This is a genomic window from Klebsiella sp. KTE92, assembly GCF_000398905.1.
Lineage (GTDB): Bacteria > Pseudomonadota > Gammaproteobacteria > Enterobacterales > Enterobacteriaceae > Klebsiella > Klebsiella variicola.
In genome coordinates, this window is the sequence record NZ_KB976100.1 from 2,426,110 (window position 1) to 2,539,563 (window position 113,454).

Sequence of the window (113,454 nt, forward strand, 5' to 3'; positions counted from 1 at the left end):
CGCCAGTTGCCGCCATTGCCGTAGTCCGACGTGTCGACAACATAGAATGAGGCCGCGCCGTCTTTGTCGGCTTTACGCGATACCGCCTGTACCGCGTCGCCAATGGCATTAAACCGGCCGGTGACGACAACGCGATCGTAGGGCTTCAGCGCAGCCGCCTGCTCCGGGGTCAACTCGGTCGCTGCATGGGCAGACAACGTGGCGGTTGTCAGGAGAGCAGACGCCAGGAGGGTGTTTTTAAGCTTCATAAAAATAATCCTTTGCCTTGCGCAAACCATATACTGGTGTTGTTGTTGACTGAAAACGTTTGATTATTGCATTTAATCGTTGTGACTGTCTGCGTCATTTTTTGCTTGCCGCCCGAATCGTATACTACGGAAAGATAACATTTTTCGATATGTTGAAAAAACAGCCGCTTGACCAGCAAAAACGATAATCGATACCACTTTTATTAGTTAACGTAATGTTAATACAATGATCTCAATGGCGATAAATGGCGTTTTATCACGCTGGATAAGCTGATTATCAGGCCTGAGTGAGAAATTCAGGTAAATATTGCTGCCCGAAACCATCTGTGCTGACAATAAGCAATAAAATCAAAATTTCTGTTTTATCGCTGTAGATCACAATCGCTATTTTCAGTAGGTTATAAAAAGTTTGTTACTGTTTCATTTTGCAGACAGCGGAAGATGGCGAGGAAGATTTCGCCGTCTTGTCGTTGTTGGTCAGAAAAGTAAACCATCATCAAAAACCGATGGAAGGGAAAACTATGCGTATTGGTGTACCACAAGAGAGGCTAGCCCAGGAGACCCGGGCCGCCGCCACGCCGAAGACCGTTGAGCAATTGCTTAAACTCGGCTTTAGCGTCGCGGTAGAAAGCGGGGCCGGGAAACTGGCCAGCTTTGACGATGCCGCCTTTACCCAGGCAGGGGCTGAGATCGTCACGGGCAACGAGGTCTGGCAGTCTGACGTCATCCTCAAGGTCAATGCCCCAAATGACGATGAAATTGCGCTGCTGAATCCGGGAACCACGCTGATAAGTTTTATCTGGCCTGCGCAAAACCCGCAGCTGATGGAAAAACTGGCGGCCCGTAATATCAACGTGATGGCGATGGATTCGGTGCCGCGTATTTCTCGCGCCCAGTCGCTGGATGCGCTCAGTTCAATGGCAAACATTGCCGGCTACCGTGCAATCGTGGAAGCGGCCCATGAATTCGGCCGTTTCTTTACCGGACAGATTACGGCGGCAGGCAAAGTTCCGCCCGCGAAGGTGATGGTCATCGGCGCCGGGGTGGCCGGTCTGGCTGCGATTGGCGCCGCCAACAGCCTGGGCGCTATCGTCCGCGCCTTCGATACCCGTCCGGAAGTGAAGGAGCAGGTGCAGAGTATGGGCGCCGAGTTCCTCGAGCTGGACTTTAAAGAGGAAGCCGGCAGCGGCGACGGCTACGCCAAGGTGATGTCTGAGGCCTTTATTAAGGCCGAAATGGCGCTGTTCGCCGCCCAGGCGAAAGATGTCGATATCATCGTCACCACGGCGTTAATTCCGGGTAAACCGGCACCGAAACTGATCACCCGCGAGATGGTCGACTCCATGAAGTCGGGCAGCGTGGTGGTCGACCTCGCCTCGCAAAATGGCGGCAACTGTGAGTACACCGTGCCCGGCGAAGTGGTCACCACCGCCAACGGCGTGAAAATTATTGGTTACACCGATCTGCCGAGCCGTCTGCCGACCCAGTCTTCCCAGCTCTACGGTACCAACCTGGTTAACCTGCTGAAGCTGCTGTGCAAAGAGAAAGATGGCAACATTGTTATCGATTTCGATGACGTGGTGGTGCGCGGCGTGACCGTAGTGCGCGAAGGCGAAATCACCTGGCCGGCGCCGCCGATTCAGGTCTCCGCTCAGCCGCAGGCTGCAGCGAAAAAAGTGGAAGCGCCGAAAGAAGCGGCAAAACCGGTGTCCCCATGGCGTAAATATGCCCTGATAGCGCTGGCGATTATCCTCTTCGGCTGGCTGGCGAACGTCGCGCCAAAAGAGTTTCTTGGCCATTTCACCGTCTTCGCGCTGGCCTGCGTAGTAGGTTACTACGTGGTATGGAACGTCTCCCATGCGCTGCATACGCCGCTGATGTCGGTGACGAACGCGATTTCGGGCATTATCGTTGTTGGTGCGTTGTTGCAGATAGGCCAAGGGGGCTGGGTCAGCTTCCTGAGCTTTATCGCGGTACTGATCGCCAGCATTAATATTTTCGGTGGTTTTACCGTGACTCAGCGCATGCTGAAAATGTTTCGCAAAGGATAAGGGGTAGCACATGTCTGGTGGATTAGTTACAGCTGCATACATTGTTGCCGCAATCCTGTTTATTTTCAGCCTGGCGGGTCTGTCGAAACACGAAACGTCGCAGCAGGGCAACTATTTCGGCATCGCCGGGATGGCTATCGCCCTGATCGCCACGATTCTGGGGCCGGACGCCGGCAACGTCGGTTGGATCATCCTCGCGATGGTGATCGGTGGGGCGATCGGTATTCGTCTGGCGAAAAAGGTCGAGATGACCGAGATGCCGGAGCTGGTGGCTATCCTGCACAGCTTCGTGGGCCTGGCGGCGGTGCTGGTGGGTTTTAACAGCTACCTGCAGCATGAAACCGGGATGGAGCAGATTCTGGTCAATATCCATTTAACCGAAGTGTTCCTCGGCATCTTCATCGGTGCAGTCACCTTCACCGGTTCGGTGGTGGCGTTTGGTAAACTGCGCGGCAAAATTTCCTCGAAGCCGCTGATGCTGCCCAATCGCCATAAGCTGAACCTGGCGGCGCTGGTGGTCTCCTTCGTGCTGATGGTGATTTTTGTTCGCGCCGACAGCACTGGTACCCAGGTCCTGTGCCTGCTGGTGATGACCGCGATCGCGCTGGCCTTCGGCTGGCACCTGGTGGCTTCTATCGGCGGCGCGGATATGCCGGTGGTGGTTTCCATGCTCAACTCCTACTCGGGCTGGGCGGCAGCGGCAGCGGGCTTTATGCTGAGCAATGACCTGCTGATCGTCACCGGCGCGCTGGTGGGTTCTTCCGGTGCCATCCTCTCTTACATTATGTGTAAGGCGATGAACCGCTCCTTTATCAGCGTGATTGCTGGCGGCTTCGGCACCGATGGGTCTTCCAGCGGCGGCGATGAAGAAGTGGGCGAACATCGCGAGATTAGCGCGGAAGAGACAGCGGAGATGCTGAAAAACTCGCAGTCGGTGATCATCACCCCTGGCTACGGTATGGCGGTGGCCCAGGCGCAGTATCCGGTGGCAGAAATTACCGAGAAGCTGCGGGCGCGGGGTATCAAAGTACGCTTTGGTATTCACCCGGTGGCCGGGCGTCTGCCGGGGCATATGAACGTGCTGCTGGCGGAAGCCAAAGTGCCTTACGACATCGTGCTGGAGATGGATGAGATCAACGACGATTTCAGCGATACCGACACCGTGCTGGTGATTGGCGCCAACGACACCGTCAACCCGGCGGCGCAGGACGATCCGAAGAGCCCTATCGCGGGTATGCCAGTGTTGGAAGTCTGGAAAGCGCAGAACGTGGTGGTCTTTAAGCGTTCGATGAACACTGGCTACGCCGGCGTACAGAACCCGCTGTTCTTCAAAGAGAACACCCATATGCTGTTTGGGGATGCGAAAGCCAGCGTCGATGCGATCCTGAAAGCGCTGTAATGTAGCACGCTTGTTTTACAACGTTTGTTTATAAGCCGTCTCCTGTGAGACGGCTTTTTTATATGCGGAGAGATGCCTGGAATTGTTCATAAAATAAGCGGTGAGAGATGATATAATGTCCCGGTTATTACATCAGACAGAGGATATTATGGATACCGAGTTAACCCCAACGCAGATGGCCATCGAATTCTTACGCCGCGACACTACCGTCATGACCCCAGCGCAGTATCTGAAAAAGCTGAAACTGCTGGAGCTGGAGTTTGCTGACCTGATGGCGCTCTCATCGCTGGAGCTGAAAGAAGAGATCGATCTGGCCTGGCGTCTGGGTATCCACTAAGCCATTCTCGCTGGACAGTGACAGGGGCCGCCAGCGGCCCTTTTTTTGTGCCTGACTGGCAGCAAGCAAAAAAAATCCCCCGCGAGGCGGGGGAAGATGAGCGGTACGAGAAGAGGGTTAATCGTCGTCGTCGTCGTCCAGTTCCACCGGCGTCTGGTAGGCCTCCGGTTTGAGTACCAGCAGGTCACAGCGCAGATGATCGACCACCTGTTCCGCGGTATTGCCGAGGAACGCCGCTGACAGGCCGGTACGTCCGACCGTTCCCAGCACCACGATCCCCGCCTGCAGATGCTCGGCGAGATCCGGGATCACCTCCTCAGGCAGGCCTTTTTCCACGTGGGTGAATTTCTCATCGATGCCAAACTTCTGCCGCAGCGCTTTCATCGCCAGCAGGTGCTGACCGCGAATGGCGTCGTTGTAGACGCTGGGATCAAAATCCGGGAGCTCAATCGCGATATTGATGGGGGTTACCGGGTAGGCGCCGATGAGATGTACTTCGGTATGGTTGACTTCTTGCGCCAGCGACAGCGTTTCCCGAACCAGCTTTTCGTTCAGGGTGTTGTGATAATTCTCTTCGCTGGCGAGATTGACCGCGACCAGCGCTTTGCCACCTTCCGGCCACGGTTGGTCTTTTACCATCCACACCGGGCAGGGGCACTTACGCAACAGATGCCAGTCGGTGGGTGTGAAGATCACTGCCTCCAGTTTGTCGTGCTGGTGGGCCATCTTCAACAGCAGGTCGTGTTTCTCGCTAATAACTTCCTGAATAATGGCTTCGAAGGGGCGGTTGTGCCACACCACTTTTACGTCGATCGGCACACCCGATTCAATATAGAATTTCGCCTGCTCGCGGATCCAGGCTGTACGTTGGGCAATAACGCCCTGGCGCATCGCCGTGCGTTCGTCCGGCGACAGCAGGGTGGTCATTTCATAAGAAAAATCATAGATCGGCAAAAAGGCTTTGATGCGTCCACCAATCCGTTGGTGCAGGTACACCGCGCGCCTAAGTGCCGGCTGGTCGTCCTGGTTAGGATCGATTACTACCAGCATGCTCTGATACTTCGCCATACAGGGTCTCCTTACAACTGCAGCTACCGTCAGTTACTAAAAAGATAACCTATATGGATGAATTGAAACAGGGGAGGAGCCTGGTCAGATCAACAAATCTTAAAAAATTGCCGATCGTGACCAGGTGGTGCGCAGAGATTAAGCGACGTTGCGCGCCTGACCGGCCAGCTGGGCCAGCAGATCGCTGTTTTCAATGGTGATGTATTTGCCTTTCACTGCCAGCATGCCGCTTTTCTGGAAACGCCCCAGCAGACGGCTGATGGTTTCGACAGTGAGGCCGAGATAGTTGCCGATGTCGCCGCGGGTCATGGTCAGGCGGAACTCACGGGGTGAGAAGCCGCGCTGGGCGAAACGACGAGAGAGGTTGTAGATAAACGCCGCCAGGCGCTCTTCGGCATTCTTTTTGGAAAGCAGCAGGATCATATCCTGATCGCCTTTAATCTCACCGCTCATCAGGCGCATCATCTGCTGACGCAGATTCGGCATTTTTCCGGAAAGATCGTCAAGGGTTTCGAAGGGGATTTCGCAGACCATCGAGGTTTCCAGCGCCTGCGCAAAGCTCGGGTGCAGACCGGTGCCGATGGCGTCGAAACCCACCAGATCGCCCGCCAGATGGAAGCCGGTGATCTGCTCATCACCTTGCTCAGTGATGGTGTAGCTTTTGATGGTCCCGGAGCGAATAGCGTACAACGACTTCAGCTCATCACCGGCTTTGAACAAGGTTTGACCTTTCTGGATTGGCTTTTTCCGCTCGATAATATTATCCAGCTGATCAAGCTCATGCTCGTTCAGAGTAAAGGGGATGCAGAGCTGGCTGATACTGCAATCCTGACAATGGATAGCACAACCGCCAGACTGAATGCGTCGAATAATTCGCTTCTCAGGGATCATATGTCTGCTCAGGCCTTAATTGATATTGGTCAATTTTAACATCTTTTTGATCAGCAGGTAAGTCTTCAGACCCGGAAACACGTAATATCAGCAGGGTAAATCAAAATGGCTGTATATCTAATTGATAAGCAATAGATTATTTCGCTATGTTTGATTGTAAAATTACCTGAAGATTCCAGAAAAGGCATTTTCAGTCAAAGTAAAAGATACCCTTCATGGCGCAATAACCACTCTTTTCGCTGCACGCCCCCGGCATAGCCGGTCAGGGTGCCGTTACGCCCGATGACCCGATGACAGGGCACCACGATACTCACCGGATTGGCGCCATTGGCGGCCCCCACGGCGCGAGCGGCGCCGGGGCGTCCGAGCGCCTCGGCCAGTTGGCCATAGTGCATCACCTGGCCGCAGGGGATATCGCGTAACGCCTGCCAGACCTGGCGCTGGAACGGTGTGCCGGCGGTGGCGGTAGCCAGGGTATCGATAATCGCCAGATCGCCGGCGAAATAGTCGTTCAGCTTACTGCTGAGGCCGCCTGGGTTGCGGCAGTCGACGCGCTGATAGCCTTCCCGTCGATAGTGAACGTCGAGCAGGGTTTCCATCCGATCGCGGTGCTCGTCCCACTCGACGGCGCGCAAATTAAACTGTTCGTCGCAAAGTACCCACAGCGGCCCCAGCGGGGTATCCATTTTATCCTGCAGCAAGGTCAACATCGTTTCTGTCATCCACCATCGTACATGAGGGGCACACGATACCACGCGCTGACGACAGTCAACTATACTCCCAAAAGATAAAGCCGCATCACGGGCTGGCGCTCTGCGTAAGCCACGATGATTTATTTTTGGATCGATCCTGGCGGGTTATCGGGCATGGTTTTTGCTACTTTTTAACTGACGATACCGGTGCTTCACGCGCCTGGTAGGGTGCCGACGCCTCAGCGCGGCGCTGTTAATCACTCAGAGGTGGGGCTATGCAATATATACTGACTGGCGTACTGGTATTGATCATCAGCGGCTTAGCGATCCACGGTCTGACCCTGGTGTTTGAAAGGGTGTACAAAGCGCTTTTCTATAAATTAGCCAGTGTGGATCATGCGGCCAGCAAAGTGAAAACGAAGGTGTCGCGTTAAGGCTATACGGCCATCCCTGGCCTGCCAGCAGGTTAAGGAAGACGCGGATAGATGCCCGGGCCGATCGGCAGTCCCACCAGATACCATCCCACCAGCAACAGCAGCCAGACGGCGAGAAAAATCAGCGGGTAAGGGAGCACCAGCGAGTAGTAGGTGCCGAGGCGGGCATCCGGTCGGTAGCGCTGTAGGAAGCCGAGAAACAGCGGCACAAACGGCGACACCGGCGCCAGCGGCAGCACCGATGAATCGGCGATGCGAAACAGGATCTGCGCAAAGGCCGGGTGAAAGCCCAGCAGCATAAACATCGGCACGAAGATCGGCGCCAGAATCGACCAGATGGCCGAGCCGCTGGCGATAAACATACACAGAAAAGCCGACAGCAGCGCGAGCCCGACAAACGCCGGGACGCCGTTCATCCCGGCGCTCTCCAGCAGGTCCGTCAGACCGACGGCCATAAACTTGCCCATGTTGCTCCAGTTGAACATCGCCACGAACTGCGCCAGCGGGAAGACCATCACGATAAACCCGGCCATCTCTTTCATCGGCTCAATCATCAGCTGCGGCAGGTCGGCCTGGCGGCGAATTTTGCCGGTGGCGATGCCGTATGCCAGCGACACGACAAAGAAGAAAAAGATAATCAGCGGCACGATGCCTTTGATAAACGGCGAGGGCATGACCGTGTGTTGAACCGGGTCGCGAAGAATACCGTTCTCGGGGACCACCATCAGGGCGACGACCGCCACGAATACCAGCGTTGCCACGCCGGCGATGCGCAGGCCGAAACGCTCCTCGGGCGTCAGCGTCTGCAGCTTTTCATCACGACTGCCTTGCCACTGCCCCAGCCGCGGCTCCACCAGCTTATCGGTGATCAGTCCGCCGACGAGCGTCAGAACGATCACCGAGGTCGCCATAAAGTACCAGTTGTCGATCACGCTGACGTGCAAAGAGGCATCGATGGATTTTGCCGCCTCGGTGCTGATCCCCGAGAGCAGTACGTCGGTGGTGACGATCAGTAAATTGGCGGTAAAGCCGCAGCCCACACCGGCAATCGCCGCCAACAGGCCGGCGACAGGATGCCGACCGACGGCGAGGAACATCAGCGCGCCCAGCGGCGGCATAATTACCAGCGCCGCGTCAGAAGAGATATGGCTGAAGAAGGCGATAAACAGCACCATATAGCTGGCATATCGGGCGCTGACGTGAGAGGCCATCTTCACCATCAGCGCGGGTAACAGGCCCACCCGCTCGGCGAAGCCGGCGCCCAGCACCAGGGCGAGGATCGCCCCCAGCGGCGCGAAACCGCTGAAGTTTTTAATGACGTTGGGCAAAAACCAGTGCAACCCTTCCACGCTGAGCAGATTTTTGACCACCACCCGTGAACCATCCGTAGGGTTCTGCACCCCGACGTTGAAGGCGGAAACTATCGCCGTGGCCGCGATCAGCGCCACGATAAGATAGATAAACAGCAAAAACGGGTGCGGGACTTTGTTACCGATCTTCTCTACCCAGCCATAGCGCTTTCCGCCGGGGGAAGACGACGGTATGGATGACATACTCATGGGCGTTCCTCTGTTGTCGTTGTTGTGTTGGGCAGGCCTGCTCCCGTACTGCCGGCGGTTATTATGGTCGGTGCGTGCCGCGATGCCGGTCAGCGTTGGCCAGGAGTAGCCTGTCTTAAGTGGTTATCGTAAAACGGACGGACTCACCTCCGCCGGGATCGGGCAACGATAGGGGCGTTCGGCCAGTACCTGCCTGAGTTCTTGTTGGCTGGCCGCCAGCAGGGCGCTGTCGCTGAATAAACGGATCGCGGTCGCCGCGAGCACTTTCCCCGCCAGCAACATCCCTTTATGGGCAATGGAGGTTCTGCCCTGGCTCACCAGCTGCCAGCTGTGCAGCGGGGTTCCCACCGCGAAGCACGGGCTGAAGCACTGAGCCACCGGCGCTTTCCAGCTGACATCGCCGACGTCAGTGGAGCCGGCGAGGACGTTATCCGTGGCCGCCCAGGGCGCCACCTCATCAATCAGCAGCGTGTCGCGGTGGCGACGAGCGAACGTTTTGCCTTCCTCCCCACTGGTGCCGGCAATATTGTTCAGGCTGTTGTTAATATCGTTGGCGCTGAGGGTGGCGCGTATCGCCGCGGCAAAAGCGCGCTCCTCGTCGCTCCAGGCGGGGGTACCGTAATGACAGACCGCCTGATACATCGCCGCCTCAAGCGTGCGGTTGGGGAGATAGCTGGAGCAGGCTTTTTCAAAGCGGCAGCTGAACTGGGTCTCGGTCATCAGCGCGGCCCCCTGAGCAATCTTCTCGATGCGGGCGAAGATCTCCTCCGCGTCGGCCATCTCCGGCGCACGGATCAGATACAGAACTTCCGCCTGAGCCTGCACCACGTTGGGCGAGACACCGCCGGTATCGGTAATGGCATAATGGACCCGCGCCTTCTCGATGATATGTTCATTGAGGAAGTTGCTTCCGGTGGTCATCAGAGTGACGGCATCCAGCGCGCTCCGGCCCAGGTGCGGCGAATTCGCAGCGTGGGCGGCGGTGCCGGTAAAACGCCATGCCGCCTGAATATTGGCGAGGGTGCGGGTGCTGAACATCCCGGCCCAGGCTTCCGGATGCCAGGTCAGCGCCGCATCGACATCATCAAACAACCCTTCGCGCACCATAAAGGTTTTTCCCGATCCGCCTTCCTCGCCGGGACAACCATAGAAGCGCAGCGTGCCCGCGCCGCCATGCTGTTGCAGCCAGGCTTTGGCGGCGACCGCCGCGGCGAATGCCGCCGTACCGAGCAGATTGTGCCCGCAGCCGTGGCCGTTGGCTCCCGGTGTCGAGGGTGTCGGTTCCGCGCAGTGCGCCTGCTGGCTGAGGCCCGCCAGGGCGTCAAATTCGCCGAGCAGGGCAATCACCGGTTGGCCTTCGCCGACGCTGGCGATAAAGGCATTCGGGATCCCACCCGCATCGCGAGTGAGCTGGAAACCTTCTGCCTCCAGCGCATCCGCCAGGCGTTGGGCGGACCAGTACTCCTCAAAGCGGGTCTCCGGGTGATCCCAGATGTCATCGGCGATGGCGCAGTACGCCTCGCGTCGCGTCTCAATCATCTCGTCCACAAACTGAAAAATGGCTTCCATTACACCCCCCGCTGCCAGGGAAAGTTAAGCGCGATACGCGCCAGAGTTTCTAACGCTAGCGCCATGACGCTCTCGTCGAAGTCAAACTTCTCGTTGTGGTGACCGGCGCTCAGTTGGGTGCCGAAGATCATGTACGAGGCGAGGCCGCCGCGCGCCTGGACCCGGGCCATCATCAGGGTGGCGTCTTCCGAGCCCGCCGGGGCGGCGATACGATCCACCGCCTGTTGCACGCCGGGCACACGGGCGGCCTGTTCGCGCAGATAGTCCACCCACGCCGGCGACGGCGCGCTGGCGGTCGCCGCACCCATCATGCGTAGTTCGTAGCGGGCTTCGTACATCGCCGTCGCCCCGGCGATGACGTGCTGCGCCCGCTCGAACACGTACTGGTTAATGGCTTCGCTTTCACCGCGGGTTTCCACTTTTAACAGCGCGGAAGAGGGCACCACGTTGCGCCCGGTGCCCGCCTGCATCACCCCGACGTTGACCCGCGAGGCGCCGGCGCTGTGCGGCGGGATGGCGTGCAGGCCAAGAGCGGCCTGGGCGGCGGCCAGCAGCGCGTTGCGCCCCTCCTCCGGCTTGCCGCCGGCGTGGGCGGCCACGCCGCTGAACTGCACGTCGAATTTAGTAGTGGCCATAAAGTTGTCGCCACCGCAGACGACGGTACCTGCCGGCACACCGGTCCCGATATGGATCGCCGTGAAATAATCCACGTCATCCACCACGCCGGCGGCCACCATCGCCCGGGCGCCGCGGGTGCCCTCTTCAGCGGGCTGGAAAATCAGTTTGATCACCCCGTTGAGCTGCGCGGCATACTGCTTCAGGACATGCGCCAGGCCCAGCCCGATGGCGGTATGGCCATCATGGCCGCAGGCGTGCATCATGCCGGCGTTGCAGGAGGCGAAATGGTCGCGATGAGGGCGGTGGCTGTCGTCGTGCTGTTCATTGAGGTCAAGGGCATCCATATCGACGCGGAAGGCCAGGGTTGGGCCGGGACGTCCGGTGTCGAGCGTGGCGACCACGCCGGCGAAACCGCCTTCAAACGCCGGCAGCCAGCGTTCCGGCGCGCCCTGTTCGCGGGCGCGCTCGAAAGCCTGGGCCAGGGTATCCTCGTCCGGCAGCCCCATCCGGCTATCGGCATCGATGACATCGCGCCCCAGCGCCAGCTGATAGCCGAGCCCGTCGAGGATCTCCGCCACCTTGCTGGCAGTGCGGAATTCCAGCCAGCCGGATTCCGCGTGCAGGTGAAAATCACGGCGCCATTGGATCATGGCCGGCGCCAGCTGGTGGAGGTATTCATCAAGTTGCGGCATAGCTCATCCTGTCATAAGTAAAAAATGTGACGGCGTTCACGATGTGATAGCTTTTGTTTATCACTTACGTTTTACAGGCCGTATCCCACTTAACCTGCCATAGCCTGATGGATTACAGTAGATGTGATTTTCTTCTGTCTGATAAACAATGGTTATCACCTAAAGCATGGCATTTCAGATTAAATTTCATCATATCCGCGCCTTCGTCGAAGTGGCCCGGGAAGGGAGTATTCGCGGCGCCAGCCGGGCGCTGGCGGTCTCGCAGCCGGCCCTGACCAAAGCGATTAAAGAACTGGAGGAGGGGCTTTCCGCCCAGCTGTTCGTGCGCCGCAGTCAGGGGGTGGCGCTGACCGAAAACGGCGAAAGCTTTTACCAACATGCGAGCTTGATCCTTGAAGAGCTGCGGGCGGCGCAGGACGAACTGCTGCAGCGCCAGGGCGAGCAGGCCGGGCAAATTAATATTGGCCTCGGCGCCAGCGTCGCCCGGTCGCTGATGCCGTCGGTGATCTGCCGCTTTCATCAGCAGCATCCGCAGGTAAAGGTGCGGATCATGGAGGGCCAGTTGCTGGCGATGATCAATGAGCTGCGCCAGGGAGAGCTGGATTTCACCATCAATACCTATTACCCCGGGCCGTACGACCATGAGTTCAGCTTTGAGAAACTGTTTGAGAAACCGTTCGCGGTGTTCGCCCGTGCAGGACATCCTGCGGCGCAGGCCACCTCGCTGGGGGAGTTGATGGATCACCACTGGACCATGCCGACGCCGCGCGGCAGCTACTTTAAACAGCTGCAGGACCGGCTTAATCAGGCCGGGTTAGCGCCAAAGGTAGATATTGTTTGCGAAACCTTCTCGTCGTGCATTAGCCTGGTGGTGAAAAGTGATTTTCTCAGCATCCTGCCGGTGGAGCTCGGCAACGATCCGCTGATGGCGGACAAGCTGGTGATGATCCCTGTCCGCGACGTCTTGCCGACGGCCACCTATTATCTGATCCAGCGGCGCGATACCCGGCAGACGCCATTAACGGCGTCGTTAATCACGCTGTTTCGCCGCCAAAGCCGACAATTGTTTCCTTAATCGCCCGTCGCGCTCACTTTGCCAGCGAACGCGGCTAAACGCGTTGAGGGGGGAGCGCCGGGCGGCTATAGTAGCTGGCGACAGCCGCTGGAGGAGAGCCCATGAACCTTGATGACAAATCCCTGTTTCTTGACGCCATGGAAGATGTCCAGCCTCTGAAACGTAAAAATGACGTGCACTGGCATCCCGGGCGCAACAGCCGGGCCCCGCAGCGCGTCGATACCCTGCAACTGGATAATTTTCTCACCACCGGCTATCTCGATATCGTGCCGCTCGCCACGCCGCTGGAGTTTAAGCGTGAAGGGCTGCAGAGCGGCGTGCTGGATAAGCTGCGGCGGGGGAAATACAGCCAGCAGGCGAGCCTCTCCCTGCTGCGCCAGCCGGTGGAACAGTGCCGACAGATGCTCTTCGCCTTTATGGTGCAGGCGCAGAAAGAGGGGTTACGTAATGTGCTGATCGTTCACGGCAAAGGCCGCGACGACCAGTCCCACGCCAATATTATCCGCAGCTATCTGGCGCGCTGGCTGGAAGAGCTGCCGGAGGTGCAGGCCTTCTGCGCCGCGCTTCCACATCATGGCGGCAGCGGCGCCTGCTATGTCGCGCTGCGTAAATCGGCCGAGGCGAAGCAGGAGACCTGGGAGCAGCACGCCAAGCGCAGTCGTTAGCGCAGAAGCAGCGTCAGCTCGCGGGCGGCTTTTTGCAGCTCCGGCAGCACGCGATCGATCATCTCGCGGGCCGACATCTGGCCCGCATGCACCCCAACGTTCAGCGCCGCCTGGACCTGCCCCTGAGCGTTAAACAGCGGTACCGCGAGGGAGCGCAGGCCCATCTCCAGCTCCTGGTCGTTGAGGGCATACCCCTGCTGATGCACCCGTTTCAGTTCGGCGCGCAGCTTCGCCACCGAATCCACCGTCTGCGGGGTGTAGCGGATCATGGTCACCCGAGCCAGCATGTCGTTGAGCTTCTCCTCCGGCTGATGGCTGAGCAGCACCCGGCCCATCGAGGTCGCCCAGGCCGGAAGGCGGCTGCCGATATCCAGGTCGATGGTCATAATCCGCGAGCTGGAGGCGCGGGCGATATACAGAATATCGTCCCCGTCGAGGGTGGCGATGGAGCAGGACTCGTTGAGCATTTCGCTCAGATGTCGCAGCACCGGCTGCGCCGAACGCGCCAGCGGCGTCGAGGCCAGCCAGGCGTGGCCCAGCGCCAGGATCCGCGGTCGCAGCTGGAAATTCTTACCGTCTTCGGCATACACGAACCCCAGCTTGCTCAGGGTATACAGGCAGCGGCGCACCGCCGCGCGCGGAATGCCGGTCTTCTGGCTGATCTGCGAGATAGACAGCAGGGGCCGCTGCGGCGTGAACGCCTGAATCACCTCCAGGCCGCGCGCCAGGGAGGCCATAAAGTTAGGATCGCCCTTAAACGGATCGCCGTCGCCGGTCAGTAAATCGTCTGGATGCTTGTCCATTTCTGTTCCCCATATTTGCCATCGATCACATTCTTTCGCTAAAGATAACCGATGTTCGATTATCGCACCATATTTCGATTATCGCCCTTGACCGACATCGTTAAGCGGGTCACATTTTGTGCGAACAACGAATAAAAGTGCGATTACCGCACATCACTGGAGCGACCTGATGATTGATAAAAGCGTATCGACGCTGAGCGAGGCCATCGCCGGGATCCACGACGGGGCGACTATTATGATCGGCGGCTTTGGTCCCGCCGGCCAGCCGACCTTTCTGATTGACGCCCTGATTGACCAGGGCGCCCGCGACCTGACCATCATTAATAACAACGCCGGCAACGGGGAAGTGGGTCTCGCGGCGCTGCTGAAAGCCGGGCGAGTACGCAAGATGATCTGCTCCTTCCCGCGCCAGGTGGATTCCCAGATTTTCGATGACCTCTATCGCCGCGGCAAAGTGGAGCTGGAGCTGGTGCCGCAGGGTAACCTCGCGGCGCGGATCCAGGCGGCTGGCGCCGGGCTGGGGGCAGTGTTTACCCCCACCGGCTACGGCACACCGCTGGCGGAAGGCAAGGAGACGCGGGAAATCGATGGTCGCCATTACGTGCTGGAATATCCGATTAAAGCCGATTTCGCGCTGATTAAGGCCCATCAGGGCGACCGCTGGGGCAACCTGGTCTATCGCAAGGCGGCGCGCAACTTTGGCCCGATCATGGCGACGGCGGCGAAAACCACCATCGTCGAGGTCTCGCAGCTGGTGCCGCTGGGCGACCTCGACCCGGAACACATCATCACCCCCGGCATTTTCGTCCAGCGTGTCTTCTCGCTGGAAAACCTGACTGCCGCACAACGCGCCTGAGGAGCCCGAGATGCAAAAACTGACCCGTGACGAAATGGCCCAGCGCGTGGCCCGCGATATTCCCGAAGGCGCTTACGTCAACCTCGGCATCGGCCTGCCGACCCGCATTGCCAATTACCTGCCTGCCGACAAAGAAGTGTTCCTGCACAGCGAAAACGGCCTGTTGGGGATGGGGCCGAAACCACAGCCCGGGGAAGAAGATCCCGAGCTGATCAATGCCGGTAAAGAGTATGTCACCCTCCTGCAGGGCGGCTGCTATTTCCACCACGGCGACTCCTTCGCCATGATGCGCGGCGGCCATCTCGATATCTGCGTGCTGGGGGCCTATCAGGTTTCCGCCAGCGGCGACCTCGCCAACTGGAGTACCGGTGCGCCGGATGCGATCCCGGCCGTTGGCGGGGCGATGGATCTGGCCATCGGCGCCCGTCAGGTGTTCGTGATGATGGACCACCTGACCCGTGACGGCGAGTGCAAGCTGGTGGCGCAGTGCAGCTACCCGCTGACCGGCGTCGGCTGCGTCAGCCGGATCTATACCGACCTGGCGGTGATCGACATCACCGACCGCGGCCCGGTGGTACGTGAAATCTTTAACGGTCTCTCTTTTGAAGAGCTGCAGCGCATCACTCCGGTGGCGCTGACCTTTGAACAACTGGCGGAAAGCGCGTAAGGAACCTATGATGAATCAGGCATTTATCTGTGATGCGGTACGTACACCCTTTGGCCGTTTCGGTGGTACCCTGGCGACGATGCGCGCCGACGACCTCGCGGCGCTGCCATTAAAAGCCCTGCTGGAGCGTAACCCGGGACTGGATCCCTCGCGCATTGACGATGTGATCTTTGGCTGCGCCAACCAGGCCGGGGAAGATAACCGCAACGTGGCGCGGATGGCGCTGCTGCTGGCCGGGCTGCCGGAGAGCGTGCCCGGGAGCACCATCAACCGCCTGTGCGGTTCCAGCCTCGATGCGATCGGCGTCGCGGCGCGGGCGATTAAAAGCGGCGAGACGCAGCTGATGATCGCCGGTGGCGTGGAGAGCATGTCCCGCGCGCCGTTTGTGATGGGGAAAGCAGAGAGCGCCTTTAGCCGCAGCATGCAGATGGAGGATACCACCATCGGCTGGCGCTTTATTAACCCGCAGATGAAAGCCCTGTACGGCGTGCATTCCATGCCGGAGACGGCGGAAAACGTCGCCGATGAGTTTGCCATTTCCCGTGCCGATCAGGACGCGTTCGCCTTACGCAGTCAACTGCGTACCGCCGCGGCGCAGGAGGCGGGGCGTTTCGCCGATGAGCTGATCGCCGTCCAGGTGCCGCAGCGTAAAGGCGAGCCACTGCTGTTTAGCCGCGATGAGCACCCGCGCAGTACCTCGCTGGAGGCGCTGGCTAAACTGCGCGGCGTGGTGCGCGCCGACGGCAGCGTCACCGCCGGTAACGCCTCCGGCGTTAACGATGGCGCCTGTGCGCTGCTGCTGGCCAGCGAGACGGCGCTGGCGGCTCACGATCTTCAACCGCTGGCCCGGGTGGTCGGCGTGGCGACGGCGGGTGTTGCGCCGCGGATCATGGGCTTTGGCCCGGCGCCCGCGGTGCGTAAGGTGCTGGCGCAGACCGGCCTGACATTAGCCCAGATGGATGTCATCGAACTGAATGAAGCCTTCGCCGCTCAGGCGCTGGCGGTGACCCGTGATCTGGGCTTACCGGATGATGCCGCCCACGTGAACCCTAACGGCGGGGCGATCGCGCTGGGCCACCCGCTCGGTGCCTCCGGCGGCCGGCTGGCGATGACCGCGGCTTATCAGCTGAAACGGACCGGCGGCCGCTACGCCCTGTGCACCATGTGCATCGGCGTCGGACAGGGGATCGCCCTGATTATTGAACGTGTTTAAGGAGCCAGAATGAGTTTGTTGACCCCAATGCTGCGCAGCAGTCCGCTGACCGACTGGTTCAGCGACGCGCAGCGGGTGCAGGGCATGCTGGATTTTGAAGCGGCGCTGGCGCAGGCGCAGGCCGTCTGCGGGATGGTGCCGCCGGAAGCGGTCGGGCCGATTGTCGCGGCCTGCCGCCACGAGACCATCGATTTTGCCGCGCTGGGCGAGGCGGCGGTGGGGGCCGGTAACCTGGCGATCCCGCTGGTGAAACAGCTGACGGTACAGGTAAAAGCGCGAGATCCCGAGGCTGCGCGCTACGTCCACTGGGGAGCCACCAGTCAGGACGCCATCGACACCGGACTGGTGCTCCAGCTGCGCGGGGCGCTGGATGCCGCTGAGACCTTGCTTGAGCAGCTGTTGGCTGCCCTGGCTCTCCAGGCGGATCGTTATCGCGATACTGTCATGCCGGGTCGGACCTGGATGCAGCATGCGCTGCCGGTGACCTTTGGCCTGAAGCTGGCGGGCACCCTCGACGCGCTCCTGCGCTGGCAGCAGCGGCTGCGCGAGATGCGTCCGCGGCTGCTGGTGCTGCAGTTTGGCGGCGCCGCGGGCACTCTGGACGCGCTAAAAGAGAAAGGGCCGGCGGTTGGCCAGGCGCTGGCGCAGATCCTCGGTCTGTCGCTGCCGGATACCCCGTGGCACAGCCAGCGCGATCGGCTGCTGGAGACGGGCGCCTGGTTTGCCGGTGTCTGCGGTACCCTGGGGAAATTCGCTAACGACTTCTCCCTGCTGATGCAGACCGAAGTGGCTGAGGTCGGCGAGCCGGTGGCGGAAGGCCGCGGCGGCTCATCGACGATGCCGCATAAGCGCAATCCGGTGGCCTGCGCGGCGATCCTGACCGCCGCCCAGCGTACGCCGGGGCTGATGGCGACCCTCTACGCCAGCCAACTCCAGCAGCACGAGCGGGCGCTGGGCGGCTGGCAGGCGGAGTGGGAGACGCTGCCGGATCTGATTACTCTGGTGGGCGGGGCGCTGGCGCAAAGCGAAGCGCTGGTGCGCGATATGCAGGTCTTCCCGCAGAAAATGCGCGCCGATCTCGATATCACCCATGGGCTGATCATGGCCGAGGCGGTGACCCTGGCGCTGGCGGAATTTATCGGCAAAGCCGAGGCGCATCATCATATCGAGGCGCTGTGCCGTCAGGCGCTGGACCGTCACTCTCCCCTGGTCGATCTGCTCGCGGCTGACCCAGAGGTCAGTCAGTATCTCTCTCGTGAATGCTTAACCACGCTGCTGGACCCGGCAACGGCGACCGGCAGCGCCGAACGCTTTGTGCGCCAGGTGCTGGCGCGTTATCAGGAGCAACGTGATGAATCTTGATTATCAACTCGACGGGCCGGAGGGCGCGCCGGTTATCGTCCTCTCCAACTCGCTGGGCACCACCCGGGCGATGTGGCAGCCGCAGATCGAGGCGTTAACCGCCCATTTTCGGGTGCTGCGCTATGACACCCACGGTCACGGTAATACGACGAAAAATGGCAAAGTGACCCTCGCCCAGCTGGGGGAAGATGTGATTGCGCTGCTCGATCACCTGAATATCGACCGCGCCTGGTTCTGCGGGATCTCGATGGGCGGTCTGACCGGCCTGTGGCTGGGACGCTTTGCGCCAGAACGTTTTTATGGTCTGGCCGTTGCCAACACCGCGGCGCGCATTGGCGATCAGGCCAGCTGGCTGTCGCGGGCGCGGGCGGTACGCCAGGAGGGAATGGCGGTGGTGGCCGCCGGGGCGGCGGATCGCTGGTTCACTCATGCGTTTCGCCAGAAGGCGCCGGAGGTGGTGGAGGCGCTTTGCCACCAGTTAACCCATACCGACGTCGAAGGCTATGCCGCCTGCTGCGAGGCGCTGGCCGCCGCCGACCTGCGGGGCGAAGTGGGGCAGATCCCGCTGCCGACATTAATTATCGCCGGTGAAAGTGACCCTGTCACTACGGTCAGTGACGCCAGTTTCCTGCAGCAGCAGATCCCCTCTTCCCAGGTGGTGGTGCTGGCGGCATCGCATCTGTCAAACATTGAGGCGCCGAAAAGCTTTACTTCGGCGCTGCTGAGCTTTTTCCAGGGGGAACGCCATGGAGGATAAACAGCGCTATCAGGACGGGATGGCGGTGCGGCGCAAAGTGTTGGGCGACGCCCACGTCGACCGTACCCTGCAGCATCTGACGCCGTTGAATGACGAGTTTCAGGACTTTATCACCCGCTACGCCTGGGGTGAGACCTGGACCCGTCCGGGGCTCGACCACCACACCCGCAGCATGATCACCATTGCCATGCTGATCGCTCTCAATCGCGAGGCGGAGCTGAAGATGCATCTGCGCGCGTCGTTTAACAACGGGGTCACCCGCGATGAGCTGAAAGAGTTGATCATGCACTCTGCGCTGTACTGTGGGCTGCCGGCGGCGAATGCCACGATGCATCTGGCGCAGCAGGTGTTTGACGACATCGACGCCGCGCAGGGTTGAGTCGTCGTCCGAGTCGGATTGCCCGGCAGTCGTTGTAGGCCGGGTAAGGCGTAGCCGCCACCCGGCGAAATCACGGCACAACCGGAAATGTCCCTGTTCGCACTATGTTTGGCAGAGCCACAACGTTTGGCAGGGCGACAACCTCTATGTTAATTCCGGGCAGATTGCGCTCCCGGTTGATCTTCTGCGTTATGTCTCTTATGGCGCAGGGAGCGCACAGGGGGCGGCCAGTCGCCGCCGCCCCCTGTACCCCCGGGCTCCGGCCAGCAAAATCGCCGCTGCGCGGTCCCTTCGACTTATCCCTGCAGGCTGCGGGTCGGGCCGAGGCAGCGTCCGTGCAAAACACGGCCCTCAGCCCGCATCCATGCGGGCTGCCCCGGCCTTCCGGGAACGTCTCAGCGATTTTGAGGCCGCCAGCATCGGCAGTTTCAGTCGCGCAAGTGGGTAAATGAGTGACAGGTCGCACGATCCGTAGGCCGGGCAAGGCGTTAGCCACCGCCCGGCACAAGCGCGGCTCTGCGCTGGCTGTTCTTGCTCAGCGGTGAAGCCGCCACCCGGCGGAGATGCCGCTATATTAGCCCTTATTTCTCAGGCTCCTGCGGCGCGACGGCTGGGGCGGCGTACCAGGCCTCCTGCGGCACCACCACCGCCGCCTTGGGCTGCATCACAAAGTTCGGCGACATAATCTGCACGCCGAATTCGTTAAACACATCAATAATACTGCTATGCAACGCGTTGCGGCCATCCGGCAGCTTGGTTGTGGGGAGTAAGCGCACCTGCAGCTCATACGCGGTGTACCAGTCAAGCAACCCCAGCTTGCGAACTATCGGGGCGATTTGTTGATCCACCCCAGGGGTGCGTCTTGCCGCCAGCTCCAGCAGCGCATGCACCTGACGCCACGGCGTATCGTAGCCGATGGTGACGCTGGTGGTGAGATTGAACCCGCCGTCGGTACTCTCGGCGCTGAGATTAATAATTTTCCCGCTCACCACCACGGCGTTCGGGACGGTGACAATGTAATTCTCACGGGTGAGGATCTTGGTCGCCAGCACGCCAATCTCGCTGACCTGTCCCTCATTGTCGGCGAGGCGGATCCAGTCGCCTTTGCGCAGCGCCCGGGAGTAGATCAGCACCAGGCCGCTCATCGCATGGGTCATCACCCCGGTCGACCCGAGAGTCAGCATCAGGCCGAAGAACACGCTAATGCCTTTGAAGGCGAGGGAGTTGGCGCCGGGGAGGAACGGGTAGGCGGCGGACAGGGCAAACAGCCAGATGACCACCGAGATCAACCGGCGGGTGGCGCTGACGGTTTCCGGATGGATGCCCGGCACCTGAATGCGGCCGGCGGCGACCTGGTCGAGAGCCACTTTCACCAGGCGAATGATGAGCCAGGTGATCAGGAAAATAAGCACCACGATCATCAGCCCCGGCAGGGAGGCGACAATCGACAGGGAGAGATCGCGGATCACGCCCAGCGACCAGTCACCCAGCGATTCACTCCACACCCTTGTCCAGGGAAACAGGCTGAAGGCCCAGCTCAGCCAGAGATAACTGGCCAGCATGCCGACGAGAATGACCAGCACAGCATAGAGTCGAACTTCAATATTGCCGAGATAGCGCCGCCAGTGCTGCGGGATGGCGCTGCGTTTTTCAAGGATCCGCAGCAGGAAAAAGCGCCGCACCCGCCGCCAGGCGCGGAAGGCGCCGTAGTAAAACAGCGCCAGCAGCAGCCCACCGGCCAGCGCTTTGCCGGCTGAAAGCAGCAGATAACGGTCGTTGAACTGTTCCTGCAGGCTGGTGCGCTGGGCCTCCATTCGCGCCAGCACCCGCTGGGCCGCCTGGTCGAGGGTTAAATCATCGCCCTCATCGAGATCCGCCTGGCTCAGCAGCAGCACCGGTTTGCCGTTCATCAGAAACAGCCGGCCCGGCTGACCATAGCGGTTGACCGCAACGACCCGCAGCGGTTGGCGAATATCGTCTTCAGTAAAGGCGCGTAAGGCGCTGCGGGTACGCAGGACGCGCTCTTCGGGCGTGGTCTGGCCGAAAGTAGCCTGCAACATGACGACAGGTTGATGGAAAATCGTGACTGTGCGTGCCTGCTCGCGGGCGGTCGGCTGTTGTCGCGGTTCGGCAGCCAGCGCCGGCTTTAGCACCAGCAGCGCCAGCGCCCAGAGGATCACCACGCTCATCCTGTTCATAGAGGCACCTGAGAAAGAGAATTATTGTTATTTTTCAGCAAACAACGGACGGCTTGTAGTTGAGCATAGCCTGGCGCGAAATGAATTCAAGCTGGCGCGGCGTGGGCATAAAAAAAGCCGTCGCCCAAACGGCGACGGCCTGATATCAGCGTCAGAAGTGAGCGTTAGCCGTGCTGTTGACAGCCGGCACACTGCTTATTCTGGATCTGCTGGAAGAAGTCGTTACCTTTATCATCAACCAGAATAAACGCCGGGAAATCTTCCACTTCGATTTTCCAGATAGCTTCCATCCCCAGTTCCGGATAGGCCACGCACTCGAGGCTCTTAATGCTCTGCTGGGCGAGCACTGCTGCCGGGCCGCCAATGCTGCCGAGGTAGAAGCCGCCGTGTTTATGGCAGGCATCGGTCACCTGCTGGCTGCGGTTGCCTTTCGCCAGCATTACCATGCTCGCGCCGTGCGACTGCAGCAGATCGACATAAGAGTCCATGCGGCCTGCGGTAGTCGGACCGAGGGAGCCGGAGGCATAACCGGTCGGCGTCTTCGCCGGGCCCGCGTAGTAGATCGGGTGATCTTTGACGTACTGCGGCAGCGCCTCGCCGTTATCAATAAGCTCTTTTAGCTTGGCGTGGGCGATGTCGCGGGCCACGATGATGGTGCCGTTGAGGCTCAGGCGGGTTGAGACCGGGTGCGCCGACAGTTGCGCCAGGATTTCGCTCATCGGCTGATTCAGGTTGATGCTGACGACATTGCCTTCACCCTGCTGACGCAGATGTTCAGGGATATATTTCCCCGGATTGCTCTCCAGCTTCTCGATCCAGATGCCGTCGCGGTTGATTTTCGCTTTGATGTTGCGGTCGGCGGAGCAGGAGACGCCCATGCCGATCGGGCAGGAGGCGCCGTGGCGCGGCAGACGGATCACCCGGATATCGTGAGCGAAGTATTTCCCGCCAAACTGCGCGCCGAGGCCGAGGTTCTGCGCTTCCTGCAGCAGCTCCTGCTCCAGCTGGACGTCGCGAAACGCCTGACCGTGCTCGTTGCCTTCGGTCGGCAGGCCGTCGTAGTAGCGGGTGGAGGCCAGCTTCACGGTCTTCAGCGTCGCTTCTGCCGAGGTACCGCCGATCACAAACGCGATATGGTATGGCGGGCAGGCGGCGGTACCGAGGGTACGCATCTTCTCGACCAGATAGTTTTTCAGCTTCGCCGGAGTGATCAGCGCTTTGGTTTCCTGATAGAGATAGGTTTTATTGGCGGAACCGCCGCCTTTCGCCATACACAGGAACTTATACTCTTCACCGTCGACGCTGTAGAGATCGATCTGCGCCGGCAGGTTGGTGCCGGTGTTGACCTCTTTATACATATCCAGCGGCGCGTTCTGTGAGTAACGCAGGTTATCTTCGGTATAGGTGTTGTAAACGCCCTGCGCCAGGGCGGCTTCATCGCCACCGCCGGTCCAGACGCGCTGGCCTTTTTTACCCATGATGATGGCGGTGCCGGTATCCTGACAGGTGGGCAGAATACCTTTGGCGGCGATTTCGGAGTTGCGCAGGAACTGCAGCGCCACGTATTTGTCGTTTTCGCTAGCTTCCGGGTCGAGCAGAATCGAGGCGACCTGCTGTTGATGGGAGACGCGCAGCATAAAGGCGGCGTCGTGGAAGGCCTGCTGGGCGAGCAGGGTCAGCGCCTGCGGCTCTACTTTCAGAACCGGCTGGCCGTCAAATTCGGCGACAGAGACGTGCTCTTTGCTGAGCAGATAGTATTCGGTATCGTCGTGCGCCAGCGGGAACGGATCCTGATAAACAAACGGTTTAGTCGACATAGTCACTTACTCCATAAAGATAAAAACCGCCGGGGTGGTCCCGGCGGTTATGAATCAGAACATCATGGACATCCACGGATAGCCAATCAGCAGCAGGGCGGCCAGGAAGATGGCGCCAAAGATGGTGCCGAGGCGCCAGTAGTCTTTGGTCGGCAGGTAGCCGCTGCCGTAGTAGATTGGGCTTGGGCCAGTACCGTACGGGGTGATAATCCCCATCACGCCCAGCGAGGTGACCATCAGCAGGACGAACACTTCCATATTCATACCCGGAATGGTGGCCGCAATAGTCAGCATGGCCGGCAGCAGGGCAGTGGTGTGCGCGGTGGTGCTGGCAAACAGGTAGTGCAGCAGGTAGAACGCCAGCAGCAGGACGATGGTCGCCACGCCTGGGGAGATACCGCCCATCAGCGCGCCGCCCTCTTTACCCAGCCAGGCGATGAAACCGGTGGAGGAGAGGCCGTCGGCCAGCGCCACCAGGGTGGCAAACCAGACAAAGGTGTTCCACGCCGCTTTGTTGTTGGTGATGTCGCTCCAGGAGAGCACGCCGGTCCACAGCATCAGCACGATAACCAGCAGGGCGGCCAGCGCCGGTTCAATCCAGTCGGCGGCGAAGATCCACATCATCAGCGCGAAGCAGACGAACACCAGCAGCAGAATTTCATTGCGCGACAGTTTGCCCAGTTTTTCCAGCTCACGCGCGGCCCACAGCGGCACTTCGTTATTGATTTTCACTTCCGGCGGATAGAACCAGTAAGCCAGCAGCGGCATAGTCAGGATCAGCAGGACACCGAGCGGCAGGAAGGCGATGAACCAGGTCCCCCACGAGATGTTGATGCCGACGATGCTTTTTACCAGCGCCAGGGCCAGCAGGTTCGGTGCCAGCGCTGACAGGAACATCGAGCTGGTGATACAGGCGGCGGTGATCGCCACCCACATCAGATAGGAACCGATTTTACGCGCGCTCGGGTCGTTTGGTTTTGAACCGTACAGCGGCGGCAGGTTGGCAATAATCGGGTAGATGGTACCGCCGCTGCGCGCGGTGTTAGACGGCGTAAATGGCGCCAGCAACAGGTCAGCAAAGGTGATGGCGTAGCCCAGCGTCAGGCTGCGACGGCCAAGATATTTCACCAGGATGAGCGCCAGGCGGCGGCCGAACTGGGTTTTATCGTAGCCGGCGGCGAACATAAAGGCGCCGAAGATAAGCCAGACCGTGGAGTTGCCGAAGCCGCTCACCGCCCATTTAAAGGAGGCGCCGGCCAGCTTGAAGCTCGGGGCGGCCATCTGTTCCGGGCTGAACAACAGCCACTGGCTACAGAGGGCGATCACCACCACGCCGGTGATGCCGATAACGGCGCCAGGCAGCGGTTCAAAAATTAACCCGACGATTACCCCGACGAAGATGGCGAAGTAGTGCCAGGCGTACGGCGGCAGGCCATCGGGGACGGGAACAAACAGTAACAGCACAGCGACGATAATCGGCAGCGCCATCATCAGGAGACGTTTTTTAGTCGCAGTCGTTGGATTGACTGCACCGGCAGGCGGTATGGTTGTCTTTTTCTCTTTCATAATGAGTATCTGCAAGTTGTTGAAAATAGCGTTTACGCCAGTGACATGCTCAGTGATTTCTTTAATTACAAAAGTTACTTTAGTTTTTATTTTTCGTTTCTGAGTATCGTCAGAGCGTTTATTTAACGCGTTTGTCTGGGCGTTAAATTAAATTTGTTGGTTATTTATATATTGCGCTTTCAATGGCCGTTGCAATTGATCGAGATCAAGAAAAGCAGGTGATTTCACTATTTTTTTATTATCAGTATAACCCTATATGATGAGGTGTTAATTTAGCTAAAATATCGATAAATGTTAAAATAAAAATGAGCATTTAATTCTGAATTTATCAATTATTTTAGTAACTGCATGAAAATAAATGTTTTTATTGAAATTTGCGATTGTTTTTAATGTTAACATAAGTATCTAAAATGTTATCGTACATTTGTATTATGTAAATGCTATTTATTATTTTAATAATACAATAGAGGTAGCGATGTTATTGTTGGGGTTAAATAGTTTTATAACTAACGTAATTGATTTAGTAACTAAAAAACACGCTATATTATTGGCATGACAACTGGAATTAAAAAACCAAAACCATTAATGATTCCGTCACCCCATTCTGAGTTTTTAATATTTTAAAATCTGGAGCGTAACTTATGACCAGTAACGAACGAATTCTGCAGCCATTTACTTTACCAAATGGTACGGAGCTGAAAAACCGTTTGCTCATGGCGCCGATGACCACCTGCACCGGTTATTTCGATGGGACTGTCACCAGCGAGCTGGTGGAGTACTATCGCGCTCGCGCCGGCAGCATCGGCACCATTATTGTCGAGTGCTGCTTTATTGATGACTACGGCCTGGCCTTCCCGGGCGCGATCGGCATCGATAATGATGAAAAAATTGCCGGCCTGGCGAAAATCGCCGAGGCGATCAAAGCGCAAGGTTCAAAAGCGATTCTGCAGATCTATCACGGCGGACGCATGGTCGACCCGCAGCTGATCGGGGGACGCCAGCCGGTGGCGCCAAGCGCTATTGCCGCGCCGCGTGAGGGCGCCGCGATGCCGCGGGCGCTGAGCGGAGAAGAAGTGGAGGGGATGATCGCCAAGTTTGGCGACGGCGTCCGCCGCGCCATTCTCGCCGGCTTCGACGGCGTCGAAATTCACGGCGCCAACACCTACCTTATCCAGCAGTTCTATTCGCCGAACTCCAACCAGCGCGACGACGAGTGGGGCGGTAGCCGCGACAATCGCGCTCGTTTCCCGCTGGCGGTCCTCGACATCACCCACAAAATGGCCCGCCAGTACGCTGACGATGCCTTTATCATCGGCTATCGCTTCTCGCCGGAAGAGATGGAGGTCCCGGGGATCCGCTTCGACGACACCATGTATCTGCTGGAAAAGCTGGCCGTCCGCGGTGTCGATTATCTGCACTTCTCGGTGGGCGCGACCCTGCGTCCGTCTATCGTCGATACCAGCGATCCGACACCGCTGATCGAGAAATACTGCGCGATGCGCTCTGAAACCCTGGCCCAGGTGCCGGTGATGGGCGTCGGCGGGGTGGTTAACGTTGCTGATGCCGAGCTGGGCCTCGATCACGGTTATGACCTGATCGCCGTGGGCCGCGCCTGCATCGCCTATCCGGACTGGGCGGCACGCATCGCCGCCGGTGAAGAGCTGGAGCTGTTTATCGACAGCACCCAGCGCGAGGCGCTGCATATTCCGGAACCGCTGTGGCGCTTCTCGCTGGTGGAAGCGATGATCCGCGACATGAGCATGGGCGACGCCAAATTTAAGCCGGGGATGTTTGTTGAAACCGTTCAGGATGACGCCAATGAACTGGTGATCAACGTTAGCCTCGAAAATGATCATATTGCCGATATTGAACTGGCGGCGAGCCCGGTGCAGACCGTCGAGTTCACCACCAGCTTCGAAGAGATCCGCGAACGTATTCTGACCGCCAACACCCCGCACGTGGACGCCATTTCCGGTGCTACCAGCCAGAGCGAAGCGGTGAAAAAAGCGGTCGCTAAAGCGATGCTGAAATCCAGCAAAGCGCTGGCAGCGGAAGAGGGCGGCAATGACGCCGCGCCGAAAAGTTATGACGTGGTGGTGGTCGGCAGCGGCGGCGCCGGCCTGGCGGCAGCCATTCAGGCTCACGACGAAGGCGCCAGCGTCCTGATCGTCGAAAAAATGCCGACCATTGGTGGCAACACCATCAAGGCTTCCGCCGGGATGAACGCCGCGGAAACTCGCTTCCAGCGGGTCAAAGGTATTCAGGACAGTAAAGAGTTGTTCTATCAGGAAACCCTGAAGGGCGGCCACAACAAAAACAACCCGCAGCTGCTGCGTCGCTTCGTGGAGAATGCGCCGCAAGCCATTGAGTGGCTGGCGGACCGCGGCATTATGCTCAACGACATCACCACCACCGGCGGGATGAGCATTGACCGTACCCACCGTCCGCGCGACGGGTCAGCGGTCGGCGGCTATCTGATTAGCGGCCTGGTGCGCAACATCACCAAACGCGGGGTCGACGTCCTGCTGGATACCTCGGTGGAAGAGATCCTGATGAGCGGGGATGAGGTGAGCGGTGTACGTCTGGTCAACGACGAAAAAGAAGTCATTGAAGTACAGACCAAAAGCATCGTAGTGGCCACCGGCGGCTTCAGCGCCAACAGCGCGATGGTGGTGAAGTATCGTCCGGACCTCGAAGGCTTCGTGACCACCAACCACAAAGGGGCGACCGGGAGCGGTATCGCGCTGCTGGAACGCATCGGCGCTGGCACCGTGGATATGGGCGAAATTCAGATTCACCCCACCGTCGAACAGCAGACCTCGTACCTGATTTCCGAATCGATTCGCGGCGGCGGCGCTATTCTTGTTAACCAGCAGGGGAACCGCTTCTTTAACGAAATGGAGACCCGCGATAAAGTCTCGGCAGCGATTATCGCCCTGCCGGAACACTATGCGTACATTGTCTTTGACGAGCATGTGCGGGCGAAAAACAAAGCTGCCGATGAGTACATCGCCAAAGGCTTCGTCACCAGCGCCAGCTCCCCGCGTGAACTGGCGGAGAAACTGGGGATGGATTACCATGCCTTCCTCGCCACCCTCGAGTGTTACAACGGGGCAGTGGAAAAACAGCATGATGAACAGTTTGGCCGGACCACCGCGCTGCGCGCGCCGATTAACGAAGGCCCGTTCCATGCCATTCGCATCGCCCCCGGGGTGCACCACACCATGGGCGGCGTGACCATTAACACCGATGGCGAAGTGCTGAACGTTGACCAGCAGCCGATCCACGGCGCCTACGCCGCCGGTGAAGTGGTGGGCGGGATCCACGGCGGCAACCGCATCGGCGGTAACGCGGTCGCGGATATCATCATCTTCGGTACCCTCGCGGGCCACCAGGCGGCGAAACGTGCCAGAGGATAACAGGTAATTGCTGATGCCGGGCTGGTGCTTTTGCCGCCCGGCTTAGAGCCTATCTCATTAGGGCTATTTTGCTTGCCATGTTGAACCTGGGCAGTGCTCGAAATCCTCACGTACTACGTGTACGCTCCGGTTTCTGCGCGCTGTCCGTGTTCAAACTGGCTGCGCCAATTACGCCTACTGGGATAGGTTCTTATCCCTTCTGAAGGAGAGCCCGATGTCCGATAACCGTGTCTATAGCTACTCCGCCGTCCTGATGGGGTCCCCCATTCTGCTCAAACTTTATTCCCACGATGAGGCGCTGGCCTCCCGCGTATTTCAGTTAATTAAACGCTACGAAGATCTGCTTACCGTTAACCGTGCCGAGTCGCAGGTGATGGATATCAACCATGCCGCCGGACGCCATCCGGTCACGGTCAGTCGCCCGGTCTTTCAGCTGATTCAGTGCGCCAAAGCCGCCAGCATGGTGCGCGACAGCGCCTTTAATCTTGCCATCGGCCCGCTGGTGAAGCTGTGGCGAATTGGCTTTCACGGGCACAGCGTGCCTGACGCGGCTGATATCAGAGCCCGACTGGCGCTGACCCGCCCACAGGAGGTGATCCTCGATGAGACTACCTGTAGTGTGTTTCTCCAGCAGCCGGGGATGGAGTTGGATCTTGGGGCGATCGCCAAAGGCTATATCGCTGACCGCGTGCGCGATTATCTCCGTCAGCAGCAGGTGGCGAAGGCGCTGATCAATCTCGGCGGCAATGTGCATACCCTCGGCGAATGGACCATTGGCCTGAAAAAACCGTTTGCCGACGCGCAGGCGCTGATTGGCTCCCTGACGATCAACGGGCAGTCGGTGGTCACTTCCGGAACCTATGAACGTTATTTTGAGCAGGACGGCAAACGCTGGCACCATATTCTCGACCCGCGCAGCGGTTATCCGCTGGATAACGAACTCGACAGCGTGACGGTGATTTCCACGGATTCTTTAGACGGCGATATCTGGACTACGCTGCTGTTCGGCCTCGGCGTAGAGAAGGGCTGCGCAGCGCTGCGTCAGCGTGAGGATATCGACGCGATTTTCGTCACCAAAAATCGCGACATCATTCTCTCATCGCCGCAGCGGCTGCGTTTTGCGCCGCTGGACAGCGGCTATCAGGTTATTGACTGTACTGCTTAAGCAAACTGTACTGTTCGGCGACCAGGCGGTAGCGATAGACCGGTCGCCCGGTAGCGCCGTAGTGGATAGTGGTGTAGAGGATATTGATCTGTGCCAGCCAAATCAGATATTTGCGGCACGAGACGCGGGAGATATTTACGGCCGCCGCCAGCTCATCGGTAGAGAATTCAACGTCCGGATGGGCGTCAATCCACTGGCAGAGCGTACGCAGCGTTTGCGCGGTTAGCCCCTTGGGCAGCTTGCGCGCGTCGCTGGCCTCCGGCGCGCCGCCGTGCAGCAGACGGTCGACGTCGGCCTGTTCGTAATACGGCTGGCCGGTCATCAGTTTACGCTTCTCCCGCCAGGTGGTGAGCGCCTCTTCAAAGCGCGGAAACTGGAAAGGTTTGATCAGGTAATCAACCACCCCGTAATGCATCGCGGTCTGCACCGTGGCGGCGTCTGCCGCCGAGGTGATCATGATGACATCGATAGCGCGCCCCGACTCGCGGATGGTCGGCAGTAGATCCAGCCCGCTGTCCTGTTGCATGTAGACATCCAGCAGCACCAGATCGATCTCCCGCTGCTTATCGTTAATCATCTCCTGGGCCTGACTGAGCGTCGAAGCGCTCCCGCTGCAACGAAAGCCGGGAACTCTTGCCACGTACAGGCGATTCAGTTCGGCCACCATCGCATCATCGTCAACAATCAACACATTTATCACGCACGTTTCCTTTTACTATCCCAGGGGAGATGAACAAAAAATTGGGTAAATACGCCGGGTTCCGACTCGACGGCGAGGGTGCCGCCCAGTTCGCGCAGCTGCTGGTTGGCGAGAAACAGCCCGACGCCGCGATTCTCGCCTTTGGTGGAGAAACCTTTGTTAAAGATAGCGTCGATATTATTTTCCGGGATCCCCGGTCCGTCATCGCTCACTTCACCGCTTAGCCAGCCGTCCTGGTAGTGCAGCAGCAGGCCGATCTCACCCTCCGCCTGGCCGCTCATGGCGTCCAGCGCGTTCTCGATAAGATTGCCCAGCACCGTCACCAGCACCGTGACCTGCTTCTCATTCGGGCAATCCGGCACCTGGCTCTCTTCCGCCAGCGTCAGCGTAAAGCCGCACTCGGTGGCGCGCTGAATTTTACTTATCAGGAAGCCCGCCACCACCGGGGATTTAATACGGTGCTGAATGTCGCCGATGTCCGCCTGATAGCGGTGGGCGGTCTGCAGCACGTATTCCTCGAGTTTGCCATAGCTTTTCATATTCAGCAGGCCGAGGATCACGTGCAGTTTATTCATAAATTCATGGGAGGTGGTGCGCAGGGCATCCACATAGCTCATCATGCCGTCCAGCCGCTGCAGCAGCTGGCTCACCTCGGTCTTATCGCGGAAGGTACAGATGGCGCCGACCACCGCTTCCTGGCTGCGAATGGGCACCGTATTGCCGATCAGCAACAGGCCATTGCATCCCAGTTCGCGGTCGTACATCGGCTCGCCGCTCTGCAAGACGGTCTGCAGGTCGGCGAGCAGTGGCGTGTGGGCGAGGGTTTTGTCCGGGCCGGAAAAGAGGATCTCCTGCGCCGCCGGGTTGATCAAATTAACTTCGCCGTGGGCATCGACGGCAACGACGCCCTCCTTCAGGGCGTGAAGCATGGCCTGACGCTGTTGAAACTGGGTGGAAATCTCCTGCGGCTCCAGCCCCAGCAGGACGCGCTTCAGACCGCGTACCAGGCTCCAGGTGCCCAGCGCGCAGACCAGCGCGCTGAACAGGATTGTCAGGAGTACGTCCCAGCGGCTGTTGGCGATCTGTTCGTCCACTTTACTCAGCGAAATGCCGACCACCACCACGCCAATTTGCTGGTGCTGGTCGTTGAACACCGGGGTGAATACCCGCAGCGCCGGGGCCAGCACGCCGTGGTTAATGGCAACGTTCTCTTTTCCCTGCAGCGTGGGCAGGATATCCCGGCCGATAAACCGCTTACCGATGATAGAGGTATCCGGATGCGAATAGCGAATACCGTGCATATCGGTGACGATAGCGTACAGCAGGTCGTTGCGCCGGGTGATGGCCTGCGCCAGCGGCTGAATGATCTGCTGCTGCGGGGGCGCCTCCAGTCCGCGCTTCACCTGCGGCATATCGGCCATGGTGCGCGCCACCGCCAGCGCGGTCTCTTTCAGACCGTCGCGGGTGGCATTGCTTATCTGCATATACCACAGGGCATAGACCAGCAGGAGCACGGCGCCGATGACGCTGCCGATCATCAAGGACACGGCGGTGCTCAGCTTTAACGGTAAGGCGCGTTGGCGAACGCGAGGCTGCTGCTCTGATGCCTTCATGACGACCCCGGGTAGATTCAGTGAAAGATTATTATCGCCGATAGGACGGTTTTCATAAAGCCGTGTAATCAAAGCAAATCGAGGCGGTTTAGCCGATACGTAAACCGTTTCACATGCTCTGCCAACAATCCTTCTGGCTGGCCATGCCGGCGAGCGGCGAAGATGAGACGTAAGACAGCATTGCTCATATAACCGACAATCGCCCGTAAACGAGCGTTGGGGACGGTAAACTGTGACCCCGACGGCGGTAAAGCACAGAACATTCCACTTATAGTGGCGGCAGAGGTTAAATAGACCTGGTGAATATAAGGATATGCATCAGGCCGCTGATGTCGCCGAGATGCGCTTTTTCTGTTGTAAATGGAGGTTGTTATGAACAGTTCGCTAACCGCTGCAATGCAGGCCCGCCGTCACCCGGATACCACTCACATCGATCGTCTCGCCACGGCAGACATGCTGGCGATGCTGCATCAGGATGATAAGCAGATATCGGAGGCGGTCGGCGCCTGCCTGCCGGACATCGCCCGGCTGATTGATGTCGCCACCGCGACGATGGGCCGGGGAGGGCGCCTGGTCATTATCGGCGCCGGGGCGTCAGGCCGGACGGCCATCGAGGCGGTCAGCGACTATTCACCGGAAGGCAAACACGCGCTGGTGGGACTGATTGCCGGTGGGCAGACGGCGGCGATGGCCGAGCGGGAAACCGCGGCAAATAATTATGACCTGGGCGCCTTTGAACTGCAGTCGCTGGACTTTTCCAACCACGATATGCTGCTGGCGTTGACCGTCAGCGGCAAGACGCCATGGGTGTGGGGCGCGATGCGCCACGCCTGGTCTCTGGGGGCCCCTATCGCTGTCGTCACTCAGCAGGCGGCCAGCGAGGCGGCGCAGCTGGCGGATATCATTATTGCCCCACAGACCGGGCCGGAAGCGGTGGCAGGCTTAGCCAATCCGAAGGCTCAACTGGCCCAGCGGCAGATCGTCAACATGCTGACGACCGGGCTCGCCATCCGTGACGGTCGGGTGTACAGCAATCTGCGGGTGGACGTGCAGGCTGACAATTCGCACTGGGCGGAGCGGCAGATAGCGATTGTCATGGCGGCCACCGACTGCACGCGCAGTGAAGCAAAAGCGGCACTGGCCAGCTGCCATCAGCACTGCCGCACCGCGATCCTGATGCTGCTCAGCGGGCTGGATGCCTGGCACGCGCGCGAGCTGCTGACGCAACATCACAATCACCTGCGTCTCGCCCTGCGCGAAGCACAGCGCAGCAGCACGACCACTCCCGCCCATTAACCCCTCAGCCAGGCGCGCGCGATTGTCGTACGCGCCTGGACTTTATTAACTAAAAAAATCTCTCTTTTTTATTTTTCTCAGCAATCAGGCTGAATTTTCGATCTTATTTTTCACCAGGTATCATTTTGATGTCTCGCTTTGCTTTTTTAAGTTAAATAATTATTTGATTAAAAATGCCAGAGTGTAAATGATATTTTAAAATAAAGTAAAAGTGCGTTAATATGCTGCCTCTTATTACCGTGTGCTACGTGATAATTCTATTATGCCTGCAATGAAAAAAACGATTATTTCCTTTACCGCATTAGCGATGTTCGTCAGCGCGGCGACGCATGCTGAAGCGGATACCTCTAAAAAGACCGACTTCCTGCTGATTGGCGGCGGGATCATGAGCGCCTCGCTCGGCACCTGGCTGCAGGCGCTGCAGCCGGACTGGAACCTGACCATGGTGGAGAAACTGGACGGCGTAGCCCTGGAATCTTCCAACGGCTGGAATAACGCCGGTACCGGCCACTCAGCGAATATGGAGCTGAACTATACCCCGGAACGAGCGGACGGGTCGATTGACGTCAGCAAAGCGCTGGATATTAACGAACAGTTTATGATTTCCCGTCAGTTCTGGTCGGCACAGGTGAAACGCGGTATTTTGCACGACCCGCACTCCTTTATTAACTCCACACCGCATATGAGTTTCGTGTGGGGCGATAATGTGGATTACCTGCAAAAACGTTATAACGCGCTGCAGCAGACTACCTTATTCCAGGGGATGAAATTCTCCACCGATCACGCGCAAATTAAACAGTGGGCGCCGCTGGTGATGGAAGGTCGCGATCCGCAGCAGAAAGTGGCCGCCACCTGGACGCCGGTGGGTACCGATGTCAACTACGGCGAAATTACCCGCCAGCTGATCGGCAGCCTGAAGAAAAATAACCACTTCACCCTGCAAACCTCCTCCGAGGTGACCGATTTCAAACGCAATGCTGACAACTCCTGGCACGTGACGATTAAGAACGTGCAGAGCGGGGAAGCGCAGACTATTGACGCCAAATACGTCTTTATCGGCGCCGGCGGCGGCGCGCTGAAGCTGCTGCAGAAAACCGGCATTCCGGAAGCGGATAACTATGCCGGTTTCCCGGTGGGCGGCTCGTTCCTGATGACCGAGAACCCGGCGGTCACCGCGCAGCATCTGGAGAAAGTCTATGGTCAGGCTTCGGTCGGCGCGCCGCCGATGTCGGTGCCGCATCTTGACGCTCGTTATCTCGACGGTAAGCGCGTGGTGCTGTTCGGGCCATTCGCCACCTTCTCGACCAAGTTCCTGAAAAATGGTTCGTTCTTTGACCTGCTCAGCACCACCACCACCGATAACGTGCTGCCGATGACCCACGTCGGTCTCGACAACTTCGATCTGGTGAAATATCTCGTCAGCCAGGTGATGCTCAGTGATGATGACCGTTTCGCTGCGCTGAAAGAGTACTACCCGGACGCGCGTAAAGAAGACTGGAAACTGATCCAGGCCGGCCAGCGCGTGCAGATCATTAAGAAAGACGCAGAGAAGGGCGGCGTTCTGAAGCTGGGTACCGAAGTGGTGGTCGATCAGCAGAAAACGATTTCTGCGCTGCTCGGCGCGTCGCCGGGGGCTTCCACCGCCGCGCCGATCACCCTGAACGTACTCAAGCAGATGTTCCCGCAGCAGTTTAACTCGCCGGAGTGGCAGAGCCGTATTCACGCTATCGTGCCGAGCTACGGTCAGAAGCTGAACGGTAACGTGGCGCTGACCCAGCAGGTATGGGATGACACCGCCGCGGCCCTGCAGCTGACTAAGCCGCCGGTGATCCAGATGCCAGCGGCTGCGCCGACCGCGACCGCCAAACCGGCAGAGACGCCGCGCGAGGCCTCGCCGCAGCATGATATGGCGCTGTAAAAGCACATTCGTGCAGTGAACAAAAGGGAAGACCACGGTCTTCCCTTTTTTACATCCACTTTTCCCTGCCGCTATTTATGAATGATGCTCATCACCCTGTTATGATTTCCGGGGATTATCCGTTGCCCCGAAACCGGCTAAAATAGCCAGGCACTTCACCGCTTTCCTCTCCTTAACGGATACCATAATGACTTCATCGCATCAGCGCGCCACCAGCGGGGCGCTTTTTATTTTGATTTTAAGCGGCCTGATGGCCTTTACTTCGCTCTCCACCGATATCTATCTGCCGGCCATGCCGATGATGGCCGCGCAACTGCACGGCGATGCCGAACTGACGATCACCGGATTTCTGATTGGCTTTGCACTGGCGCAACTGGTGTGGGGGCCAATAAGCGACCGGCTGGGGCGTCGCACGCCGCTGTTCATCGGCATGGTGCTATTTATTATCGGCTCCGCCGGCTGCGCGCTGTCGACCACCATCGATCAGATTGTTTTCTGGCGCGTGTTTCAGGCGCTTGGCGCCTGCACTGGGCCGATGCTGGCAAGGGCGATGGTTCGCGATCTGTTTGCTCGTACCCGCGCCGCGCAGATGCTCTCGACGCTGACTATCGTGATGGCGATTGCGCCGATTGCCGGGCCGCTGATCGGCGGGCAGATGATTAAATTCACCAGCTGGCACACTATTTTCTGGCTGCTGGTGGTGATTGGCGCTCTGATGTTTATCGCCTTGTGCTGGCTGCCGGAAACTCTGCCGCCAGAGCGTCGGCAGAAAGGATCGCCGCTTAGCGCGTTTCGCAATTACGCCGCGTTGGTAAAAAACCGGACGTTTATGCGTTATATCCTCAGTCTGACTTTCTTTTACGTCGCGGCTTACGCTTTTATCACCGGTTCGCCGGATGTCTATATTCGCTATTACGGCGTTGCGCCGCAGCACTACGGCTGGCTGTTCGCGGTCAATATCGTTGGGGTTATGCTGATGAGCGTGGTCAATCGTCGTCTGGTGCAGCGCCATGCGTTAGGTTCGCTGTTGAAGGCGGCGCTGGCGGTATCGGCGATTGCCGTCGTCGTGCTGGCAGCCGGCGTGCGTCTGCATATCGGCGGCGTGGTGCTGATTGTGGTGAGTATTTTCCTGTTCTTCTCAATGAATGGGGTGATTGCCGCCACCTCAACCGCCGCGGCGCTTGATGAGGCCGGTGAATATGCCGGTTCCGCTTCGGCGCTGATCGGCTCGCTGCAGTATGGCAGCGGCATTATCTCTTCGCTGTTGCTGGCATGGCTCCACGACGGTACGCCATGGACGATGGCGTGGATCATGGCCGCTTTTACGCTCGCCAGCCTGCTTTTGGCGTGGCTCCATCGGCGCGTCGATTAATGAATTGAGTTCATAGAGACAAGTTGATTTCCCGGCTGGCGAGTAAGCGAACCGACAACGCGGAGAATATTGACGATAATTAGCGGTTGCGGTCAAAACGGACGTGAGGGTTATTGTTATACTGCCTTGAATTACTGAAGAAAAACGATAACCAGGAGTGTGGAAGGGCTATGAAAGACGATATCAACCAGGAGATCACCTTCCGCAAGCTATCGGTCTTTATGATGTTTATGGCGAAGGGCAATATCGCCAGAACCGCCGAAGCCATGAAGCTCAGCAGCGTTAGCGTGCACCGCGCGCTGCATACGCTCGAAGAGGGGGTCGGCTGCCCGCTGTTTGTCCACAAAGGGCGCAACCTGCTGCCGCTGCAGGCGGCGTGGACGCTGCTTGAATACTGCCAGGATGTGATGAGTCTGATGAGCCGTGGGCTTGAGGCGACGCGTAAAGTCGCCGGCGTCGGTCAGGGACGTTTGCGCATCGGTACCCTCTATTCGCTGACCTTGGAAACCGTTCCGCGCATCATTATGGGGATGAAGCTGCGTCGCCCGGAGCTGGAGCTGGATCTGACCATGGGCTCTAACCAGATGCTGCTGGATATGCTGGAGGACGATGCGCTGGATGCTATCTTAATCGCCACCAATGAAGGCGAGTACAATCATTCGGCCTTCGACGTGGTGCCGCTGTTTGAAGATGATATCTTCCTCGCCGCGCCGGCGACGGAACAGCTGAATACCACAGAGCTTGCCGACCTGCGCGATTATGCCGATCGTAAGTTTGTTTCGCTGGCGGAAGGGTTTGCGACTTATGCCGGGTTTCAGGAGGCCTTTCAGGTGGCCGGTTTTGAGCCGGAAATTGTGACCCGGGTGAATGATATCTTTTCGATGATAAGTCTGGTGCAGGCGGGCGTCGGCTTCGCGCTGCTGCCGGGACGCATGAAGAAAGTTTATGAAAACGATGTGCAGCTGTTAAAGCTGGCGGAACCCTATCAGATGCGCCAGCTGATCTCTATCGTCTATTCGCACCATCGCGAGCGCGATGCCGACCTGCTGGCGCTGGCGGCGGAAGGGCGGATGTACGCCCGCAGTATTAATCGCTAAGCCGCTGCGCCAGATGGCGGGCGACGTCTACGCCGCTGCGCTCCAGCGAAATGGTCTCGCCGCGCCAGCCCGCCTGGCGGGTCAGGCAGGTGAGCACCCCGCCGGGCGGCATCTCGATTGCCAGCCTGGCGTCGCGTTCATCGGCGGCGATCATCGCCTCCTGCCAGTGCACGGTGCGCGCCATGTTCATCGCCAGATCGTCAGCGATCCGCTGCGGATCCCACAGCACGCGCGCCGTCGAGCCGCTTAAATAGGCGCGCTGAGGGCGCGTTAAGGTGACGTCGGCAAAGGCTTTTGCCAGCGCTGCGGCGGGTTTATCCAGCAGTGCGCAGTGCGAGGGCACGCTGACCGCCAGCCGCTGGGCTTTACTGGCGCCAGCCCGCAGCGCCAGCTGCGCCACCTCGGCCATCGCCTCATCGCGCCCGGCGATCACGATCTGCGTTTCGGCGTTGAGGTTGGCGAGATAAACCTCGTGGCCCTGCATCAGCGCCTCAACCCGCGGGCGGGTCAGCCCCATAATCGCCGTCAGCCCGTAACCTTCGGGATAAGCCTGCTCCATTAAATCGCCGCGCAGCGCCACCAGCCGCAACGCGCTGGCGAAATCGAGCGCGCCGGCAATCACCGCTGCCGGAAACGCGCCAATAGAGAGGCCGCTGACCATCTGCGGATCCACGCCCTGGCGCTGTAGCTCGCGCGCCCAGGCGACCCCGGCGATCAGCAGACAGAGTTGTACCGCACGGGTGTGTTTTAGCGCGTCGGCGCTATCGAGAGTAGCGACTTCATCCCCCAGCACGGCGCGCGCCTGCGCGAAGATGTTCTCGCGGTCGGGGATGGCCGCCAGCATGGCTGGCCGCTGGCCGCCCTGACCGGGAAAAGTAAACAAAATTTTCATCATTCCTCCCTGTGCCACGGCGTCGCGGTTAATCGTGCGCCATGGGATGTTTTCAGCAGCGCACGGCCATCGCGCAGCCACTCATTAAGGGCGAAGGCGCCGTAGGGCGTTTCTACCTGGGTATCGGCGCGGCACGGCAGTAGGGCCACGCGGGCCTGCCACTCGCGCAGCGCCTCGCGATCCAGCGGCTCCGGCGCGCGGATCAGCAGATCCAGATCGCTTGCCGCATGGAGTACCGGGATCTCAGTGGCCAGCGCATAGCCGGTGCTGCCGGTGACGCCCCAGCGCCAGGACCAGGGGTGTAAGGTAAGGGCGATAGCCGCCTGAACCGGCGGCTGTGAAACAAAAGGGGAGCCCAGCAGACGCTCGCGCTCCACCAGCATTTCCGGCGTCACGCAGCGCACGATATTGTGCGCCTGGACCCAACCGGCGGCGCGCTGCTCGCGCTTCATGCCCCGCACCCCCACCGGGATGCGGGCCTGGTCATCAACGTCGCGTCTCACCACCACCGGCAGCGCGGCTCGCCACTGCTGAGCCACCCACGGCTCGGCAATAGCTTCCAGGGCGCTGGCGTGGTTTAACCAGAGTAAATCGTGGGGACGCGGCGTTGATGGCATGGTTTACAGTCCTGAAGTCAAAGAGATAAACAGCGGTAGCGACAGGATACACAGAACCGAGCTCAACAGCAGCACGGCTTCAGCATCAGGAGACTGGACGCCGAAGCGGTTGCCGAAGACCACGCCGAAGAAGCCGGCGGCCAGGGCAATCATCAGGATCGCGGTAATGGCGATAGAGCCGTGCAGACCCAGCAGCATCACCAGCCCCCAGGCAATAAACGGCTGCACCAGCAGTTTCACGATGGTGGAAGTGGCGATCAGCGCATTGAGCTGCAGTTTACGTGCCGACAGGATCACCCCGGTGAGGAACAGCGCGGCGGCGGTGGCGGCCAGGCCTAGCGGTTTGATGGAGGCCAGCAGCATTTCCGGCATTTTGATGCCGATAGCGGAAAGCACCACCCCAAGCAGCGGGCCCCAGACGATCGGTTTTTTCACCGAGCGCCACATCAGCACCGGCAGCATCGCCAGCGTAGAACCGCTGTTTTCACCTGCGGCGCGGGCTTTTTCACGTTCCAGAATCAGCAGGCAGAACGGGGTCATCAGTACCGAGCCGCAGGCGATAGAGACCGCCACCGACAGCGAGGTTGACGCGCCTTCACCCAGCACGCTGCCGAGGATCGGCAGACCCAACGCGGCATAGTTTGGCAGGGCGACGGTGAGGGTCAGCACCGCGGCATCCTGCGGCGTGCGTTTGAACACGCTGGTGGCGAGGAAGTAGATCGCGGCATAGGTGATCCACATCGCGCCGGTCAGCACCAGCACCAGCGGCGACTGGGCGACGATACCGGCCCACGGCGTTTGTACCGTGGCGCTAAACAGCGTGGCGGGTAAGGCAAAATCCATTACAAAGATATTGAGCAGGGAGACATTTTTATTATCTACCATCCCGGCCTTACCGGCCCAGAAGCCCAGCAGCATAATGACGAAAATCGGGGCAAGAGCATGAATAATCACATAAGTCATAAATCACCTGTAAATAAAATAGAGTACTGGCGCGATTGTTATTTTTTCTAAAAGCCGTCCCTTCCCGGAGCGTGTATTCCGCGCTCCGGGGGACAGCTTCCGGCAGGTTTTCTTCTACTACTTACGTACGAACGTCTTACCAGCTGGCGCGCATGCGATCGCGAACCAGTTGTGAGCTGCGGCGGTTTTCCGCGCCCAGGCGGCACTTCAGTGAGGTATCTTTGCGCGCGTCAGCGATGGCGTCGCGCAGGGTACGGCTGACCAGCGACAGATCGCCTTCGTCTGGCGCATCCGGATTATTAATATCCAGAAGGGCGGAGAGCAGGCCGAGCGTCGCATAGTTGCTGACGTCGTAGGCCATCGGCGGGATCGTCGCCGCCAGTTTCTCCAGCGCCTCTACGGTACGCAGCGTAATGCGCGCCGCCGATTCTTTCCCCATCGCGTGGACCAGCACACCGCTATCGTTAAAGGCGATCAGGCGGTTGGCCTGGTAGCCGTGGGCCAGAAACGCCCCGGACATCGCTTTTCCGACAATCAGGCCAATCACCGGGTGGCCGGCAAGACGGGCTTTGGCGTAGGCGCCTGCCGCCCCGGCCAGCGCCTGGTGGATGCCAAAGGCTTCTTCGCGGCGGCCATAGGCCTGGCTTGGGACATCAATTACCGCGACGATCGGCCGTTTGACAGGCTGGTCGGTGTCGGCGGCGATGGTTTCATTGACCACTTTCGCCAGCGTCCAGCCTTCCAGCAAGCCGACTTCGCCGCCGGCGGCGCGCGGGTAGTGGTTGTTGGCGTCTGGCACCACGGCGATAAAGCGGACGCTTTCGCCATCAATCTGGCCATCTGCGACCTGCACCGAAGGGCACAGACCACTCATCAGCGGCGCGTCGGGCGCCAGTTTATTCAGCCACAGCGCGGCGCGGTTTGGGAACTGACTCATTATTTATCCTCCCGGGCAAAAAGCTGTTTAATCTGCGCGGTATCCGCCTGCTGGCGGGTATCGAACTGGCTCAAGCGACGCAGATAATCGTCATAGTTGTCGCTACGGTGCTGGGCCGGTACGCCTTTGGCGATCGCCTCATTCATTGCGGTTTTAACGGCGTTAACGCCATCGTTAACCAGCGCGTCGACCAGGCCGCTGGCGGCGCGAATTTCACCCCCGGTCATGCTCCAGATAAACGGACGGTTGCGGGAGTCGTACTCTTCAATGCCGGCTTCCTGCTCGATAACCTGCGGGCCGTTGAGGCCGAGACGGGCTTCACGGGTGACGATAAGGTAGCTGCACAGCGCCGCGGCGATGGACATGCCGCCGAAGCAGCCGACGGTACCGGTAATAATCCCGACGACCGGGGTGTAGCGGCGCAGGTCGACAATCGCGGCATGAATATCGGCGATGGCGGCCAGACCGAGGTTGGCCTCCTGCAAACGTACGCCGCCGGTTTCGAGGCACAGCACCGCCTGGGTCGGGATACCGTTGCGGTTATCTTCCGCCGCCAGCTCCAGCGCGGCGGCCATTTTGGCGCCGGAGACTTCGCCCATACTGCCGCCCTGGAAGGTGCCTTCGATGGCAATCACCACCGCAGGTTGGCCGTTGATCGTGCCTTTGGCGACCACCATACCGTCGTCGGACTGTGGGACGATGCCCTGCGCGCCGAGCCACGGCGACATAATGCCTTCAAACGGATCCAGCAGTTCGCGGTAGCTGCCGTCGTCCAGCAGGGCGTGGGCGCGTTCGCGAGCGCGCAGTTCGATAAAGCTGCGATCGTTACGCATGAGCGGCCTCCTCAAAGACTTGTTCAATACGAATACGGGCGACGCCCGGCGTGGCGCCGAAGTCGTGGATAATCAACTGCCCGGCGGGCAGACCGTTGATCAGGTTCAGCCTGTCGAACAGCGCCTGCCAGCGCGCCTGGCTGTTATCCACGGAGGTAGTGATCTGTACGTTGAGCGTGGCGCCCTGTGCGGCGGTATAAAGCACTTCCATATCGCCTGAACCTACGACTCCTGCCAATGCTTTGCCGCTGAGGGCGCGGTTGGCAGGAAATGACAATGTAATCTGTTCCATAACATCCTCTGAATGCGTTAGCCGGAAACCCGGTCGAGAAACAGGGTGGCGGCAAGGAGATCGGCCGCGCCACCCGGCGAGGCGTTGTGCGCCAGCATCTGCCCATCAAGGCGCGCCAGCGCGGCGCGACCGGCGACGCTGGCGCAACCGCCCGCCGCCAGAACCTCGCGAGCGCCTTGCTGCATAGCGTGCAGGCCGTTCATGCCGGCGCGCGACAGCACGCAGGTATCGCTCAGCGAGGTCATGATGGCCATCAGCGCATCAAGGCGCGCCTGCGGCTCGCTGGCGCCTCGCGCCCGGCTCTGCTGCAGTTGCGGCAGCGCCAGGGTGGTAACATGCGGAAATCCGCGCTGCGCTTCCTCGCGTGCGCCCGGCACCTGCCAGCGGCGGCTGGCGCGCAGACCCTTACTAAAGCTTTTCGGCGCGAAACCATCAGGCAGGCGGGCAAGGGCGGCAGCGGCGGCGGCGATCGCTTGTGATTGACCCTCTCCACCCAACATCGCCACCGCGCTGACCAGCAGGCCCAGCGCCCAGATGGCGCCGCGGTGGGTGTTAACCCCACCCGTCGCCATCATCATCTGCGCTTCACCTTCGCGACCGAGGCGGCCGACGGTTTCGCGCAGGGCGATATCCGCCGGACGCTGCCAGCTTTGCTGCGCCAGCGCGTGAAAGGTCGGCTGCAGACTGCGGGCGGAGCGTTCCATCAGGTCCAGATTAAGATCCTGATGCGCGCCGTTGCCGCGACTATCGACCAGACCCGGTTTCGGACTCAGACGGGCTTCGTCAATCAGACACGCGCTGGCGGTATGCGCCAGCCAGCTGACGCGGCTTTCTGCGAGCAGGGGGGAGAGATTTTTCATTACCAGCTCCGGAATTTTGCCGGTGGGTTGTACAGTCCGTCGGACCACTCCACCAGGTCGGCGACGCTGCCGGCCGCCAGCAGCGAGCGGGTGGCATCGCTGCGGCGAATGCCGATATCTTCCGGGTAGACCACTTTGCCGCTCTGGCGCAGGGCGGCGACGCGTTTGGCGTCCACCCCGAGGCCAATATCAGTGATCCCGGCCACCGCGGCGACCATCGCCCGGCGCTCTTCAAGGCTCTCCGCGCGGTACAGGTAAGCGATACCTTCTTCGGTCAGCACGTGAGTCACGTCATCGCCATAAATCATCACCGGCGCCAGCGGCATGCCGGAGGTTTTGGCGACGTCGACCGCGTCGAGGGTTTCAACGAAGGTCGGTTTCACGCCGGCCTGGAAGGTTTCGACCATCTGCACCACCAGTTTTTTCCCGCGCTGCATCGGGTCTGGTTCAGTGATCATATTGAGCCAGGCCGGGGTGGCGTGGCGGCGACCGTGCGGGTCGTGGCCCATGTTCGGCGCGCCGCCGAAGCCGGAAAGACGACCGCGGGTGACGGTGGAGGAGTTAGCCTGGCCATCAACCTGCAGGGTCGAACCGATAAACATATCTACCGCGTACTGACCTGCCAGCTGGCAGAAGGCGCGGTTAGAGCGCATTGAGCCATCCGGGCCGGTAAAGAAGATATCCGGGCGGGCGCGGATGTACTCTTCCATCCCCAGTTCGCCGCCGAAACAGTGCACGCTCTCCACCCAGCCGCTCTCGATGGCCGGGATTAAGGTCGGATGCGGATTCAGCGTCCAGTGTTTACAGATTTTGCCTTTCAGGCCGAGCTGTTCGCCGTAGGTGGGCAGCAGCAGTTCAATAGCAGCGGTATTAAAGCCGATACCGTGGTTAAGCGACTGCACCTGATGCTCCGCGTAGATGCCTTTGATCGCCATCATCGCCATCAGAATGTGTTCTTGCTTAATCAGGCGCGGGTCGCGGGTGAACAGCGGTTCAATGAAGAACGGTTTGTCGGCGACCACCACGTAATCAATCCACGAGCCGGGAATATCCACGCGCGGCAGATCGCATTCGTCGTCCACCAGTTCGTTGACCTGGGCTATCACAATGCCATCGTGGAAGGCGGCGGCTTCGACCAGCGCCGGGGTATCTTCAGTACTTGGCCCGGTGTACAGGTTGCCTTTGCGGTCGGCTTTATAGCCCGCGATCAGCGCGACGTTTGGCGACAGATCAACGTACAGGCGGGAGTAGAGTTCGATATAGGTGTGGATGGCGCCGATTTCGAGCAGGCCATCTTCCAGCAGCTGCGAAATGCGCAGGCTCTGGGTGCCGGAGAAAGAGAAATCCAGTTTACGGGCAATGCCTTTTTCAAACAGGTCCAGATGCTCGCTGCGCCCGACGCTGGGCATAATCATATGCAGGTCGTGAATTTTTTGCGGATTGACCTCGGCGAGCATGCGGGAGAGGAAATCAGCCTGTTTCTGGTTGTTGCCTTCCAGCACCACCCGATCGCCCGGGGCGAGCAGATTTTCCATTACGCTGACCAGCTGGTCAGTGGGGATGACTTTGCCGGCGATCTTCGCTTCGGCCAGCCGCCGCTGTTTTTCCGTCCGGCGACGGTTCCAGACCCGCGCCGTCGTTTGTTCAGCATTCATTGTTAACCTCCTGATTCGACAAATCGTTTTGTTTGTCCTGGTGGAAGTTAGTGTGCGATGCGCGGCGCTGCGCATCAATTAAGCACGGCGGCTAATTGTTAGCTTTAGAGTAACGATTGGGTCTTACCGTTTGTGATAGGGATCAATAATACGAAAGGCGTAGTGGTCTAAGGGAAGAGCGCAGGTGAGGAAGCCGGCCGATACACGGCCGGCCGTGGGAAGGGGTTATTCTTTACTGACATCACTTAATAAGAAAGCAATACTCTGACCGCCGCTGGTCTGCTCGAGGGCAATTTTGGCGATAATCGTCAGTGGCACCGACAGCAGCATGCCGACCGGGCCCAATAGCCAGCCCCAGAAGATCAAGGACAGAAACACTACCAGCGTGGAGAGCCCCAGGCCACGTCCCATCACCCGTGGCTCCAGAATGTTGCCGAACACCAGGTTGACGATCAAGTAGCCGGCCAGGACCACCAGCGCCTCGTACAGCCCGCCAAACACCAGTACCTGCAGGATCGGCGGGATGGCCGCCAGCACGGAGCCAATATTGGGAATATAGTTGAGCGCGAAGGCCAACAGTCCCCACATGAAGGCGAAGCGCACGTCCAGCAGCACTAGCATGCCCCAGACCACCAGGCCGGTCACCAGGCTAATCGCGGTTTTCAGCACCAGATAATGCGACACGCTGTCGATGGCCCGCTGAATGGCGCCCATCCCTTCAACCGGACGGGACATCAGCTGTTGCAGCTTGGCGGGAAGCTGGGGGACCTCCAGCAGCATAAATACCACCGTCAGCAGCAGCAGAAAAATCGAGGACATCGCGTTCGACAGCTGAGTGAGCAGGCTGGTGACCAGCGTCATCACCGCGTTAGGGTCGATGTATTTATTCAGCTCCACCACCGAGACGGTGAACCCCATGCGCTGCAGCCAGGGGGCGATGGTTTGCATCGGCTCGTAGAGATAGTTGCGATACTGCGGTAAGGTGCGCGCCAGCTCGTTAAGCGAGGTCCCCAGCGAGGCCAGCAGCACAATGGCCAGCATGACGATGAGGCCAATCAGCATCGAGATCGCCAGCACGCGCGGGACCCGGCAGCGGACCAGCAGTTGTACCAGCGGATTAATGATCACCGCCAGAAAGAGGGCGAGAATAAAGGGGACAATAATGTCCGCCGCAAAGCGAATGCCGGTAAGGATGATCACCAGCATGCCCAGCATGATGACCATCTTTAATCCGTTAAGTGTAATAATGGGTTTAGCCATAGGTCCCGACCTCAATCTTCCTTGCCTATTAACAGGTTGCGTTACATTAGCATAATGACGTTTTTTTGCAGAAAAAACGCATTGAAGCAAAACGGCGGCGTAAAGAATTGCAAATTCTTTGAATTAAATGTAGCACTATGCTACAAATTTATCTGTGTATAACTACTGAGGACAATTTTCATCCGCAACGGACGAGAAGCAACACCGCGGATAATTGTAATTTTATGGACAATCAGTTCAGGATGTATATTTTAAACCACCCCGCAGTCTCTCTCTCTTTTTCCCGTTTTGCCGGCGAGCAGCACTGGCATTCGGCGCTATAGTCACCTTCTCTCTGCCTGAGCTGGCGCCAAGCGCACAGCGAAATCTACGTCAGAAATTTTCCTGTTTACGCCTCGCGTAAACGGTAATGGATTATATTCTCAAGCAGGAGAAGGGATCATGTTTTATTGGATTTTATTAGCTTTAGCTATTGTTGCTGAAATTACCGGCACCTTGTCGATGAAATGGGCGAGCGTGAGCGGTGGTCATACCGGTTTTATTTTAATGCTGGCCATGATTGCTCTGTCATATATTTTTCTTGCCTTTGCGGTTAAAAAAATTGCCCTGGGTGTGGCCTACGCGCTATGGGAAGGGATCGGCATTTTGCTGATTACCGTGTTTAGCGTGCTGTTGTTTGATGAAAGCCTGTCGCCGCTGAAGATCGCCGGCCTGACCACCCTGGTGGTGGGGATCGTCTTAATTAAGTCCGGCACCCAGAAAAAAGCGTCGTCAAAGCAGGAGGTGGCCCATGCAGCAGTTTGAGTGGATCCACGCCGCGTGGCTGGCCGTCGCCATCGTGCTTGAAATCATTGCCAACGTCTTTTTGAAGTTTTCCGATGGCTTCCGCCGCAAAGTCTACGGCATCCTGTCCCTGGCGGCGGTGCTGGGCGCGTTCAGCGCCCTGTCGCAGGCGGTTAAAGGGATCGATCTCTCGGTCGCCTATGCGCTGTGGGGCGGCTTCGGTATCGCGGCGACCATCGCCGCCGGCTGGGTGCTGTTTGGTCAGCGCCTGAATAACAAAGGCTGGGCGGGGCTCATCCTGCTGGTGGCCGGCATGGTGTTAATTAAACTCGCCTGACGTCTCGCCGCCTGCAAAGCCAGGCGGCAAAACAGGTCCTCTGTAGTATGCTTAACTCAAGATCAGCCCCTCGCTGATAGTGTGCCTGGTGACGATGAGGACTGCGCATGTTCACTGCTTTCGGCTGGCGGAAAATTCCTTCCGCCAGGACGTTGTCAATAATGATATTCCTCGCCGGCCTTGGACTCACCGCGTCGGTCATTTCTCTGCTGTATCTCTCACAACACCTGATTGCCAGCAAATCTAATGAAATCGATCAGCAGCGTTCGGTGCTGTCGGTGGAAGGGGCGGTACAGACCTCGGTCAATCGGGTGCTGTCGCTGGTGCTGGACAATGCCATCTGGGATGACGCGGTAACGCAGACCTACGCCCCGTCACTCGATCAGAAATGGCTGTACGATTCCTGGGGATCAGGCTTCAAAATCAATAACCTGTACGATGGTACCTTTGTCCTCGATGAACATTATCGTATCCTGTGGGGCGCCTTTCAGAGCCAGGTGCTGCCCCGGACTGACCTCTCATTTCTTGGGGCTGGGCTGACCAGTCTGATCCGCTCTCATGCGCAAGCATTGCGTGAGGGAAAAAACGCCTTTGCCGGTATCACGCGCACGGAGGCCGGGATCGCCTTTGTCGGCATCGGCCTGATACGCCCAACGACAGGTCGGCTTCAGGTATTTGATGCGACGCGGCGCTATCTGGTGATTACCCGGCATATCAACCCCCAACTGCTGGAGCGCCTGGGTGACACCTTTCAGATTCGTCATCTGCATCTCGCCGAGGGTCCCGGCGCCTACCGTATTCCGCTGCGAACGCAGGCGGGTGAGGTGCTGGGATACCTGGCCTGGCAGCCGCGCCTGCCTGGCGCTGAAGCGGCGCAGGCCTCGTCAGGCAGCATGGGACTGATCGCCGGGGTGGCGGCCAGCCTGATCCTGCTGTTTATCCTTTTTAGCAGTTTGGGCATGTATAAGCTGGCGCGCGGGGAGCGTCAGGCGCGGGAGATAGCCATGATTGACTGGCTGAGCCGTCTGCCTAACCGGCGAGCGCTTCTGCTGCGGTTAAGCCAGGTATGCGAGACGGGGAAACACGATATTCAGTGCGTGGTGTTTATCGATCTGGATGGTTTTAAGGACGTCAATGATAACTATGGTCATGATGTCGGCGACGCCCTGATCCGCCATATCGCCAGCGCCCTACAGACGCGGGTACCGACGGGGGCCATGCTGGCGCGGATGGGCGGGGATGAGTTCGCCATGGCGGTGAGCGGCGCAAAGGCGATTGACCGAGCGGCGGCGTTCGCCTGGGCAGCGCTGGAGCTGCTGAAAGCGCCAGTGACGCTCAGCAAACGCAAAATTTATATCGGCGCCAGCATTGGCATCGCCAGCGGCGCCCCGGCGGAATGTTCCAGTACCGAGCTGTTTCGCCGGGCGGATATCGCCATGTACCACGCCAAGAAGAGCGGGAAGGGGCGGACGGCCTGGTATGACGATGCGCTGGATGCCGTGCGGCGTCATCAACTGATGATTGAGAACGGCATCCGCCAGGGGCTGGAGCAGGATGAATTTGAGGTCTGGTATCAGCCGGTGGTCGATGCCGATACCCTGGCGATGACCGGCGTGGAGGCGCTACTGCGCTGGCCGCGACGCCCGCAGGGGGCGCTGGCGCCGGATGCGTTTATTGCCATCGCCGAGAGCAGCGGCCTGATTGATGCCCTCGGGCAGTTCGTTCTGCAACGCGCCTGCAGCGACCTGCAGCCGGTGGACGATCTCCTTTTGTCGGTGAACATCTCGCCGGCGCAATTTCGCGACCCGGCTTTTGAAAACCGGGTGATGAAGACCGTCGCGGCCTGCCGCTTTCCGCCGTCGCGCCTGCAGGTGGAGGTGACGGAGAGCTATGTGCTGGAAAATCCGGAACGTTCGCAGGCGGTGGTGGAGAATCTGAAGGCCCAGGGTATTGCCGTGGCGCTGGACGATTTTGGCACGGGCTACTCAAGTATTGGCTATTTACGCCGCTTTCGCTTTGATAGCCTGAAGATCGACAAATCTCTCGCCGGGCGGGTGGACAGCGATGAACAGGCGGCGGAGATGGTGCGCGGGACGGTGCGCATTGCCCGCGCGCTGGGGATGACGGTCGTGGCGGAGGGGGTTGAGGATCCGCAGCAGCTGACGCTGCTGCGGCGGGCCGGCTGCGACCGGCTTCAGGGGTACTATTTCAGTAAACCGATGCCGATCGCCGATCTGCTGCAGCGGCGTCAGTCGCAGGGGTGATTACTCTCCGGCCAGTGCTTCCAGCTTATCGCGAAAGCCGGTAACCGAAATGGCGCGGTTGTCAGCCCGCCAGCGATCCTGCGGACCGGGAGCGGAGCTTTGCACGGCGATCACTTGCCAGCCGTCCTCCGTTTTCAACAGCAGCGGCGACCCGCTGTCACCTGGCAGCGTATCGCACTGATGCGACAGCACGCTGTTTTGCGCCCAGCCGGTCACGATGCAATCCTGATGGCTGTACAGATTATCCAGATGATCCTCCGGATATCCCGATTGGGTCACTTTACGGTCCGCTGCCTTCAGCGCAGCGGTGAGATCGGCCTTGCTACCCGGGAAGAGTGGGATCGGCGTGATGCCCGAGGGAGCATAGCGCAGTACGATCAGGCCAAAATCTGACGGCGCCGCGGCGGAGGGCACGATCCAGCCATCGCCATCGGCCTTCAGGCGCTTACCTAAGGCCGGATCCACTCGCCCTTCAATGCCGTGAATTTCATATACCCAGCCGCCCTTGCGCGAAATAAAGCGCAGAGCAACCGCTTTGTCCGGTTTGCCGCGCGGAGGCGTCAACAGACAGTGGCCAGCGGTCAGCGCCAGGTGAGGGGAGATAAGCGTCGCTGTGCACAGATTGCCGCTGGCGGTTTCCAGTTGGCCGATCGCATCCCACGGGCTTTCCTCGGGGTGGCTCACCGCTTTTCGGTCATCATGGCCGAAAAACAGCGTCTTAATATCTTTGGCGCTCAGTCCGCTATCATCGGCATGTGCGCCCAGAGGTAACAGATAAAATGAACACAGCAATAACAGAACGTCTCTACGCATATCACTCTCTGGGGAGGCTATGATGTCTATTGACAGTAGCAGGAGATTTAAGTTTTTGAAAGTAAACAATAATTCTAAGCAGGCCAAACCGTTGCCATCAGGCGAGACGGGCTGACGCTGCCGCTGGCAAAACCGTCTGATTTCAAGCGGTTAATACCAGCTGAACGCTGTTGCTATTTCCGCAGAAAGCGACGTCCGACGCAACAAAATTCGTGTATCAGAACGTACTGAACCCGGCGAATAATTCACCAACCGGACATTAAGATTATTCCTGGTTTGCCAGCGATTCGCTGAAAAATAATGCGCTTGCCCGCCAAAACTTCACCAGAATTCGCACTTCTTTACGCCTCTCGTAATTATTTTCAATGCGAAACATTTTCTCACCGAAAACGTTGTTACCGTCACTCCGCCGTTGAGTAAATAGAGAGGTAATACCGGCGATGATAGCCTGAATTCTATTTCCCCGACGTTGGGAGGGTATATGTCTAAAAAAGGTATTCGCGCACTGGTTTATGTTTCCCTGGTCTCAGTTGCTATCTGGGGCGCGACCGGTTATCTGGTGATGGAAGCGGTGCGCGTACTGTGAAGCGTCTGGTCACCACGAGGTGGCCGGCGCGCGCTAGTTTATGACTACAGTGTCTGGCGTCTTCGGACGCCGGGCATTTTTTGTGCCGCAGGAATTTCAGGGTAATGAGACGCGGGAAGGTGTCGTCAGCGATCGCCGTACGGTATTTATTATTCTGCAAAGCCAGCAGAAGCAGTAAATGAGAGCGTGGCGGAAATGATTAATAGAGGAAAAAGCGGGTAGCAACCACTGCGCAAATGATTAACAGGATCAGGATGAGCTCGAAACGATAGCGCCGCAGCATAGTGCTCTCCAGAAAAAACGGCGCTGAAACAGCGCCGATTATTAAGAAGGTTAGTTCACCGGGAGGAATTATGCTGCCGGCTGTGCAGCAGGTTTAGCGGCCTGGTGTTTAGTGGTTTTGTGGTGTTTTTTTGCAGCCTGCGCTTTCTGTGCTACCGGTTTAGCCGCAGCTTTGTGGTGCTTTTTAGCCGCCTGAGCTTTCTGCGGAGCAGCGGGTTTAGCTTCTACTTTTTTGTGTTTTTTAGCGGCCTGGGCTTTCTGGGCAGCGGCTGGTTTAGCTTCTGCTTTTTTGTGTTTTTTGGCAGCCTGAGCTTTCTGCTCTGCAGCTGGTTTTGCCGCGGCTTTGTGGTGTTTTTTGTGATGGGTGGTCTTGGCAGCAGTGCTGTGGGTAGCAGCCGGTGCCTGAGTGGTGCTTACTGCGTCAGCAGCGAAAGCGGCGGAAGAGAGACCCATAGCAGCGGCAACGACCAGAGCTAATACTTTTTTCATTCTGATATCCTCGAAAAGTTTTCTTAATTTCAACCCCACTGCGGGGCCGGTGAAATCACTATATGCTTGTCTTTTCGAGCTTTCCGTGAGTGTTTGGTATCGGCGTGTAACCGAATGTACAACACGCCTGGCCGTGGGGAGTGGAAGGACGCGCCGGGTAGCCCGGCGCGCACGTTCACAGATAGCGGGCGGTAAGGTGTTCGCGGAAGTAGCGGCTGTTGAGATCCTCGCCGGTGGCCTGCTGGATCAGCTGCGAGGTGGAGAAGCGGCTGCCATGCTGCCAGATATTCTGCCGCAGCCAGTCGAACAGGGCGCTGAAATCGCCCTCCGCAATATCGCGGTCTAACGTCGGCAGCGCGCGCCGGGCGGCCGCCATCAGCTGGGCGGCATACATCGCACCCAACGTATAGGAAGGGAAATAGCCGAATCCGCCGTCGGTCCAGTGAATATCCTGCATGCAGCCGTCCCGGTAGTTGCCGGTGGTCGACAGCCCCAGCCAGTGCTGCATCTTCTCGTCCCACAGCGATGGGATATCATCTACTTCAATCTCGCCGTCAATCAGCGCGCGTTCAATTTCATAACGCAGGATCACATGCGCCGGGTAGCTGACCTCATCGGCATCGACGCGAATAAAGCCCGGTTTCACCCGCTGATTCCAGGCGACAAAGTTGTCGCTGCTAAAGGCCGGTTGATCGCCAAAACGCTCGCGCACCGCCGGTAACAGGCGGTTGAGGAAAGGCTCGCTACGTCCCAGCTGCATTTCAAAAAACAGACTCTGCGACTCGTGGATAGCGGTGGAGCGAGCGAGTCCTACCGGCTGGTCGACCCACGGGCGAGGCAGATTCTGCTCATAGCGGGCGTGGCCGGTTTCGTGGATCACGCCGAACAGGGCGCTGAGCAGGTCGTTTTCGTTGTAGCGGGTGGTGATGCGCACATCCTGGGGGACGCCGCCGCAGAACGGGTGAGCGCTGATGTCGAGGCGCCCGCCGTCGAAGTCAAAGCCGAGGATGCGCATGGCCTGCAGGCCCAGCTCGCGCTGAGCGGCAATCGGGAAAGGCCCCTCCGGGGCGAGTAATGTCTGCGTCGCTTGCTTAGCGACCGCTTGCTGCAGCAGGGAAGGCAGCCAGGACTTGAGGTCGGCAAACAGGCTATCCAGCCGGGCGCTGGTCATATCTGGTTCGAAAATATCGAGCAGTGCGTCGTAGCGTGAGCCGCCTCTGGCATCGGCGCGGATCTGCGCTTCCTGACGGCTCAGCCTGACCACCTCGCGAAGATTGTCGGCAAAGCCAGCCCAGTCGTTAGCGGGACGCTGGCTGCGCCAGGCATGCTCACAGCGGCTGCCGGCAAGGGATTTTGCCTCCACCAGGCTCTCCGGCAGCAGCGCGGCCTGATCGTACTGACGCTGCATTTCACGCAGGTTGGCCTGCTCGACGTCGTTGAGGTCCTGCTGGCGGGCTTCCTGCAGCCATTGGCCCACTTTTTTATCGGTCAGGATCTGATGCTGCAGCACGCCGAGCTCCGCCAGCGCTTCGCCCCGGGCGGCGCTGCCACCCGGAGGCATCATCGCAAACATATCCCAGCCAGCGATGGCGGAGAGATGCGAAAAGCGCGACAGGCGCTGAAAGGTACGGGTAAGCTGCTGATAAGGCGTATTTTCAGTCATAGTGGCGTTCGGTCCGTGACAGGTGAATGAACAGGTTATCGGTATCCTTCTACACTATCCTGATACGCCCGGCGGGTCGAGCGTTGCGCATAGGGGAAGGGAAAGACACATGGCGGGAGAATAAGCTCACCTCTGTGATCGGTGTGACAGAAAACGGTAACATATCGGTACTAAACTGTGATCGATTACACAGGTCTGGAGGTTCGGGGGTGGTTTATGAATCCGTTCACCTGGCTGTTTATTGCACTGCTGTCCGTTGATGCCGTCAGAGAGTTGATGGGCTTGTCTTCCATTATGGGCATGTGGTGAACCGTGGCCCGCAGGCCACGTCACACGCGACTATTTCAGTCGTTGATGTAAGCAGGTGCCGGTCAACAGCGCGGCAAGGAGCAGCAGCGCGATAAACCCACCGACGCCGTTCCAGCCGTAGTGATGCCAGAATACCCCGCCTAACGTCCCGGCAAGACTTGAACCCAAATAATAGCTGAACAGATACAGCGATGACGCCTGACCGCGGGCGCGGCGGGCGCGTGGGCCAATCCAGCTGCTGGCGACGGAATGCGCGGCGAAGAAGCCAGCGGAAAACAGCAGCATACCGATGAAAATAAGCCACAGGGAAGAAAAGAGCGTCAGCAGCAGGCCGCAGAGCATGACAGCGGTAAAGCCGAGCATCACCGGTCCGCGGCCAAAGCGTACGGTCATGGCCCCTGCCTTCGGTGAACTCCAGGTCCCGGTGAGATAAGCTACCGACAGCAGGCCTACCACCGCCTGGCTTAGCGACCATGGCGACATCATCAGCCGGTAGCCAATATAGTTAAACAGGGTGACAAAAGCGCCCATCAGCAGAAAACCTTCGACGAACAGCAGCGGCAGACCGCGGTCGCGCCAGTGCAGACGGAAGTTGATCAGCAAGTTTTTCGGTCGCAGCGAGGTCGAGCGGAAATGGCGCGACTCGGGCAGAATGCGCCAGAACATGATGGCCGCGGCCAGCGCGAAGCCACTGATCACCGCCAGCGCCACGCGCCAGCCGAAGAAATCGGTAAAGACCCCGGTCAGCAAGCGGCCGCTCATGCCGCCGATGGAGTTGCCGCTGATATATAACCCCATCGAAAAGGCGACGAAACTGGGGTGGATCTCCTCACTCAGGTAGGTCATGCCGACCGCCGCCACGCCGCTCAGCGACAGGCCGATCAGGGCACGCATAATGAGGATGCCGTGCCAGCTGGTCATCATGGTCGACAGCAGCGAGCAGCAGGCGGCCAGCAGCAGGGCGGTGACCATCACCGGCTTGCGCCCGATGGCGTCGGACAGCGGGCCGGTAAACAACAGGCCCACCGCAAGCATCGCCGTGGAAATGGAGAGTGAAATACTGCTGCTGGCCGGGGATACGCCGAACTCGTTCGACAGCACCGGCAGGATCGGTTGCACGCAGTAGAGCAGGGCAAAGGTGGCCAGACCGGCGGAGAACAGCGCGAGGGTGACGCGCATAAATTGCGGGGTGCCGCGCTTAATAAACTGATCCGGGCGGGATGCACCAGCGACGCTGACCTCGCCCGCCGGCACGGTGTCAACGGTTGTTGTACGACTCACAGAGAATTCCTTGCGTAGAAGTTGCTGCTTACCAACAGAATGTTGTGACCATTCAGCTCACATTTTTAGGGTATGAAAATGTAAATATTCTGTCTAATATATTAATAATCTCAAATAAGACGTTTTAAATATGAGTATCGAGTTGCGTCATCTGCGCTATTTTGTCGCCGTCGCGGAGGAATTACATTTTGGCCGGGCCGCAGCGCGACTGAATATTTCTCAACCGCCGTTAAGCCAGCAAATTCAGATCCTCGAGCAGCAGACCGGCGCCCGCCTGTTCGCGCGCACCAATCGCAGCGTCAGTCTGACGGCGGCCGGAAAGCAGTTTCTCGCCGATAGCCGACAAATTCTTGCCCAGGTGGATGACGCGGCCGCCCGCGCTGCGCGTCTGCATCACGGTGAAACCGGCGAACTGCGTATCGGCTTTACCTCCTCGGCCCCCTTTATCAAGGCGGTATCCGATACGTTGTCGATGTTTCGTCAGCGCTACCCGGATGTGCATATTTTGACCCGCGAGACCAACACTCGCGAACAGATTGTGCCACTGAGCGAGGGGGCTCTCGATCTGGGGCTCCTGCGCAATACCCAACTGCCGGACACCCTGGCGTGGGAGCGGGTGCTGCGCGAGCCGTTGCTGGCGATGGTCCCGGCCGACCATCCGCTGGCCCGCCAGCCCTCGGTCAGCCTGGCGGCGCTGGCGCGCGAACCCTTCGTCTTTTTCGACCCGCACGTGGGTACCGGCCTGTATGACGATATCCTCGGCTTGCTGCGTCGTTACGGTCATACGCCGGTGATTGCCCAGGAGGTGGGGGAGGCGATGACCATTATTGGTCTGGTGGCCGCCGGACTGGGGGTGTCTATCCTGCCGGCCTCCTTTCAGCGCGTACAGCTCAGTGAAATGCGCTGGCTGCCGATCGACGAACAGGATGCGGTGTCGGAGATGTGGCTGGTGTGGTCGAAACATCATGAACAGGGAGCGCTGGCAAAACGCTTTCGCGAGTCGCTGCTGGCCTGGAAAACCGAGCACAATTGAGGCGAAAAGAGGCTGGAAATGTGCGGTAAATCACAAGGCTAAGTAAAAATTTGACGTTCACCATCGAAGTGCTTCACCATAGCCGAAAGTTTATTTCGAAGCGCGAAAATAAAGGGAGTCAATGGTGGTAGCGGATAGTCAACCAGGCCATATCGATCAAATTAAGCAGACCAATGCGGGCGCCGTGTATCGCCTGATTGATCAGCTCGGCCCGGTATCGCGTATCGACCTCTCCCGATTTGCGCAACTGGCTCCCGCCAGCATCACCAAGATTGTCCGCGAGATGCTGGAAGCGCATCTGGTGCAGGAGACGGAGATCCAGGAGCCCGGCAGCCGTGGCCGCCCGGCGGTGGGGTTGATGGTAGAAACCGAGGCCTGGCACTATCTTGCGGTGCGCATCAGCCGCGGCGAAATCCACCTTTCGCTGCGTGATTTAAGCAGTCAGCTGGTGGTGGAGGATCAGCTGGAGCTGGCCCTCACCGACAGCACGCCGTTTCTGACCCGTATTATTGATCATATCGATCGGTTCTTTATTCGCCACCAGAAGAAGCTGGAACGGCTCACCTCCATCGCCATGACGATGCCGGGTATTATTGATACCGAAAATGGCATTATTCATCGCATGCCGTTTTATGAGGATGTCAAAGATGTGCCGCTGGGCGATGTGCTGGCCAACCATACCGGGGTGCCGGTCTACATTCAGCATGACATCAGCGCCTGGACTATGGCGGAATCGTTGTTCGGCGCCTCGCGCGGCGCCCGGGATGTCATTCAGGTGGTCATCGATCATAACGTCGGCGCCGGGGTTATCACCGACGGACGCCTGCTGCATGCTGGCAGCAGCAGCCTGGTGGAGATCGGCCATACTCAGGTCGATCCCTACGGCAAGCGCTGCTACTGCGGCAACCATGGCTGTCTGGAAACCATTGCCAGCGTAGAGAGCGTGCTGGAGCTGGCGCAGATGCGCATGGCCCAGTCGATGAGCTCGCTGCTGCACCAGCGTCCGCTGAGCGTGGAGTGGCTGTGCCAGGCCGCGCTGCAGGGCGATCTGCTGGCCAGAGACATTATCAGCGGCGTGGGTAACCACGTCGGGCGGATTCTGGCGATCATGGTCAATCTGTTTAACCCGCAGAAAATTCTGATTGGCTCGCCGTTTAATCTGGCGGCAGATATCCTTTTTCCGGCAATTTCCAGCTGCATTCGGCAACAATCGCTCCCGGCCTACAGCCAGCATATCGCGGTTGAAAGCACCCAGTTTTCCAATCGTGGCACGATGGCTGGCGCGGCGCTGGTCAAGGATGCGCTCTATAACGGATCCTTACTCATACGACTGTTACAGGGTTAACATTTTTTCATAGTCGCACCAAAAATTGCGCTATCTCAAGCCGACCTCTGGCGGCATCACGTAGACTTTGCCCACTGTTGATTATTTCTCTCCCGTATATTTCATCGACAAAACTGTGGGGTTAGTGATGTTTAAGCGTTTCTTTATTACAGGTACAGACACCTCTGTCGGGAAGACAGTGGTTTCCCGTGCGCTGTTGCAGGCACTTGCTGCCAGAGGCAAAAGCGTGGCCGGGTACAAGCCTGTGGCGAAGGGCAGCAAAGAGACGCCAGACGGTTTGCGTAACAAAGACGCGCTGGTGCTGCAGAGCGTCTCCACGCTGGCGTTGCCGTATGAGGCTGTCAATCCCATAGCGTTAAGTGAAGACGAAAGCAGCGTGGCGCACAGCTGCCCGATCAACTACGGTTTGCTGTCGGATGGTTTGCAGCGACTGGCCGGTCAGGTCGATCACGTGGTGGTTGAAGGCACCGGCGGCTGGCGCAGCCTGATGAACGACCTGCGACCGCTCTCCGAATGGGTGGTACAGGAGCAGCTCCCGGTGCTGATGGTGGTGGGGATCCAGGAGGGGTGTATCAACCATGCGCTGCTGACGGCCCAGGCGATCGCCAATGACGGGCTGCCGCTGATCGGCTGGGTGGCCAACCGCATCAACCCCGGTCTCGCGCACTACGCTGAAATCATCGATGTCCTCAGTAAGAAGCTGCCGGCGCCGCTGATTGGCGAGCTGCCGTACCTGCCGCGCGCCGAACAGCGTGAGCTGAGCCGCTACGTCGACTTAGACATGCTCGGCAACGTGATGGCGATAGATCGAATCCCGGCGTAACGTCCGCGACAGCACCGACGCCACCACGCAGGTGATCAGCAGGCCGGGCAGCAGCGCATACTGCCCGGTCATCTCACAAATCATCAGGGTCGACATGATTGGCGCATGGGTGGTGGCAGCCAGAAACGCCGCCATGCCGGTCAGACCGATCATCATAGCCATCTCTTCATTTCCCGGTAGCCATAGCCCGCTGACGCTGGCAAAGAGCATGCCCATCGCCAGGCCGACAAACAGCGTGGGGGTAAAGACCCCGCCCGGCGCGCCGGAGCCGCTGCTGGCCAGCACCGCCAGCAGTTTGCACAGGAAAACGCCGGCCAGCAGTACGCCGGACGGCGGCATCTGCAAATAGCTTTGCACCACGCTGTAGCCGTTGCCCCACACCGTCGGGGTGATGAGCGATAAGCCGCCGACAATCAGCCCCCCCAGCGCCAGCTGCCACGGCGGCGTCAGTTTCAGTTTGACGAACCCGCGGTGGCTGTAGTCCATCAGCCAGATAAACAGCGGGCCGCACAGCCCGGCCAGCAGGCCAGTCGCCAGCATTAAACCATAGTGCAGCGCGCTGAGGTTCTGCTGCAGGACGACGTGGTACAGCGGCGCGGCGCCGCCGTTGAGGAACTGCGTCAACAGCAGGGCGATCACCGCCGAGATAACGACCGGCCCGAGCGAGGCCAGCATCAGCGTGCCAAAGAGAATTTCAGCAATAAACAGGCTGCCGGCCAGCGGGGCATGATAGGCGCTGGCCATCCCGGCAGCGGCGCCGCAGGCGACCCACAGCTTCCATTCAGGCTGCGGCGTGAAGCGGCGGGCGAACAGCGACGCCGCCAGCGCGGCCAGCAGGATCATGGCGCCTTCCCGGCCAATCGCGCTGCCGGTGACCACGACCAGCAATGACGCCAGCGATTTCACCAGGCTTGCCGGCATATCGAAGCAACCGTCGCCGGTCTCCAGGGCTTCCATATAATCGGTGGCGGCATGCGGGCGCGCGATGCTGCGTCGCTGCCACAGCCAGAGAAGTGTTCCTGCCGCCAGGCCGCCCAGCGCCGGGGTAATCAGTCGCCGCCACGCCGGCAGCGACTGCGCCGCGTTGACCAGGCTCCCGCTGTCATTGCCGAGAAACAGCGTTTCCAGCACCACCATCGCATGGCGAAACAGCGCCACCGCCAGGGCGGCGAGAAGGCCAATCAGGGTGGCGATCAGCAGGCGGCGAAACATCACCTGCACATCAGGATAGGGATGAAGACGGTGCATCAGTCACGGCGAGGTTCGGAAAACATGGCCTTATTGTGATAGGGAATAACCTTAGATGCAAAAGCGATAAGTGCGGGTGAGGGGCTGGGAAGCGACGAAATAAAACCGCGCCGGATACCGGCGCGGTGAAGGGTTAACGATAGAGCGCTTTTTCCGCCACGGCGATCGGCAGATTCTCCTGCCACTGCGCCAGCGTTGCCTGCGCCAGCTGACCCAGCGCCTGGTAGAAGGGGTGGTCGGCATGGTCGACAAAGACGCTCAGGAAGCGCCCGGACCACGGCAGCAGGTGCCAGGCCAGCAGCTGGGCAAACAACGCATCCTGCTCCGTCTCGCACAGCCACGCCGCCAGCAGCAGCAGGGTGCCGAAATGATCTTCCGGTTCGTTACGCTCGGCGTCCAGTGCGATGCCGTTCGTGCGCATCCACTCGCGCAGGGCCAGCGTGGAATCGCCAAACAGCACTGACTCTTTATCCAGCCAGACGGATCCCCATGGCGGCGCCGGCAGGGCCCACGGGCCGATAAACAGGCGTTGCCAGGCTTCCGGTAATGACTCTTCCGTCGACGCGGCAAAGGCTGACGCCAGTGGGGCGGTTACCGGGAAGGGCCACTGTTGCTGCCAGCTGCCGTCCTGGAAGGCGGCGACCAGCGGCGCAATGTGCGCGCTATTCGGCGCATAAGAGAACAGCGCGCCCAGGGTGCGGGCGCTTAACGCGACAGCGTCGCGGTTTGGGATCGGCATCATTACTTATTCCTTTCTGCGGCGCGCGCCAGCGCGCCGTCTCATTAACCGGCAACCGCCATACCGACAGTCATATGCAGACCATAAAACAGGCCGCGACCAATACATTCCGCGATCAAGACCAGCAGCAGGCCGATCAGCAGCCCCGTAGCGCGCGGCGGTTGGCGGCGGATCAGCGGACACAACCAGCAGCCAAGACCGAGAGCCAGCAGTATCAGGCGTAACGCCTGGAGTGTGCCGTAATCTGGCAGCAGGGTGGCTGCCTGCTGGACTGAACTGTGAATGGTACTGAGTCCGGCGCTTTGCATGATGATAACGGCGGCGCCGATCGCCAGCGCGGCCACGCTGAGTCCGGCAAAAAACCAGCCGTTAAAGTCGACTTTCGCCAGCCGCAGCAGCAGGGCGGCGAACAGCGGCCCGCTGAGGAGCACCGTCAGGAAGAACGCGCTGGTAGTGTAGCCATTGTACCATGTTGGCACGGTATCGATTTGGTAAACCCGGGTCATCGCCAGAACAAACAGCAGCCCCAACAGCATGGCGATCACCAGCCAGACTTTACCCAGCGCCGCTGGCATTTTGCCCAGTACCGCCAGCAGCCACCAGAATCCTCCCACGGCGAAGAACAAGGCGCCGCTGGCGATTTCATTGCTCAGCGCCGAGGCGCCGACGCGGTTCAGCGAGTTAAACGCGCGCAGCGGCGAACCGAGATGCATCACCGAAGCCAGAAAACCAATGCCCATCAGCAGCCAGATAAAAAACATGCTGCGCACCAGCCGTTGCTGCGCTTCGCGCTGGTTTGTCAGCGATAGCCAGCCCAGCCCGCTGACGAGGGTCGCGCCGACCACGCATTGCCCCAGTACCGTAAACAGCACCAGCGGCCATTCATGCCATCCGCTTCCCATCTCACACCTCCTTTGGATTTGCCAGATAACCGGTGGTATCGCCACACGGCCGGGCATTGGCGTTAGGTTTGATCACGATACTCGGCCTGGTAAAGTGCGCCAACGGCAGCGGGGCCACTGCGGCCAGCTGGCCGTGCTTGGCGCGCAGCTCGGCAATCGGCCCGAAATCGAGCGCCCGCAGCGGGCAGGACTCGACACAGATCGGTTTTTTCCCCTCGGCGACGCGCTCGTGACAGCCATCGCACTTGGTCATATGGCCTTTGTCGGCATTGTACTGTGGGGCGCCGTACGGGCAGGCCATATGGCAGTAGCGGCAGCCAATACATACCTCTTCGTTGACCACCACAAAACCATCGTCGCGCTTGTGCATCGCCCCACTTGGGCAGACCTTGGTGCAGGCCGGATCTTCGCAGTGGTTACAGGCGATGGAGAGGTAGTAGGCGAACACATTCTGCTGCCAGACGCCGTTGTCCTCCTGCCAGTCGCCGCCGGCATACTCATAGATGCGGCGGAAGCTGACCTCCGGGGTGAGATTCTTGTAGTCCTTACAGGCCAGTTCGCAGGTTTTACACCCGGTACAGCGAGCGGAATCGATAAAGAATCCATATTGCGTGCTCATGGTTTACTCCTTAAACCTTTTCGATGTCGACCAGGTTGGTATGCTGTGGATTCCCCTTCGCCAGCGGCGATGGGCGGTGGGTGGTCAGCGTATTCATGCAGGCGCCATGGTCGATCCGGTCTCCGGCCATATTCGCGTCGTGCCAGGCGCCCTGGCCCATCGCCGACACGCCCGGCATGATGCGTGGCGTCACTTTCGCCGGAAGACGGACTTCGCCGCGCTGATTAAAGACGCGCACCATATCGCCGTTTTTAATCCCGCGTTTTTCTGCGTCAAGCGGATTGAGCCACACTTCCTGGCGACAGGCCGCTTGTAATACATCGATGTTGCCGTAGCTGGAGTGGGTGCGCGCTTTATAGTGGAAACCAAACAGCTGCAGCGGATACTGGCTGCGCAGCGGATCGTCCCAGCCTTCAAATGTGGAGGCGTAGACCGGCAGCGGGCTGATAACTTCGTCTTTCTCCAGCTGCCAGTGGGCGGCGATCTCGGCGAGACGGCTGGAGTAGATTTCAATTTTGCCGGACGGGGTTTTGAGCGGATGCGCTTCAGGATCGCGGCGGAAGTCGCGATAGGCGACGAAGTGGCCGTTCGGATCTTTACGCTTGTAGATGCCCATCTGTTTCAGGTCGTCGTAGCCAGGTAGCGCCGGGTCTTTCGCCACCATTTTGGCATACAGATGCTGCAGCCACTGCGCCTGCGTGCGCCCCTCGGTAAAACGTTGATGCACGTCGTCGCCGAGCCGTTTCGCCACTTCACTTAAGATCCAGTAAATCGGTTTGCGTTCGAACTTCGCCGAGGTAGCAGGCTGGATAAAAATGAGATAGCCCATATTGCCGGCGTAGTCGTTGGGAATAATATCTTCCTGCTCAACGGTCATCAGATCGGGCAGCAGCAGGTCGGCGTATTTCGCCGACGAGGTCATAAAGTTGTCGATAACCACAATGGTCTCGCACTTGCTTTCGTCCTGCAGGATCTCGTGGGTCTTATTGATGTCGGAGTGCTGGTTGATGATGGTGTTGCCCGCGTAGTTCCACAGGAACTTGATCGGCACATCCAGCTTCTCTTTGCCGCGCACGCCGTCGCGGGTGGCGGTCATCTCCGGGCCTCGAGCGATGGCGTCGGTCCAGGTGAAGCAGGAGATGGCGGTCTTCACCGGATTTTCCAGCACCGGCAGACGTTCGATAGTGATGGTGTAGGTTGATTCGCGGGCGCCGCTGTTGCCGCCGTTGATGCCGACGTTGCCGGTTAAGATCGGCAGCATGGCGATCGCGCGGGCGGAGAGTTCGCCGTTGGCCTGGCGCTGCGGTCCCCAGCCCTGGCAAATATAAGCCGGTTTACTCATGCCGATTTCGCGCGCCAGCTTAATGATGCGATCGGCGGGGATGCCGGTAATACGCGAGGCCCACTGCGGCGTTTTGGCGACGCCGTCGTCACCCTCGCCAAGAATATACGCTTTGTAGTGGCCGTTTGCCGGCGCCCCGACCGGCAGCGTTTTCTCATCGTAGCCAACGCAGTATTTGTCGAGGAATGGCTGGTCGACGAGATCCTCGTTTATCAGCACCCAGGCGATACCGGCGACCAGCGCGGCGTCCGTGCCGGGACGAATAGGGATCCACTCATCTTCCCGACCGGCGGCGGTATCGGTGTAGCGCGGGTCGATAACGATCATCCGCGCGTTAGAGCGCTCGCGAGCCTGCTCCAGATACCAGGTAATGCCGCCGCCGCTCATCCGGGTTTCCGCCGGGTTATTGCCGAACATCACCACCAGCTTGCTGTTTTCAATATCCGAAGTACTGTTGCCGTCGTTGCTGCCGTAGGTATAGGGCATCGCGCAGGCAATCTGTGCGGTGCTGTAGGTACCGTACTGGTTAAGCGAGCCGCCGTAGCAGTTCATCAGCCGCGCTACCGGCGACGCTGAAGGCGACGAACGGGTGATGTTGCCGCCGACGATCCCCGAAGAGTAATTAATGTACACGGCTTCATTGCCATACTGGGCAACGGTGCTTTTCAGACGGTCAGCGAGGATATCCAGCGCCTCCTGCCAGCTGATGCGTTCAAATTTGCCTTCCCCGCGCTTGCCGATGCGCTTCATGGGATAGTTAAGGCGATCCGGATGATTGATGCGCCGACGAATAGAGCGCCCGCGCAGGCAGGCGCGGACCTGGTGGTCGCCGTAGCGGTCGTCGCCGGTATTATCCGTTTCGACGTAAACCACTTCATCATCCCGCACGTGCAGCCGCAGGGCGCAGCGGCTACCGCAGTTGACCGAACAGGCGCCCCAGACAATGCGGGTGTTGTCGCCGGTAGCCTGTTGTACTGCTGCCGCGGCGCTGCGCAGTGTAAAGGGCAGGGTAAGCCCGCCGGCGGCCAGCGCCAGAGAGCTGAGGGCTGTGGATTTGAGTAGCGCGCGTCGGGAGACGCCGCCGGGGGATTCCTGATTCGACATTGCTCACTCCATGATAGTTATGCTGTGCGGAGAAGGGCCGCCACGTCATTAACAGACGCAGGGGTGAGCGATAATACGTTATGGGTAGCCAGCAGATCTTATCCCTGGTCAATGCAGGGATAAGATCTTTCATTTGAAACCGAAGTGGGCTTACTGAGCGTCGTTTTCGGCGGGACTGTCGCTGTTACGCGTATAGGTGATTTTGAAGGTGTCATTGGCGCAATGACCGACCACCTGAACCCCGGGCTGGTCTGCCTGATCGTTTGGCACAATGGCCAGGCTGAAGGCGGTTTCCGGTACGCCATTGTTGATGATCTTCTGCTGGATGTCGCTTTTGACCCGTTCACATGAGTCGGGGGCTGCCAGCACGGTCGTGGAGCACAGCAGTAGTGCAGCGCCTGTCCAGAGGGATAGTTTCATCTTACACTCCTTATCGATGTTATCCAGAATTAAGCATAGCAGAACTGGTGTAAACAATTGTATTTGCTAATATGATCTGATGTACACAAAAGGAATCGCCTGTGAAAAGATTGTATTGGCTGATCCCGGCAGCGCTGCTGCTGACGGCGTGTGACCGCCAAAGCGCTCCGGAAGCCTTCACCCCGGAGATGGCGAGTTTTTCCAATGAGTTTGAGTTCGATCCGCTGCGCGGGCCGGTGAAAGATTTTAGCCAGACGCTATTGGATGAACACGATGTGGTGGTCAAGAAGGTGAGTGCTCAGCTGTCAAAAGAGGGATGTTTCGATCTGCTGACCCTGGAAGATGTGGAGAACAATACCGGCGCCACGCTGCTGCTGGATGCCAACTATTACGTCGATGGGCGCACCCACGAGAAGCGACTGCGCCTGCAGGGCAAGTGTCAGCTGGCAGAGATGCCCGCCACGGGGGTGAGTTGGGAGACGGATGATAACGGTTTTATTATTCGCGCCCGCGGCAAAGAGACCACCGCCACCTACCGCTATGACAGCGATGGCTATCCGCTGGGAAAAACCACCACCGCCAAAGAAGAGCAATTTACCGTCGCCTCCACGCCGTCGAAAGATCCGCGCAAGAAAATGGACTATACCGCCATCAGCACCTTCAACGAACGCACACTGGGCACGGTACGCCAGACCTGCGACTATGATCGCCACGACAATCCGCTGAGCTGTGAGCTGCAGGTGATTGATGAAAGCGTGCAGCCGCCGCTGACACGCCATTACACCATCAAGAACCGCATTGATTATTACTGAGCCGTCGGCTTCAGCAGGGCCGGTCCTGGGGTTTTGTGTTCGGCCAGATACTGGTGCTGGAACAGACACATGCGAATGGTGTTGCGGTACTCGCCGTTAATGAAAAACTCATGGATGAGTTCACCCTCGACGATAAAGCCGAGCTTGCGGTAAATATGGATCGCTTTTTCATTCTCTTTATCGACAATCAAATACAGCTTATACAGATTAAGAACCGTAAAACCGTAGTCCATGGCCAGCCGCGCCGCGCGAGTGGCAAGGCCTTTTCCCTGGAAGTCCGGTGAGATAATGATCTGGAACTCGGCCCGCCGATGAACATGGTTGATTTCAACCAGCTCTACCAGCCCGGCTTTATCGCCATTGCATTCGATGACAAAGCGACGCTCGCTTTGATCGTGGATATGTTTGTCGTACAGATCGGAGAGCTCAACGAAGGCCTCGTACGGCTCTTCAAACCAGTAGCGCATGACGCTGGCGTTGTTATCGAGCTGGTGGACAAAGCGCAAATCTTCCCGTTCGAGGGGGCGGAGTTTGACGTGTAGCGCGTCGGTCATGGGTAATCCTGTGGTTAAAGCTGAACAGCGCGTTATGAAAGGCGGCGCCCGCAGGCGCCAGCGTTGACAGGAAGCGGATCAGGGATTGATTGCCCGGCCGGTGCGGCGGTCAAGGCAGCGCAGGGTGTTCGGCTCCCAGTAGGCATTGACGTTGGCGCTCTTCTGGCAGTTATCCTGCGCGTCGAAGGCGACATCGGTTTTGTCCCACTCTTTTTCCGCCCGCTTATTGACCTTCTGGCGCAGGCTGCGGGTGTCGTTCCATTGCTCTTTTTCCATCGACGCCTGCTGACGGCTTTGCGCGCTGTCGCCAGATTCAATCACCAGCCGGTCGGTGGCGGCGAAGGAGCTGGAGGTATAGACCACGGCGCTCAACGCCAGAATGGCGGTCAGGCACCAGCGTTTGTTCAGTGTCATGTTCATCACGATTTCCTTTAAGTGATGGGTTAACCCTCAGGCTAAGTTTACTACAGCTCTTTTGCCGGGCATAGCCGACAAAACAGCGTGGGGCAGAAGCCATTATCGCGTAGAATGGTTCAACGCTTTGTCTCATTTACGAATCTTTTAATGCTCAAAACAACGCTCCTGTTCTTTGCCACCGCCCTGTGCGAAATCATCGGCTGCTATCTGCCGTGGCTATGGTTAAAGCGCGGGGCCACGCCGCTGCTGTTGATCCCCACCGGCCTGGCGCTGGCGCTGTTCGTCTGGCTCCTGACGCTCCATCCTGCCGCCAGCGGGCGGGTCTATGCCGCCTACGGTGGGGTGTACGTCTGTACCGCCTTGCTCTGGCTGCGGGTCGTGGATGGCGTCAAGCTCAGCCATTACGACTGGGCCGGGGCGATCATCGCCCTGTGCGGCATGCTGATCATCGTAGCGGGCTGGGGGCGGGCCTGAGCTCGCCTTGTGTGATCGCTGCCACTTTTTTAAACCTTAATTCTTGTATGGTAGTCGACCTGTTGCCTTACTTATCAGACATTCTCTTTTGTTATGACTCTGTAAGGAACAACGATGGCTATCGAGACACTTGCCGCCCGGACGGGGGCGACGCCGCTGCGTATCCGTCGGGTGCAGAAGATCACCCTGACGCTGCTGTTTATCGCCGGTATCGTCAACTTTCTTGACCGCTCTTCGCTGAGCGTCGCCGGGGAGGCGATACGCGCCGACCTGGGACTCAGCGCCACCGAGTTTGGGGTGCTGCTCTCCGCCTTTTCGCTCTCCTACGGCTTCGCACAATTGCCGTCGGGAATATTGCTGGATCGCGTTGGACCGCGCATTGTGCTCGGCGCCGGACTGATTTTCTGGTCCGCAATGCAGGCCCTGACCGGGATGGTCAATTCGTTCTCGCATTTTATTCTGCTGCGCATTGGCCTCGGGATTGGTGAAGCGCCATTTATGCCCGCCGGTGTGAAATCAATCAATGACTGGTATGCGCAAAGAGAGCGCGGTACGGCGGTGGGGATATTTAACTCCTCGACGGTGCTGGGGCAGGCCATTGCGCCACCGGCTCTGGTTATTATGCAACTGGCCTGGGGCTGGCGAACGATGTTTGTGGTGATTGGCTTAGCCGGTATCCTGGTCGGTCTGTGCTGGTATGTGGGCTACCGAAATCGCCGGCACTTCACCCTGCAGGAAGAGGAGCAGCAGTATCTGGCCAGCGAGGAGGTGGCCCGCCCGGCGCTGAAATTTAGCGAATGGCTGGCTCTGTTTAAACGGCGCACCACCTGGGGGATGATTCTGGGCTTTTCCGGTGTGAACTACACCGGCTGGCTGTATATCGCCTGGTTGCCCGGCTATTTGCAGGCGCAGCAGGGGTTAAGTCTGGCCCGTACCGGCTGGGTGGCGGCGATCCCGTTCCTTGCGGCGGCGGTGGGGATGTGGGTCAATGGCCTGGTGGTCGATGCTCTGGCGCGCAGAGGTTACGATCTGGCGAAAACCCGGAAAACGGCGATCGTGATCGGTCTGGTGCTGTCGGCCCTGGGCACCCTGCTGGTGGTGCAATCCTCCACGCCGACCCAGGCGGTGGCTTTTATCTCCATGGCGCTGTTTTGCGTCCATTTTGCCGGGACGTCGGCCTGGGGGCTGGTGCAGGTATTGGTGGCAGAGCATAAAGTGGCTTCGGTGGCAGCGATCCAGAACTTTGGCAGCTTTGTGTTTGCCTCCTTTGCGCCGATCGTCACCGGGTGGGTGGTGGATACCACTCATTCTTTTAATCTGGCGCTGGTGATCGCCGCCGGCGTGACCTTCACCGGGGCGTTGTGCTACTTCTTTATCGTTAAAACCCGTATCGACTAACCGCCAGACCGGACTCCCGGTTAAATGACAGGCCCGCAGGGACGCGTGGCCGGTGTGTCATTCGTCGACTTCTTTTATTTCCTCGCGGCGACTGTTTCCCATTCCATCAGCGATGATTTTGTGACGGTTCACTCCCGGCAGCGAACCGATCATATCTTCTTGTATGGTAGTTGACAGAAATCAAAGATGTTATACCAATTGCGTGCGATGGTTGAGACACAAAGGCATTCTCCTCGAGAGTTCTCCCCGAGAATGGTTGATGAGACACATAACAACGAGAGTCATCATGGAAAACACCCTTTTAACCGCCAACGCCATGCTGCCAGGCTACGATCGCAGCGCGCTGATCCCCCGTATCGTGCACCTTGGTTTTGGCGCATTCCACCGCGCCCATCAGGCGGTATATGCCGATATTCTTGCCAGTGAACATGGCAGCGACTGGGGCTATACCGAAGTCAATCTCATCGGCGGCGAGCAGCAGATCGCCGACCTCCGCCAGCAGGATCGGCTGTACACTGTGGCCGAAATGTCCGCCGACGCCTGGACCGCACGCGTGGTTGGGGTGGTGAAGCAGGCGCTGCACGCCCAGGTTGATGGCCTCGAAGCGGTGCTGGCGGCGATGTGTGAGCCTCAGGTAGCCATTGTCTCCCTGACCATTACCGAGAAAGGTTATTGTCATTCGCCGGCCAGCGGCGAGCTGCAGCTCGATCACCCGCTGATCGTCGCCGATCTGCACAACCCGCGCCAGCTAAAATCGGCGCCGGGCGTGGTGGTGGAGGCTCTGGCTCGCCGTCGGGCGGCAGGCTTGCCGGCTTTTACCGTGATGTCCTGCGACAACATGCCGGAAAACGGTCACGTGATGCGCAATGTCGTCTGCGCCTACGCCCGGGCGCTGGACGCGGAGCTGGCGGCCTGGATTGAACAGAACGTCACCTTCCCATCGACCATGGTGGACCGCATTGTCCCGGCCGTTACCGCGGAAACCCTCGATAAAATTGAACAACTGACCGGCGTGCGCGACCCGGCCGGGGTGGCCTGCGAACCTTTCCGGCAGTGGGTGATTGAGGATAACTTTGTTGCCGGACGTCCGCAGTGGGAAAAAGCGGGAGCGGAACTGGTCGCCGATGTGGTGCCTTTTGAAGAGATGAAGCTGAGGATGCTCAACGGTAGCCACTCGTTCCTGGCGTACCTGGGCTATCTGGCCGGTTATCAGCACATCAACGACTGTATGCAGGATGATAACTACCGCCGCGCGGCGCTGGCGCTGATGCTGGACGAACAGGCGCCGACGCTGAAAGTGCAGGGGGTGGATCTACCGCGCTACGCCAGTCTGCTGATTGACCGCTACTGCAATCCGGCGCTGAAGCACCGTACCTGGCAGATAGCCATGGACGGCAGCCAGAAGTTGCCGCAGCGCATGCTGGACTCCGTACGCTGGCATCTGGCGCACCAGCAAGATTTCACGCTGCTGGCGCTCGGTGTGGCGGGCTGGATGCGCTATGTGGGCGGCGTTGACGATGCCGGCCAGCCGATTGAGATTTGCGATCCGCTGTTGCCGGTTATCCAACAGGCGGTGGCGGCCAGCGCCGAGGGTGAAGCTCGGGTGAAAGCGCTGCTGGGTATTGAGGCGATCTTCGGCCTGGCGTTGCCGCAGGAGCCCCGTTTCGTCTCGGCGGTGACCCGCGCCTATCTGGCGCTGCAGCGGCTGGGGGCCAAAGCCACTGTCGCCGCGTGGGCTGCCGAGCAATAATCTGCTTCCGGTGTCGGCCTCGTCGTCGACACCGGCTATTTTGTTATCTCTGCCACCTTCTGCTGATATTTCTTTTTTTGCTGTCGATCGGTTTTAGCGCGCTGAAAAGATGATCGAACGCAATGTCTATACATAACTCTATATTTCCCTGATTTACTAAAGATAATTAGCTGTTATTTTTCCGAATAATGGCTGGTAATTTACTGCCATAATGGCATAGTTAAGTCATTGAAAAAGAACTTTCTCTGGAAAAGGAGTACGGGCCATGTATAAAAAAATTTTATTGCCTGTTGATGTCTTTGAAATGGATTTAAGCGATAAAGCTGTGCGTCACGCGGAATTCCTCGCCACTGCAGAAAACGGTGAGATCACATTGCTCAACGTTCTGCCGAACAGCAGTCGTTCACTCTTACGAGGCTTTACGGCGGATATTCGTAAATTTGAAGCCTATATGAAAGAAGAGTCGGAGAAAAAGATGCGCGAGGTGGCGCGACTGTTCGACATTCCGATGTCGCGGATCCATACCCGGGTGGTCTTTGGTAACGTGCGCGACGAAATTCTGGCTATCAGTAATAACGAAGAGTTCGATGTGATAGTGGTTGGATCCCGCAAACCGGGCATCTCCACCCATCTGCTGGGCTCCAACGCCGAGTCGATTCTGCGCTACGCCAAAACGCCGGTGCTGGTCGTCCGTTAATCCCCTCATGACGACGGCTGCGTCAGCCACGCTGGGCAGCCGTCTGACCATTAATCTTCGCTAAACCAGTCGCGGTTCTCCTGGCGGATCAGTAACACGGACTCGCTGATTTCATGCAGATGGACATTCATTGCCTGCTCTACTGCCTCCGCGTCGCGTTTTTCCAGCGCGGTGAAAATCTCATGGTGCTGACGCAGGAGCATCTCCGGTGAGGTGATATGGTCCAGGCTCATGTAGCGCACGCGGTCGATGGCGGCTTTAATATTTTCCACCGTATCCCACGCCAACTGACAATCGGCAATGATCGACAGCTTCTGGTGAAACTCATCATCAAGCAGGAAAAAGTCGTTTGATTGTTGTCTGTCGACGGCAATACGCTGCTGATGGAGATTCTGCTCCAGCTGATAAACCTGCTCATCGTTAATCATGCCGGCGGCGCGGCGGACCACCGCGCACTCAATCGCCTGGCGGACAAAGCAACCATTGCGCACCTGCGACAAGGAAATTTTATTGACGTAGCTGCCGCGCTGGGGACGTATCTGGATAAGCCCATTTTCCGCCAGCTTGATGAAGGCCTCGCGCACCGGCTGACGCGACACATCGAAACGCACGGAGACTTCTTTCTCGGACAGCGGTGTGCCAGGCGGGATCAGGCAGTGAACGATATCCCGGCGGAGGATGCGATAAATTTGCTGATTGACAGGTTGCGTCGGGTTCAGTTGCGATTCTGCGGCCATTGATGATTACTTTTTAAGGGATTATGCGCACTATTTTACGCGTTTTTTGCGGTTCCGCCCATACCCGGCCCGCAGGCCGGGTGGCTGACGGTTAGCCCTGGCGGTGAACGCTGAGTCCGGCAAAACTCTGGCTCACCGGCATCATCTCCAGGGTGTTGATGTTGACGTGCTTCGGCAGGGTGGCCACCCACCAGACCGCCTCGGTCACATCTTCCGGCGTCAGGGCTTCGGTGTTCTCATAAGTTTTCCCGGCCTTGGCGTCATCACCTTTAAAGCGGACGTTGGAAAACTCGGTGCCACCCACCAGACCCGGCTCGATGTCGGTGACGCGCACGGCGGTGCCGTGCAGGTCGGTGCGTAGATTCAGACTGAACTGACGGACGAAGGCTTTGGTCGCCCCATAGACGTTGCCCCCGGCATAAGGCCAGCTACCTGCCGTGGAGCCGATGTTAATGATATGCCCGCGATTGCGCTCCACCATACCCGGCAGGACCGCGCGGGTCATGTACACCAGCCCTTTATTATTGGTGTCGATCATATCTTCCCAGTCTTCAACGCTGGCGCGGTGCGCCGGCTCCAGACCCAGCGCCAGACCGGCGTTATTCACCAGGACGTCAATCGCCTGCCACTCGGCGGGCAGATCGGCAATCAGCGTCTCAATGGCGGCGCGGTTGCGGACGTCAAGCTGGGCGATATAAAGGTTGTCACCGAGGTCGTCTTTCAGCGTCTTCAGGCGCTCTTCACGACGTCCGGTGGCAATCACTTTATGGCCGTTAGCGACGAAACGGCGAGTAATACTTTCACCAAAACCGGCGGTGGCACCGGTAACCATGATAATCATCTTACTGTTCCTCAACGCTTTTTGTGTTTTCATACCATAGCACGCACAGACGGCGACCGGTAACGGAAATCATTGCGACCCCTTAAGGAGAAGCCTAATCTTACAGGATTAGCCTGTGCAGGAGAGAAAGATGTCTGAACAAAATCCCTTTTTTAGCGTCAGTTTGCTGCCTTACCAGGCACCCCCGTTTGATCTCATCCAGGACTGCCACTATCGCCCGGCGTTTGATGAGGGTGTCCGGCAGCAGCGCGCGGAGATCCGCGCGATAATCGACAACCCGGAGCCGGCGAATTTTGCCAACACGCTTGAGGCCCTTGAACAGAGCGGACAGCTGCTGGCTCGAGTGACGCGGGTCTTTTTCGCCATGGCTGGCGCCCACACCAACCCGTTCATCCAGTCTCTGGATGAAGAATTTTCTGCTGAGCTCGCCGAGCTGGGGAATGACATCTGGCTTAACGAGGCCTTATTTCAGCGAGTGAACAGCGTCTATGAGCAGCGTGACGCGCTGACGTTAGACAGCGAATCTCATCGTCTCCTGACCCTTAACTGGCAACGTTTTGTCCATGCCGGGGCGACGCTGGCGCCGGCGCAGAAGGCGGTGCTACGCACGCTGAACACCGAAGCGGCGACCCTGCAAAGTCAGTTCCAGCAGCGGTTGCTGGGGGCGGCCAAAAACGGTGGACTGGTGGTTGATTACCGACATCAACTGGATGGCCTGGCGGATGAGGAGATAGCGGCGGCCGCCGACGCGGCGCGGGAAAAAGGGCTCAGTGACCGCTGGCTGCTGACGCTGACCAATACCACCCAGCAGCCGCCGCTGCTCTCTTTGCGCGACCGACAGACACGGGAGAATCTCTTTGCCGCCGGCTGGACGCGCAATCAGCAGGGCGATGAGCATGATACACGTCGCCTGGTGCTGCGACTGGCGGCGATCCGCGCGCAGCAGGGGGAACTGCTGGGCGCGGCCGATTACGCCAGCTGGGCGCTGACCGATCAAATGGCAGCCTCTCCGGCGGAGGCATTAACTTTTATGCGCCGGATCGCGCCGGCAGCGCGGGCGCGGGCGGAACGAGAGCTGGCTGACATCCAGCAGGTGATTGACAACGAGGGCGGGACGTTTCACGCCGCAGCATGGGACTGGCTCTATTACAGCGAACAGGTGCGGCGAGCTGCCTTTGCCATTGATGATGCGCAGCTTAAACCCTATTTTGCTCTCGAGCGCGTGCTGCAGGATGGCGTCTTCTGGACGGCCACGCAGCTCTTTGGCCTCCGCTTTGTCGAGCGCTTCGATATCCCCGTCTATCACCCGGATGTTCGGGTCTGGGAGATCTTCGATCACAACGGCGAAGGGATGGCGCTGTTTTACGGTGACTACTACGCACGCGACTCAAAAAGCGGCGGCGCCTGGATGGATGTGTTTGTCGAACAGTCTACCCTGCGGGAGCAGCGACCGGTTATCTACAATGTCTGCAACTACGCCCGGCCGCAGGCAGGGCAGAGCGCGCTGTTGTCGTGGGATGAGGTGATCACTCTGTTCCATGAGTTTGGCCATACCCTGCATGGGCTGTTCGCCAGCCAGCGTTACGCCAGTCTCTCCGGAACCAATACCCCGCGCGATTTTGTCGAATTTCCTTCGCAGATCTTCGAACACTGGGCCAGCCAGCCGCAGGTGTTTGCCCACTACGCGAAGCACTACCAGTCCGGGGAGCCGATGCCGGAGGCGCTACGCGACAATATGTTGCGTGCGGCAACCTTCAATAAAGGGTACGACATGAGCGAGCTGTTGGCTGCTGCGTTGCTCGATATGCGCTGGCATAGCCTGTCGACCTCGGCAATACCGGAGGACGTGGATGGGTTTGAGCGGAAGATAATGCAGGAAGAACACCTGGATCTGGCGGCCGTTCCGCCGCGCTATCGCAGCAGCTATTTCTCCCATATCTTTGGCGGCGGCTATGCGGCAGGCTATTACGCCTATCTGTGGACCCAGATGCTGGCCGACGACGGCTATCAGTGGTTCGTGGAGCAGGGCGGTTTGACCCGTGAGAACGGTCAGCGCTTCCGGGAAGCGATTCTGTCGCGTGGCAATAGCACTGATTTAGCTGAACTTTATCGCCAGTGGCGCGGGCACGATCCACAGATTGAGCCGATGCTGGAAAATCGTGGGTTGAATGCGTAGGGCCATTTCGGGCTGATACGATAACCGGGCGCGATGCCCGGTTTTTTTTCGACTTTTCATTCAGGGTACCTGGCTACTCGCTGTAACGACCGGCAACGCTATGGCGGCGATTTAAGGGGGGAGGACTGAAAAGTGTCTACCCAGAATCTCCCGACCACAATTATCAGGTCTTTTTAATGCTGCCTGAAGTAATTATTCATCATTTTCAACCACGTCCAGCAATAAACGTAGAATTAAAATTTTAATTTCCAGAGAACTTGATATTCTCCGGGAGAGAATTAACACTCTTTATTGTAACTGGGAGTGATTATTTAAAGCTGTCGCAGTGTGCACTTAACTATGAGGTGCTTCGGGGCAATTGCTGCCTATTATTTTGCGTTGACAGAACGTCCTGCTTATTATTTTTTACACCGTCTCATTCTACAGGTTCACATTTTTGTAGGTTGTGCTGTGATCCTTTTCTTTTCTGTAAGGAAAAAGAATATGTCATATGCTGCCTGTGTTAAAAATATCTATCCGCTGGCAAATATCAACGCACTGACACCAGCACAAAAGGTTGAAGAATTATATCGTTATGCAAATGGATACAAAGAAGGACTTTGCCTATGGTATTGGCGAGGTATTACCAGGAAAAGAAGAGCGGCATTTTCATTGCTAATTATAGTGTTCATTCTGGTGATATTAGCCACATTTATACAAACGGTAGTGGTTAATTATTATCAGGGAGATGCAGAAAAACAGTTCTTTTTTAGCCAGCTAGCCTTTGGTTTATTCGCACTATCCATAGTTTTCCTTTTAATTGACAAGGTGTTCGGTTGGACGAGTGGTTGGGTTAGATATATTAAGACAGTGCACGACATTGAAATGAGCCATAGCGATTTCACATCAAAATGGATATCTAACAATTGTTTGAATGAACATGATTTTAACACATGTTACAAAAATGCTCTTCAACTGGTAAAGGAATTTATTCAATCAGTAGATGATTTTCAGAAGCGTGAAACGGATGAATGGTCAATGCAGTTTGGTGATAGTTTGAACCAGCTAGGAGCAATGCTTAAAGCAAACCAGAAAGAGAGCAGTAAAAGTACACCAGTACAAAATGGAAATAACCAGCAAGAAAAATTGGATGGGATGCTATTGTCAGGTGCTGTTAATATTTGCGTTACTAATTCATCATCAACAAAACTAATTAAAGTTTCTATAAAAAAAGGAATAAACACCATCAATGAGAAGGATTTTATTGCAGGTTGCTGGGGCGTAATTGATATTTCACCGGGTATTTATTTGCTTGAGGTTTTTGATGGTTTAAATTTGCTTGTTTCACAAGCGATAAAAATAACTTCGGGGGAAGTGTTAAGGGTCGATTTTTCTATCTAACCACGAGTGGGGGAATTATGAATATCATTCTCGGTCCAGTATTGAGTCTCAGAAAAGTGAATGTTAATTATTTTCATGTTTCTGCACTTATTGTTGTGCCCAAAGATTACAACGAAATTGATTGCTCACTGAGTCATGGTGTGGTTGAGCAGGTTGTGAAAATAGCTAGTGTGCCATTTTGCAATCCTATTTGGGATGTAATAAGGCTGGATTTTAATATCCCATTATTAGATGTGCCGCAAACAATTAACTATAAAATCGAAAATAATAAATGGCAGTTTGGGCTACCCGCGGTAGGGCAAAGCCCGGCTATTGCTTATGTATCATGTAATGGCTTTTCAGATGCTAAAAAGATGAAAGATGTTGGTTATATCACAGATCGTTGGAATGATCTTTACACCACACATCAATCAAGACCCTATCATATTCTTATTATGGGTGGCGATCAGGTATATACTGATGGGTTATGGCAGCAAGTTAAGTCAATTTTTGAGTGGAATGTCAGCTTTGCTCTTGATCGCTGGCATAAGCCCTTCACGAAAATGATGAAAGAAGAACTAGATTTATTTTTATGTAATATTTATTTTAACGCCTGGAGTTCATCCGAAATAACAAATGCCATGTCGGCAATCCCAAGCATTATGATGTGGGACGACCATGATATTTTTGATGGTTGGGGGTCCTATCCAACAAAATTACATAATAGTTACATTTATCAGGGGATATTTGCCTTGGCAGAGCAATATTTCCGCGTGTTCCAACTACAGTTAGCTGCGACGAGTGATGAGAAACACCCATCAGCGATACCTGGATGTACAAACTACAATCTTGGTTTTTCTTCCATTGGAAAAATATCTATTCTGGTGGCAGATTTGCGCAAAGAGCGACAGCCGGAACCGATGCAAATTATGTCGGAGTACAACTGGACATTATTTTATCAGTATCTTAATGCTCTTCCCGAAAATGGTCATGTGTTGCTGCAATCCAGTATTCCTGTGGCCTATCTTAATCTGAACAATCTTGCCAAATTACTCAAAGTTCTACCTGGACGAAATGAACTGGAAGATGATTTACGTGATCACTGGCGGGATGAAGCTCACCGGGGGGAAAGGATTCGCCTGGTGCACAATTTACTTGATTTTTCCCGGGTTCACAAAAGTCGTGTCACCATCCTTTCTGGAGACGTGCATGTTGCTGCAAGTGCCGTCATTGAATCCTCACGCTATCCTAATTCAGGTTTTGCTACGAGAGTAAACCAACTGATCTCTACCGGTGTTGTTCATCCTGCCCCGCCGGCTATCGCTCGTTATATGCTGGAATGTAATGCTGATAAAGTCGACATTATCGACTCAGGTATAACGGCAACTATGTTACCCATCGCATCAGATGGTGGTTACTTAATCGGTGAAAGAAACTGGCTGGCTATTGAACCAGACGATAAGAACCGTTTATGGGCAAACTGGCATGTTGAATTTGCCAAACAATTAACAACCAGGGTCATACATCCTTATGGGGATGAGATAAACTAACTGGTTTCTGGAGGTGTGTATGTTATTTATAACCAATCGTTCTCCGCAAGGATCATTTGTTACAACCCCAGGACGCGATTTTATATTTGATCTGTTAGATAATACGCCTTCAGCCTCGGTATATTATTGCCAGCGGGATAGATTAAACAACAAGGACATCGAGTTGGGAAGCGATAATTTTCTGCAGGCAATAGAGACATCACAAGTTAAATCAATTTTGTTCTATCTGCATGGATTCAGGAACTTGCCCGAGGACGTCTTCACGGCCGCTCAGTTAGTGCAAAATCTCTGTGATACCCTTGCCCCCTTTAAAATCATGGTTATCCCTTTAATCTGGCCCTGTTGTGGCGAGAAAGGAATCATCCAACGTTATTATGATGATCGTGATGCAGCAAACGATAGCGGAAGTTCATTTTCACGTGTTATTCAAAGGATTGTTGACTGGGGAAGAGGGCGTAAAACAGCCTGTAAAAGTATAAATCTGCTGGCGCATTCGATGGGGAATCGGGTGCTATGCGCGACGCTGAATAACTGGTATCAGTCTTCAGTAGAACGGAGGCGTTTATTTGATTTTAGTTTCATGGTTGCACCCGATCTGGAAAGTAACGCACTGGAAACTAATGAACCAGCCGAAGTAATTTGCGAGGTCACTCGTGATGTAATTCTCTATCATGCGAGAGATGATCTTGCTCTTAAAGCAAGCAAAATAGTCAATTTTAACGCATTACCACGATTAGGGAGTTTAGGGCCTGCCTATATGACACGTATTCCTAATAATGTGACGGTAATTAATTGCGGGAGTGTCAATCAACCTGCTGATAGCCTCATTGGTCATAGTTATTTTGAGTCATTAGCGGATGATGCGACCAAGCCCAGTCTTGTGATTCAGCATATTATTAATTGCATGATAAAAGGTGAGATCATTCAGAACCCTTTTTCTTGACAGAAGAAACATATGCTTTCAGCCCAGGCGGGTTGCCTGGGCAGTATCATGATGTCTGGATGACGCAAAAGTGAAACAAAGTGATATTTTCAGCATAGATAGTAATAGCGTCCTCCAATTTTTTATAAGGTAAATATAATCCATTGGTAAATAATTTCAGGCTTCAGCCAGTCTTCATCGTACCTTTTTAAGGTGCTTATTTTTGTTTTTCAGTTCTTTCATACGTCTCATCATCGCTGTATCCATCCCACTAAATATTGCCCGCCATTTATAAAAACAGGTCCTGTGCAAACGGAGCGTGGAGCCAGCGCTTCGACGCAGAACACGTTACATCTCCTGGCGGACAGCGCATGACTTCCCATACCTAAAAGGGTATGGCTGGGCATCAATATAGTATTGGAAAGGGTGTTATGCCTGTTATTAAGATTGAATCACCCGCCAGACAGGGCGAAGGAATACGCAGACAGAGGTGATCAGTCTATGAGTAATGCAATAACTAAAGTCCAGAATGCCAATGCACGCCGCGGCGGTGATGTATTGTTAGAAGTTCTGGAAAGTGAAGGGGTGGAATATGTGTTTGGTAATCCGGGTACCACCGAACTGCCGTTTATGGATGCACTGTTAAGAAAACCGTCAATTCACTACGTGTTAGCTCTGCAGGAAGCGAGTGCAGTCGCCATGGCGGACGGTTATGCGCAGGCAGCAAAAAAACCAGGCTTTCTGAATCTGCATACCGCCGGTGGTTTAGGCCACGGCATGGGAAATCTGTTGAATGCAAAATGCTCACAGACACCTCTGGTGGTGACGGCGGGGCAGCAGGATTCACGCCACACGACAACCGACCCATTATTGTTGGGTGATCTGGTCGGTATGGGTAAAACGTTCGCGAAATGGTCGCAGGAGGTTACCCACGTTGATCAGCTACCGGTATTAGTTCGTCGGGCCTTCCACGATTCTGACGCTGCACCGAAAGGCTCCGTTTTCCTGTCGCTTCCGATGGATGTGATGGAGGCGATGAGTGCTATCGGCATCGGCGCGCCTTCTACTATCGACCGCAATGCAGTTGCGGGTTCGTTACCTTTGCTGGCGAGTAAGCTGGCGGCATTTACTCCGGGTAGCGTCGCACTGATTGCCGGCGACGAAATCTATCAAAGTGAAGCGGCCAATGAGGTTGTTGCTCTTGCTGAGATGCTTGCCGCTGACGTGTACGGTTCAACATGGCCGAACCGGATCCCCTACCCAACAGCACACCCTCTCTGGCGGGGCAATCTGTCCACGAAAGCGACGGAAATTAACCGAGCGTTAAGCCAGTACGATGCTATTTTTGCCCTTGGCGGTAAGTCGCTTATCACTATTCTTTATACCGAAGGTCAGGCAGTGCCGGACCAGTGTAAAGTGTTCCAGTTTTCAGCTGATGCAGGCGACCTGGGACGCACCTACAGTAGTGAACTCTCAGTGGTTGGCGATATTAAATCATCGTTAAAGGTGCTACTACCTGAACTGGAGAAAGCCACGGCAAACCATCGCCGTGATTATCAACGCCGTTTTGAAAAGGCGGTTTATGAGTTTAAATTGAGCAAAGAAAGTCTGCTCGAGCAGGTTCAGGAACAACAATCTGCTACGGTAATTACGCCGCTGGTGGCGGCGTTTGAGGCAGCAAGGGCGATCGGACCAGATGTGGCCATTGTTGACGAGGCGATTGCCACCAGCGGCTCGCTTCGCAAGTCTCTCAACAGTCACCGCGCGGATCAATATGCCTTTTTACGCGGCGGTGGCCTGGGATGGGGGATGCCCGCGGCGGTGGGCTATTCACTCGGTTTGGGAAAAGCGCCTGTGGTGTGTTTTGTGGGAGACGGCGCGGCGATGTACTCCCCTCAGGCTCTCTGGACGGCCGCACACGAAAAACTGCCAGTCACCTTTATTGTCATGAATAACACGGAATATAACGTATTGAAAAACTTCATGCGTTCACAGGCGGATTATACGTCGGCCCAAACAGATCGCTTCATCGCAATGGATTTGGTTAATCCGGCAGTGGATTATCAGGCACTGGGTGCATCGATGGGGCTGGAGACCCGAAAAGTTATCCGTGCCGGCGATATCGGCCCGGCCGTTGAGGCCGCACTGGCGAGTGGCAAGCCTAACGTGATCGAAATCATCATCAGTAAAAGTTAATCGTTAATCCGTCCGGACTGTGCCGCATCCAGTTTATCCCTGATACTGCGGCACAGGTTCACAAAACCCGGTAAAGCCGGATTAGTGTTCTTTGCCGACCACATCAGCATATTCTCCACCATATTCGGATTTTCCAGCTTCCGGTAAACCACACCGCGTAATTGAGCATTCTCCATACTGGCGGGAATAAGCGCGACACCAACACCATGGGCCACAAAATTCATCACAGTCTGCTGCACGGAGGCTTCCAGACCTATTTGCGGACTAAATCCAGCTTTGAGGCACTGATGAAGGATGGAATCATAGAGCATCGGCGCGCTCTCGCGCGGAACCGTGATGAACGGGTCATCACAGAGTGATTCAAGCCTGAAATGCTCGTGTTGAACCTGGGGGTGGTTGGCAGGAAGGGCGGCAATGAGCGGCTCACGCAAGAGCACCAGTGAATGAATCCCCGGCGTGGCCGTCTCGGAGAAGCTGATTGCCGCGTCCAATCTGCCATCCTGTAATGCGGCGTGTAAATCAGAGGGGACCCTCTCCTGAAAATGCAATTCCACGTCGGAACAGGTATTCCTGTGCTGCATCGCAACATGCGGCACAACGCTATAGCTGGCATACATTGTTGCGCCTAATTTCAGAACCCCTTTCTGCCCTGATTCTATTGCCCGTACGTTATTACAGGCCTGCTCCAGCATTGCCAGCATCGCGCGACAGTCCAGCAGAAATTGCTCCCCGGCAAGGGTTAAACTGACCCCTTTTGCGGCCCGGTTAAATAGCTTTGCACCGAGGATAGTTTCCAACTGGGCTATTTGCCGGCTTAAGGGAGGCTGCGAAATATTAAGTTGACTGGCGGCTTTGCCAATGTTTCCGGTTTCAGCAACAGTGCAAAAGTTAATCAACTGATTAAGGGTTGGTTTCATAAGCATTCCTGAAGCGGGTTCATACCTTCCAGGGTATCACTTGTTTGCCGCAGAGGGGCATATGAAATTAAGCGTTCTGGCGTTCGAGTTGAAGCAGGTGTGTGGCAATTCCCCATCTGATTGCCAGGCATTTCCCATCCCGGAAATCGAACACCGAGTAACTTGCATTAGGGTGAGCGTACCGCGAAAAATTATCAATAGTCCCTTCTTTAAGCACCGCCAGCACGCCCTGGCTGACTTGCCCGTGCGTGACAATACAGATGCGCTGATGTTCTGTGGTTTCGTGTAGGTTGTGTATGAAACCTGTTACTCGTCGGGTTGCTTGTGCTAATGACTCTCCCTCTGGCGGGCAATACTCGGCATCATGTGTGAATAACGCATGCGCATCGTGGGGACGTTGTTGCATGAGTTGTGACGTTAACATACCTTCGAACTGGCCAAAGGCCTGTTCTTTGAGGGCCGGCTCAGCTATCAATGGGCAACGAAAATGGTCAGCCAGGCGCTGTCCCATTTGCCAGGCACGACCAAGCGGAGACGTGTAAACGTAGTCTACCCGGTAATCACTCGCTGCAAACGCGGCAAGTAAAGCTGATGTTTGGCGCTCCCCGCGGGGGGTTAACGCACTGTCACTCTGTCCCTGAATTATTCCTTTTATATTCCACTCTGTTTCCGCGTGTCGAACAAGTATCACTTGCATCATTAAATGGCCATGTATGTTGTTGATTTAAATTCTACCGTTTAGACAAATCCCTTTAATAGCGTGGGATTTTTAGCACTGGACGAAGACAGATTCTGCCTCCCCGCTTGACAGTATGTAGTGATGAGATACCGTCTCTGAAATCGAGTTAGCCATCCCATTCCCTTAATCAGTGACGCCTGGTTAGGAATGTGCTGCAGACAATCCAAAAAACGCGCCAGGCAATGACCCGAGCCAGCACGCTTGTCAAATGGGATGGCTAGAATGGCAAACAGCGATTGTCTTCAGGACATTTTCGCTTCGACGTTTAACTCAGCATTTATAATATCGCGTATATTGACGAGTGCATTGCGCACCGCGGCGCCTCCTGCATAAAACAGTAATTGCAGGACAACCTCGATGATTTCTTCTCTGGTTGCCCCTGCATTTAGCGCTGCCTGAGCGTGTGCCCTCAATTGTGGAACCGTATGACCCAGAGTGACGCAGGAAGCAATGACAACCAGCTCCCGCGTTTTAGCATCCAGCCCCGGGCGTGCAAGGATGCCTCCCATAGCCCATTCGATCGAGATATCAGTAAAATCAGGGCACAAATCGGCCATGTCTTTTCGTAGTTCTTCTCCTGCGCCATTTCCATACAGCTCATTAAACAATCTCATTCCTCGCTCACGGAGCTCTGTATTGGTAATCATTTTTAACCCTCCTGCACTAAGTGAAAACAGATTAAAACCCGCTGGTGAAATTTGATAAACAGCGTTATGTTTTTATCTTTAACAAGCCAGGCTTGATAATAGTGAATAAACTGGAAAGTATGGCGGTGTTTGTCCGCGTCGTGGACAGGGGCAGCTTTAGCGCTGTTGCTGAAGAGATGCGAATCAGCGGAACCATGGTTGGGCTGCATATCAAAGCGTTAGAGGAACATCTCGGCGTTCGCTTACTTAATCGCACAACGCGTCGGCAAAGTCTGACCGATTTTGGTCAGGGTTATTATCAGAGTTGCCGCCGGATATTAGCTGATATTGAAGATAGCGAGTCACAGGCATTTGCTCTTCACCAGAAGCCACGTGGAAAACTGAGAGTAGGTTGCCCAGTCTCCTTTGGTGTCCATGCGCTTTCGCCTGTTACTGCTCAGTTTCTTATTGAATGGACTGATATGGCAGTAGACCTGGTGCTGAGCGATAAATCGATGGATATGGCAGATGAAGGTTTAGATGTCATGATTAAGATTGGTGAGCTCCTGCATGTTAATACACTTGTTGCCCGTCCGATAGCGCCATATCGCTCAGTCATGTGTGCATCTCCGGCCTATATAAAACGGGCAGGGGAACCCATAACACCTGAAGAGTTATGCCATCATCGATGTCTTGGGTTTGCCCATCCCATTGCAGCGAATGAATGGACACTTCAGAGGGAAGGCAAACCTGTCAGAGCTCCGGTAAACATCACGATGACCTGTAACAATGGGGAAGCATTGCGAAGGGCAGCATTGAATGGATTGGGAATTATTATGCAACCCGAGATCCTGTTGGCTGAAGATTTGCAACATGGCCGACTGCTGCCTCTGATGTCTGAATTTCAACCATTAGCTAAGCCAGTGCATATATTGACCTTTGCAAACCGTCAACAGTTACCAAAAATCCGTTTATACGTTGATTTTTTATTGAAAAATTTCAGTGCATCACTCTACGCATTGAACCTTGAATAAATAATGAATTGTACGCGGCTACGGCTGACCGAATGCCGCATCGGTGGCAGAGAGGCACCATCTGACGTTGATAATACGTAATAATTCGCCTTTGTTCCTGAACACTCCCGAACGTGCGTCCCTTTTTAATCTTGACTTTGCATAAGATTGCTCGGTATGTTTCTCATCGTAGTGTATTATGCCAGATGAAATAAAGCCGTCTATAGCGTGGGTTATATCGTTAAAATGATATATTCGCGCTAATGATTTTTATCCAGGGAAGCAATGAATAAGGAAGTGCGCGAGTGTCTGATTGGAATATTATTGTGCTGTCTCTATTTTCAGCGACGTACCTGCCTTTGTTCTGGTTCGTAGGCATGCGGATAGCCTCTGAGGACATTCTCAGAAAGAGTAAATTTTACGAAGCGGATCCAAATGTGTTAGTCCCTGGATGGGCGAAGACATGCACGACGGTATTCTGTGTTTTGCACTACTGCCTATTCCTCATACCTTTGACTATGATTGACTGGTTACATGGCTTGGCTGCATTTGGCGCAGGGATTCTGTTGCTTGTGTTTCTCCCTTTATTCAGGAAAAGCTATATGCCTGTTTTTAAAGCACACGCTGTGTGCGTTCACAGGAGGGACCCTTCAACAGGACGATTATTAATTCGTGTGTTGAAGGCTAAGTCTTTTGGTTGAAAATGGTCTGTTTAGCCTTTATTCATATTACGTAAGTCTTCTGGCAAACCAGGTCCTTCTGGTAACCAACCCAGATGAGTCTGGGTAGCTTTGCCTGAAGCACCAGGATCAACATGAGCCAGTGCCAAACGAACCACGATAATGTTTACCCATTGAGGCAGCGTCTTCTTCTGTCGCTCCACGAGGAAATAAGGCGGAGGAGACAGGCGCATCAGTTTCACGAGTAAGTCCATGGATGCTATTAGCTGCTGAGATAGCCGGTATGGTTTGCCTTTTATTCATACATCATTCAGTGCACTTCAACATCAAGGCGTTAAGGTTGCGTTAACAAACAGACGCAATACTGATGTGGCCGATCCCCTTATAAAATGGCCAAATGATGAACGAACAACTTCGCAATGCGCTTCCGCACAAAGACACCCCTTTTTTCCGCATGCTGCATATTATTGTCGCCACCCTGATTCTGCTGCAGATCATTAGCTCTAATCTCACCGAAAGTGAGGCGCTTCGCGACGTAACTCTGACCGGAGTCGTGACATGGTTCCATGTTATCTGTGGATTCGCGCTGATGGTTCTTGGTGTAGTGATGCTGGTATGGATGCTTAAACAACGCGGGTTTCGTTACTATTTTGCCTGGTCGTCCCTTGATTTTCGCGGTGTAGTTGAAGACATTAAAATGCTAATGACATTTCGTCTTCTTGAAGCACATGCCGGTGGCATAGCGGCGATGATCCAGGGGCTTGGCGTACTTGCTTTGTTGGCGGTTGCACTCTGTGGAGGGCTCTGGTTTGTACTGGACACCGCGCCAGGGACGTCAACGGCGCTGGCAGAAGCGGTCCTGCATTTGCATAAATTTCTGACGGTGTTCATTGAAACCTATTTCTGGGCACATGGTGCGATGGGATTGCTGCATATCTTCCTCACCTTTCGCAGTCAAAAGAAACATCCCGTTGTTGGATAAGGTTCTGGTCTCTCGCTAATCCCGATGAGAGTGCGTATTAAAAGGAAAAAGGCATGCATCTTGAACGACACAGCATTGAAAGCGTCGGTTGGTTAAGGGCGGCGGTACTCGGGGCGAATGACGGGATTGTCTCAACCGCCAGCTTGGTGCTCGGCGTGGCGTCTGCAAATACCAGCCCTTCGGGCGTGTTGCTGGCCGGTGTCGCCGGGCTGGTTGCTGGCGCCATGTCGATGGCAACAGGGGAATATGTTTCGGTATCATCCCAGGCGGATACGGAAACCGCCGCGCTTGCCGAGGAAAAAAGTGAGCTGGACGCAGATTATCAGGGAGAGGTACGGGAGCTGACGTCTCTTTATATCCAACGCGGAGTGGAGCCTGCGCTTGCCCGCCAGGTTGCAGAGCAACTGATGGCTAAAGATGCCCTCGAGGCCCATGCCCGCGAAGAGTTGGGATTAACGGATACTCATTCTGCGCGACCTTTGCAGGCGGCCATTTTTTCGGCCGTGAGTTTTTCAGCCGGGGCGGGGTTACCCTTGATCGTTGCAGTGCTATCGCCAGCAAAACTGACTGTTATCGCGATTTTCCTATCCACTCTCTGTTCACTGGCTGCTCTTGGCTATTTCTCTTCCGTGGTGAGTAACGCACCGCCTGTCAGAGCTATCAGCAGAATTACGTTCTGGAGCACGCTGGCCATGCTTTTTTCGATGGGGATTGGGCGCATAGCCGGGCAGGTACTGCTGTAAAATTGCTAAATTATCAAACACACCTTTAGAGAATGAGCTATTTAATCTAACGTCCATATCGGGGTAGTCTTTAAATATAGCGAAATAACTTGTTATATAAATCTCGCTACAACGATATCTTTCATTGGCAACGTGGACGAAAAAATGGTTTTGATGGCTACTATGTTTCTGTATTCTCTGGCTCTGTCGTTTTCGCCCGGGCCAGTCAATATGGTCATTATCTCTTCAGGTGTTATGCATGGCTTTAGAAAAACATTCGCCTTCGTATCCGGTGCGACACTGGGTTTCACCCTGTTGCTTATCTTTGTTAGTTTTGGGTTATACACAGTCATTGCCTCGCACCCATCATTTTTTAAATACCTGAATGTTCTCGGCTCGATTTTTATACTGTATCAGGGCTATAAAATTGCCACATCGCAACCTGATTGGTCATTAAAAAAGGGAAATGCACCCGGATTTGTTCAGGGAGTGTTAATGCAATGGTTCAACCCAAAAGCCTGGGCTGCCTGTACCTCTGGAACTACCTTGTTTTCTGAGCCATCAACCAGTCTGCCCCTAATACTATTCATTATTATTTACTTTTTTATCTGTTATATCTCATTATCAATTTGGGCAATATTCGGTGATAAAATGTCAACATTTCTTCAGGGAAGGGCACAAATGCGTATCTTTAATTTATTGATGGGCGGGTTTTTATGCGTTATCGCATGTTATATGCTTTACCCACAATGATTTTAGCTGTTCAAAGCTTATGTTGTTCCATAGCGTTATAAATGTAATTAATTAGTTTATAGGCGGCGCTGCTGGTTGATATATTGGCGGGCCAAATGGCATAAACTTTTAGCGGCTCTAATGACCAGTCAGGAAGTACTTCATGCATCTCCCCGAGTTTAACATCATTTTCGCAGAGGAAACGGGGAGGTACGGCAAGCCCTATGTTCTGTTTGGCAAGGACATAGGCAGCTTCAATGTTATCAACGCATACCATAGGAGCATATTTAATGACCGCCAGTTCGCCATTTTTATGCCTGAACTCTCGAATGTTCTCTCTCATTGTTAACCCAATCCACGGCAGGGATCCCAACTCAACGGGATGCTTAATGGGGTGGTGCTGCATGAGCAAATCCTTAGACGCCACCAGTTGTCGTGGTAGAACAAATAGATGTCTTGCTTTGAGTGAACTGTCCGGGAGTTCGCCAATACGGAAGGCGACATCAATGCTATCGGCGATGATGTCCTCGCGCAGATCACTATAAGAAATACTCAGGGAAATATCCGGGTTTTCTTTGATAAAATTCGCCAGATGGCGGGTGAATGGACCGTTTAAAAAAACAGCAGGGAGGGAAATGCGCAGCTTGCCGACGGTAGAGATAGAGCGTTGTTTAAATTCAATGACGCCCTTTTCATACAGCTCCAGCATCGATCTGGCGGTCTCCAGCAAACTGATGCCATCCTGGGTTAGAGAAATTTTCCGCGTATTTCTGTACAGCAAGGCGCTATTGAGGTTTTTCTCAAGTCTGGATAAATGTGTGCTTGCTGTTGCGGTCGTCAGGCCTAACGCTGCGGCGCCACCTGAGATAGAACCTCGTTCTACAATTTTGGCAAATACTATCAGGTAGCGGATGTCATCGATCATTTACAGTCCTGTGTTCACTCAGTAATGCTGGGCGTGGAGCCAGCAAAAGCGTTAATCCATCATAGAATTAACATATCCTATTTTCATCATCGGCAGCATAATTTTTCAAATGCTTCTCAACGCTGGCTAACCGGTTCCCCGGTATGGAGATTTGTGCTTCAATGGGCAGGCAGAAATCCTCGAAGCATCATCGGTAATATTCCCCGTCAGGAGGTAAGTTTGCACATTGATACCCATCGTTTGCATCTTCGCCCGGTCATGGCTTCCGATGTCGACGATCTGTACCGAATTTATGGCGATCCCGCGACCAATACCTTCAACCCCGCAGGACCGTACCCGAATATAGACTATGCGGAAGTTGTCCTGCGGCGCTGGCTCGCGCACTGGCAAACGCACGGATTCGGAAACTGGGCAATATCAATGCGCAATACCCCTGAATACATCATTGGCTTTGGTGGCGTCAGTCTACGCAGTTATAACGATGTCACCATTAACAATCTTGGATATCGGTTTTCTACTGAGGCATGGGGAAAAGGCCTGGCCACCGAGTTTGCGATTGGCGCGATGAGATATGGCTTCGAGGTGCTTAAACTTGCGGAGATGTCAGCGGTTGTCCGGGCTAACCATCTGGCTTCGCAGAAAGTTCTTGAGAAAGCCGGGATGAGGTACATTAACGATATTGCTGATGTAAAAGATGCGCCGCCGAGCCTGCTTTATTCATTGACGTTAAACGAGTGGTTAAGCCAGATCAGTGGCTGTACATAACGTTTAGGTTAACCCTGGTGACGGGTAATGACGCGGTCGCCTTGGGCGATCTTTCCGGCAAAACCTGCTGGCATGCCCTCGAAGATACTCTTAGACATCCGCCCCCAATTTTATGCTGGTATTATGGGAGTAACCGCTGCGCGTCACGCCTGCTTTACCCCATACAGCGATGTGCTTTTTATTAGCTAAATGCGCACGTAATAATAAAAATAATTTCTTCAGCTTTATTCATTTTCAGAATTATCGCACAAGGTCTTACCTTAATCTGAAATGGCTGAGGGATAGTTGTTTTTGAAAACTTATACCCCGTATTATTTGATAATCATCTTTATCTCTGAAAAGGTCGTGTATGAGTAATTTTGTGCTATTAGCCCTGGCGGTGGTGTTATTGTTAACATCATTATTTTGTGGTCTGTCATATGTTAAAGACAGAAGGAAGCTTAAGATGCGTTTTAACAAAACCCGGCGTTAATGGGTTGCTATTGAGGATAGCGCAAGAGCGATGGCCGAGAATCGCGCCAGCTCTTGCTTAGTATCAATCTGGAATTTTTTCATGATGTTTATTTTGTGTGAAAAAACCGTCTTATGGCTGATGCCCAGCTCTTGCGCTATCTGTTGATTGTTCATTCCCGTTTTTATCGCATCGATAATATAAAGCTGCGATTTGGTCAATGTTAGTCGCGGGCATTTAAGGCAGCGTCTGCTGTCTTTTTCCGCCCCCCCAGCGACGGGTTTACTTAATGCCGTCAGGCGGTTTGCAATTTGCTTTTTAATGCTGCGGAGATCGGCGTTGATACTGATAAAACAGGCATCACGCAGACAAAGCGGCAAACGGTCAACCCGGGCACAGCTGTCGCTGGGGACAAAAACAAAGACAGGCGTCTGTTGCGGTATCTTCTTGAAGTACGGGTGACACAGGTAATGTTCACCGGTTTCCATTTCCGTAAAAAGCACATCAGTCTGGCTAATGATGTCAGATGAATATTCGTGAAGGGAAAAGGGCGTACAGATATTTTCTTCGATTGCGATCTCGATCAGTAGCTCGCAAATTCCCCGCTTCAGATAAATATTTTCAGTGTTAATTAAAAAATCAGGCATAGTGATGATGAACGCGAAATGGATTAAGGTTGATAAAATTCTTTGAAGCAAATTTGTTTTGCGAATATGGTCTTAGGATATTTCTAATAACAAACAAAAGCAATAAGTCCAAAATTGGACTTATTGCTGTGTGGATGATATAAGATTTTTAAAATCAGTGAGTTACGTATATGAGTCGCATAGAAGTTGTCGGCAATTTGGCACAAACTGCTTAAATTGCTTATATTGCATGCGTTAATTCTGGTCTCAAATATATTAATCAAAGTAATTTATTCACTGTGTGAATTGCTATTTCAAAAATACGTTGTGCAGGCGCGGATCCTCGATGAGATCGCGCCTGAGCGAAGCCAGGAGTTGTCTTTGACAAAAAGGGAGCGAGGTATTGTCCCGCCGCTGCGGAGGGTGAACAGCAACGGCGTACAAAAGAATCAGTTATCGGGGTTGTTGGAAATGCCTTTCCAGACCATCCCCAGGCCGAGCAACATCGACGCGAAGAGGGCAAACAGGGTGGTGGAGATAAAAATACCGGTCATGGTGGTGCCTCAGAAAGTGCGTATGCAGGTTATTAGGCACGGGACGGAGAGAAAGGTTCCTTGCAGGGCTGACTATTTTTCCGTCAGGGTTTGCCGGCTGATGCCAGCAAGGTAATGGCTTGTCAGCGCGCCTCGGGCGGCGGAGCGAGCCGCTGGTGAGGAACGCGCTTATCACTGCAGTCGTAAAGGGCAAAACGGACGGTGGGGATGGTGGCGCGGTCCGGGCGTTGACATCCCTTTGAACAAGTTATATATACATGTCGCTTCTGTTTATTGAATGTTAAACAGCATCAGTTATGGGACTCAGAAGCGCCACTGCCCCCGCCGTCGGGCGGGGGTCACTCTGCCACCCGGCCTGGTTATTTTTTCCTGTGGCGAGTGATAAAAAATTTTATTTTCGCTCTTGAAAAATGCACTGCAGATATTATTTTATATAGCGGACAAGCAATGCTTGCCTTTATGTTGAGCTTTTGAATGGATATTCAGGAGGTTAATTATGGCACTCAAAACCTTGTCAGCACTCCCTGTTTTCGCTGATTCTCTTTTTGCCGATCGTTTCAACCGCATTGACCGTCTTTTCAGCCAGTTAACTGGCGATACGCCGGTGGGCGCCTTGCCGGCCTATGATTTGCAGAAAATAGATGACAGTAATTTCCTGCTCAGCGTCAGCGTGCCCGGCTGGAAAGATGAGGAACTGGAAATAGAGACCGTCGGCGGTAATCTGCATATTACCGGCAAACGTGGAGAAACTGATTCCGGGACCGACGGTAGCCAGCGCTGGATATATAAAGGCATCCGCCGCGCTGATTTCCAGCTGAGTTTCTCGCTTCCTGAACATGCCCAGATTAATCAGGCACAGCTGGATAGTGGGATCTTAAAGGTGACTATCCATCAGGAGATCCCGGAAAGCGAAAAACCGCGCAAAATTGCCATTGAGAGTCACGGCCGGGTGATTGAACACAAGGTCTGATTCGGCGACAGTTCAGACGAGTATTCGCTAAGGCCCGCGCAGCGGGCCTTTATTTTTCCACCCGAACTGACGCGATCGGTCTACTGCCGACGAGAGAAATCGATATGCTATTCTTTTAACTGGCGCGATGCTGCTGTTATTCCTTTGATATTTTGTGAGGGGTCTGAATGACAGACGAGATGAGTTACGATGCAAAACCGACCTCAGCGCTAACGGCGGAAGTGGCTCAGATGCTGGTTGCTCGGGGCTGGCGGCTAACCACGGCAGAGTCCTGCACCGGGGGCAATCTGGCGGCGGCGCTCTGTGCTCAGGCGGATACCGCGGCGTTTTATGATACCGGCGTCGTCACTTTCAGCGATGAAGCCAAACGAAACGTGCTGCAGGTTCGTGCGGAAACCCTGGCGGTACACAGCGCCGTCAGCGAAGCGTGCGTCCAGGAGATGTCGACCGGTATTCTGGCAATGGCTGACGCCGATATCGCCATCGCCATCAGCGGCTACGCGGGACCGGAGGGCGGGGAAGATGGTACCCCCGCCGGCACGGTATGGTTTGCCTGGAATTTTCGCGGCCAGACTGAAACCAAACGGATGTGCTTTGCCGGCGACTGTGAGACCGTGGTGGCGAAAGCGGTACGATATGCCCTGGCGGCACTGAGCGAAAAGCTTGCCCACTGGCAATGACGATGCCCGGGTGCGCGTCCTTACAGGTCCGTTGCCTGGCGCGCTACCGGCCAGCAGATCTCCCCGATGCCGTTAAGGCAGGGTCGGGAAAAGAGAAATCCCTGAAACAGGCGAATGCCTACCGACTGCAGCCAGCACCACTCCTCAATGGTTTCGACGCCCTCGGCGACCACGGTGATGCCGAGATCTTCGCAGCAGCGCACGACCGAGGCGACAATCGCCTGTTTGGTGCCGCTAATATGAATATCGCGCACCAGCTCCGCATCCACTTTGATTTTATCAGGCTGAAAGCGGGTCAGGAGCGACAGACCGGAGTAACCGGCGCCAAAATCGTCGATGGCCAGTTTCATGCCGGCCACGCGCAGCGCTTTGAGTACTTTGCGGAACTGGTCGAAACAGGAGATAACCTCCGTCTCAGTCACCTCGATCAAGACCTGTTCTGGCCTGAGACCTGCCGCCAGCAGGTTGTCCATCAGCCAGCCTACGGCGTCAGGATGGTTATACAGCGAGCCTGGCAGCAGGTTGACCGCCAGTTGCTGTTTGCCGAGCGGAAGGCGGGCGGCGAGAGAGAAGGCAAACGCTTTGCTCTCAAGGTCGAAACGGTAGCGATCTTCCGCTGCAATGGCGGCAAACATTTCCACGGGTGAGCCGCCGGTTGGGCTGCGGATCAGGGCTTCAAAGGAAGAGACCCGCCTTTTGGCCGGCTCGACGATGGCCTGCAGGGCGAACTGGCAGGGCTGATCCGTCAGGTTGCGCGGCGAGGCATTGCCCACTGCGGGAGTCATCGACCAGCGAGAAGGCTGCAGAGACTCGGGCAGGCAATAGCGCCCGCCGTCGGCGATAAAGGCGCTAATCAGTCTGAACATGCGGTCATTGATCGGCTCAGTTTCACCAAAGGTGCTGAAGCGCAGGATCTCTTCTACCGCAGCATCATTCTCATGATAGCGGAGATCCAACATCCGCATACCGACGTCCCGAAAACGGCGATAGGCCGAGTAGTCGCGCATCAGCTCCACCACGTCGCGATGGCGGGGGTCGCATTGTATTGCGCTGAATAACGACTCGAGGATTTCCTCATTTCCTTCCAGCACCTGGAAGAACTGCTGGCCATTAAACAGCAGAATGCCGGTTATCCCGAGGGGCATATTTTTCCCGCTGGCGCGATGAATAAGGGCGTCAAGATCGATCAGTGGCCAGGCAGGATCAACCTGGCTGCGGTAAATCAAGGTGGTTAGCATAGTCATTCCGTTCGCTGTAGCAGAGCCCGATGGCCTGTACAGAGCGAAAATAGGGAGGTAGGGCCATACCCTCAAGGAGGAGGCCAGCATTTTCTGACATTCAACCAACCGTGATGTCCGCTACGCGGAACGGGAGATTCACATGGTGATTCCCTCCACTCTACAGGGAATCGGATGTTTAGCTATCTTTTTCTCAATATCGTTGCTAAAAGACAATAACAGGCCATACATTTCTTCTAAAACTCGGGGGCGGAGACTGAACTTAGCGATTAAATAATGGCTGTCAGGAATTATCCTACCACGCTATGACGTGTTCTGGAAAAAAAGAAATGAGCTTGCATGGATAATATGAGGTCAATATTATCTACGCCAATCAAATTATTTTTATTTTTCGAGGTTGTCATGGGTGATTTGCTTATTGTTTTATGTTTGATTTTTTGCCCCATTATTTCTTTGTGGAGCGGTATTTCCTATATTAAAGAGAGGCGTAAAAGACGTTATGTCTTCCGTTCCAGAAGATAATGAGTTAGCATAATAATATTTTACGAGGTTAACGTCTGGCGAGTATCTGGACAAGATTGTTGAATTGCTGACGACTCTTTAAATGGAACTTATTCATAATGTTCTTTTTATGCGAATGGATCGTTTTGTGACTAATTTTTAGTACAGTGGCAACTTCATGCGGACTCAGGCCAATGCTGAACGCGTAGATGACTTTGGTTTGCGCGTCGCTCAATGACTTACAGGGACAATTTATGCAGCGACGCAGACGATTAAAGGGAGAGCCATGCTGTTCCGTTAAGGGGCGTTGAATTGCATGACCTATCACCTCCTTAAGAAGATGAACGGCGGTGTGCGGGTGTATAAATACCGCATGCTTAAAACAGTTGGGTAAGTGATCGATGACGGTAACCTCTTCATCATTCAGGAAAATAAAAAGTTGATAATTCTCTGTAGCGTGCTGTAAAAGTTCATGGCATAAGTACCATTCTCCCGCCACCATTTCCGTGAATATGACATCGGCTTGTGCAATCGACGCCGGCTTCCATTGCTGAGAAAACTGATAATGCGATCGCTCGCACGCCTGCATCGTTTCATTAACCAGTTCGGCAATCGCAACCCGCAGATAGTGATTTTTTATATTGAACAAAAAATTCGTCATATAACTTCCCTGTTGGGTATTAAAATGATATCAGGATAAATTAAAACATATAATGGCAATGCGCCGAATATTTTTAGACGAGATAATCTAAGGGATGTTTTACACTAATGCAATAATCGCTGGAGAAAGTGGGATAACGGCAGATGAGCATACGAAAGTTCCTAATAAACAAAACGTTAAGCATATGTCTGTTAGGGTTTTTCACTGATAATTATTTTTTTATTTTTGCCGTGCATAAAAAGCTTAGTGCTGTCCGCCGCCTGTTGTTAAAATTAGAGGAGGATAAGACTACAGGAAGTATGCGGTATCTATGAAACAGATGCTCTATTTAAAAATGCTGGCGTGGCTGGAAGATAATATCTACTGTAACCCGTCTATCGATGACCTGGCGCAGTATATGGGGTATTCGCGCCGGTTTGTCTATGAGGTGTTTTATCAGTATGGTCAGTTACCCATCGGGCAGTATATCCGGCTGCGGCGGTTGACCATCGCGGCGGTGAGTCTGCGATTAACACGGCAACCGATCGCCGCCATTGCCTGGCAGTTAAGCTATGACTCGCCGCAGACTTTTTCCCGGGAGTTTAAGAAGCGCTTCTCGCTCTCGCCACGGGAATACCGTTGCGCCGTGCACTGGGACACGGCTTTGCTGTTAAAGAAATTCGACCCGGAGGGTGAGAGCCTGCCTCAGGCCCGTTTCTGTTCACTGCCCGAGAGGGTCTATCGTGGCTCTCCAATGAAGTATGAGCTGCGCCTGTCGGATATGGTATTGCAAAGCACGTCGAAGACGGCTGTCAGACAAAAGGTTGACCGTTTTTTTACCGCCGGCGGTGGCCGTCTCTCTGTGTTATCCGATTATTATGCGGCGAGAAACAATGAGCTTAACGTCGAGGTTAACGCTTTTGTCGGTTGTCATCGGGAGCGAGGGGCGTTGCCCGCGCTGACGACGAACAGCACGTTGACGACAAGGCCTGGGCTGTATGTTGGCGTTGAATTCTATGGCAGTTGGGCGCGTTACGCCCGTTTATCCAGCGATCTGTATATGGAGTTGCTGCCAGCGCTGGGAGCAAGCCGCCGGGAGGGAGTCGACATTGAATGCTTTCTCGAGCGTCATACGGAAGGTGGGCCAGCGGCGGAAAGGCGCTATCGCGTACGCTATTTTATTCCGGTGACGCTGTCTGGTGAGGTGACAGCGCGGCCAGCGCCCGGCTAACTAACAGATGACAAATAAAGGTGGCCCGGTGGCCACCTTTCACGAATATCACAACACAAACCACAGCAGCCAGGTGATCAGAAAGCCCGTCACCCCCATGATGGTCGTCAATACGGTCCAGGTTTTTAACCCGTCCGGCACCGAGAGCCCGAGATAGCGCGTGACGACCCAGAACCCGGCATCGTTGACGTGCGATAACCCGAGCGAGCCGAAGCAAGTCGCCAGCGTTACCAGCACCAGCTGAATCGGATCCAGCCCGATGACCGCCTGAGACAGCAGACCGGAGGTGGTGAGGATCGCCACGGTGGCCGATCCCTGCGAGGCCCGGAGTACCAGCGAGAGCAGGAAGGCGGCGGGCATCAGCGGCAGATGAATTGTCTCCAGCGCCTCGGCTAAGGCATTGCCGATGCCGGAGGCGACCAGTACGCCGCCAAAGGCGCCGCCGGCGCCGGCGACGAGGATCACGTCCGCCGACGAGGGGATCGCGCTGCCGGTGACTTCGCCCAGCTTTTTCAGGCTCATCCGCCGACGGATGCCCAGCGTCCAGCTGGCCAGGCCCAGGGAGATCAGCAGGGCGACCGGCGGGGTACCAATGACGGTCATCAGCTGGCGAACCGCGTTTTCCGGCAGCAGCAGTGCCTGACACAGCGTCCCGGAAACAATCAGCATAATGGGCACCACGATCAGTCCACCGATAACCAGCGCATTCGGCGGCGGCAGACGGGTCTGCTGCGCGTTAACGGAGAGGTCCGGCACTTCAGCTGTTTGCTGCTGTTCCAGCACGTTAATCGACAGATGATAATGGCGCCGATTGATAAACCGGGCGACAAAATAACCCACGATACCAACGACTATCGATACTCCAATCCCCGCCAGCATCAGCCAGCCCACATCGCTATGCAGAATGCCTGCCGCGGCCGCTGCGCCAGGGTGGGTGGGCAGCGCGACGTGCACGGTTAACATCACTCCGGCCATCGGCAGGCCAAACTTCAGCGGCGACACGTGGGCGACTTTGCTGAAGCCGTAAATTAACGGAATGATGATGATAAAGCCGACTTCAAAAAAGACCGGCGTGCCGAGAATAAAAGCCACGATGGTTAAGGCGGCAATGGTCCGTTTTGCGCCCAGTACGCCGGTCAACGTTTTCGCCAGCGATTCGGCGCCGCCGGACATTTCAATCAGCACCCCCAGCATTGAGCCCAGAATAATAATGCTGGCGATGTGACCAAGCAGGCCGCCCATGCCTTTTTCAATGGTGGTAATAATTTTATCTGCCGGAATACCGGTGGCGAATGCCACCAGCAGGCTGACGATCAGGAGCGCCACAAAAGGATGCGCTTTCGCCTTGATCACCAACAGGAGCAACAGCACTACGCTGGCTAACGCAATAAGTAACAGCGCCGATGTCGACATAGGTTTGCCTCGGGTATTAACAGGTGTACAGAGAGTTTTTTTTTTAGAAAACGGCGTTTATTTTTTCCGGTAGGGCGAGAACCACCCCAGCCCGGAAAGCGCGTCTGCTCGGGGGATATATTCGCAGCCGATCCAGCCGTCATAACCGGTTTTATCCAGTAGCGCATAGAGCCACGGATAGTTTATTTCGCCCTCATCCGGTTCATGACGGTCGGGCAGGGAGGCAATCTGAATATGGCGATACTGGCCGGCATATTCGGTAATGAGATGGCTTAAATTGCCGTCCACCTTCTGCGCGTGAAACAGATCTAACTGCACCGCGACGTTTGGCCTGTCGACCCGTTTCACCATCTCCAGCGTTTGATATTGGCTGTGGTAGAGATAGCCCGGTTTGGTCTGGGGATTCAGCGCTTCGATGAGTATCCGCTTGTCGTGGCGGGCAAAGCACTCCGCCGCGTAGCGCAGATTATCGATAAGCACGGCCTCGCAGGCTGCGCGATCCATCCCCGGCTGTACCACGCCGGCCATGATATGCACCTGCGGGCAATCCAGCTGGCAGGCATACTCCAGCGCCAGCTGGATCTGCTGGCGGGCCTCGGCGCTTCTGCCTGGCACCGCGGCGAGCCCCCATTCTCCGGCGTTGACGTCGCCGGGTGGGGTATTGAACAGCACCAGCTGCAGCTGGTTCTCCTGCAGGCGCTGTTTAATTTCTCCGGCCTCATACTCATAGGGAAACAGAAACTCCACGGCTTCAAAACCCGCGCGGGCAGCGGCGGCGAACCGGTCCAGGAACGGCAGTTCGGTAAACAGCATGGTTAAATTAGCAGCAAATTTTGGCATGGTTTTATCTCAGTTCATCCACTTCGTCAGTGGTCAGGTAGCGGATCTCACGGTTGCCGAGGGTAAATATCAGCCGCGCGGTCTCTTCCAGCTCTTCGGTATTGTTGGTGGCTTCGCGCAGCGATGAGCCGGTGACCACCGGACCGTGGTTGGCCAGTAAAAAGGCGTTATAGCGCGGCGCCAGTCCGGCCAGCGCCTGGGCAATACGGTCATCGCCCGGCCGGTAGTAGGGAACCACCGGGACGTCGCCGACACGCATCACCACATAGGGGGTAAAGGGACGAATACAGTTGTGCGGATCGAGCCCCTGCAGGCAGGAGAGCGCGGTCAGATAGTGGCTGTGCAAGTGGACGATCGCCTTGCAGGCCGGGTTGTGCAAATAGACCGCCCGGTGAAAAGTGACCTCTTTCGACGGTTTGTCGCCGGAGATCCATTCACCTTGCAGCGTCACCACCGACAACCGCTGCGCCTGCAGTTCGCCGAGGCAGGAGCCGGTCGGCGTCGCCAGCAGGTTGCCGTCCGGCAGCAGCAGCGACAGATTGCCGGCGGAGCCGGTGGCATAGCCGCGGCTAAACAACGAGGCGCCAATCTGCACCATTTCATCTCGCAGCTGTTGCTCAGTCATGACGAAACTCCTGCTGGGCACGGGCAAAGAAGTGGATATCGCCGAAGTTACCTGACTTCAGCGCCAGGGAGAGCGGCTGGCGGGTGTCACGCACCCAGGGCACGCCGGGGGAGATGGTCGGCCCAATATGGAACGCCTCGACCCCCAGCGTCTGCGCCACAATGCTCGATGTTTCCCCTCCGGCCACAATAAACCGGGTAAATCCTTTCGCCTTCAGGGCGGCGGCAAGGGCGGCAAACAGCTGTTCCACCCGTTCGCTGCTGGCCTTGTCACCATACTGCGCCTGGATCCGCTGCAGCGTTTGCGGCTCGGTGGTGGCATAGATCATCGGCGCCAGCGGCGCATCGCGCTGCGCGTCCACCCAGTCTGTCAGCGTCGCGACATAGCTCTCCAGATCGGTAAAGCAGGCGCTTAAGTCGACGGCGCGGGCGGGGGCCTGTTCACGATAGGCCGCCACCTGGCTGTTGGTCATCACCGAGCAGGAGCCCGAGAGCACCACCGCCGGGCCGGCCAGCGGCATGCCCGCCTGAGCGCTTTCACCCCTGGCGCCATGGCGCTGTGCCCAGTCGCGGGCGAGGCCGATGGCGAGACCGGAACCGCCGGAGACCAGCTTCATCTCTCGCAGCGCCACGCCCTGGGTGAGCAAATCCTGTTCACTGAGGGCGTCGAGCACCACATAGCGCACCGCCGGATCGCTGATTGTCGCCAGCGCGGTGGCGACCGCCTCCGGCCCCCGGGCGACAATCGGCCAGGCAATCAGCGCGGCTTTTCCGCGCCCCTGGCGCTCAATTAAGCGGCCCAGGTGCGCATCCTCCATCGGCGTCACCGGATGGTGGCGCATCCCGGACTCATTCAGCAGTTGCTCGCCGACAAACAGATACCCCTGATAGACCGTGCGGCCGTTCACCGGCAACGCCGGGGAAATCACCGTCCGCGTTTCACCCAGCTCGGCCAGCAGAGCATCCAGCACCGGGCCAATGTTGCCCTGCGCGGTGCTGTCGAACGTGGAACAGTACTTGAAGTAGAATTGCTGACAGCCCTGGGCCTGCAGCCAGCGCAGCGCGGCCAGCGACTGGCTGACGGCCATTTCCACCGCGCAGGAGCGGGTTTTCAGGCTGATGACCACCGCCTCGCTGGTCAGCGGAAGATCGCGGGTCGGCACGCCATTCAGTTGCACCGTCGGCATGCCGTTGCGCACGAGGAAGCTGGCGATATCCGTGGCGCCGGTGAAGTCATCGGCAATGACACCAAGCTGCATGTTGTCTCTCCTCACTGTTTGTGGCCCGGCAGGGTGATGCCGTTGAAAATCTTGATCACCGCGCTGTCATCTTCCCGGCCGAATCCGGCATTGCTGGCGGAGGTGAACATATTTAGCGCGGTGGTGGCGAGCGGCAGCGGGAAGGTCAGCGCCCGGGCGGTGTCATTCACCAGACCGAGATCTTTGACAAAAATATCGACGGCGGATTTTGGCGAGTAATCGCCATCCAGGACGTGCTGCATGCGATTCTCAAACATCCAGGAATTACCCGCCGCGTGCGTCACCACGTCATACAACGTCTCCAGCGGGATCCCGGCGCGGGCGGCAAGCGCCATCGCTTCGGCGGCAACAGCGATATGCACCCCAGCCAGCAGCTGATGAATAATCTTTACCGTCGAGCCAAGGCCGATGTCGCTGCCGATGCGGTAGACTTTGCCGGCCACGGCGTCCAGTACCGGCGCGAGGCGGGCAAAGGCGGCATCGCTTCCGGAGGCCATCACCGTCATGTCGCCAGCGGCCGCTTTCACTGCGCCGCCCGATACCGGCGCGTCAAGCATCAATAGCTGATATTCCGCCAGCGCCACGGCTATCGCCTGGGCATCGGCGGAGGCGATGGTGGACGACACCATCACGACGGTGCCGGGCTTCAGATGGGCGGCGAGGCCGGTTTCGCCGAACAGGATCCCCCGCACCTGGGCGGCATTGACCACCAGCAAGACGACCGCATCCAGGTCAGCGGCGAAAGGCACCGCGCTGGGGCCCGCGCCTTTGGCGCCCGCCGCCAGCAGTGCGCGACAGTTGTCGGGGTTGATGTCAACGCCCCAGGTGTTCAGGCCCGCCTGCAGGCAGGCGCGGGCGGCGCCCATGCCCATTGAACCCAGTCCAATCACGCAGACGTTAGTGTGTGCAGCCATGATGGTCTCCTTGTGAATATTCGTTAATTAATGTGATTTAATGATAGAATAAAGCGTTATAATGTGAATTTATGTGAGGGCTATCACGAATAACCCACATGAATATAAAAAATTCACAGGCGGAAAGAGGCTGCACAACGGCGATTCTTGCCCTAAAATAGCGTAAAAACAGCGGCAAAGCGCGATAACAACACAGGGTGTCGCCAGGTCCGCAGCCCGAGTGGTGACGCCTGGTGTGAAAAAATGGTAAGGGGAGAGCGGTGATTCCAATAGAACGACATCAGCGTATTTTAGCCCTGGTGGAGCAGCGTGGGGCGGTAAGCATCAATGAGCTGACGGAGATCCTCGGCGTGTCCCATATGACCATCCGTCGGGACGTCAGTAAACTGGAGGAACAGGGGCTGCTGGTCAGCGTCTCAGGCGGCGTGCGCGCCGTCAGCAGGCTGGCCACGGAACCCAGTCATCTGGTGAAAAGCACGCTGCAGAGCGAGGAGAAACAGGCGATTGGCGCGCTGGCGGCGAGTCACATCGCCAAAAACAGCTGTATCTATCTCGATGCCGGGACCACTACCCTGGCGCTGGCGCGGGCGATCCTCGACCGGGATGATCTGCAGGTGGTGACCAATGATTTTGAGATAACCCAACTGCTGATCGATGCCAGCCAGTGCGGCGTGATCCACACCGGCGGCACGCTGTGCCGGGAGAATCGCTCCTGCGTGGGCGAATCGGCGGCGCGAACGTTACGCCACCTGGCTATCGATACGGCCTTTATCTCCGCCAGCGGCTGGGACAGCCGCGGTATTTTCACCCCTGATGAGAACAAGGTTACCGTCAAGGAGACCGTCAGCCAGGTCAGCGCGAGAAGCATCCTGCTGTGCGACAGTTCGAAATACAATCAGGTGGCCACGTTTATGGCGTTACCCTTGACCCGGTTCACCACTATTATTACCGATCGGCATCTGTCCGATGCCGCCGCCAGTCATATCGCCCGGCACGCCTGCGAGGTGCTGCGGGCCGGCTAACGCACGGTACCGCCGGGTTAGCGTTGCCAGTGCTCGATCAGCGCTGCGCCGATCCCGGCGATATGTTGATTACGCTCGGCCATGCTCGCCGGGGTATCCCGCAGATAGATCACCACAATGCGCTCCGGTTTGCCGTCCGGGCCGAGCAGGGCGACAATGCCGCGCGCACCCCGTTCGCCAGCCCCGGTCTTGTCGGCGATAAACCAGCCCGGCGGCAGCACGGCGCGGATCAGCGGGCCGGCAACCCGATCGTCCACCATCCACTGCAGGAGTTGCTGTTGCGAACGGGCGCTCAGATGCTGCGCGGTCAGTAGTTTGCGCAGCGTGGCGGCCATGCTGGCCGGGGTGGTGGTGTCGCGTGCGTCGCCGGGAAGCGCCTCATTCAGTGCCGTTTCCCAGCGGTCAAGATGGGTGACGTTGTCACCGATCTGGCGCAGAAAGGCAGTTAATCCCGCGGGGCCGCCGACGGTGGCCAGCAGCAGATTGCCAGCACTGTTATCGCTCAGGGTGATGGCGGCGGCGCAGAGTTCGCCGACCGTCATCCCGTCGGTAAGGTGTTTTTCGCTGACCGGGGAGTAGTCCACCAGATCCTGCTGGCGGTAGTGGATCCGCCGATCCAGTTGTTCGACCCCTGCATCCACCCGCGCCAGCACCGCGCCGCACAGCAGCACTTTAAAGGTGCTCACCATGGGAAAGCGTTCATCGGCGCGCCAGGCCGCCAGCGTGCGGCCGCTGGCCAGATCCATTTCCACCATCCCCACGCGGCCCGACAGCTGGCTTTCGCTTTGTTTAATCTGCTCAAGCGGCTGTGGACCGGCGTCTACCGCCAGTGGCAGGGTGGCTAACAGGGAGATAACACACAGGCGAACATAACGCATAACCGCAATACTTCCTTGAGTGAGGGCCGATAAAGGCGAGCAAAGGAGCGACAAATAAGAATAACCCGGCGTTTTGCTGATTCACAATTCCTCTTTTTTCCTTCATCATTTGTCATCTTTTATTTCGAATAATCAATATTTAGCCCAGCCTCAGCACGCTATTTTTTGACTCAAGGCCGCGATGAACTATAAGAAAGTACGTAATGCCGCACTCAGGCTGGCGCCGTTTGTTGACGACAATGCCCGCCGGACTCCGCGGTTCGCCAATGATATACGCCATCCCGGGAGGAACTGGTGCACCCGATAATTAAGGTCATGCTGGTGGGAGGTAAGGCCGACGGGCTGTTGGTCAGCGTCGCCGATGACGCGACCGAGGTCTCGGTGACGCCTGCTCAGTACGGTGCCCCATCCGGGCAACCGCTGAGCTATCGTATTGTCAGTCAAACCATTGACGATGAACGCTATTATTTTGGCGTCTTCAGTGAAGCCCATCAGGATAGCGACAAGCTGACGCGGGTCGCCCTGACCCGTGGAATGAAAAAAATGTTCTGTTAAACCCTGCCCGAATGAGGGCGTGAGAGGGTATCCCTGGCGCCGCTCTGCTACTGTGGCAGCCTTCTATTTCCAGGGCAGGACCCATGATGATTCAGTACATCCGTATTCAAAACTTTCGCTCGGTCAGGGATATCGCGCTGGAGCTCGGGCCGCTGAACATTGTCTTCGGCCCCAACGGCTGCGGCAAATCCAATATTTATAACGCTATCCACCTGCTGACCGCCGCCGCTGACGGCAGGCTGTCGGGGTTTATCAGCGAAGAGGGCGGTCTGGAGAATATGATGTGGTCCGGGGAGCGTTCGCCCGTTGATCGTCATCCCCGGCGGCTGCAGATCGCCTGCCGGACCGACAGCTTCGATTATGAGCTGCAGATAGGCTTCCCGGAAAAATTGCCCTATCCGACGCAGTTCATGCTCGATCCCATCGTTAAAGAAGAGAACATCTGGCTGGCCGGCTACTCCCGCCGGCCTTCCTCCCGCGTACTGCAGCGTAAGAATCAGGCGGCGTTTCTCGTCGATGTGACGGGGGAGAAAAGTACGTTCACTGAGAGCATCTATGAAAACGAGTCGGTGTTCGGTCAGCTCGGCGAACCGCATCGTTTTCCCGAGGTGTCGCGGGTGCGGGAAACCCTGCGCCGCTGGCGGTTTTATCATGAATTCGCTATCGGCCGCCATTCGCCGCTGCGTCAGCCGGCCGTGGGGTACCGTTCGCCAGTGCTCGACAGCGATGGCCATAATCTGGCGCCCGCCTTTCAGACCATTGTCGAGATCGGCGCGGAAGAGATTTTGCACGAGATCCTCGCCGACGCCTTTCCTGGCTGCCAGTTTTACTGTGAAAACGAGCAGTCACGTTTCGCCCTGAAAATGCGTCGCGAGGGGATCCGCCGCCCGCTGCTGGCGGCGGAGATGTCTGACGGTACGCTGCGCTTTTTGTGCCTCGCCGTTGCGCTGCTCAGCCCGCGCCCGCCGGCCTTTCTGGCGATCAATGAACCGGAGAACAGCCTGCATCGCGACATGTTGCCCGCGCTGGCCCGGCTGATTATCGAGGCCTCGCGCTACAGCCAGATCTGGCTGACCAGCCACTCGGCAGAGCTGGCGGAGCTGATTGCCGCCGGGGCGCCTTGTCAGCGCTATGCCCTGGAGAATCGCGGCGGGGAGACGCGGATTGTCGAGTGAATCCCGTCGTCCCTGACGGGGGCGCCGGAGTCAGGCGGGGGTCTGCGTCCCCGCTGCAGGCAGCAGATTTTTCCCGCCCCGTAAGGTAAAGAACGAGAGCAGGGTGAAGCTCAGGGTGATACACCCGAGGATCAGATAAGCCTGATGGAAGCCGACGGTGTCGTACATCCGGCCGACCCAGGCGGAAAGCACCACCCCGGAAAGCTGTTTCGACAGGTTAAAGCCGATCAGAAACAGGGTGGCCGAGAGCCGCGGGTTAAAGGCGGAGGAGATATATTTAAAGGTCCCGACCAGCAGGAAGGGGATCTCAAACATATGCAGCATCTTGAGGATCACCACCTCCACCGCCGATGAGGCAAAAGACGACCCGAGAATACGCACCGACATGATCATCCCCGCGGTCAGCAGGGCGTTTTTGGCGCCGATGCGGTTAACGATGGCCGGGGCGCAGAACATAATTAGCGCGTTGAGCAGTTCGCCACCGGTGGTAACAAAGCCAAACACTTCGGTACCACGCTGCGGGCTGGCGAAAAAGCTTTTGAAAAAGTTGGCGAACTGCTGGTCAAACACGTCATAGACGCTGGCGACGCCGATCACATAGACGATAAAGCCCCAGAAGCGCGGCATACGCAGCAGCTCTGCCGCCGTGCGCAGCGAAAAGGCCTGGCGATTGGCGCCCAGCGCTTCGATAACCTCGGCGCTGTTGCTGCTTTCCGGTCGCGACAACCAGAGCAGCAGACCGAGCACCAGCGCAAAACCGGAGGCGATCCAGAAGGTGATGTTGGGATCGATGCCGAACAGAACGCCGGTTATCGAGGCGCACAGCGCCCAGCCGACGCAGCCTGCGACCCGCACTTTGCCATATTCAAAGCGGTTGGCCCGGCTGACGCGCTCGATATAGGCTTCCACCGCCCCGGAGCCGCTGGAGAAAACAATCCCCAGATAGATCCCGCCCGCCAGCGCCCCGGCGATGATATTCATTTGCAGCAGCGGTGAAAAAACGAAAATAAAGAACGGTGCGAACAGAATTAACAGCACCGTAATAGTCCAGAGCAGATGTTTGCGCAGGCCGAGCTTATCCGACATCAGGCCAAACACCGGCTGAAAAATAATGGCGAATAACGAAATAGACGAGAAAACGATCCCGGTTTCCGTTTTGGTTAAATGGTTAACGTCCGCCAGCCACACCGGAAAAAACGGAAAGTAGGCCGACATAATGAAATAGTAAAAGAAAAAGAACAGCAGGAAATAGACAAAATTATGCCGTTCTCGTGGCGCCAGTTCAGAGAATTTCATCACCATGATCCCTTGTTATTCTGTTTGTAGGGTGGGGGCTGTCGCCCCCACGGATTAAAGGCAACGCAATGAGACCTCGTACTGCCAGCGCGTTTGGCTCAGGAGCCACTGCGGTAGCACGCTGGGGGTCCAGGAGTCATCGCCGCCCACCCCCATATGCAGGCCGTCGAGGGTGATCCACACGCCGTCTTCGGCCTGCATCTTGTGCCAGTGGTCGGTCTCCATCAGCTGACGGGTGCTCCACGGCTGAACGGAGAAGTGGAAATGCCCGCTGACGTGCCAGCGTCCCCAGTCCAGCGCCTGGGTATCGCAGCGCAGGCCGTTTTCCGTCGGGAAGATGTAGGGCGTCGTCATCGCCGCCAGCGGCTGCTCCCAGCGGGCGAAGCAGGCGCTGCTCCGCCGGTCGGGGTAGTTCTCATGCGGCCCCAGCCCCAGCCAGCTCACCGGCGCCTGCTGATCCGCCACCTGGAAGTGCAGCCCGACCCGCGGCAGCGGCGGCAGGGTTTCTGCACGTTCGCCGTCCACCGCCAGCCGCAGCGTACCGTCCGCGGTGAAGTGCATGCGCCAGTGGCTGACAATCACTACCTCTTCGCCGCGCAGATAGTGCCAGCGGCAGTCGACGAGGGTTTCATTTGCCAGGCGCTGCGCGTCGCACTGGACGCAGTGCGCCTCAAGATCGTACAGGCCGGCGCTTTTCCAGCGCTCCACCCAGGCGTTGGGGTCGATACGCTCTACTTCGCTGACCCCGATGTCGTTGTCGAGCGGCGCGCGAATAAACTGGTCACGCAGGGGGGTCAACAGCTGCTCCTGACCGCCAACCGACCAGCGGCTCAGCAGACCCGTCCGGCGATCGATGGTCCAGCATTGCGAACCGGCGCGGATCTGCCAGACCTCGTCGCTGACGATAAGATCCGGAGCGCCGGCAGGCACGGTGGGCGCCGGCAGCGCCAGCGGGGCGGGCAGGGGAAACTGTTGCCAGGCGACGCGGTGTTCCGCTGCTGACCAGGCGGTCGCCCGGGGCTGGGTCACCTCCAGCGTCAGCCACACCGCGCGGGCGCCTTCAGGCAGGATCAGGCTGTCGAGCAGCGTTATCTCGTCGCTGCCCTCAGGGGGCAGCGCAAGGGTCAGGTTGCCGTGATACAGGGTTTCACCGGCCGACTGCACCTGCCAGCGCACCACTTCGTTATCGGTTGGACGGAACAGGTATTCGCTGGTGATGCGCACCCGCAGCGGCGAGGTCGACAGCAGCGTGAACTGAAAATACTGCTGGGCGTGCTTCGCCTCCACCAGCGACGGATGCGGCGTGCGATCGGGAAACACCAGACCATTCATACAGAACTGGCGATCGTTAGGCTTATCGCCAAAGTCGCCGCCATAGGCCCAGCCGACGCTGCCGTCGTCAAAGATTTTGCGGATCGCCTGATCGGCCCAGTCCCAGATAAACCCGCCCTGCAACCGCGGATACTCGCGGAAGGCCTGCCAGTAATCGGCGAAGTTGCCGAGGCTGTTGCCCATCGCGTGGGCATATTCGCAAAGGATCAGCGGCCGCTGCTCGCCGGGCAGGCTGATCCATTTTTTGATCCCCCATTTCGGTACCGCCGGGATCGGCTGGTCGCGTTCGACGCGGGCGTACATCGGACAGATAATATCGGTGGCGGTGGTATCCGCGCCGCCGCCCTCGTACTGCACCGGACGGCTCGGGTCGTTGCGTTTCAGCCAGTGGTACAGCGCTTCGTGGTTGCCGCCGCCGCCGGACTCGTTGCCCAGCGACCAGATGATAATGCACGGATGGTTGCGGTTGCTCTGTACCATCCGGGTGACGCGGGCGCTGAAGGCTGGCAGCCACGCCGGATCGTCGGACAGCCGATTCATCGGCACCATCCCGTGGGTTTCAATATTAGCTTCATCGACCACGTACAGACCGTAGCGGTTGCAGAGTTCATACCAGCGCGGCGCGTTGGGGTAGTGCGAGCAGCGCACGGCGTTAAAGTTGTTCTGCTTCATCAACAGAATGTCCTGCACCATATCCGCCTCGGTGACCACCTGACCGCGCAAATGATGATGCTCATGGCGGTTAACGCCGCGGATCAGCAGCGGTTTGCCGTTAAGACGCAGCAGGCCATCGACAATCTCGATGCGGCGAAAACCGATGTCCCATGCTTCGGCCTCCAGCAGTTCGTCGCCGCGCCACAGGGTGACCACGGCGCGATAACAGTTTGGAGTTTCCGCGCTCCAGTGCGCCGGCGCCGTCACCGCCAGAGCAAAATCGACCCGTTCCGCGTAGTGGCCGCGTTCATCCACCGCCGGGGTGCCTAACGGCTGCCGCCCGGCGGCGACCTGCTCCTCGCCACGCCACAGGCTAACCCCGATGCTGAGCCCGGCAAGGGCCGCCTCTGTCGCTTCGACGGTCGCCTGGACCTGCAGAGTGCCATCGCGGTAGAGGGCGTCGAGGGCTGGCGTCAACTGCACGTCGCATAGCCGTTGCTGCGGCTTATTCAGCAGCCACACCGAGCGGAAAATGCCGCTCATTCGCCACATATCCTGGTCTTCCAGCCAGCTGCCGGCGCTCCAGCGCATGACCATCACGCACAGGCGGTTGTCGCCCGGACGCAGGAAGGGGCTGAGATCGAACGCTGCCGGCAGGCGACTGTCCTGCGAATAGCCGACCCAGACGCCATTGCACCACAGATGAAACGCCGAGTTGACGCCATCGAAAATAATCTGCGTCTGTCCATCCGCGTGCCAGGTTTCTTCGATCTCAACGTGCAGGGAATAACAGCCGGTCGGGTTATCCTCCGGCACCCGCGGTGGCGTGGTATCGATGGGATAGCGGACGTTGGTGTAGATCGGCGCGTCATAGCCCTCCATCTGCCAGTTGGAAGGCACTGGCGTGCCGCGGCTGCCCGGCAAATCCTGCGTCAGCCACTGCGCATCGACGGCGAACGGGCTGCGGGCGTAAGCGAACTGCCACTCGCCGTCCAGCTGACGGCGGCGTGTGGAGGGATGGTTATCCCGGGCGGCAAGCTCATCGCGCCAGCTGGCGAAAGCGGGATGCGCCGGCAGGCGGTTAAGGTGGGTAATGGTCTGGTTCTGCCAGTCTTCACGGGCGAGGACGGCGTGAAAGTCGGGCATGTGGCTGTGGCCGGTATCGCTAATTTGCATTTTAATCCCCGGTAAGTCAGAAAATGTCGTTCGCTAAACAGGATGATTAACGTTATCGGGTAATTTGTTTTTTCCAGCAATCACGCTGGAAATGAAATGAACAGACGATCACGAAAGCGAGGGCAAAACGCTGTTTTTTGTCGCGCGTTAAACATAAAATGTTAGCGCACGACATTGTTATCGCTGAGGAGAAAAGATGCCGCGTCGTACCGCAACCCTTGAGGATGTCGCTCGCGCGGCGGGTGTCTCCCAACAGACGGTCTCCCGGGTGCTGAACCGTCCTGAGGTGGTGTCAGCCCGCACCCGGGAGCAGGTGATCCGCGCGATGCAGACGCTGCACTACGTGCCTAACCGCTCGGCGCAGCTGCTTGCCGGCAAGGCAGCGCCCTCCATCGGGTTAATTACCGCCTCGCTGACGCTGCATGCCCCCTCGCAGATCGCCGCCGCGATAAAAAGCCATGCCAGCCTGCATCAGCTGGAAGTGGCGATAGCGATGCCGGCGCAGGCCGATTTTGTCGCGCTACAGGCGCGGCTGGATGAGCTACGCGCCCAGCATATTCGCGGGGTGATCGTCAGTCTGCCCCTGGAGAGCGCCACCGCCGAGCGGCTGGTGCAAGAGAACCCGGATATGGCCTGCCTGTTTCTTGACGTCTCCCCGGAGGCCGATGTCTGCTGCGTGCGCTTCGACCACCGCGACGGCTGCGGAGCCTGCGTACGCCACCTGTGGGAGCTGGGGCATCGCGAATTCGGCCTGCTGGCGGGGCCGGAAAGTTCGGTTTCCGCCCGTCTGCGCCTCGCCAGCTGGCGCGAGGCGCTGCACAGTCTGAATATCGCTCGCTCAACAACGGTGTTCGGCGACTGGAGCGCCGCCAGCGGCTGGCAAAAAACGTTCGAGCTGCTGCATCTGCAGCCGCGGATCAGCGCGATTGTGGTGGCGAACGATCAAATGGCGCTCGGCGTGCTCAGCGCGCTCGCCCAGCTTAATCGCAGCGGTAGCCGGGCGGTATCGGTGACCGGCTATGACGACACCGCCGACAGTCTCTACTTCCAGCCGCCGCTCACCACGGTGGCGCAGGACTTCGATCTGCTGGGCAAGCGGGCGGTGGAGCGGCTGATCGCCCTGATGGCGGCCCCGCAGCTGAGGATCCGCGAACTGCTGCCGACCCGGCTTATTGTGCGCCAGTCGGCCTGGCCCGCCGCCGTCGCGGAGGATCAGCAGCAGACCCTCGCGCAACTGAAAGCGCTGGTGGAAAAACTTTAGCGCAGGCCGTTGAGGCTTTATTGAGGTTGACTCTGTTAACCTCGTCATCAAACGTAGAGAGGTCAGGATTATCTGTCTGCGAAAAATGCAAAACACAATCTATCCATGCAAGCATTGATTTACCGCCAGTCATATGGCGGTTTTTTTTTGCCGTCGCCCGCCTCTACCGTTTTCTTCCGTTCGCCTTTCCGCCTGGCATATCCTGCCGCGGCATGCTAGATCTTGCTTCCGGGGCTCCATCCGGGAGACGACGGGAGGCAAGGTTATGATGGTGATAGAGGGTAAAGAGGCGATCGCGCGGGTGGACTGGCAGCGGGTGCGAACCATTATCGCCGAGGCCGGATTGAATGAGCGCGATGTTCAGCAACTGGAGCAGGCGTTCCGCCAGAGCACCTTCTGCTGGTTTGGCTATGAGAACGGCCAGTTGATTGCCGTGGCGCGAGCCATCAGCGATTGCACCTGGAGCAGCTATCTGGCGGATGTGGCGATCGTCCCCGAACGTCAGGGGCAGGGTTACGGGCAACAGCTGATGCTGGCCATCCGGGAGCAACTCCTGCCCTTTGGCAAAATTTTTATCTATGCGGTCGCCGATAAAATTACGTTTTATCAGCGCTTTGGTTTTGCCATGCTGACCACCGGCATGGTCTGCGCCAGCGAGGAGGGCATGCAGAAAATGCAGGAGCAGGGCTATATCCGTCGGCCCTGAAAGCAGGCGCTTAGAAACGCCTGGCTTAAACGTGTAAACCAGGCGCAGGCTGTCAGAGGGGGCGTTCGAGCACGAAAAGATACGCTTCCCGCGACCAGAACAAAGCGGTGCGGCGGCGCTCCACCGACATGGTTTTCACTTCCCATCCTTCACGGGTATAGCTGCTGAGAAACTGGCTCATCTTGTCAGGGTCCGCCTTGGCTTCGCCAAAAAACAGGCTGCCCAGCAGCCCCTCTTTATAGATCACTACCCGACACTCTTTCTTCATCATCGACCCTCCTGGCGACCCGTTTACTGTGGCCGTCTATTGTCCGTTGCCGCGACGATTTTGCAATCGGAGAAGTAGCAAACTGTTTCCGGTACTGCAGCGGACTGAGCGCGAAGTGCTGGCGAAAATGGTGACGCAGGGTGCCGGCGCTGGCAAACCCGCAGCGCTCAGCGATCTGATCGATGGACATCGTGCTCTCCGTCAGGTGCTGGCGGGCGCGCAGCAGCCGCTCGTCCAGCAGCCAGCGGGCGGGTGTTTTACCGGTGGCCTCCTCAAAGCGGCGCAGGAAAGTGCGTGGTCCCATGCCGGCGCGCTGGGCGAGGGAAGCGACGGTATGGCTGGCGGCAAGATGCTGGTGCAGATAGTCAAACAGCTGCCCAAGGCGCTGGCTCTCCCGGCTGCGGGCTACCGGGCGCAGGACCTGCTGCGTCTGACCGCCGTCGCGATGGGGAGAGACCACCAGGCGGCGGGCGACGACGTTGGCGGCTTCGCTGCCGAAATCCTCGCGCACCAGATGCAGACAAAGGTCGATCCCCGCCGCGCTGCCGGCGGAAGTCATCAGCAAAGCATCGCCCAGGTAGAGCACATCTTCCACCACCTGGATCTGCGGGAAACGCGACTGCAGCGCCGCGGTGTAGCGCCAGTGGGTCGTTGCCTGGCGGCCATTGAGCAGCCCGGCGGCGGCGAGAACGAACACCCCGGAACAGATGGAAATAATCCGGCATCCGCGGGCGTGGGCGGCAACGAGGGCGGCGCACAGCGCCTCGGGGACCGGGGCGTCGACACCGCGCCAGCCGGGGACCACAATCGTATCCGCCTGGGCGAGAAGTTCAGGGCCGCCGTCAGTCATCAGGCGGATGCCGCCGGTAGCGCACAGCGGCCCTTCATCGACGGCGGCGACGGCAAAGTGGTACCAGTTGTCGCCCATTTCCGGGCGCGGCAGGCCGAAGATCTCCACGGCTACGCCAAACTCAAAGGTGCACAGGCCATCGTAGGCGAGGGCGACCACCTGATGACGTGACGGTGTCACAGAAGGGGTTGTCAGGATGTTAGCGTTTTCTGTCATGGTTGTCGGCAGATCAGGGTGATGGGCGTCAGTAAAGTAGTGTTATCACAGACAAGGAGAAGACGCCATGAGTGTAGTAACCCAATTTCCCCCTGCCGCTTCCGCTGAGGCTATCCGCTGGTTCCGCCATAAGCTGCATCTTGAGACCGACTGCGCCGATGTGCACAGCGCCCAGCGTGCCGGCGAGGTCGACTTTGTCCTGCTGCACGTGGTCGGCAGCGAGGAAGCCTTCGCCAGACGTCACTTGCCAGGCGCGGAGCATCTCCCGCACAGCCAGATCACCGCCGAGCGAATGGCCGCCTGGCCGGCGGAGACCCTCTTTGTGGTCTACTGCGCCGGGCCGCACTGCAACGGTGCTGACGTTGCCGCGCTGAAGCTGGCTGAGCTCGGGCGGCCGGTGAAAATGATGCTCGGCGGACTCACCGGCTGGGAAGATGAGGGCTATGCGTTTGTTTCCGGTAAATGAAAATATTTCATGCACCATGAAATATTCTCGTTTGCGACCCACCACTCTGCATGCCAGTATCTGGACATATAGCCATCCAGAAGTCTAAAAATTCAAATAATGAACTATCACGGTGGGCAACTAACGCGCCCACCGCTAAGGAGACAGCATGCAACGTCAACAGGCCCCGTTCCGCGCAGACATCGTCGGCAGTTTTTTGCGCCCGGACAGCATTAAACAGGCGCGTCAGCAGCTGGCTGAGGGGATTATCGACGCCGGTCAGCTACGCGAAATTGAGAATAACGCGATCCGTCATCTGGTTCAGCAGCAATGCGACTGCGGCCTGCATGTGGTCACCGACGGTGAGTTTCGTCGCGCATGGTGGCATTTCGATTTCTTCGATGGCCTGCAGGGTGTTGAACGTTACGATGCCGAGCAGGGGATCCAGTTCAACGGCGTGCAGACCAAAGCGCACGGCGTTCGCGTCACCGGCAAGCTGGCGTTTGGCGACCACCCGATGCTGGAGGATTTCCGCTATCTGAAAAGCATCAGCGGCGACGCGCAGCCGAAGATGACCATTCCCAGCCCGAGCGTGCTGCACTTCCGCGGCGGGCGGAAAGATATTGATGCCACCGTTTACCCGGATCTTAGCGACTACTTCGACGATCTGGCCACCACCTGGCGCGACGCGATCCGCGCGTTTTATGACGCCGGCTGCCGCTATCTGCAGCTGGACGATACCGTGTGGGCCTACCTGTGCTCCGATGCCCAGCGTCAGCAGGTACGCGAGCGCGGCGACGATCCGGATGCGCTGGCGCGCATTTATGCCCGGGTGCTGAACCAGGCGCTGGAAGGTAAGCCGGCCGATCTGACGGTGGGCCTGCACGTCTGTCGGGGTAACTTCCGTTCAACCTGGATCTCGGAAGGCGGTTACGAGCCGGTGGCCGAGGTGCTGTTTGGCGGCGTCAATGTCGATGCCTTCTTCCTTGAGTACGACAACGACCGCTCCGGGGATTTCGCGCCGCTGCGCTTTATTCGTCCTGGCCATCAGCAGGTGGTTCTCGGACTGATCACCACCAAAAATGGCGAGCTGGAGAATCCGCAGGGGGTGAAAGCGCGTCTCGCTGAGGCCGCGCAGTATGTGCCGCTCGAGCAGATTTGCCTGAGTCCGCAGTGCGGTTTCGCCTCTACGGAAGAGGGCAATGCCCTCAGCGAAGACCAGCAGTGGCAAAAAGTCCGACTGGTGACGTCGATCGCCGCCGACGTCTGGTAATAACTTTCTTAGCGCAGCGTTGCACCGTGATGAGGCAACGCTGCCGTCCCCACCCTCTCCGCCGCCCACCTGTCCCGCATCCTGCTGTTTTCACAACCTGGCACCGTTTTTGCCTTATCACCTCTGGTTAGCTGTTAATTCTTTATTTTTGCGCTACTCAGGAGTGAATCATGCAACGTAGAACGTTATTAAAAGCTTTTGCACTCTCCGCCTCTGTAATGGCTATGGGTCTTTC

Annotated in this window: 109 protein-coding genes and 2 pseudogenes (2 of these 111 cut by a window edge); 55 read left to right on the plus strand and 56 right to left on the minus strand. The window is 57.1% G+C overall.

Features of this window, described 5'->3' with window-relative positions; all coding sequences use genetic code 11:
• Positions 1 to 248, minus strand: partial view of a DUF1471 family protein YdgH gene (ydgH, locus tag A1WC_RS13970; RefSeq protein WP_008805066.1) — the start only. The gene continues 703 nt to the left of window position 1, outside the view; only the first 248 of its 951 coding nucleotides appear in the window; it begins with the start codon at positions 246 to 248; its stop codon lies off the left edge, out of view.
• 521 nt (positions 249 to 769) lie between these two features.
• Between ydgH and pntA the strand changes: the two genes are divergently transcribed.
• From pntA to A1WC_RS13955, 3 genes are all read left to right on the plus strand, one after another.
• Positions 770 to 2,299: a Re/Si-specific NAD(P)(+) transhydrogenase subunit alpha gene (gene pntA, locus A1WC_RS13965; RefSeq protein WP_016160942.1), complete on the plus strand. Its 1,530-nt coding sequence runs from the start codon at positions 770 to 772 to the stop codon at positions 2,297 to 2,299.
• Positions 2,300 to 2,309: 10 nt separating this feature from the next.
• The gene (gene pntB / locus A1WC_RS13960; RefSeq protein ID WP_012541888.1) at positions 2,310 to 3,698 is read left to right on the plus strand and encodes a Re/Si-specific NAD(P)(+) transhydrogenase subunit beta; all 1,389 of its coding nucleotides are present in this window, start codon (positions 2,310 to 2,312) and stop codon (positions 3,696 to 3,698) included.
• A 148-nt stretch (positions 3,699 to 3,846) separates the two neighbouring features.
• Positions 3,847 to 4,035, plus strand: a complete 189-nt coding sequence (locus A1WC_RS13955; RefSeq protein ID WP_004887037.1) for a YdiH family protein — start codon at positions 3,847 to 3,849, stop codon at positions 4,033 to 4,035.
• 117 nt (positions 4,036 to 4,152) lie between these two features.
• Here A1WC_RS13955 and uspE read toward each other — a convergent pair whose 3' ends face one another.
• From uspE to ogt, 3 genes are all read right to left on the minus strand, one after another.
• Positions 4,153 to 5,103, minus strand: a complete 951-nt coding sequence (gene uspE, locus A1WC_RS13950) for a universal stress protein UspE (protein WP_008805063.1) — start codon at positions 5,101 to 5,103, stop codon at positions 4,153 to 4,155.
• 138 nt (positions 5,104 to 5,241) lie between these two features.
• A complete protein-coding gene (fnr, locus tag A1WC_RS13945; RefSeq protein WP_002903394.1) occupies positions 5,242 to 5,994 on the minus strand; it encodes a fumarate/nitrate reduction transcriptional regulator Fnr in 753 nt (250 codons plus the stop codon).
• Between the two features lie 194 nt (positions 5,995 to 6,188).
• Positions 6,189 to 6,704 (minus strand): methylated-DNA--[protein]-cysteine S-methyltransferase, encoded by a 516-nt coding sequence (gene ogt / locus A1WC_RS13940; protein ID WP_012541887.1) that lies wholly within the window; start codon positions 6,702 to 6,704, stop codon positions 6,189 to 6,191.
• A 257-nt stretch (positions 6,705 to 6,961) separates the two neighbouring features.
• Between ogt and A1WC_RS13935 the strand changes: the two genes are divergently transcribed.
• Entirely contained in the window at positions 6,962 to 7,120 is a 159-nt protein-coding gene (locus tag A1WC_RS13935) for a hypothetical protein (protein ID WP_012541886.1), read from the plus strand.
• Positions 7,121 to 7,152: 32 nt separating this feature from the next.
• Here A1WC_RS13935 and abgT read toward each other — a convergent pair whose 3' ends face one another.
• The 3 genes from abgT to A1WC_RS13920 all read right to left on the minus strand — a co-directional run bounded on the left by abgT (position 7,153) and on the right by A1WC_RS13920 (position 11,558).
• Positions 7,153 to 8,679, minus strand: coding sequence for a p-aminobenzoyl-glutamate transporter (gene abgT / locus A1WC_RS13930; protein ID WP_016160943.1), 1,527 nt, complete (start codon positions 8,677 to 8,679; stop codon positions 7,153 to 7,155).
• A 123-nt stretch (positions 8,680 to 8,802) separates the two neighbouring features.
• Positions 8,803 to 10,248, minus strand: a complete 1,446-nt coding sequence (locus A1WC_RS13925; protein ID WP_016160944.1) for a M20 family metallopeptidase — start codon at positions 10,246 to 10,248, stop codon at positions 8,803 to 8,805.
• A complete protein-coding gene (locus A1WC_RS13920) occupies positions 10,248 to 11,558 on the minus strand; it encodes a M20 family metallo-hydrolase (protein ID WP_016160945.1) in 1,311 nt (436 codons plus the stop codon). Before A1WC_RS13920 ends, A1WC_RS13925 begins: the two co-directional genes overlap by 1 nt.
• A 166-nt stretch (positions 11,559 to 11,724) precedes the next feature.
• On the opposite strand from A1WC_RS13920, the gene A1WC_RS13915 reads away from it, so the two are divergent.
• Positions 11,725 to 12,633, plus strand: coding sequence for a LysR family transcriptional regulator (locus A1WC_RS13915; protein WP_008805057.1), 909 nt, complete (start codon positions 11,725 to 11,727; stop codon positions 12,631 to 12,633).
• A 101-nt stretch (positions 12,634 to 12,734) separates the two neighbouring features.
• On the plus strand, positions 12,735 to 13,298 hold the full coding sequence (smrA, locus tag A1WC_RS13910; protein WP_008805056.1) for a DNA endonuclease SmrA: 564 nt from the start codon (positions 12,735 to 12,737) through the stop codon (positions 13,296 to 13,298).
• On the opposite strand, the gene A1WC_RS13905 is transcribed toward smrA, so the two are convergent.
• Positions 13,295 to 14,101, minus strand: coding sequence for an IclR family transcriptional regulator domain-containing protein (locus A1WC_RS13905; RefSeq protein WP_008805055.1), 807 nt, complete (start codon positions 14,099 to 14,101; stop codon positions 13,295 to 13,297). The genes smrA and A1WC_RS13905 overlap by 4 nt on opposite strands.
• Before the next feature lie 169 nt (positions 14,102 to 14,270).
• On the opposite strand from A1WC_RS13905, the gene A1WC_RS13900 reads away from it, so the two are divergent.
• From A1WC_RS13900 to pcaC, 6 genes are read left to right on the plus strand one after another with little or no spacing between them, the layout of a single operon-like run.
• On the plus strand, positions 14,271 to 14,957 hold the full coding sequence (locus tag A1WC_RS13900) for a 3-oxoacid CoA-transferase subunit A (RefSeq protein WP_008805054.1): 687 nt from the start codon (positions 14,271 to 14,273) through the stop codon (positions 14,955 to 14,957).
• 10 nt (positions 14,958 to 14,967) lie between these two features.
• Positions 14,968 to 15,624, plus strand: a complete 657-nt coding sequence (locus A1WC_RS13895; protein ID WP_012541879.1) for a 3-oxoacid CoA-transferase subunit B — start codon at positions 14,968 to 14,970, stop codon at positions 15,622 to 15,624.
• Between the two features lie 10 nt (positions 15,625 to 15,634).
• Positions 15,635 to 16,837, plus strand: a complete 1,203-nt coding sequence (pcaF, locus tag A1WC_RS13890) for a 3-oxoadipyl-CoA thiolase (RefSeq protein ID WP_008805052.1) — start codon at positions 15,635 to 15,637, stop codon at positions 16,835 to 16,837.
• Between the two features lie 9 nt (positions 16,838 to 16,846).
• Entirely contained in the window at positions 16,847 to 18,199 is a 1,353-nt protein-coding gene (locus A1WC_RS13885) for a 3-carboxy-cis,cis-muconate cycloisomerase (protein WP_016160946.1), read from the plus strand.
• Positions 18,189 to 18,956 carry a 3-oxoadipate enol-lactonase gene (gene pcaD, locus A1WC_RS13880; RefSeq protein ID WP_016160947.1) on the plus strand — a complete coding sequence of 256 codons (768 nt, stop codon included), beginning with the start codon at positions 18,189 to 18,191 and terminating at the stop codon, positions 18,954 to 18,956. Before A1WC_RS13885 ends, pcaD begins: the two co-directional genes overlap by 11 nt.
• Positions 18,946 to 19,335, plus strand: a complete 390-nt coding sequence (gene pcaC, locus A1WC_RS13875; protein ID WP_012968329.1) for a 4-carboxymuconolactone decarboxylase — start codon at positions 18,946 to 18,948, stop codon at positions 19,333 to 19,335. The genes pcaD and pcaC overlap by 11 nt, the downstream gene beginning before the upstream one ends.
• A 581-nt stretch (positions 19,336 to 19,916) precedes the next feature.
• Here pcaC and A1WC_RS13870 read toward each other — a convergent pair.
• From A1WC_RS13870 to A1WC_RS13860, 3 genes are all read right to left on the minus strand, one after another.
• Positions 19,917 to 21,533, minus strand: a complete 1,617-nt coding sequence (locus A1WC_RS13870; RefSeq protein ID WP_012968328.1) for a mechanosensitive ion channel family protein — start codon at positions 21,531 to 21,533, stop codon at positions 19,917 to 19,919.
• Between the two features lie 164 nt (positions 21,534 to 21,697).
• Positions 21,698 to 23,350: a class I fumarate hydratase FumA gene (gene fumA / locus A1WC_RS13865; RefSeq protein WP_008805047.1), complete on the minus strand. Its 1,653-nt coding sequence runs from the start codon at positions 23,348 to 23,350 to the stop codon at positions 21,698 to 21,700.
• Positions 23,351 to 23,404: 54 nt separating this feature from the next.
• Positions 23,405 to 24,916, minus strand: a complete 1,512-nt coding sequence (locus A1WC_RS13860) for an anion permease (protein ID WP_012968326.1) — start codon at positions 24,914 to 24,916, stop codon at positions 23,405 to 23,407.
• 641 nt (positions 24,917 to 25,557) lie between these two features.
• Between A1WC_RS13860 and A1WC_RS13855 the strand changes: the two genes are divergently transcribed.
• Together A1WC_RS13855 and A1WC_RS13850 are read left to right on the plus strand one after the other, a co-directional pair.
• A complete protein-coding gene (locus A1WC_RS13855) occupies positions 25,558 to 28,335 on the plus strand; it encodes a flavocytochrome c (protein WP_016160948.1) in 2,778 nt (925 codons plus the stop codon).
• A 214-nt stretch (positions 28,336 to 28,549) separates the two neighbouring features.
• A complete protein-coding gene (locus tag A1WC_RS13850; RefSeq protein ID WP_016160949.1) occupies positions 28,550 to 29,500 on the plus strand; it encodes an FAD:protein FMN transferase in 951 nt (316 codons plus the stop codon).
• Here A1WC_RS13850 and dcuR read toward each other — a convergent pair.
• Positions 29,481 to 30,200 (minus strand): two-component system response regulator DcuR, encoded by a 720-nt coding sequence (gene dcuR, locus A1WC_RS13845; RefSeq protein ID WP_008805043.1) that lies wholly within the window; start codon positions 30,198 to 30,200, stop codon positions 29,481 to 29,483. The genes A1WC_RS13850 and dcuR overlap by 20 nt on opposite strands.
• Positions 30,197 to 31,813, minus strand: coding sequence for a sensor histidine kinase (locus A1WC_RS13840; RefSeq protein ID WP_012541873.1), 1,617 nt, complete (start codon positions 31,811 to 31,813; stop codon positions 30,197 to 30,199). The genes dcuR and A1WC_RS13840 overlap by 4 nt, the downstream gene beginning before the upstream one ends.
• A gap of 372 nt (positions 31,814 to 32,185) precedes the next feature.
• On the opposite strand from A1WC_RS13840, the gene A1WC_RS13835 reads away from it, so the two are divergent.
• From A1WC_RS13835 to A1WC_RS13820, 4 genes are all read left to right on the plus strand, one after another.
• Complete coding sequence (locus A1WC_RS13835) at positions 32,186 to 33,109, plus strand: N-acetylmuramic acid 6-phosphate etherase (RefSeq protein WP_008805041.1); 924 nt, start codon at positions 32,186 to 32,188, stop codon at positions 33,107 to 33,109.
• A 307-nt stretch (positions 33,110 to 33,416) separates the two neighbouring features.
• Complete coding sequence (mqo, locus tag A1WC_RS13830; protein ID WP_240321772.1) at positions 33,417 to 35,027, plus strand: malate dehydrogenase (quinone); 1,611 nt, start codon at positions 33,417 to 33,419, stop codon at positions 35,025 to 35,027.
• A 187-nt stretch (positions 35,028 to 35,214) separates the two neighbouring features.
• Positions 35,215 to 36,399 carry a multidrug effflux MFS transporter gene (locus A1WC_RS13825; RefSeq protein ID WP_016160951.1) on the plus strand — a complete coding sequence of 395 codons (1,185 nt, stop codon included), beginning with the start codon at positions 35,215 to 35,217 and terminating at the stop codon, positions 36,397 to 36,399.
• Between the two features lie 170 nt (positions 36,400 to 36,569).
• The gene (locus A1WC_RS13820; RefSeq protein ID WP_012968321.1) at positions 36,570 to 37,496 is read left to right on the plus strand and encodes a LysR substrate-binding domain-containing protein; all 927 of its coding nucleotides are present in this window, start codon (positions 36,570 to 36,572) and stop codon (positions 37,494 to 37,496) included.
• Here A1WC_RS13820 and mdcH read toward each other — a convergent pair.
• The 9 genes from mdcH to A1WC_RS13775 all read right to left on the minus strand — a co-directional run bounded on the left by mdcH (position 37,486) and on the right by A1WC_RS13775 (position 45,805).
• Complete coding sequence (gene mdcH / locus A1WC_RS13815; RefSeq protein ID WP_016160952.1) at positions 37,486 to 38,388, minus strand: malonate decarboxylase subunit epsilon; 903 nt, start codon at positions 38,386 to 38,388, stop codon at positions 37,486 to 37,488. The genes A1WC_RS13820 and mdcH overlap by 11 nt on opposite strands.
• A complete protein-coding gene (locus A1WC_RS13810; RefSeq protein WP_016160953.1) occupies positions 38,388 to 39,005 on the minus strand; it encodes a malonate decarboxylase holo-ACP synthase in 618 nt (205 codons plus the stop codon). The genes mdcH and A1WC_RS13810 overlap by 1 nt, the downstream gene beginning before the upstream one ends.
• A 3-nt stretch (positions 39,006 to 39,008) precedes the next feature.
• Complete coding sequence (locus A1WC_RS13805) at positions 39,009 to 39,968, minus strand: AEC family transporter (protein ID WP_012541868.1); 960 nt, start codon at positions 39,966 to 39,968, stop codon at positions 39,009 to 39,011.
• A gap of 136 nt (positions 39,969 to 40,104) precedes the next feature.
• Entirely contained in the window at positions 40,105 to 40,905 is an 801-nt protein-coding gene (gene mdcE / locus A1WC_RS13800) for a biotin-independent malonate decarboxylase subunit gamma (RefSeq protein WP_016160954.1), read from the minus strand.
• Positions 40,905 to 41,738, minus strand: coding sequence for a biotin-independent malonate decarboxylase subunit beta (locus tag A1WC_RS13795; protein ID WP_012541866.1), 834 nt, complete (start codon positions 41,736 to 41,738; stop codon positions 40,905 to 40,907). The genes mdcE and A1WC_RS13795 overlap by 1 nt, the downstream gene beginning before the upstream one ends.
• Positions 41,731 to 42,030, minus strand: coding sequence for a malonate decarboxylase acyl carrier protein (gene mdcC / locus A1WC_RS13790; RefSeq protein WP_008805033.1), 300 nt, complete (start codon positions 42,028 to 42,030; stop codon positions 41,731 to 41,733). Before mdcC ends, A1WC_RS13795 begins: the two co-directional genes overlap by 8 nt.
• A 17-nt stretch (positions 42,031 to 42,047) precedes the next feature.
• Positions 42,048 to 42,890, minus strand: a complete 843-nt coding sequence (locus A1WC_RS13785) for a triphosphoribosyl-dephospho-CoA synthase (RefSeq protein ID WP_016160955.1) — start codon at positions 42,888 to 42,890, stop codon at positions 42,048 to 42,050.
• A complete protein-coding gene (mdcA, locus tag A1WC_RS13780) occupies positions 42,890 to 44,545 on the minus strand; it encodes a malonate decarboxylase subunit alpha (RefSeq protein ID WP_016160956.1) in 1,656 nt (551 codons plus the stop codon). Before mdcA ends, A1WC_RS13785 begins: the two co-directional genes overlap by 1 nt.
• 225 nt (positions 44,546 to 44,770) lie before the next feature.
• Positions 44,771 to 45,805 (minus strand): AI-2E family transporter, encoded by a 1,035-nt coding sequence (locus A1WC_RS13775; RefSeq protein WP_008805030.1) that lies wholly within the window; start codon positions 45,803 to 45,805, stop codon positions 44,771 to 44,773.
• 441 nt (positions 45,806 to 46,246) lie between these two features.
• Here A1WC_RS13775 and kpnE point away from each other — a divergent pair, with 441 nt between their 5' ends.
• The 3 genes from kpnE (at position 46,247) to A1WC_RS13760 (ending at position 49,189) form a co-directional block, all read left to right on the plus strand.
• On the plus strand, positions 46,247 to 46,609 hold the full coding sequence (gene kpnE, locus A1WC_RS13770) for a multidrug efflux SMR transporter subunit KpnE (protein WP_008805029.1): 363 nt from the start codon (positions 46,247 to 46,249) through the stop codon (positions 46,607 to 46,609).
• Positions 46,596 to 46,925 (plus strand): multidrug efflux SMR transporter subunit KpnF, encoded by a 330-nt coding sequence (gene kpnF / locus A1WC_RS13765; RefSeq protein WP_008805028.1) that lies wholly within the window; start codon positions 46,596 to 46,598, stop codon positions 46,923 to 46,925. Before kpnE ends, kpnF begins: the two co-directional genes overlap by 14 nt.
• Before the next feature lie 107 nt (positions 46,926 to 47,032).
• Positions 47,033 to 49,189 carry a putative bifunctional diguanylate cyclase/phosphodiesterase gene (locus A1WC_RS13760; RefSeq protein ID WP_016160957.1) on the plus strand — a complete coding sequence of 719 codons (2,157 nt, stop codon included), beginning with the start codon at positions 47,033 to 47,035 and terminating at the stop codon, positions 49,187 to 49,189.
• Here the strand turns inward: A1WC_RS13760 and A1WC_RS13755 are convergent, their stop codons facing one another.
• On the minus strand, positions 49,190 to 50,002 hold the full coding sequence (locus A1WC_RS13755) for a trypsin-like serine peptidase (RefSeq protein ID WP_012968314.1): 813 nt from the start codon (positions 50,000 to 50,002) through the stop codon (positions 49,190 to 49,192).
• A gap of 626 nt (positions 50,003 to 50,628) precedes the next feature.
• On the opposite strand from A1WC_RS13755, the gene A1WC_RS27920 reads away from it, so the two are divergent.
• On the plus strand, positions 50,629 to 50,766 hold the full coding sequence (locus tag A1WC_RS27920) for a hypothetical protein (protein WP_153690771.1): 138 nt from the start codon (positions 50,629 to 50,631) through the stop codon (positions 50,764 to 50,766).
• A 173-nt stretch (positions 50,767 to 50,939) separates the two neighbouring features.
• Here A1WC_RS27920 and asr read toward each other — a convergent pair whose 3' ends face one another.
• Together asr and A1WC_RS13745 are read right to left on the minus strand one after the other, a co-directional pair.
• Positions 50,940 to 51,359, minus strand: coding sequence for an acid resistance repetitive basic protein Asr (gene asr / locus A1WC_RS26230; RefSeq protein ID WP_043875352.1), 420 nt, complete (start codon positions 51,357 to 51,359; stop codon positions 50,940 to 50,942).
• Between the two features lie 175 nt (positions 51,360 to 51,534).
• On the minus strand, positions 51,535 to 53,022 hold the full coding sequence (locus A1WC_RS13745) for a carboxypeptidase M32 (RefSeq protein ID WP_016160959.1): 1,488 nt from the start codon (positions 53,020 to 53,022) through the stop codon (positions 51,535 to 51,537).
• 216 nt (positions 53,023 to 53,238) lie between these two features.
• On the opposite strand from A1WC_RS13745, the gene A1WC_RS28170 reads away from it, so the two are divergent.
• Positions 53,239 to 53,331 (plus strand): KPN_01571 family protein, encoded by a 93-nt coding sequence (locus A1WC_RS28170; RefSeq protein WP_004206050.1) that lies wholly within the window; start codon positions 53,239 to 53,241, stop codon positions 53,329 to 53,331.
• Positions 53,332 to 53,361: 30 nt separating this feature from the next.
• On the opposite strand, the gene A1WC_RS13740 is transcribed toward A1WC_RS28170, so the two are convergent.
• A complete protein-coding gene (locus tag A1WC_RS13740) occupies positions 53,362 to 54,612 on the minus strand; it encodes an MFS transporter (protein WP_008805023.1) in 1,251 nt (416 codons plus the stop codon).
• A gap of 130 nt (positions 54,613 to 54,742) precedes the next feature.
• Between A1WC_RS13740 and A1WC_RS13735 the strand changes: the two genes are divergently transcribed.
• From A1WC_RS13735 to bioD, 3 genes are all read left to right on the plus strand, one after another.
• Positions 54,743 to 55,645: a LysR family transcriptional regulator gene (locus A1WC_RS13735; RefSeq protein ID WP_016160960.1), complete on the plus strand. Its 903-nt coding sequence runs from the start codon at positions 54,743 to 54,745 to the stop codon at positions 55,643 to 55,645.
• A 124-nt stretch (positions 55,646 to 55,769) separates the two neighbouring features.
• Positions 55,770 to 56,990 carry a sugar metabolism global transcriptional regulator Mlc gene (gene mlc / locus A1WC_RS13730; protein ID WP_032691385.1) on the plus strand — a complete coding sequence of 407 codons (1,221 nt, stop codon included), beginning with the start codon at positions 55,770 to 55,772 and terminating at the stop codon, positions 56,988 to 56,990.
• 127 nt (positions 56,991 to 57,117) lie between these two features.
• Positions 57,118 to 57,813, plus strand: coding sequence for a dethiobiotin synthase (gene bioD / locus A1WC_RS13725; protein WP_012541855.1), 696 nt, complete (start codon positions 57,118 to 57,120; stop codon positions 57,811 to 57,813).
• On the opposite strand, the gene clcB is transcribed toward bioD, so the two are convergent.
• The 6 genes from clcB to A1WC_RS13695 all read right to left on the minus strand — a co-directional run bounded on the left by clcB (position 57,766) and on the right by A1WC_RS13695 (position 64,187).
• Positions 57,766 to 59,061: a voltage-gated ClC-type chloride channel ClcB gene (gene clcB, locus A1WC_RS13720; protein ID WP_016160961.1), complete on the minus strand. Its 1,296-nt coding sequence runs from the start codon at positions 59,059 to 59,061 to the stop codon at positions 57,766 to 57,768. The genes bioD and clcB overlap by 48 nt on opposite strands.
• A 133-nt stretch (positions 59,062 to 59,194) precedes the next feature.
• On the minus strand, positions 59,195 to 59,803 hold the full coding sequence (gene dmsD, locus A1WC_RS13715) for a Tat proofreading chaperone DmsD (protein ID WP_016160962.1): 609 nt from the start codon (positions 59,801 to 59,803) through the stop codon (positions 59,195 to 59,197).
• A 41-nt stretch (positions 59,804 to 59,844) separates the two neighbouring features.
• Positions 59,845 to 60,702, minus strand: coding sequence for a dimethyl sulfoxide reductase anchor subunit family protein (locus A1WC_RS13710; RefSeq protein ID WP_016160963.1), 858 nt, complete (start codon positions 60,700 to 60,702; stop codon positions 59,845 to 59,847).
• A gap of 1 nt (position 60,703) precedes the next feature.
• Positions 60,704 to 61,321: a DMSO/selenate family reductase complex B subunit gene (locus A1WC_RS13705; protein WP_016160964.1), complete on the minus strand. Its 618-nt coding sequence runs from the start codon at positions 61,319 to 61,321 to the stop codon at positions 60,704 to 60,706.
• 10 nt (positions 61,322 to 61,331) lie between these two features.
• A complete protein-coding gene (gene ynfE / locus A1WC_RS13700; protein WP_016160965.1) occupies positions 61,332 to 63,767 on the minus strand; it encodes a selenate/tellurate reductase subunit YnfE in 2,436 nt (811 codons plus the stop codon).
• A gap of 150 nt (positions 63,768 to 63,917) precedes the next feature.
• On the minus strand, positions 63,918 to 64,187 hold the full coding sequence (locus tag A1WC_RS13695) for a DUF1161 domain-containing protein (RefSeq protein WP_008805014.1): 270 nt from the start codon (positions 64,185 to 64,187) through the stop codon (positions 63,918 to 63,920).
• A 101-nt stretch (positions 64,188 to 64,288) separates the two neighbouring features.
• On the opposite strand from A1WC_RS13695, the gene A1WC_RS13690 reads away from it, so the two are divergent.
• Complete coding sequence (locus A1WC_RS13690) at positions 64,289 to 64,999, plus strand: YnfC family lipoprotein (RefSeq protein ID WP_008805013.1); 711 nt, start codon at positions 64,289 to 64,291, stop codon at positions 64,997 to 64,999.
• Here A1WC_RS13690 and speG read toward each other — a convergent pair.
• Both speG and A1WC_RS13680 read right to left on the minus strand, forming a co-directional pair.
• Entirely contained in the window at positions 64,993 to 65,553 is a 561-nt protein-coding gene (gene speG / locus A1WC_RS13685) for a spermidine N1-acetyltransferase (RefSeq protein WP_008805012.1), read from the minus strand. The two genes, A1WC_RS13690 and speG, sit on opposite strands and share 7 nt — an antisense overlap.
• Positions 65,554 to 65,631: 78 nt before the next feature.
• The gene (locus tag A1WC_RS13680) at positions 65,632 to 65,973 is read right to left on the minus strand and encodes a DUF1283 family protein (protein ID WP_004206035.1); all 342 of its coding nucleotides are present in this window, start codon (positions 65,971 to 65,973) and stop codon (positions 65,632 to 65,634) included.
• 108 nt (positions 65,974 to 66,081) lie between these two features.
• Here A1WC_RS13680 and A1WC_RS13675 point away from each other — a divergent pair, with 108 nt between their 5' ends.
• The 4 genes from A1WC_RS13675 (at position 66,082) to A1WC_RS13660 (ending at position 70,289) form a co-directional block, all read left to right on the plus strand.
• Positions 66,082 to 66,444 carry a YnfA family protein gene (locus A1WC_RS13675; RefSeq protein WP_162493261.1) on the plus strand — a complete coding sequence of 121 codons (363 nt, stop codon included), beginning with the start codon at positions 66,082 to 66,084 and terminating at the stop codon, positions 66,442 to 66,444.
• Positions 66,445 to 66,558: 114 nt separating this feature from the next.
• Complete coding sequence (locus A1WC_RS13670) at positions 66,559 to 67,842, plus strand: MFS transporter (protein ID WP_016160966.1); 1,284 nt, start codon at positions 66,559 to 66,561, stop codon at positions 67,840 to 67,842.
• A gap of 286 nt (positions 67,843 to 68,128) precedes the next feature.
• Complete coding sequence (locus tag A1WC_RS13665; RefSeq protein WP_016160968.1) at positions 68,129 to 69,592, plus strand: mannitol dehydrogenase family protein; 1,464 nt, start codon at positions 68,129 to 68,131, stop codon at positions 69,590 to 69,592.
• Between the two features lie 265 nt (positions 69,593 to 69,857).
• The gene (locus A1WC_RS13660; protein WP_008805007.1) at positions 69,858 to 70,289 is read left to right on the plus strand and encodes a universal stress protein; all 432 of its coding nucleotides are present in this window, start codon (positions 69,858 to 69,860) and stop codon (positions 70,287 to 70,289) included.
• 50 nt (positions 70,290 to 70,339) lie between these two features.
• Here A1WC_RS13660 and A1WC_RS13655 read toward each other — a convergent pair whose 3' ends face one another.
• Both A1WC_RS13655 and ydfG read right to left on the minus strand, forming a co-directional pair.
• The gene (locus A1WC_RS13655; RefSeq protein WP_008805006.1) at positions 70,340 to 71,026 is read right to left on the minus strand and encodes a GntR family transcriptional regulator; all 687 of its coding nucleotides are present in this window, start codon (positions 71,024 to 71,026) and stop codon (positions 70,340 to 70,342) included.
• A 91-nt stretch (positions 71,027 to 71,117) separates the two neighbouring features.
• On the minus strand, positions 71,118 to 71,867 hold the full coding sequence (gene ydfG / locus A1WC_RS13650) for a bifunctional NADP-dependent 3-hydroxy acid dehydrogenase/3-hydroxypropionate dehydrogenase YdfG (protein WP_008805005.1): 750 nt from the start codon (positions 71,865 to 71,867) through the stop codon (positions 71,118 to 71,120).
• Positions 71,868 to 71,997: 130 nt separating this feature from the next.
• On the opposite strand from ydfG, the gene dcp reads away from it, so the two are divergent.
• The 5 genes from dcp (at position 71,998) to A1WC_RS13625 (ending at position 80,070) form a co-directional block, all read left to right on the plus strand.
• Positions 71,998 to 74,043, plus strand: coding sequence for a peptidyl-dipeptidase Dcp (gene dcp / locus A1WC_RS13645; RefSeq protein WP_016160969.1), 2,046 nt, complete (start codon positions 71,998 to 72,000; stop codon positions 74,041 to 74,043).
• Between the two features lie 483 nt (positions 74,044 to 74,526).
• Positions 74,527 to 75,423 (plus strand): SLATT domain-containing protein, encoded by an 897-nt coding sequence (locus A1WC_RS13640; protein ID WP_016160970.1) that lies wholly within the window; start codon positions 74,527 to 74,529, stop codon positions 75,421 to 75,423.
• Between the two features lie 17 nt (positions 75,424 to 75,440).
• Positions 75,441 to 76,952 carry an alkaline phosphatase D family protein gene (locus tag A1WC_RS13635; protein ID WP_016160971.1) on the plus strand — a complete coding sequence of 504 codons (1,512 nt, stop codon included), beginning with the start codon at positions 75,441 to 75,443 and terminating at the stop codon, positions 76,950 to 76,952.
• 19 nt (positions 76,953 to 76,971) lie between these two features.
• Complete coding sequence (locus A1WC_RS13630) at positions 76,972 to 77,895, plus strand: alpha/beta hydrolase (protein ID WP_012968299.1); 924 nt, start codon at positions 76,972 to 76,974, stop codon at positions 77,893 to 77,895.
• 480 nt (positions 77,896 to 78,375) lie between these two features.
• Positions 78,376 to 80,070, plus strand: coding sequence for a thiamine pyrophosphate-binding protein (locus A1WC_RS13625; protein WP_016160972.1), 1,695 nt, complete (start codon positions 78,376 to 78,378; stop codon positions 80,068 to 80,070).
• Here A1WC_RS13625 and A1WC_RS13620 read toward each other — a convergent pair.
• The 3 genes from A1WC_RS13620 to A1WC_RS13615 all read right to left on the minus strand — a co-directional run bounded on the left by A1WC_RS13620 (position 80,067) and on the right by A1WC_RS13615 (position 82,373).
• Positions 80,067 to 80,987, minus strand: coding sequence for a LysR family transcriptional regulator (locus A1WC_RS13620; RefSeq protein ID WP_016160973.1), 921 nt, complete (start codon positions 80,985 to 80,987; stop codon positions 80,067 to 80,069). The genes A1WC_RS13625 and A1WC_RS13620 overlap by 4 nt on opposite strands.
• 67 nt (positions 80,988 to 81,054) lie before the next feature.
• Positions 81,055 to 81,687 (minus strand): histidine phosphatase family protein, encoded by a 633-nt coding sequence (locus tag A1WC_RS0125130; RefSeq protein ID WP_032691182.1) that lies wholly within the window; start codon positions 81,685 to 81,687, stop codon positions 81,055 to 81,057.
• Between the two features lie 281 nt (positions 81,688 to 81,968).
• Positions 81,969 to 82,373, minus strand: a complete 405-nt coding sequence (locus tag A1WC_RS13615; protein WP_008805000.1) for a carboxymuconolactone decarboxylase family protein — start codon at positions 82,371 to 82,373, stop codon at positions 81,969 to 81,971.
• 101 nt (positions 82,374 to 82,474) lie between these two features.
• On the opposite strand from A1WC_RS13615, the gene A1WC_RS13610 reads away from it, so the two are divergent.
• Positions 82,475 to 83,386: a LysR family transcriptional regulator gene (locus A1WC_RS13610; RefSeq protein WP_016160975.1), complete on the plus strand. Its 912-nt coding sequence runs from the start codon at positions 82,475 to 82,477 to the stop codon at positions 83,384 to 83,386.
• Between the two features lie 691 nt (positions 83,387 to 84,077).
• Here A1WC_RS13610 and A1WC_RS27470 read toward each other — a convergent pair.
• Positions 84,078 to 84,287 (minus strand): hypothetical protein, encoded by a 210-nt coding sequence (locus tag A1WC_RS27470; RefSeq protein ID WP_124038053.1) that lies wholly within the window; start codon positions 84,285 to 84,287, stop codon positions 84,078 to 84,080.
• Between the two features lie 158 nt (positions 84,288 to 84,445).
• Between A1WC_RS27470 and A1WC_RS13605 the strand changes: the two genes are divergently transcribed.
• The 3 genes from A1WC_RS13605 (at position 84,446) to A1WC_RS13595 (ending at position 86,502) form a co-directional block, all read left to right on the plus strand.
• Entirely contained in the window at positions 84,446 to 85,027 is a 582-nt protein-coding gene (locus A1WC_RS13605) for a cytochrome b/b6 domain-containing protein (RefSeq protein ID WP_016160976.1), read from the plus strand.
• Positions 85,028 to 85,080: 53 nt separating this feature from the next.
• Entirely contained in the window at positions 85,081 to 85,770 is a 690-nt protein-coding gene (locus A1WC_RS13600) for a VIT1/CCC1 transporter family protein (protein ID WP_012541806.1), read from the plus strand.
• A 144-nt stretch (positions 85,771 to 85,914) separates the two neighbouring features.
• Complete coding sequence (locus A1WC_RS13595; protein ID WP_012968292.1) at positions 85,915 to 86,502, plus strand: LysE family translocator; 588 nt, start codon at positions 85,915 to 85,917, stop codon at positions 86,500 to 86,502.
• Positions 86,503 to 86,512: 10 nt separating this feature from the next.
• Here the strand turns inward: A1WC_RS13595 and A1WC_RS13590 are convergent, their stop codons facing one another.
• Complete coding sequence (locus A1WC_RS13590) at positions 86,513 to 87,406, minus strand: LysR family transcriptional regulator (RefSeq protein WP_012968291.1); 894 nt, start codon at positions 87,404 to 87,406, stop codon at positions 86,513 to 86,515.
• Between the two features lie 219 nt (positions 87,407 to 87,625).
• On the opposite strand from A1WC_RS13590, the gene A1WC_RS13585 reads away from it, so the two are divergent.
• Both A1WC_RS13585 and A1WC_RS28520 read left to right on the plus strand, forming a co-directional pair.
• Positions 87,626 to 88,171, plus strand: a complete 546-nt coding sequence (locus tag A1WC_RS13585) for a GNAT family N-acetyltransferase (RefSeq protein WP_016160977.1) — start codon at positions 87,626 to 87,628, stop codon at positions 88,169 to 88,171.
• 349 nt (positions 88,172 to 88,520) lie between these two features.
• On the plus strand, positions 88,521 to 88,643 hold the full coding sequence (locus A1WC_RS28520; protein ID WP_016160978.1) for a small membrane protein: 123 nt from the start codon (positions 88,521 to 88,523) through the stop codon (positions 88,641 to 88,643).
• Here A1WC_RS28520 and A1WC_RS13580 read toward each other — a convergent pair.
• Positions 88,640 to 89,269, minus strand: coding sequence for a helix-turn-helix transcriptional regulator (locus A1WC_RS13580; RefSeq protein WP_012541798.1), 630 nt, complete (start codon positions 89,267 to 89,269; stop codon positions 88,640 to 88,642). The genes A1WC_RS28520 and A1WC_RS13580 overlap by 4 nt on opposite strands.
• A 428-nt stretch (positions 89,270 to 89,697) precedes the next feature.
• Positions 89,698 to 89,793, minus strand: coding sequence for a YnaM/YnfT family protein (locus tag A1WC_RS28430; RefSeq protein WP_272481883.1), 96 nt, complete (start codon positions 89,791 to 89,793; stop codon positions 89,698 to 89,700).
• Between A1WC_RS28430 and A1WC_RS27925 the strand changes: the two are divergent.
• From A1WC_RS27925 to A1WC_RS13570, 3 genes and pseudogenes are all read left to right on the plus strand, one after another.
• A pseudogene (locus tag A1WC_RS27925) lies at positions 89,753 to 89,845 on the plus strand (hypothetical protein); the annotation flags it as partial. The gene A1WC_RS28430 and the pseudogene A1WC_RS27925 sit on opposite strands and share 41 nt — an antisense overlap.
• Positions 89,846 to 90,298: 453 nt before the next feature.
• Positions 90,299 to 90,772, plus strand: coding sequence for an Hsp20 family protein (locus A1WC_RS13575; RefSeq protein ID WP_008804992.1), 474 nt, complete (start codon positions 90,299 to 90,301; stop codon positions 90,770 to 90,772).
• Between the two features lie 167 nt (positions 90,773 to 90,939).
• Positions 90,940 to 91,452 carry a 2-oxo-tetronate isomerase gene (locus A1WC_RS13570; protein WP_012968286.1) on the plus strand — a complete coding sequence of 171 codons (513 nt, stop codon included), beginning with the start codon at positions 90,940 to 90,942 and terminating at the stop codon, positions 91,450 to 91,452.
• Positions 91,453 to 91,472: 20 nt separating this feature from the next.
• Here A1WC_RS13570 and A1WC_RS13565 read toward each other — a convergent pair whose 3' ends face one another.
• Complete coding sequence (locus tag A1WC_RS13565) at positions 91,473 to 92,690, minus strand: diguanylate phosphodiesterase (RefSeq protein WP_016160979.1); 1,218 nt, start codon at positions 92,688 to 92,690, stop codon at positions 91,473 to 91,475.
• Positions 92,691 to 93,092: 402 nt separating this feature from the next.
• Here A1WC_RS13565 and A1WC_RS26245 point away from each other — a divergent pair, with 402 nt between their 5' ends.
• The gene (locus A1WC_RS26245) at positions 93,093 to 93,212 is read left to right on the plus strand and encodes a small membrane protein (RefSeq protein ID WP_137036724.1); all 120 of its coding nucleotides are present in this window, start codon (positions 93,093 to 93,095) and stop codon (positions 93,210 to 93,212) included.
• A gap of 28 nt (positions 93,213 to 93,240) precedes the next feature.
• On the opposite strand, the gene kbvR is transcribed toward A1WC_RS26245, so the two are convergent.
• The gene (kbvR, locus tag A1WC_RS13560; RefSeq protein WP_008804989.1) at positions 93,241 to 93,852 is read right to left on the minus strand and encodes a LuxR family transcriptional regulator KbvR; all 612 of its coding nucleotides are present in this window, start codon (positions 93,850 to 93,852) and stop codon (positions 93,241 to 93,243) included.
• 310 nt (positions 93,853 to 94,162) lie between these two features.
• On the opposite strand from kbvR, the gene A1WC_RS13555 reads away from it, so the two are divergent.
• Complete coding sequence (locus tag A1WC_RS13555; RefSeq protein WP_012541794.1) at positions 94,163 to 95,062, plus strand: helix-turn-helix domain-containing protein; 900 nt, start codon at positions 94,163 to 94,165, stop codon at positions 95,060 to 95,062.
• Positions 95,063 to 95,110: 48 nt separating this feature from the next.
• Here A1WC_RS13555 and A1WC_RS13550 read toward each other — a convergent pair whose 3' ends face one another.
• Genes A1WC_RS13550 through ltnD form a run of 5 tightly spaced genes read right to left on the minus strand, consistent with a single transcriptional unit; the run spans position 95,111 to position 100,112 of the window.
• Positions 95,111 to 96,475 (minus strand): GntP family transporter, encoded by a 1,365-nt coding sequence (locus tag A1WC_RS13550; RefSeq protein WP_008804987.1) that lies wholly within the window; start codon positions 96,473 to 96,475, stop codon positions 95,111 to 95,113.
• 57 nt (positions 96,476 to 96,532) lie between these two features.
• On the minus strand, positions 96,533 to 97,315 hold the full coding sequence (locus A1WC_RS13545) for an HPr family phosphocarrier protein (RefSeq protein WP_016160980.1): 783 nt from the start codon (positions 97,313 to 97,315) through the stop codon (positions 96,533 to 96,535).
• A gap of 4 nt (positions 97,316 to 97,319) precedes the next feature.
• Positions 97,320 to 97,940: an aldolase gene (locus tag A1WC_RS13540; RefSeq protein ID WP_012541792.1), complete on the minus strand. Its 621-nt coding sequence runs from the start codon at positions 97,938 to 97,940 to the stop codon at positions 97,320 to 97,322.
• The gene (otnK, locus tag A1WC_RS13535; RefSeq protein ID WP_016160981.1) at positions 97,933 to 99,198 is read right to left on the minus strand and encodes a 3-oxo-tetronate kinase; all 1,266 of its coding nucleotides are present in this window, start codon (positions 99,196 to 99,198) and stop codon (positions 97,933 to 97,935) included. The genes A1WC_RS13540 and otnK overlap by 8 nt, the downstream gene beginning before the upstream one ends.
• Before the next feature lie 11 nt (positions 99,199 to 99,209).
• Complete coding sequence (ltnD, locus tag A1WC_RS13530; RefSeq protein WP_016160982.1) at positions 99,210 to 100,112, minus strand: L-threonate dehydrogenase; 903 nt, start codon at positions 100,110 to 100,112, stop codon at positions 99,210 to 99,212.
• Positions 100,113 to 100,372: 260 nt separating this feature from the next.
• On the opposite strand from ltnD, the gene A1WC_RS13525 reads away from it, so the two are divergent.
• The gene (locus A1WC_RS13525; RefSeq protein ID WP_008804982.1) at positions 100,373 to 101,134 is read left to right on the plus strand and encodes a DeoR/GlpR family DNA-binding transcription regulator; all 762 of its coding nucleotides are present in this window, start codon (positions 100,373 to 100,375) and stop codon (positions 101,132 to 101,134) included.
• Between the two features lie 17 nt (positions 101,135 to 101,151).
• Here A1WC_RS13525 and A1WC_RS13520 read toward each other — a convergent pair whose 3' ends face one another.
• Positions 101,152 to 102,012 (minus strand): class A beta-lactamase LEN-31, encoded by an 861-nt coding sequence (locus tag A1WC_RS13520; RefSeq protein WP_016160983.1) that lies wholly within the window; start codon positions 102,010 to 102,012, stop codon positions 101,152 to 101,154.
• A 294-nt stretch (positions 102,013 to 102,306) separates the two neighbouring features.
• On the opposite strand from A1WC_RS13520, the gene A1WC_RS13515 reads away from it, so the two are divergent.
• Positions 102,307 to 102,567, plus strand: a complete 261-nt coding sequence (locus A1WC_RS13515; protein WP_008804980.1) for a hypothetical protein — start codon at positions 102,307 to 102,309, stop codon at positions 102,565 to 102,567.
• An 86-nt stretch (positions 102,568 to 102,653) separates the two neighbouring features.
• Positions 102,654 to 103,742 (plus strand): AAA family ATPase, encoded by a 1,089-nt coding sequence (locus tag A1WC_RS13510; protein WP_016160984.1) that lies wholly within the window; start codon positions 102,654 to 102,656, stop codon positions 103,740 to 103,742.
• Positions 103,743 to 103,772: 30 nt separating this feature from the next.
• On the opposite strand, the gene A1WC_RS13505 is transcribed toward A1WC_RS13510, so the two are convergent.
• Positions 103,773 to 105,038: an MFS transporter gene (locus tag A1WC_RS13505; RefSeq protein WP_008804978.1), complete on the minus strand. Its 1,266-nt coding sequence runs from the start codon at positions 105,036 to 105,038 to the stop codon at positions 103,773 to 103,775.
• Positions 105,039 to 105,092: 54 nt separating this feature from the next.
• The gene (locus A1WC_RS13500) at positions 105,093 to 108,200 is read right to left on the minus strand and encodes a beta-galactosidase (protein WP_016160985.1); all 3,108 of its coding nucleotides are present in this window, start codon (positions 108,198 to 108,200) and stop codon (positions 105,093 to 105,095) included.
• Positions 108,201 to 108,396: 196 nt separating this feature from the next.
• Here A1WC_RS13500 and A1WC_RS13495 point away from each other — a divergent pair, with 196 nt between their 5' ends.
• The gene (locus tag A1WC_RS13495) at positions 108,397 to 109,461 is read left to right on the plus strand and encodes a LacI family DNA-binding transcriptional regulator (RefSeq protein ID WP_012541786.1); all 1,065 of its coding nucleotides are present in this window, start codon (positions 108,397 to 108,399) and stop codon (positions 109,459 to 109,461) included.
• A 7-nt stretch (positions 109,462 to 109,468) separates the two neighbouring features.
• Here the strand turns inward: A1WC_RS13495 and A1WC_RS28435 are convergent.
• Positions 109,469 to 109,662 (minus strand): annotated as a pseudogene (locus tag A1WC_RS28435) (hypothetical protein); the annotation flags it as partial.
• Positions 109,663 to 109,726: 64 nt separating this feature from the next.
• Here A1WC_RS28435 and A1WC_RS13490 point away from each other — a divergent pair.
• Positions 109,727 to 110,167: a GNAT family N-acetyltransferase gene (locus A1WC_RS13490; protein WP_016160986.1), complete on the plus strand. Its 441-nt coding sequence runs from the start codon at positions 109,727 to 109,729 to the stop codon at positions 110,165 to 110,167.
• Positions 110,168 to 110,219: 52 nt separating this feature from the next.
• On the opposite strand, the gene A1WC_RS13485 is transcribed toward A1WC_RS13490, so the two are convergent.
• Complete coding sequence (locus tag A1WC_RS13485; protein WP_004205985.1) at positions 110,220 to 110,435, minus strand: DUF4177 domain-containing protein; 216 nt, start codon at positions 110,433 to 110,435, stop codon at positions 110,220 to 110,222.
• The gene (ftrA, locus tag A1WC_RS13480; RefSeq protein ID WP_008804974.1) at positions 110,404 to 111,501 is read right to left on the minus strand and encodes a transcriptional regulator FtrA; all 1,098 of its coding nucleotides are present in this window, start codon (positions 111,499 to 111,501) and stop codon (positions 110,404 to 110,406) included. The genes A1WC_RS13485 and ftrA overlap by 32 nt, the downstream gene beginning before the upstream one ends.
• Before the next feature lie 67 nt (positions 111,502 to 111,568).
• On the opposite strand from ftrA, the gene A1WC_RS13475 reads away from it, so the two are divergent.
• From A1WC_RS13475 to urtA, 3 genes are all read left to right on the plus strand, one after another.
• Positions 111,569 to 111,967 carry a rhodanese-like domain-containing protein gene (locus tag A1WC_RS13475; protein ID WP_008804973.1) on the plus strand — a complete coding sequence of 133 codons (399 nt, stop codon included), beginning with the start codon at positions 111,569 to 111,571 and terminating at the stop codon, positions 111,965 to 111,967.
• A 148-nt stretch (positions 111,968 to 112,115) separates the two neighbouring features.
• Entirely contained in the window at positions 112,116 to 113,219 is a 1,104-nt protein-coding gene (locus A1WC_RS13470; protein ID WP_012541782.1) for a cobalamin-independent methionine synthase II family protein, read from the plus strand.
• 170 nt (positions 113,220 to 113,389) lie between these two features.
• Positions 113,390 to 113,454: the 5' portion of an urea ABC transporter substrate-binding protein gene (gene urtA / locus A1WC_RS13465; protein ID WP_012968272.1), read on the plus strand. It continues 1,207 nt past the right edge of the window; the window shows 65 of its 1,272 coding nt (coding positions 1–65); its start codon is at positions 113,390 to 113,392; its stop codon lies off the right edge, out of view.

Coding starts and splice junctions, on each gene's coding strand:
- pntA (WP_016160942.1), top strand. CDS start 770: ATGCGTATTGGTGTACCACAAGAGAGGCTAGCCCAGGAGACCCGGGCC.
- pntB (WP_012541888.1), top strand. CDS start 2,310: ATGTCTGGTGGATTAGTTACAGCTGCATACATTGTTGCCGCAATCCTG.
- A1WC_RS13955 (WP_004887037.1), top strand. CDS start 3,847: ATGGATACCGAGTTAACCCCAACGCAGATGGCCATCGAATTCTTACGC.
- uspE (WP_008805063.1), bottom strand. CDS start 5,103: ATGGCGAAGTATCAGAGCATGCTGGTAGTAATCGATCCTAACCAGGAC.
- fnr (WP_002903394.1), bottom strand. CDS start 5,994: ATGATCCCTGAGAAGCGAATTATTCGACGCATTCAGTCTGGCGGTTGT.
- ogt (WP_012541887.1), bottom strand. CDS start 6,704: ATGTTGACCTTGCTGCAGGATAAAATGGATACCCCGCTGGGGCCGCTG.
- A1WC_RS13935 (WP_012541886.1), top strand. CDS start 6,962: ATGCAATATATACTGACTGGCGTACTGGTATTGATCATCAGCGGCTTA.
- abgT (WP_016160943.1), bottom strand. CDS start 8,679: ATGAGTATGTCATCCATACCGTCGTCTTCCCCCGGCGGAAAGCGCTAT.
- A1WC_RS13925 (WP_016160944.1), bottom strand. CDS start 10,248: ATGGAAGCCATTTTTCAGTTTGTGGACGAGATGATTGAGACGCGACGC.
- A1WC_RS13920 (WP_016160945.1), bottom strand. CDS start 11,558: ATGCCGCAACTTGATGAATACCTCCACCAGCTGGCGCCGGCCATGATC.
- A1WC_RS13915 (WP_008805057.1), top strand. CDS start 11,725: ATGGCATTTCAGATTAAATTTCATCATATCCGCGCCTTCGTCGAAGTG.
- smrA (WP_008805056.1), top strand. CDS start 12,735: ATGAACCTTGATGACAAATCCCTGTTTCTTGACGCCATGGAAGATGTC.
- A1WC_RS13905 (WP_008805055.1), bottom strand. CDS start 14,101: ATGGACAAGCATCCAGACGATTTACTGACCGGCGACGGCGATCCGTTT.
- A1WC_RS13900 (WP_008805054.1), top strand. CDS start 14,271: ATGATTGATAAAAGCGTATCGACGCTGAGCGAGGCCATCGCCGGGATC.
- A1WC_RS13895 (WP_012541879.1), top strand. CDS start 14,968: ATGCAAAAACTGACCCGTGACGAAATGGCCCAGCGCGTGGCCCGCGAT.
- pcaF (WP_008805052.1), top strand. CDS start 15,635: ATGAATCAGGCATTTATCTGTGATGCGGTACGTACACCCTTTGGCCGT.
- A1WC_RS13885 (WP_016160946.1), top strand. CDS start 16,847: ATGAGTTTGTTGACCCCAATGCTGCGCAGCAGTCCGCTGACCGACTGG.
- pcaD (WP_016160947.1), top strand. CDS start 18,189: ATGAATCTTGATTATCAACTCGACGGGCCGGAGGGCGCGCCGGTTATC.
- pcaC (WP_012968329.1), top strand. CDS start 18,946: ATGGAGGATAAACAGCGCTATCAGGACGGGATGGCGGTGCGGCGCAAA.
- A1WC_RS13870 (WP_012968328.1), bottom strand. CDS start 21,533: ATGAACAGGATGAGCGTGGTGATCCTCTGGGCGCTGGCGCTGCTGGTG.
- fumA (WP_008805047.1), bottom strand. CDS start 23,350: ATGTCGACTAAACCGTTTGTTTATCAGGATCCGTTCCCGCTGGCGCAC.
- A1WC_RS13860 (WP_012968326.1), bottom strand. CDS start 24,916: ATGAAAGAGAAAAAGACAACCATACCGCCTGCCGGTGCAGTCAATCCA.
- A1WC_RS13855 (WP_016160948.1), top strand. CDS start 25,558: ATGACCAGTAACGAACGAATTCTGCAGCCATTTACTTTACCAAATGGT.
- A1WC_RS13850 (WP_016160949.1), top strand. CDS start 28,550: ATGTCCGATAACCGTGTCTATAGCTACTCCGCCGTCCTGATGGGGTCC.
- A1WC_RS13840 (WP_012541873.1), bottom strand. CDS start 31,813: ATGAAGGCATCAGAGCAGCAGCCTCGCGTTCGCCAACGCGCCTTACCG.
- A1WC_RS13835 (WP_008805041.1), top strand. CDS start 32,186: ATGAACAGTTCGCTAACCGCTGCAATGCAGGCCCGCCGTCACCCGGAT.
- mqo (WP_240321772.1), top strand. CDS start 33,417: ATGTTCGTCAGCGCGGCGACGCATGCTGAAGCGGATACCTCTAAAAAG.
- A1WC_RS13825 (WP_016160951.1), top strand. CDS start 35,215: ATGACTTCATCGCATCAGCGCGCCACCAGCGGGGCGCTTTTTATTTTG.
- A1WC_RS13820 (WP_012968321.1), top strand. CDS start 36,570: ATGAAAGACGATATCAACCAGGAGATCACCTTCCGCAAGCTATCGGTC.
- mdcH (WP_016160952.1), bottom strand. CDS start 38,388: ATGAAAATTTTGTTTACTTTTCCCGGTCAGGGCGGCCAGCGGCCAGCC.
- A1WC_RS13810 (WP_016160953.1), bottom strand. CDS start 39,005: ATGCCATCAACGCCGCGTCCCCACGATTTACTCTGGTTAAACCACGCC.
- A1WC_RS13805 (WP_012541868.1), bottom strand. CDS start 39,968: ATGACTTATGTGATTATTCATGCTCTTGCCCCGATTTTCGTCATTATG.
- mdcE (WP_016160954.1), bottom strand. CDS start 40,905: ATGAGTCAGTTCCCAAACCGCGCCGCGCTGTGGCTGAATAAACTGGCG.
- A1WC_RS13795 (WP_012541866.1), bottom strand. CDS start 41,738: ATGCGTAACGATCGCAGCTTTATCGAACTGCGCGCTCGCGAACGCGCC.
- mdcC (WP_008805033.1), bottom strand. CDS start 42,030: ATGGAACAGATTACATTGTCATTTCCTGCCAACCGCGCCCTCAGCGGC.
- A1WC_RS13785 (WP_016160955.1), bottom strand. CDS start 42,890: ATGAAAAATCTCTCCCCCCTGCTCGCAGAAAGCCGCGTCAGCTGGCTG.
- mdcA (WP_016160956.1), bottom strand. CDS start 44,545: ATGAATGCTGAACAAACGACGGCGCGGGTCTGGAACCGTCGCCGGACG.
- A1WC_RS13775 (WP_008805030.1), bottom strand. CDS start 45,805: ATGGCTAAACCCATTATTACACTTAACGGATTAAAGATGGTCATCATG.
- kpnE (WP_008805029.1), top strand. CDS start 46,247: ATGTTTTATTGGATTTTATTAGCTTTAGCTATTGTTGCTGAAATTACC.
- kpnF (WP_008805028.1), top strand. CDS start 46,596: ATGCAGCAGTTTGAGTGGATCCACGCCGCGTGGCTGGCCGTCGCCATC.
- A1WC_RS13760 (WP_016160957.1), top strand. CDS start 47,033: ATGTTCACTGCTTTCGGCTGGCGGAAAATTCCTTCCGCCAGGACGTTG.
- A1WC_RS13755 (WP_012968314.1), bottom strand. CDS start 50,002: ATGCGTAGAGACGTTCTGTTATTGCTGTGTTCATTTTATCTGTTACCT.
- A1WC_RS27920 (WP_153690771.1), top strand. CDS start 50,629: ATGACTACAGTGTCTGGCGTCTTCGGACGCCGGGCATTTTTTGTGCCG.
- asr (WP_043875352.1), bottom strand. CDS start 51,359: ATGAAAAAAGTATTAGCTCTGGTCGTTGCCGCTGCTATGGGTCTCTCT.
- A1WC_RS13745 (WP_016160959.1), bottom strand. CDS start 53,022: ATGACTGAAAATACGCCTTATCAGCAGCTTACCCGTACCTTTCAGCGC.
- A1WC_RS28170 (WP_004206050.1), top strand. CDS start 53,239: ATGAATCCGTTCACCTGGCTGTTTATTGCACTGCTGTCCGTTGATGCC.
- A1WC_RS13735 (WP_016160960.1), top strand. CDS start 54,743: ATGAGTATCGAGTTGCGTCATCTGCGCTATTTTGTCGCCGTCGCGGAG.
- bioD (WP_012541855.1), top strand. CDS start 57,118: ATGTTTAAGCGTTTCTTTATTACAGGTACAGACACCTCTGTCGGGAAG.
- clcB (WP_016160961.1), bottom strand. CDS start 59,061: ATGCACCGTCTTCATCCCTATCCTGATGTGCAGGTGATGTTTCGCCGC.
- dmsD (WP_016160962.1), bottom strand. CDS start 59,803: ATGATGCCGATCCCAAACCGCGACGCTGTCGCGTTAAGCGCCCGCACC.
- A1WC_RS13710 (WP_016160963.1), bottom strand. CDS start 60,702: ATGGGAAGCGGATGGCATGAATGGCCGCTGGTGCTGTTTACGGTACTG.
- A1WC_RS13705 (WP_016160964.1), bottom strand. CDS start 61,321: ATGAGCACGCAATATGGATTCTTTATCGATTCCGCTCGCTGTACCGGG.
- ynfE (WP_016160965.1), bottom strand. CDS start 63,767: ATGTCGAATCAGGAATCCCCCGGCGGCGTCTCCCGACGCGCGCTACTC.
- A1WC_RS13695 (WP_008805014.1), bottom strand. CDS start 64,187: ATGAAACTATCCCTCTGGACAGGCGCTGCACTACTGCTGTGCTCCACG.
- speG (WP_008805012.1), bottom strand. CDS start 65,553: ATGACCGACGCGCTACACGTCAAACTCCGCCCCCTCGAACGGGAAGAT.
- A1WC_RS13680 (WP_004206035.1), bottom strand. CDS start 65,973: ATGAACATGACACTGAACAAACGCTGGTGCCTGACCGCCATTCTGGCG.
- A1WC_RS13675 (WP_162493261.1), top strand. CDS start 66,082: ATGGTTCAACGCTTTGTCTCATTTACGAATCTTTTAATGCTCAAAACA.
- A1WC_RS13670 (WP_016160966.1), top strand. CDS start 66,559: ATGGCTATCGAGACACTTGCCGCCCGGACGGGGGCGACGCCGCTGCGT.
- A1WC_RS13665 (WP_016160968.1), top strand. CDS start 68,129: ATGGAAAACACCCTTTTAACCGCCAACGCCATGCTGCCAGGCTACGAT.
- A1WC_RS13660 (WP_008805007.1), top strand. CDS start 69,858: ATGTATAAAAAAATTTTATTGCCTGTTGATGTCTTTGAAATGGATTTA.
- A1WC_RS13655 (WP_008805006.1), bottom strand. CDS start 71,026: ATGGCCGCAGAATCGCAACTGAACCCGACGCAACCTGTCAATCAGCAA.
- ydfG (WP_008805005.1), bottom strand. CDS start 71,867: ATGATTATCATGGTTACCGGTGCCACCGCCGGTTTTGGTGAAAGTATT.
- dcp (WP_016160969.1), top strand. CDS start 71,998: ATGTCTGAACAAAATCCCTTTTTTAGCGTCAGTTTGCTGCCTTACCAG.
- A1WC_RS13640 (WP_016160970.1), top strand. CDS start 74,527: ATGTCATATGCTGCCTGTGTTAAAAATATCTATCCGCTGGCAAATATC.
- A1WC_RS13635 (WP_016160971.1), top strand. CDS start 75,441: ATGAATATCATTCTCGGTCCAGTATTGAGTCTCAGAAAAGTGAATGTT.
- A1WC_RS13630 (WP_012968299.1), top strand. CDS start 76,972: ATGTTATTTATAACCAATCGTTCTCCGCAAGGATCATTTGTTACAACC.
- A1WC_RS13625 (WP_016160972.1), top strand. CDS start 78,376: ATGAGTAATGCAATAACTAAAGTCCAGAATGCCAATGCACGCCGCGGC.
- A1WC_RS13620 (WP_016160973.1), bottom strand. CDS start 80,987: ATGAAACCAACCCTTAATCAGTTGATTAACTTTTGCACTGTTGCTGAA.
- A1WC_RS0125130 (WP_032691182.1), bottom strand. CDS start 81,687: ATGATGCAAGTGATACTTGTTCGACACGCGGAAACAGAGTGGAATATA.
- A1WC_RS13615 (WP_008805000.1), bottom strand. CDS start 82,373: ATGATTACCAATACAGAGCTCCGTGAGCGAGGAATGAGATTGTTTAAT.
- A1WC_RS13605 (WP_016160976.1), top strand. CDS start 84,446: ATGAACGAACAACTTCGCAATGCGCTTCCGCACAAAGACACCCCTTTT.
- A1WC_RS13600 (WP_012541806.1), top strand. CDS start 85,081: ATGCATCTTGAACGACACAGCATTGAAAGCGTCGGTTGGTTAAGGGCG.
- A1WC_RS13595 (WP_012968292.1), top strand. CDS start 85,915: ATGGTTTTGATGGCTACTATGTTTCTGTATTCTCTGGCTCTGTCGTTT.
- A1WC_RS13590 (WP_012968291.1), bottom strand. CDS start 87,406: ATGATCGATGACATCCGCTACCTGATAGTATTTGCCAAAATTGTAGAA.
- A1WC_RS28520 (WP_016160978.1), top strand. CDS start 88,521: ATGAGTAATTTTGTGCTATTAGCCCTGGCGGTGGTGTTATTGTTAACA.
- A1WC_RS13580 (WP_012541798.1), bottom strand. CDS start 89,269: ATGCCTGATTTTTTAATTAACACTGAAAATATTTATCTGAAGCGGGGA.
- A1WC_RS13575 (WP_008804992.1), top strand. CDS start 90,299: ATGGCACTCAAAACCTTGTCAGCACTCCCTGTTTTCGCTGATTCTCTT.
- A1WC_RS13570 (WP_012968286.1), top strand. CDS start 90,940: ATGACAGACGAGATGAGTTACGATGCAAAACCGACCTCAGCGCTAACG.
- A1WC_RS13565 (WP_016160979.1), bottom strand. CDS start 92,690: ATGCTAACCACCTTGATTTACCGCAGCCAGGTTGATCCTGCCTGGCCA.
- A1WC_RS26245 (WP_137036724.1), top strand. CDS start 93,093: ATGGGTGATTTGCTTATTGTTTTATGTTTGATTTTTTGCCCCATTATT.
- kbvR (WP_008804989.1), bottom strand. CDS start 93,852: ATGACGAATTTTTTGTTCAATATAAAAAATCACTATCTGCGGGTTGCG.
- A1WC_RS13555 (WP_012541794.1), top strand. CDS start 94,163: ATGAAACAGATGCTCTATTTAAAAATGCTGGCGTGGCTGGAAGATAAT.
- A1WC_RS13550 (WP_008804987.1), bottom strand. CDS start 96,475: ATGTCGACATCGGCGCTGTTACTTATTGCGTTAGCCAGCGTAGTGCTG.
- A1WC_RS13545 (WP_016160980.1), bottom strand. CDS start 97,315: ATGCCAAAATTTGCTGCTAATTTAACCATGCTGTTTACCGAACTGCCG.
- A1WC_RS13540 (WP_012541792.1), bottom strand. CDS start 97,940: ATGACTGAGCAACAGCTGCGAGATGAAATGGTGCAGATTGGCGCCTCG.
- otnK (WP_016160981.1), bottom strand. CDS start 99,198: ATGCAGCTTGGTGTCATTGCCGATGACTTCACCGGCGCCACGGATATC.
- ltnD (WP_016160982.1), bottom strand. CDS start 100,112: ATGGCTGCACACACTAACGTCTGCGTGATTGGACTGGGTTCAATGGGC.
- A1WC_RS13520 (WP_016160983.1), bottom strand. CDS start 102,012: ATGCGTTATGTTCGCCTGTGTGTTATCTCCCTGTTAGCCACCCTGCCA.
- A1WC_RS13510 (WP_016160984.1), top strand. CDS start 102,654: ATGATTCAGTACATCCGTATTCAAAACTTTCGCTCGGTCAGGGATATC.
- A1WC_RS13505 (WP_008804978.1), bottom strand. CDS start 105,038: ATGAAATTCTCTGAACTGGCGCCACGAGAACGGCATAATTTTGTCTAT.
- A1WC_RS13500 (WP_016160985.1), bottom strand. CDS start 108,200: ATGCAAATTAGCGATACCGGCCACAGCCACATGCCCGACTTTCACGCC.
- A1WC_RS13495 (WP_012541786.1), top strand. CDS start 108,397: ATGCCGCGTCGTACCGCAACCCTTGAGGATGTCGCTCGCGCGGCGGGT.
- A1WC_RS13490 (WP_016160986.1), top strand. CDS start 109,727: ATGATGGTGATAGAGGGTAAAGAGGCGATCGCGCGGGTGGACTGGCAG.
- A1WC_RS13485 (WP_004205985.1), bottom strand. CDS start 110,435: ATGAAGAAAGAGTGTCGGGTAGTGATCTATAAAGAGGGGCTGCTGGGC.
- ftrA (WP_008804974.1), bottom strand. CDS start 111,501: ATGACAGAAAACGCTAACATCCTGACAACCCCTTCTGTGACACCGTCA.
- A1WC_RS13475 (WP_008804973.1), top strand. CDS start 111,569: ATGAGTGTAGTAACCCAATTTCCCCCTGCCGCTTCCGCTGAGGCTATC.
- A1WC_RS13470 (WP_012541782.1), top strand. CDS start 112,116: ATGCAACGTCAACAGGCCCCGTTCCGCGCAGACATCGTCGGCAGTTTT.